Below are 110,349 nucleotides of genomic sequence, written 5' to 3'. Positions count from 1 at the left end.
TCACACCAATTGACGGACAGCCAAACAAATTAGTCTTTTTGATCTTCTTTGTCTTGCTTTTCTTCTGAAGGTTCTTCAACATTTGAAGTATCTTCAGCTGTTGTTGTTGATTCGGTTGTTTCCGCTACGGGTTTTTGATCAACTCGCATAATTGCCATACGATCAAAAACCAAGTAGACACCGTCACAATCCAACGTAACCGTCTTATCCTCGTCATTGATTGAATCAATCACTCCGTGAAGGCGGCCAATTGTGACAACATTATCACCAACATTGAGTTGATTCATCATTTCTTGACGTTTTTGTTGTTGTTTACGTTGTGGTCTAATCATCATAAAGTACATTAATCCGAAAATTAAGATAAAAAATACAATTGTACTCATTCCAAAACCACCATTTGCAGCTGCTACTAACATTTTTTCACCTCGCTATTATTCCATAACAATACTGTACCAAAAATATTCACCGTAAACCAGTACTCTTAGAAATTCTTGCTATTTTCTTTCCCGTATCCATACTCTTCAAAGAAATTTTGTCGAAACTCTAATAGATTATCATCCATAATTGCTTGGCGAACATCCTTCATTAAATGAACCAAAAAGTAGACATTATGAATGCTAGTTAAGCGCAGTCCAAATGTTTCATCTGTTTTTATCAAGTGTCGTACGTAAGCCCTTGTATAGTTTCGACACGTATAACAGTTACAATTATCATCGATTGGCGTAAAGTCTCTTGCATATTTGGCATTTTTTACAACCAATCGTCCATGACTCGTCATACAAGTTCCGTTACGAGCAATACGTGTTGGTAAAACGCAATCAAACATATCTACTCCTCGGATCACCCCGTCAATTAATGAGTCTGGCGAGCCCACTCCCATTAAGTACCTAGGTTTGTTTTCCGGAATTAAAGGTGTTGTAAAATCGAGAACTCGATTCATTTCATCTTTAGATTCCCCAACTGAAAGTCCACCAATTGAATAACCTGGGAAATCCATGCTAACTAAATCTTTTGCGCTTTGCCTTCTTAAGTCTTCAAATCCCGCACCCTGAATAATACCAAAAAGTCCTTGTGTTTCCGGATTACGGTGCGCCTTTAGACCCCGTTCAGCCCACCTACTCGTTCTTTCAACTGAATGTTTAACATAATCATAACTTTCAAAATATGGTGGACACTCATCAAAACTCATCATGATATCTGGACCCAAATCATTTTCAATTTGGATTGCTTTTTCAGGTGATAAGAACATTTTAGCGCCATTAAGTTCGTTTCTAAAGTGAACTCCTTCTTCAGTAATATCCCTTAACTTCGCTAAAGAAAATACCTGAAACCCGCCTGAATCAGTTAAAATTCCCTTTTTCCAGTTCATAAACTGGTGTAATCCACCGGCTTCTTTTACAATTTCTTCGCCCGGTCTTACCCATAAATGGTACGTATTTGAAAGGATGATATCCGCACCTAGGTCTTCTAACTCTTCTGGAGACATTGCCTTAACCGTCGCCTGGGTCCCCACTGGCATAAAAATTGGGGTTGGAAAGGTTCCGTGAGGGGTTATAATTTCTCCCAAACGTGCTCCCGTGTGTTTGTCTTTTTTAATTAATCGATATTTAATTGCTGGTTCCAAATGTATTCTCCGTTCAGTTATTTAATAAACATCGCGTCTCCAAAACTAAAGAAGCGATATTTTTCTTTAATTGCGTGTTCGTAAGCATTTAAAATCGTTTCGCGGCCTGTAAAAGCAGCAACGAGCATTACTAACGTTGATTTAGGTAAGTGGAAATTAGTGATGAAGGCATCAACCACCTTCCATTCATAGCCCGGTTTAATAAAAATATCTGTCCAACCACTATCCGCCTTAATTTCGCCGTTAAACTTTGTACCGATGGTTTCAAGGGTTCGAATTGAGGTTGTCCCGGTGGCAATAATTCTCCCACCGTTGTTTCTAACCTCGTTTAATGTTTTAGCAGACTCTTCTGATAACCGATAAAATTCGCTATGCATTTTATGATCTTCAATATTATCCTCATCCACTGGACGGAAAGTACCCAATCCCACGTGCAACGTTAAATACACTAGTTTAATTCCCTTTTTTTCAACCTTTTCCAGCAACTCCTTGGTCCAATGTAAGCCAGCGGTAGGTGCAGCGGCTGATCCAGGTTCTTTTGAGTAAACTGTTTGATAACGTTCAGGGTCGTCCAACTTTTCCTTAATGTATGGAGGAAGTGGCATTTCACCAAGCTTTTCTAATACTTCCATAAAGATTCCATCGTAATCAAAAACAATCTCTCGTCCACCATGATCAAGTTCCTTAGTCACGGTAGCCGTTAGGGCACCATCTCCAAAAACAATCTTGGTGCCCGTTTTAGCGCGCTTAGCCGGTTTAACAAGTGTTTCCCAACGATCACCTTCGATATTATGTAACAACAATACCTCAAAGTGTCCACCAGTTTGGTCCTTGATCCCATAAATCCGAGCAGGCATTACCCGTGAATCGTTCATAACAACTGCATCACCAGGATTAAGTTGATCAATAATGTCATAAAAATGTTTGTCTTCCATTTTCCCGGTTTGATGATCCAAAACTAATAAGCGGGATTCATCCCGCTCTTTAATTGGGGTTTGAGCGATTAATTCATGCGGTAAATCGTAGTTAAAATCTTCGGTAGTTAATGTCATTGTGTTTCCTCACTTGTTTATATATTGTATTCCCAGGTGCTCATATGCTCGTTCTGTTACCATTCTACCTCTGGGAGTTCTTTTTAAGAAACCAATTTGTAATAAATATGGTTCATACATTTCCGAAATTGTATCTGGCTCTTCACCAATATTTGCGGCAATCGTCGATAGTCCGACTGGGCCACCACCATATAATTCAATCATCGTCCTCAAAACTTTTTGATCGGTTTGATCTAGTCCCTGATCATCCACTCGTAAAAGTTTTAATGATTTTTCGACAATTTTTTGATCAATTTTTGCATCATTTTCAACTTCTGCAAAGTCTCTAATCCTCTTTAATAATCGATTGGCAATTCTGGGTGTTCCCCTTGAACGGCTAGCAATTTCATGCGCACCCTCATTATCAATATGCGACTCAAAAATAGCTGCCGATCTGCAAACGATGTTAGATAAATCCGTGGTTGTGTAATAATTCATATGTTCCACTATGCCAAATCGATCTCTTAGAGGGGCTGATAAAAGCCCAGCCCTTGTTGTTGCTCCAATTAACGTAAAGGGTGGCAACGGAAAATGAATTGGATGCGCCGTTGGTCCTTGTCCAACTACAATATCGACAAAAAAGTCTTCCATTGCAGAGTACAACATTTCTTCTACAATTTTAGGTAAGCGATGGATTTCATCAATAAACAGAATGTCTCCTGGCTGTAATTCGTTTAATAAAGCAACTAAATCTCCCGGTTTTTCAATTGCGGGACCGCTAGTGGTCCGAATTTGAACTGCCATCTCATTTGAAATAACCATTGCTAAAGTGGTCTTACCTAGCCCGGGTGGCCCATATAGTAAGACGTGATCCAATGCTTCTTCTCTTCTTTTAGCCGCTTCAATATAAACGGCAAGCTCATGTTTAATCTGGTCTTGACCAATATATTGATTTAAGGTTTGAGGGCGCAAGGACTGTTCATTAGCTTGCTCATCTGAATCTTGAACTTTAGAAGAGGTAATACGTTCATCATCCATCCTTGTTTTCTATCCTTTCATCAATAATTTTAATCCCGCGCTAATATATTGATCGGTGGTTTTGCTAGCACCCTGTTCGAGCGCTTTGGTTAACTTTTTAACCTCACGTTCAGAATATCCCAGCGCAATCAGCGCTTCTAAAGCCTCGTCCAATGCACTATTTGAACTACCAGAAACTTGAAAAAGGGTTCCTTCTTCATCATTAGTTGCCACTTTACCCTTCAAATCTAAAATAATTTGTTGGGCTGCTTTAGGACCGATCTTAGGAAATTTCTTCAAATAATTAACGTCATTATTATTGATAGCGTTAATTAATCCGGTATGATCATCATTTGCTAAAATTGCCAATCCGCTTTTAGGACCGATTCCTTTAACCTTTAGAAGATTTAAAAATAATTCCTTATCCTCTTTTTTTTTGAAGCCATACAAGGTTAGATCGGTCTCTGAAACGGCTTGATAAACAAAAACTTTTTGTGATTCATTAATTTTGAAACTGTATGGATTAGCCACATTTACTAAAAATCCAACCCCATTTAAATCAACGACGATATAAGAAGGCGTAATATCGACGACTGTTCCATTCAAATATTCATACATTTAACGGACCTCTCTTTTCAAACGTTTGTTCGTATCTAATTTGATTGTATCACACATCTTCGTCCATCAAATGTGTTTGATGCGGATCTTGAATTCTCTTAAACATTTTTTGCATATCCGTTGTTGAAAAATGAACTAGCACAGGTCGACCATGAGGACAATTAAATGGATTTTGCGCTTTCGCTAAATCAGTTAAGAGCTGTTTTGCCTCACGCTCATCTAAATGATGATTTGCTTTAATCGCACGTTTACAACTCATCATAATTGCATTTGCCTCTCTAAACTTGGCCACGGTCATTGAATTATCATTTAAAACGTAATCAATCATTTCTTTAACCGTATCTTCTTCTTGACCCTTTTTGAACCACGTTGGATGATGACGAACAATAAAAGTATTTTTACCAAATTCTTCTAAATATAAACCACATGATTCTAACACTGCACTTTGTTCTTTAATTTTTAACGCATCCGTTGTTGAATAGTCCAAATAAATTGGTACAAGTAAGTCCTGTTGATCATCGCTTACCTCACCAATTTGAACGCGATAATATTCATAGTTAATTCGTTCTTGAGCTGCATGTTGATCAACAATGTATAATCCATCTTCTGCTTCCGCGAAAAGATAGGTTCCATGCATTTGGCCAATGAACGTTAACGTTGGAAAACGAACTGCATCATTTCCATTTTTTTCTGCTTCCGTACTCGTGACTTCTACGTTTTCAGCTTGTTTCGCATACTTAGCCTTAAATTCAGCAACCCTATCAGAATTCAAATCTTCTCGGCTACTAATTACAATTGGCGTAGGTTCGCTGGTTTGAATTGATCCATCAGCTTCTAGGATTTCATTTCTATCTTGGTTTTGTCCCTCATCGTTTTCTCGTATTTGTCCAAATGAACCTGAAATTGCCAAACGTGCCATGTCTAATTGCTCGCTAGTTCTAGAATCGATTTTTTTATGATTCAGATTATCAACCGCATCCGGAATCAGATTTTTATCAGCAAGTTCATCAAAGATTGTTTTTGAAATTAACTCTAATAATTCATTTTCTTCACTAATTCGGACTTCTTGTTTTGTTGGATGAACGTTAACATCAACTAGCACCGGATCGGTTTGGACGTTTAGCACCGCAACCGGATACCGTCCTACCATCAGTTTTGACCCATAACCTTCAATAATTGCTTTACTAATTTGGAAGTTTTTAATATACCGACCATTAACTAAAATTGTAATATAACTACGATTAGCACGAGTAAACTCCGGTAAGCTAACGTATCCATTGATTTTAAAATCAACATTTTCTCCGACAATCTTAACCATTTTCTGGGCATTACGAGCACCATAAATATTAGCCAGAACCTGCTGGATATTTCCATGGCCAGAAGTTCGCATCAGTTCACGACCATCATTTTGCAGAGAAAAAGCAATTTCAGGATAACTAAGCGCAATTCGATTCACAATGTCAGTAATTTTTGATAGTTCAGTTTGTAATGATTTTAAATATTTCAATCGGGCAGGCGTGTTGTAAAAAAGGTCGTTAACCGTAATATCGGTTCCGCGACGACTTTGTGCTTCACCAACAGCTTGCAGTTGTCCACCGTGGTAGTGAACACTTTTTCCAGGACCATTTCCATTGGCGGTAACCATTTTTACGTCAGCAATTGAGGCAATACTAGGTAGTGCCTCACCTCTAAATCCTAAAGTTCCAACTTTAAATAAGTCCGTTCTGGATGATATTTTACTTGTTGCGTGACGCTTAAAGGCTAATTCTACTTGTTGACCGTCAATCCCACTTCCATTATCAATAATCCGAATCGATTTTAAACCCGATTCCTGCAATAAAATATCAATTCTGTTCCCACCAGCATCGATTGCATTTTCTACTAGTTCTTTAACAACGGATGCCGGACGTTCCACAACTTCTCCAGCTGCAATCTGATCTGCTAATATTTCGCTTAATTCATGTATTTCTGCCAAGTTTTCCACCTCACTTGCGAAGTTTCTTTTGCCACTTATAAAGTTGATTCATAACTTCCATCGGTGTCATATCCATTAGATTTAATTGTGCTAGTTGACTCGCAACCTGTTCCTTTAAAGATGGTTCTTTTTCTGACTCAAATAATGCCATCTGTTCTTCAACACGTGGTTTAGCCACTTCTTCTAATTCTTCTGGGTCTTCATTTAAATCACTATTTTTATCTTGAGTGCTGGGTAAGGCGTCCGTAGAATTATCGTTCTTTTCGACTTCTTGGTCATCTTTTTCCAGCTCCTCTAAAATCACAGAAGCACGTTCCAAAAGATCTTGAGGCATTCCAGCCAATTTAGCAACGTGAATCCCATACGATTTATCCGCAGGACCTTGCTCCATTTTGTGTAAGAATACTAAATTGCCATCCTGTTCAACTGCCCCAACGTGAACATTTTTTAAATGGTCTAATGTTTGATCCAAATCCGTTAACTCATGATAATGCGTCGAAAATAAAGTTTTTGCATGCACATTTTGATGAATAAACTCAATAATTGACTGTGCCAGTGCCATTCCATCATAGGTTGCGGTACCTCGACCAATCTCGTCGAAGAGAATCAAACTATTACTGGTTCCATCCTTCAAGGCCCGATTTGCTTCCTGCATTTCCACCATGAATGTACTTTGCCCAGAAATCAAATCGTCGGCGGCCCCTATTCTGGTAAATATTTGATCAAAAATTGGTAACGTCGCAGAACTAGCTGCCACAAAACAACCCATTTGAGCCATAATGACCGTTAAAGCCAACTGACGCATGTACGTACTTTTCCCTGACATATTTGGTCCCGTGATCAGTAAAATATCGGTACTCGAATCCATATCAATATCATTTGGAACGTAGCTCTGATGCCCCATTACTTTCTCGACAACCGGATGGCGCCCATCCTTAATTTCAATCGAATGATTTTTGGTCATTGTCGGCTTAACAAACTGGTATTTTTCACTGACCACAGCAAAACTTTGTAAGACATCGATTTCAGCAACCTGTTTTGCCAAATTTTGCAAGCGTTCAATTTGCTCTTTGATTAATTCCCGAATTTCTTTAAAAAGTGCATATTCCAAATCCGTTGACTTTTGTTCAGCTTCAAGAATAATTTGCTCTTTATCTTTTAATTCTGGGGTAATAAATCGTTCTGCATTGGTTAGGGTTTGTTTTCTTTCATAACGGCCTTCAGGAATGCTATCTAAGTTAGCCCTAGTCACTTCAATATAATAACCAAAAACTTTATTATATCCAATTTTTAAATTTTTAATTTGTGTTTCTTCTCGCTCTTTGGCTTGTAAATCAGCAATCCACTTCTTCCCATTGCGCATGGCATCACGATATTCATCAAGTTTTGAATTATATCCATCTTTAATTACATCACCATCGGTAATTGAAATTGGCGCATCGTCGTTAATTGAATTTTCGATAAGATCGGCAATATCACCAACTGGATCAAGATGTTTTAATGCCTCATCAAATACTGGATGATCTAATTCACCAAGAATATGCCGTAATTTAGGTATTTGTCTTAACGACGTTTTTAGTTGAATTAAGTCGCGGCCATTTACATTTCCAAACGCAACACGTCCAGCCAACCTTTCTAAATCATAGACCTTAGTCAGTTCATCTTGTAAATTACTTCGCTCAAAAAAATTATCAACTAGAACCTGTACGCGCTCTTGACGGTCGGTAATCTCTTTTTTCCTTATTAACGGACGATCTAACCATTGTTTTAGAAGACGCCCGCCCATTGCCGTTTTAGTTTCGTCTAAAAGCCATAAAAGTGTTCCTTGTTTTTTTCCTGTTCGAATCAAACGTGTCAGTTCCAAATTATACTTAGAAGCATGGTCCATCCTTAAAAAGAATGAAGGCTCATACGCAACTGCTTTTTGGATATGTGCTAAATTACGTTTTTGAGTAACTTGTACATACATTAATAACTGTTTGACTACTTGAATCTCTGTTGGTATTTTCAAATCTTGAATTAAATAGCTGAGTTCCGAGGAGATCTCGATATCATTTTGCTGTGAGACTAAGATGTTTAGCTCTTCGAATTGTTTCTTAAAATTTTCGGCAAAATTTTGATTAGTTACAATTTCTTTAGTCTGTAGTCCCACAGCCTCATTAATTACGCTATCAAAATCGGTTAAAACGGCTACCTTAAGTTCACCAGTCGAAAGATCTGTATATGCAAACCCATATTTTTTGGCTTCTTCATCAAAACTAACTGCCGTCAAGTAATTATTTTCTTTGGCATCTTCTACGCCTTTATCCGTCGTAGTACCAGGCGTAACCAGCTGGATGACCTCGCGCTTTACCATTCCCTTAGCCGTTCTGGGATCTTCCATTTGTTCACAAATTGCTACCTTATAACCTTGATCAACCAAGATATCAATATAGTTTTGTGCAGCATGATGTGGGACACCGCACATTGGAATTGGGTCATCGGCATTTTTTGATCTGGCTGTTAAAGTTAGCTCTAAAAGCTGAGAACCCTTAATGGCATCTTCATAGAACAATTCATAAAAATCGCCAATTCGATAAAATAAAAAAGCATCTGGGTACTGGTTCTTTATTTCCATATATTGACGCATCATTGGCGTATCACTTGTTTTTTGAGGCATTATTTCTCCCTTTCAGCTTTTAATTTCTAATTACTTTTATCCGTTTCCTTCTTGAATTAACAAAGGATATTTTAACATAAACAAAAAAAGAGCGGACAAAATTGTCCAACCCCTTCTATTTGGCAAAATCAACTGCACGAACTTCACGGACAACGGTAACTTTAACTTTACCCGCATATTCAAGCTCTTGTTCAATAGCTTTTCGAATGTTATGTGTCAACATAACTGCTTTCAAATCGTTAATCTTGTTTGGTTTAACAATTACTCGAACTTCACGTCCCGCTTGAATTGCATAACTTTTTTTGACACCGTCAAATTGATTTGCAATCTTTTCTAATTTTTCTAAGCGATGAATGTAGTTCTGTAACGTATTACTTCTTGCTCCTGGACGGGCCGCGGAGATCGAATCCGCAGCGGCAACCAGTACAGAGATCACATACTGTGCTTCAACCTGATCTTGATGGGCTGCAATCGCATTTATCACAACTGCGCTTTCCTTATACTTTTTAGCCAAGTCCACTCCCATTTGAACATGTGACGCATCAGTTTCGTGTTCTACTGCTTTACCAATATCGTGTAATAATCCTGCGCGTTTTGCTACAGTAACATCTTCACCTAATTCAGCCGCCAAAATACCAGCTAAATTAGCAACCTCAATTGAATGGTTTAAAACATTTTGTCCATAACTCGTTCGATATTTTAGCTGGCCAATTAATTTAATCAGTTCCGGATTCATTGAATGAATTCCCAAATCGAAAACCGCCTGTTCCCCGGTCTTTCGAATATTGTCATCCAATTCTTTTTTAGCCTTTTCCACCATCTCTTCAATTCGAGCAGGATGAATCCGACCATCTTGAATTAGCTTTTCCAATGCAATTCGCGCAATTTCTCGGCGAATTGGATCAAAACTACTTAAAACCACGGCTTCAGGAGTATCATCGATAATCAGATCAACTCCTGTTACATTTTCGAAGTTACGAATATTGCGACCCTCTCGGCCAATGATACGTCCCTTCATGTCATCATTCGGCAATGAAACAACTGTAATTGTCGTTTCTGAAGCCATGTCTGCCGCACTTCGCTGAATTGCCTGGGCAATAACTTTTTTAGCAGTTTCATTAGCTTCGTTTTCGGCATCTTCAAGTCCTTCTTGAATGATTAATGCACGTTCTTTTTCAAGTTTTGCTTCGGTTTCGGAAATAATTAAGTCTTTGGCATCTTCTTGAGTTAGATTGGAAACTCGCTCAAGTTCTTGTTGTCGTTCTTCAACGAGTGATGATGCTTTTTGTTGTTGTTCATCAATCCGCTTTTGGTCTGCAGCAAGCTTTTGTTCCTTACGTTCTAAGCTACTTTCTCTTTTTTCAAAAGAGTTATCCTTACGATCAAGCGTATCTTCTCTTTGCAATAACCGATCTTCCTGCTTTTGAAGTTCCGCGCGACGCTCTTTTAACTCCTTTTCGACTTTCGCTCGATAGCGATGACTCTCGTCTTTTGCTTCGAGAAGCTTTTCTCTTCGATCAGTCTCTGCTTGCTTTCTAGCATTTTCAACAATTAGATCTGCTGAATTACTAGCATCAGCCCTTTGCTTTTCAATGAGCCGTTTGTGCACTAAGAATCCTGCACAATAGCCAACAACTATAGCGATGATTGCGAGGATAATATATATAAGTATCATCTTTACCTCCAAATCATCAAGTCCATAGTTATATCTCTTGAATGATGTTATTTGATTTTCACACTTATAATCATTTTAATATTTAGCCATAAGGGTGTCAATAAATCATTTATCGGTTGATGTGTAAATAACCGTTCTTACCTCTATAAAAGTCAGTTTCAACTTAGCTTAGCACCTTGTCCGCACTCGGCCAAATCGAAAAATCATGCGCATATATACTTTTGGGCAGCCCAGTTTGGCTTTCCTAAGCTTCATCCAAAACTTCTTTAAAAAGCAACAAGGCCATGACAAATAATTTTGTCACAGCCCTGATCTGCTTTCTTAGAGGCACACATAAAGAGGTATGGATTATTTCAAGTCGAGTTCTTCTTGATCTTTTTTAGCGCTATCCTTTTCGCTTGCTGGATCAGCTACCATTCCGTATGCTTCACGTACTTTTGCTAAAATTTCAGCTCGAACGTCTGGATGGTCGTCAATATACTTCTTAGCATTTTCACGTCCTTGACCAATCCGCTCATCCCCATAAGAATACCATGAGCCACTTTTACCAACTAAATCCTTTTCAACAGCCATATCAATCATCTCACCGGTTTGAGAAATTCCTTGCCCGTACATGATATCTACTTCAGCTTTTTTAAAAGGTGGAGCCACTTTATTCTTGACAACTTTGATTCGAACACGATTTCCGATCACGTCTGATCCATCCTTAATCTGTTCAGCCCGACGGACTTCTAAACGGATGGTCGAATAAAATTTTAGCGCTCTACCTCCCGGGGTGGTCTCCGGGTTACCAAACATAACTCCAACTTTTTCACGAATTTGATTAATAAACAATGCAATTGTTTTTGTCTTATTGATCGAGCCAGAAAGTTTCCGAAGAGCTTGGGACATCATTCGAGCTTGTAGTCCAACGTGCGCATCGCCCATTTCACCTTCAATTTCTGCACGGGGTACCAATGCCGCAACAGAGTCAATGACAACTAGGTCAATTGCCCCACTTGAGACTAAGGCATCCGCAATGGCTAACCCCTCTTCACCAGTATCTGGTTGTGAGAGTAGTAACGCATCAATATCAACACCAAGATTCGTTGCATAAGCTGGATCCATTGCATTTTCGGCATCAATATAGGCCGCAGTACCACCACGCTTTTGAACTTCCGCAACAGCATGTAAAGCAACCGTCGTTTTACCTGAACTTTCAGGTCCATATATTTCAACAATTCTTCCCTTAGGAAAGCCACCCACTCCAAGCGCATCATCAAGTGCTAGAGAACCACTGGGAATGGTTGAAATCTTAGTATCAACGGCATCCCCCATCCGCATGATTGAGCCCTTTCCAAAGTTTTTTTCAATTTTTTTAAGTGCTTTATTTAAAGCTTCTTGTCTTTCATCTGCCAATTAATTAATAACCTCCTAATGGGTTTCTATATAAATATAATACAGAGTTATTCAAAAAAAATCAATCAAAACGCGAACAAAAGTTCGAGCTATTTGATTTCGCTATTCCATATCATTCTAAAAGCATTTTGCACCGCTAAATGTCTAACTTTCTCTCGACTACCTTGAAAATTAAATTTTTGGGCGATTACTTTTCCATTCCGAAGCGCCAATCCTATCCAAACGGTTCCTGCCTCATGTCCTTCTAGGGAATCCGGACCTGCCACGCCCGTAAAACTGATTGCGATATCTGTCTTAAGCTTGTTTTTTGCACCACTGGCCATAGCTTTAGCAACTTCTGAGCTTACCACACCATAATTATTAAGTGTTTCTTTTTCCACACCCAAGAGAAGTCGTTTCACATCATTAGAGTACGTTACAAACCCTCCATTAAAGATTTGGGAAGCTCCTGGCGTATCTACCAAGGTGCTCTGGAATTTTCCCGCCGTTAGACTTTCAGCCGCTGTAATACTAATTTTTTTCTTGATTAATTCTTGTACCACAAAGTCAGTGAACGATACATGGTCGCCTTCCGCATAAAAATAATCTCCTACTCGCTCCATTATTTTTAGCTTCAACAGTTCTAATTGTTTCTCCGCCTCTTTTGAATTACTTGCTTTGGCAGTTAGTCTGATTGTGACATCAGTCGGCTTAAAGTATAGTGCAACCGTGGGATTGTCTTGATTTTGAACTATATCGTTAATACGAGTCGCCAAATCTGCCTCACCAATTCCTACAAAGTGAAGTGTTTTTGATTTGATTGTGCGTTCCAGTCCATAATGCTGACCCAACAGTGGCACGACATTTTTGTCAACCATCGCGTTGAATTCACTAGGCGGTCCCGGCAACACCATGTAATCCGTACCGTTTGTATGGAAGAAAAGTCCCACTGCCAATCCATTTGGATTTTCAATAACCTCGCTCCCCGCTAAAACCAAAGCTTGTCGTTTATTGTTATCGGTTAGTGGTCGATGCTGTTTTTTAAAATAATTTTCTATTTTCTTATAAGCATTTTGATCAAGATGAAGGCTTACATTTAGAAACTTGGATAACGTTTGCTTTGTTATATCATCCTCTGTTGGTCCTAATCCCCCAATCATAACCACTAAGTCACTTTGTTCACTAGGACTCTTTAGAGCCCGCAACATTGTGAATTCGTTATCTCCCACCGTCGTTTTATGGAAAACATTAATTCCTAATTTAGCAAACAGCTGTCCTAGATAGGCTGAATTGGTATCAGTAATTTCTCCTAATAGAAGTTCCGTACCGACCGAAATAATTTCTGCGTTCATTTTTCCTCCTCATTTCTAAGTACATAATAAATTAACTGTTTATCTTTTTACATTGACTAAAACAAAATAAAAAAAATCATTGCAAAACTTGTAAGTTTTGTAATGATCCTCCCTTTCTAAAATGAATCAGAAAAAATAGCCCGGTTCTTGTAAAAATAGTCAATTCCTGAATAAATTGTAAAAAATAAACAAACATATAGCAACACGTCTCCCAAGCCGAAATGAAGGAAGCTTGAAAAGATGTTATTCAACAGTAAGAAAATAATTGCAAACATCTGGGAAAATGTTTTAATTTTACCAGGCATTGCTGCCGCCAGAACTTCACCATCATTTTCGACAATAATTAGGCGAAGGCCACTAATTGCTAGCTCACGACAAACTATAATGGCAACTACCCAAGCCGGAGCCATTCGCATTTCTACCAAAATGACAAAAGCCGACATTACCAGCATTTTATCCGCAATTGGATCTGCAAATTTCCCAAAATTGGTGACGAGATGTTGCCGCCGAGCAATTTGACCATCTAAAAAATCAGTCAAAGAGGCTACCGCAAAAAATACGGCCCCCCATATTTTAGTGATTGCAATTGTGGTCCCCAGCCATACGACGCTTCCACCGACTTCTGGCATTACGGTTAAAATTATGAACACCGGAATCAAAATAATTCTAAAAATTGTTAACTTATTTGGTAAATTCATTTTAATCTTCCTTTCTTAGCTTACTTCAATTGTAATGTTTCTTACAATCGAGTTCGACTGTGACTTTGGTAACTTCTCGCCCCCAATTGTACCCTCAAAACCAGTAGAATTACCAATTTTAAGCGTATATGTGGAATCTTTTTGCAAACTGACACTTTTACTGTCGTTGGCTTTAATTACTCCTTGCCACGTTGTCGATTGAGTTGGCTTAAGAGCCGTAATTGAGTTCCACGACTGTTCATTCCCCGTTTTCATTAATAAGTCGACCTTTTGATCTCCCGAATTAAGCTTAACCTTTAAAGAATCCGCATTTTCATCAACTTTCGAAATGACCACATCTTTTTTGGATTCAGAACTTGAACTGGCCTTTTCTTCATTCTTAACGGATGACGTGCTATTTGTGCTACTTTTTGATTCCTTAACGGTGTTATTGGTTACCTTGATATTTTTAGGGACTTCAAAGGTTGACTTAGAACGACTTGCCATATCATTGAACGCTCCCCAAACCAGCAGCCAAACGACCAAAACTAATACGGATCCCATCACCCAGGGATGCTGCCGAATAAGGCCTTGAAGTACTGAACTTTTCTGTTGTTGCGCATCTCTTTGGCTTCGACTTGTAATTGTGGCGTGCTCTCTTCGCCATTCCTTGATACTATTCGGTTCGCTTTTTAATGACTGGGTTCCGACCTCAATCTCCAATAGATTAGCATACTGCTTTATTAAAGATTGCGTGTAATAGTCACCTGGTAGATCATCAGTTGCTCCCGCCTCTAACGCCATCAAATACCTTTTTGAAATTTGTAATTTTAATTGAACATCATCAAGCGTCCATCCTTTTTTAATTCGCGCGTCTTGAAGACGTTTACCAATTTCTTTGTATTTTTTTGTACTCATTAATATACCGCCCAACTTATTTCTAAATTCTAAATAAGTATATCATTATTTTTTCCATCCACCATCGACGTAAATAGTCTGCCCTGTTAGATAAGAGGCCTTATCGTTCAACAATGTCATAACAACATAGCTAATCTCATCTGGAAAACCAAAACGTCCGACCGGAATTTCTTCATTAATTTGAGCAATTTCGTTTGCTCCAAAATTACTGTTCATATTTGTCGAAACGGCTCCCGGGGCGACCGCATTGACCGTTACGCCCATTGAAGCCACTTCCCTAGAGTAGGCATTAACAAAACTGCTAATTCCTCCCTTAATTGCGCTATACGGAACCTCCATTGAGCTTCCCACTGCACCATAAACTGATCCGATAAAAATAATCCGTCCATTTTCATCCCGAATAATTTTATTGATTAGTTTTTGAATAATCATCATTGGGGTCTTTAGCTGTTCCATCCATAGATCCTCGAGTTGTGCAGAGCTAAACTGATCAAAGAGCTGATATATGGTTGTTCCTTGCGCAAAAATAATCGCATTAACGGCAAAAATACTCTTATCAATTATGTCAGCCGCATCTTCTGTCCTAAAGTTAGCTTGAATCGGAATGAAATCTTGTTTTGGAAACCGTGTCCGCAATTCCTCTATCAAATTAAATATCACATTTTCATTTTGATAGTAATGCAAATATAAGGACCATCCTTCTTGAGCCAAGTTTTGACTTATTGCGGCGCCGATGTTTCCGCTTGCACCACAAATTAATGCAAATTTCATTTTTTCGCCTACTTACTGTTAATTTTAAAAGTACTAACGGTGGTATCCTTTATGAAATTCCGATACGCATCCAAAACATCATCCAAAGTAATATCTTGATAAATTAACGCTTCATCGAAGATTGTCGTATTACCGTAACTTTCCCCTTCAAAGGAGTTCGCTATGGCTTCTAAAGAATTCATTCTCGTAATACTTCGACCATACATTTCTTTTTTAGCTAGTTCAAAATCTTCGTCCAGATGAGGTAATTGCACCAAATCTTTGGCTAAAATTTCTTTCAACGATGCGGCCAATTCTTCTGGTACTTCTGTGTCACCGCCCATCGTCAGGAATAAGTTTTCACGTTCGCTATTTAAATCATATCCAAATGTATCATCCAATAATCCTTGATCGTATAGTTTTAAATACATTTTAGAAGATGAACTAAGAATCAAATATAGCGCAAGGTCAAGTGTAATAATATATTTTAATCGATCCGGGCCGGGCGCCGGTAAATTCTTAGCATTATTAATACCAATCATTAATTTAGGACGTTCGACATCTAAGGAAACTTCTTTTTCCTCAATAACCGGAGGCACTACGCGGGTTTCTTCTGGAATAGTAAAACTAAAGTCAGTATCAAACGTCTTTGCATTTTGATTTTCCTCAATCCATTTTAAAACCTGATTTTGATCCAAATTTCCAGTGACGAAAATATTCATATTGCTTGGACGGTAAAACACCTTATGAACCTTATAGAGCAGTTCTGGTGTAATCTTTGCAATTGAGTCCACAGTTCCCGCAATATCGGTACTAATTGGTTGGCTTGGGTATAAATTATTTAAAATTCCCATATATAATTGCCAATCAACATCGTCATTGTACATTTGAATTTCCTGGCCAATAATTCCTTGTTCTTTGTCAACCGATTTTTTGGAAAAATAAGGATTCTGAACAAAATCCAGTAATATATTAAGATTATCTTTTAAATTTTCGGTTGCTGAAAATAAATAGCTGGTCTTACTATAACTAGTAAAAGCATTCGAGTCAGCCCCATTATTTGTAAATAATTCAAAAGCGTCATAATCTGCTTTTTCAAATAACTTATGTTCTAAAAAATGAGCCGTCCCAGCTGGCACTTCAATTTTTTCATCATTCAAAAGAAATTCTTGATCCATTGAACCAAAGTTAGTCGTTAAGATAGCGTATGTCTTATGGAACCCCTTTTTAGGTAAAATGTTCACTTTTAAACCATTCGCTAAAGTCGTTGAGAACAGTTCTTCATCAAATCTCTGATACTCTTTTTTATCCATTCAATCTAATCTCCGTTCAAGAAAAATTCCGCTCTAACTTTGACTCGCCGAGCCATTTCTTCAATATTTTGCTTCGTTACTTCGTCTAACTTCTCGAGCCATTGCTCAGCACTAACATGTCGATGCAATAAATAATCGTTTAATCCTCTTCGATGAGCTGTACGTTGCTGGTCCATCCCAGCGAGATAATCTGACCTTAGTCCCTTTTTTATATTATTTAATTCCAATTCTGCAAAATCTCCGTTTTGAATATCCTCCAGCTGCCGATTGATAATTTCGACCGTTTGATCATGATTCATACCATTAATACCCGTCTGAACGTTTAAAATCCCATCATATAGATCGAGACTCGAACTAGCATAATACGCCAAGCTGGCTTTTTCTCTGACATTAACGAACAATTTGGACTGTGGAGACCCTCCAAATAATGAGTTAAAGACAATTGCCGTAAAGGAATCATCCGAAGTTATAAATGCGGGAATATTATAGGATAAATTCAATCTTGCTTGCTTCACATCTTGATGTTCAACTCTTTTTAGTTCATGATCTAACACGGCAAAATTAGTTATTAATGTACCCAAATTAATATTTCGTTTTGTAAATTCAAATCGGCTTAAATCTTGTAAAACTGCATCTGAATCAACATCACCAGATACGCTAATATGGATTAAATCGTTTTCAATCATATCCAAGTATGCTCGATATACGTCCTCATTCTGGAGACCTTCAAGATCTTCGATCAGACCATATCCCGGAACCCCTTGGATAACTTTTGTACCAAACGTGAGCGAACGCAACTGTTGCGCTGACCAATACTGTTTATCTTCAATCGAAGATTTAACGTAATTAATCATATTCTGTTTTTGCCGCATGAAGGTTTCATCATCGAAACCATTATTTTCCCTGAGCGGATGCATAATAACCTCGTTCAAAAAGTCAATTGCCGTTCGAATTAGGCTTTGCCCCTGAACATATTTATCGTTTGCTACAATTATCGAAAAACCGACGTCATGCGTGTTACCTTTTTTCCCAGCACCCACTCCAAAACTTGCACCAAACATTTCTGATAATGCGTGTGTGAATTTCACCTGATTATTATATTTTTGAGTACTTGTTTCTAAAATATTAGCGACTAATGATCGCGCTGCCAAATCTTTGATTGCCGCATGTTTTAAGAAATGCAGATCAATCCGTACCGTTTTAAATCTTCTATCTGGTAAAACTAACGCCTGGATTCCAGGCTTAATCTGAACATCCAAATGAATGCCTCCTTGTTTTTTACATGCGATTAATATTAGCGAAAAAAATTACATTTTTCAATGTGATTTAAAGAATCGGTGAAATAAGACGGCTCCCAAGCTGCCGCAATTTTTTCCAAGTTGATTGTCTTTTGAAATACTGTTCGTCAAGTTCAATTGATTCCCTCAAATCTCGCTTAATGGTTGTAATAATTTTTTGGGCAATTTTATCATCATAGATAAAAGCATTTGCTTCAAAATTCAATTTAAAGGAGCGAATATCCCAATTTGCCGAACCCACACTAACGATTTTACCATCCACAACAATTGTTTTTGCATGCATAAATCCATTTTGATAAGCATAAACGTGTGCTCCCGCGGATAAGAGTTGTTTAGCGTAGTATTCGGTAGCTCGATAAACAAAGGGATGGTCTGGCATCTTAGGAATGACCATGCAGACCTCGATTCCCGAACGGATCGCAATCAACAATGTTTCCATTAAAGCATCATCGGGAATAAAATATGGTGTTTCTATCCAGATGGTTTTCTTCGCTCCCATAATCATCTTGATGTAACCCTGTTTAATTTTCTGAATATCACTTTCTGGTCCGCTACTAACAATTTGAATTGGTATTTTATTTTGAATCGGCTTCTGTGGAAAATAGTCCAAACTAAATTGAACTTTTTTATTCTTAACCGAGGCGTTCCAATCCATAAAAAAGCGGCTTTGCAATTGCAATACGACCGAACCCTCCAATCGTAAATGTGTATCACGCCAATTCCCAAACTTTTTATTTCGTCCTAAATATTGATCTCCAATATTGAACCCTCCGATGTAGCCAATTGATCCATCAATAACAACAATTTTTCGATGATTTCTAAAGTTGATTCTAAAGCTGTAATAACCAAATTTAGAACGCATAAACGGAGTAACTTCCCCTCCGGCATCAATCAGCTGTTTAAAAAATTTCTGTTTTGATCCTTTCGATCCAAAAAGATCATATAAAACTCGAACGCTGACCCCCTCTTGAGCTTTTTTAATTAAAATTGTGCGTAACTGTTTTCCTAAATCATCATCATAGATAGTAAAATATTCAATATTTATATGATTTTTAGCATGTTTTAAATCATTAAATAAGCGTTTAAACTTCTCATGGCCCGTCGTAAAAATTTGTAAATCATTATTTGTTGTGAGCACTGAATCATCCGTGCTTAAAAACATCTTCACTAGGTCATTTTCAACAGTATTCTTTAAATCAGGTCGATTTTGCGAACTCATTTTTTGATGAGCGGCCATGTCACTAATCCCTAGTTTCTTTTGTGCTTTTAAATTAAAAATTTGTCTTTTATTAAGTTTCCACCCAAAAAACAAATAAATAATAAAACCGATTCCTGGAAGCAGCAACATCACTAATAACCATGCCCACGCTGCCGAAATATCTCTCTTTTCCATTAGCGCAATTATAAGTGCAATTCCAACATTAATTATGTAAAATATAATTTCAATCAATAACAATGTGTCCACTTCCCTTCTTCCATATAGTTAAGTGTACCAAAAAGGCCGAAAATTAGATATTTTCGGCCTTTTTTCTTTTATTTTCCAAACCATTTTTCATTAATTTTCTTCAACTCTCCATTTTCCCTAAGGCGATTGATCGCAGAATCAATTTTTTCTTTAACTTGAACATTTCCCTTTTTAATTCCAACCGCAAACTCTTCATTAGGCATTCCACTTGTAATAACGCGATAATTTTTTGAATTTGCCATGTGTTTAATATAATAGTTAGCGTAGACGCTATCAATCAATAACCCCTGAATTCGATTAGCGTTTAGGTCGATAAATGCATTATTAAAACTATCATATAACACGGGTGCATTATTTTTAATTCGATCCTTCAAAATCGTTGGATGATCATCAATATCTTGTGCTCCAGATGACCCGCTTTGTGCGCCTAGGCTCTTGCCATTCATCCCCTTGATATCAGTAATACCACTATCCTTTTTTACGACTAGTACCTGTTGATTTACCAAATATGGTTCACTAAATGTTAACGCCTTTTTTCTTTCATCCGTAATCGTTAATCCGTTCCAAATTAAATCGATGGTTTGATTGCGGAGTTCGGTGACGTTCATCGACCAATCAATTGTCTGAAAATCGGCTTTAATTCCATACTGCTTAAAAACGGCCTTCGCTAGGTCGATATCATATCCCGAAAGTTCTCCATTTTTTTGTCGAAATCCCATTGGAACAAAACTATCATCTAATCCAATAACTACTTTTTTATTTTTTTTAATCGTTTCCCAGCTGCTAGGTTGGACACTCGATTCTTTTTTTGAACTCCCACATCCACTTAAAACTGGAATCGCAAACAAGATTGCCATTAAAACTAAAACATATTTAAGTATCCTTTTCATCTACTTCACCGGCTTCACAGTTAGAGTTTGATCCGCAATTTTATTTGCAAATTCAATATCATGGGTAATTACAACCTGGGTGATACCATTTTCTTTTAGATCTAAAATTAGTTTACTTACTTCATTTCTTAGCTCAGGATCCAACGCTGATGTCGGCTCATCATAGCATAAGATGCTCGGATTCATTGCTAGCGCCCTAGCAATTGCAACTCGTTGCTTCTGTCCTCCGGAAAGTTGGTAGGGATATTGATTAATAATTTCTTCCAATCCCAGTCGATCAATAATTTCTCCAACCGCTTTTTTAGCTTGTGTTTCGCTTTGATTTAAAACATTAATTGGTGCAAGAGTGATGTTGTCAATGACGCTCAAGTTTGGAAATAACTGAAAATCCTGAAATACAACACCGATGACACTTTCATTATCACGACTTTCAAAGGGATCAAATTGTTGTCCGTCTAATAAAAATTGACCCGAGTCGATTTTCTCTAAACCGCTTATACATCTTAACAAGGTTGTCTTCCCCGCTCCCGAAGGACCAACGATGGTCAAAATTTTGCCATCTTCAATTTTTAAATTCAATTTGTTAATAATCATTTTACCGTTAAAACTTTTACTTACATTTTTAAGTTCTAGCATTCGCTCATCCCCTTATTTAAAGTACGAATAGTGTTTTTCAACCCTACGTAAGAAAAACGTACAAATCCCAGTAAGAACCAAATACATAATCCCTACGAGAATAAATGGAACTAAAGTAACATCGCGAGCCGCTGCAACATTTCCCGCTCTTAAAAGATCACCAATTCCAATTACGTAAACTAACGATGAGTCCTTAACCAAATTGATTACTTCATTTCCTATCGAAGGTAAAACAATCTTTGCAACTTGTGGTAACACGACTTTTTTGGTTGTTTGCCAATAGGTCATCTGTAAAACTCGTCCGGCTTCATACTGACCTTTATCAATCGACTGCAATCCACCACGGAAAATTTCAGCAAAATAAGCTGCGTAATTTAAAATAAATGCAAATAATGCTGCTTCGTACCTTGGAAATACAATTCCAATTGTTGGTAGTCCATAAAAAACAAAAATTAATTGTAATAATAATGGCGTGCCTCGCATCAACCAAACATACGCGTCAATAATCACTTGTAATGGCTTAAACTTTGAGACAAGCCCTAGAGCCAAAAAGACTCCTAAAATAAGTGACCCAACAATTGTCCAACCAAACACTTGGAGCGTCATCATCGCCCCACTCAATAATGATGGCAAAATTTCTGATATATACTGAATATTAAACATTCCTACATCCCCCTTTTAAATAAAAAAAGCCCTCTTAAGCTACTTAGCTTAAGAGGACGAGTTCATCGCGGTTCCACCCCATATTCGTTGCTTATTCACATAAACAACCTCAATAAGTTAACTTAATTGTTTCAAAATGGGCCTTTAATGTACAAAAAAATCCCCTTAGGCCATAAAGCCTAAGAGGACGAGTTCATCGCGGTTCCACCTCATGTTCGTTATTTATTCACATAAACAACCTCAACAAGTTAAGTTAACTTCAAATGATAACGGAATCACCGGACAACTCTAGTTAAATTTCAAGTTATCAACTTACAGATGTGTTTCGCTTACGACATTGGCCATGCTTCCACTATCCACGACTCGCTGAATCCAGTTTTAGTAAACTACTCTTCTGATCATTGTTAAATTATAATTATATTACCAATTAAAATTTAAAAGTCAAGCACTAATTACGTAAATCTTCGAGAGTTTGTGCCACGGGTTCTTCTAAACAGCGTCTTAATCGGGTAATATAAAATTACGAAAATTGATAGATTTAAAATAATCGTTGGTAAAAATGCGTATCCGATAAAAAATCCCGCTGAAACATTTGCTAAATGAATTGCCTGAAACACAATAAAAAATAAAATATTATAGATTGCCATTGCAAACATATCCATTCCTAGAATTACCAAAAACGATGTTTTAACAAACGGTCGAATTCCCCGAACTAACATCACCACAATTGGAATAATGAAAGTATCCACTCCAAATACACCGGTGTAATACCAATCAAATACGATCCCAATTATAAACGACCATAATGTAAAGTTGATTTGCGATTCTCCTTCAAAGAAAATTGCCATCACGAACCACATCAACGTTAAATTACAAATCATCGAATATGGGTACTGAAAAAGTGTCGAAGAAAAGATTTGATTCAACGACCCATCTAAAAAAAAGGCCGTAAATAAAATGATTGGAAAAAGGTATTTTAATTTTGCAGATTGTAGCATATTTTCACCTTAATTTAACTTTGCAATATACACATTATTGACGTTACTTAATTTAGCAGCCGGTTTAATGCGAATTTCACTGGCCAGTCCATAATCGTCTTTAGAAACCTTGATCACTTTTCCGACAAACAATCCCTTCGGTGTCACACCACCAAGACCTGAGGTAGTAACCGAGCTGCCAACTTTAACCGTCTTCTCGTCTGTGATCTGACCCATAATAATCTGATTAGTTTTCTTATCATATCCAGTGACAATTCCGTTGACATATTCGCCGTCCGTAGCCTGGACCTGAATGGCAAAACGATTAGCCGACTCGTTGTTATCACTAATCAGCTCAACTTTACTGGTTGTGTAATTAGCTTCGATTACTCTCCCAACTAAGCCTGTTCCCGATAATACCGGTTGATTCTTCTTAATTCCACTTGAAGTTCCCTTATTAATCGTAATCAAGTCTTGCCATGAACTTGGTGATCGCGTTAAAACCGTTGCAGCAGTTAAAGAATAATCAGACATGGTCTTTTTCAAACCCACTAATTCCTTCAACTCTTTATTTTCGGCCTCAAGACTCTTATTCTCAGCGTGAGTTGCGTTCAAATCATCAATATCTTTTCGCAACCGTTCGTTTTCTTCATAAGTTGAAACAAAATTATTAATGTTGGTCGAAACGGTTTGAATTCCATACGCCGGCATTGCAATCACCCGGCTTACTGCCCCAAAAACATCGTTACCAATCTTTTGAATAGCGGGGGTTTTATCTTTTTTTCGTAACGTAAGTGATCCCGCAATCAACCCCACTGCTATAATTGCGCAAATCACCATAATAACTAACTTTCGATTAGAAAAGAACTTATGCATGAGTATTGAACCCCTTAACTTATCTCATTAAAATGACTTCATAAATTATAACATACAAACCTTATAAACTAGCCGTTAATCAAAATGTTTATTAATCATTAAGAACTCCTTTTTCAGCAGCACTCCAGTAGCTTTGATCCCCAATAATTAGATGATCAATTAAACGAATTCCCATTAATTCGCCTACCTTTTGCATTTTTTTAGTAAATGCAACATCGTTCATCGATGGTTCAATGCTACCGCTTGGATGATTATGAACTAGTATAAAACTATTTGAACTAACTCTTAAGGCTTCAACCATAATCTCGCGTGGATGAACTTCGGCAGAGTTCAGTCCGCCCTTAAAAATTATTATCTCGCGTTTAATCTGGTTTTTTGTGTCTAAACATAATAGTAGTAAATGTTCTTGCGTATTTTTTTGAAATCTAGCAATCATCATTTTACCAATTTGTGCACTGCCGATGACTTTTCCGATTAATTGAATTGGTTGCGTCTGCATTCTTTTACCCAGCTCGATGGCTGCCTCCAAACTCAATGCCGCGTTCTTATTTTCATTAAAAATTGTTTCTTTTTCCAATTGATTTAAAATCCCATAGCCGGCGATATCACCAATTGCATCCCAAAAACTTTCATTTAGTTTTAAAAGTTCTTGACTAAGACCTTGGCAGATTAAAAAGGCCTTCACCAACTCCTCATTAGTTAAGTTTTCAACACCGATTTGCTGTAATTTATCCTTTGCACCATCATATAAATTCATTTGCATCCCCCTTACAAGGATACATACGGTAAAAGTTCTTATCCTATTTTTTGAAGTTAGGTCTAACTTCTGAAATAAAATATAATGACCCCGTTACAACAATTACATCATCTTCCTTGGCTTCTTGGCGAATCTTTTGCAACGCAGCTTGCCAATTCTCTTCATACTGCACACTTTTTTTTAGCTCCGAAGTTAATTCTACCTTCTTGACTGCTTGTCTTTTTCCAGGTCCAAAAAAGTTAGTTAAAAATACGTTAACGTTCGCCGGTTGAACCAACTTCTCTAACATTTGGTTAAACAATTTATCTTCTAAAATAGCGGCCAATACGTACACCTTCTGATTTGGCCAGTACCTTGTTACCGACTGAATCAAGGCCTCGATGCCTGGTAAGTTATGTGCACCATCCAAAATGATTTCAGGTTTTTGACCAACAATTTCCATGCGCCCAGCCCAACTTGTTAAACGGATTGATTTTTTTAATTGTTCGAAATTAATCGTCCAATTTAAAATTTGACTAAGCATGATCATTGTCTCAATCGATACCGCTAAATTATCAATTTGATACACCCCTAATAAACCACTAGATAAATTGGAGATAATCGTTTGTTCGTTCTTAAAACTATTTTCTTCATCAATTTTAAAATCCTGACCAATTATTTTAAGAGCGGCAGATTCTCTTTCACTCCGTGATTTTAACACTTTTAAAACATCATCCGATTTTGCTCCGGTAATTACGGGAACTCTTTTTTTAATAATTCCCGCTTTTTGTGTGGCAATTTTCGACAAAGTATCCCCTAAAATTTCCATATGGTCAAATCCAACGTTGGTAATCACCGAAATAATCGGTGTGAAAACATTGGTCGAATCAAATTTTCCACCGATTCCAACTTCGATCAAAACTATATCAACTGGATGCTTTTTAAAATAAATGAACATCATGGCCGTTACAATTTCAAATTCAAGCGGTCCACTATGCTGAGCTTGATCCATCTTTTCTACAATGGGTTTAATTATTTCGACCAGATCCACAATTTCTTGATCGTTGATCGGTTGTCCGTTAACAGAGATTCGTTCGTTAAACCGTGTTAAAAAAGGCGAAGTAAATGTTCCTACCGTGTGTCCCGTATCTTGAATCATCCTCTCCAAAAAGGCAATTGTGGAACCCTTCCCATTGGTTCCGGCTACGTGGACAGCCTTAATTGTTTCCTGAGGATTACCAAGTTCAGCTAAAAACTTAGTCATTCTTTTTAACGTTGGTTCTTTGCGCATTCGCGGACGCCCATGAATAAATCTAAGTGCTTCTTCGTAATTCATTTTCTTCCCTCAAAAGTTTTATTTTTACCAAATAAGGGATCGCATCAATAATCAGCGATCCCCATTTTAAAATAACTTTTTAATTATTTTTGTGATTGAATGTCGATAAGACGTCGTTTAGTTGCTTCTAACTTACCTTCATAATCTTTTTGTTTAGTGCGCTCAGCTTCAACAACTTCTGCCGGTGCATTATTAACAAAACGCTCATTTTGCAGCTTTTTAACCACGCGAGCCACTTCTTGTTCATACTTTTGTTCTTCTTTTTTAAGACGAGCAATTTCATCATCTAAGTTTACCAGCTCAGCAAGTGGAATATAAACTTCACCATCCGTAATTACAGCCGACATTGATAACTTCGGTGCTTCTACATCAGAACCTAATTCAAATTCTGCTGGATGACAGAATCGATCAATATAATCACGATTTTCATTAAATAATTGAATCAAATTTTCATTATCCGTTTTAATTAACAGATCTACTGAACTTGACATCGGTGCTCCTGCCTCAGAACGAATGTTACGGACTGCCTTAATTAATTCAATTAAACGAGCCATTCCCTTTTCAGCGTCTGGATCATTAAGATCGGCGTTCACAACTGGGTAAGCTGCTGTAACCAATGATTTTCCATCATGTGGCATTGAAAGCCAAATTTTTTCTGTGACAAATGGCATAATTGGGTGGAGTAATCGTAAAGTTTGATCTAAAACATATGCTAAAACGTTTTGAGTGTTAATTTTAGCCGCTTCATTATCGCCATTTAAAATTTCCTTACTCATCTCGATGTACCAGTCACAAAAATCGTCCCAAATAAATGTATAAAGTGCTCTTCCGGCTTCACCAAAATCATACACTTCGAAGAAATGTGTAACCTGTTTGATTGTCGTATTCAGCCGACTTAAAATCCATTTATCGGCTAAGTTCAAACCGTTCATTTCGGGAACATGTGGTTTTTCAACCTGATCAAGATTCATAATAACATAACGACTAGCGTTCCAAATCTTATTAATGAAGTTCCAAGCCGAATCCATTTTGTCATAACTAAAACGAAGATCTTGACCAGCAGTAGAACCGTTTGATAAGAACCAACGTAACGCGTCAGCACCATATTTATCGATTACATCCATTGGATCAATCCCATTTCCCAATGATTTACTCATCTTGCGGCCCTGTTCATCACGAATTAATCCGTGTAGAAGAACATCTTTAAATGGTCGTTTTCCGGTAAACTCTAAGCTTTGGAAAATCATTCTTGCAACCCAGAAAAAGATGATATCGTATCCTGTAACTAGGGTGCTAGTTGGGAAATAACGTTTAAAATCGGCGGCATTTTCATCTGGCCATCCCATTGTTGAAAATGGCCATAAAGCACTTGAGAACCACGTATCTAGTACGTCTGGATCTTGTTCCCAATTTTCAATATCACTTGGTGCGTCCTCACCAACGTATGTTTCTCCAGTCGTTTTGTTATACCAAGCTGGAATTTGATGTCCCCACCATAACTGACGTGAAATAACCCAATCATGGGCATTTTCCATCCATTGATTAAATGTATGCTCGAATCGTTCTGGAACAAAATTGACCTTATCGTCTGTCTTTTGATTATCCAAAGCCATTTTGGCCAACTCATCCATCTTGACAAACCATTGCGTTGAAAGGCGTGATTCAACCTGCACACCGGTCCGTTCTGAATGACCAACACTATGCACAATTGGATCAATTTTGATCATGTAATTTTGATCTTCAAGATCTTTAACCATTGCTTTTCGCGCCTCAAAGCGGTCCATTCCAACGTACTTTCCGGCGTTTTCGTTCATTGTTGCGTCTTCATTCATGGTATTAATCCGCTTCAAATCATGGCGATTTCCAACTTGAAAATCATTAGGGTCATGTGCCGGAGTAATTTTAACCATCCCGGTTCCAAACTCTGGATCAACATATTGATCAGCAATAATCGGTAAGTGACGTCCTTGCAGTGGTAAAACTACTTCCTTACCCACAAGATCCTTATATCGTTCATCACTTGGATGAACTGCAATCGCCACATCACCAAACATTGTTTCCGGACGAGTCGTCGCAATTTCAATATAGTTTTTTCCGTCAAACTTAAATTCTGGATCAACGAAGAAATACTTAACGTGATAAAATGCCCCTTGATCATCTTTATGTTCAACTTCAATATCGGACAATGCCGTTCGTGCTTGCGGATCCCAGTTGATAATATATTCACCGCGATAAATTAATCCTTTATTATAAAGTGAAACAAAGACTTTCTTTACCGCTTTTGATAATCCATCATCTAGTGTGAATCGTTCTCGATCATAATCCAATGAAAGCCCCATTTTAGCCCATTGTTGATGAATTGTATCGGCATATTCGTCTTTCCATTCCCACACTTGGTCAATAAACTTTTCGCGTCCAAGATCGTAACGTGAAACTCCTTGCTCTCTCAACTTTGCTTCCACCTTAGCTTGCGTAGCAATCCCCGCATGATCCATTCCGGGAACCCAAAGAGTATCATATCCCTGCATTCTTTTTTGACGAATCAGCATGTCTTGCAGGGTTGTATCCCATGCATGACCCAAATGTAATTTTCCAGTAACATTGGGTGGTGGAATTACAATTGAATAAGGTTTTGCTTTCTTATCTCCATTTGGCTTAAATAATCCATTTTCAACCCATTCTCGATAGCGCCCTTTCTCGACGCTTTGAGGTTCGTACTTTGTTGACATATCAACATCTTTTGTCATTTAGCAATTCACTTTCCTTTCCAAATAAAAAAGCATCTCATCCCAAAATAATAGGACGAAATGCTTCGCGGTACCACCTAAATTGGGCATAAAAGCCCCTCTTTAATAATTTGATAACGAACGATTAAGTTCGATTTTTTAATCCATAAGATTAAAAAATTGGCTCATAAGTAACCCAAAATCCACTTTTTTTGAGACTCTCACCAAAAACATCTCTTCTCTGAAAAAAAGAACCGGATTTTTCCCCTTAATCATCACCATTGAATAAATGATAAATAATAATTTACCATTCGTCAATTATTATTTTTACATTTTATCGATAAAGGACAATGCTGCTTCGTAATTTGGTTCATCATGCAATTCTGGAACAATCTCACGGTAAACTATTTTACCATCAGCATCAACGATGAAGATACTACGCGCAAGGTATCCCGCATTAGGAATGTACAAATTCATTTCATAACCAAACGATAGCTCATGATCTGAAAGAACTTCCAGGTTATTAACTCCTTCAGCAGCACACCAGTTAGCTTGATCTTGTGGCATATTATTTGAAATAGTTACAAACCGGACACCCGGATATTTATCGGCTTGTTGATTAAACTTTTTGGTCTGGATGCTACAAACCGGTGTATTTAAATCCGGAACGACACTAATTAGCAAAGGCTTCCCTAACAAATCTCGCGTTTTAATTTTCTCACCATCATCGGTAAAAACTTTAAATTTAGGCAATTCCTCGCCTACCTCTGGAGGATTTCCGACAAGTTGGATCTTTTCACCACCACGTAATACTTCCATAGCTACACGCTCCCTTATTTAAATTACGTTAACCTTATCCTAAAGTTAATCTTATTTCAATCAATACACTAAATATTATAGTAATTCTGCAAAAACTTCTTCATCTTGATTCATAAACTGTTCTTCAGCGTGAATGTTAGTGATTTCCACTCCAGCTAATGCCCGATTTAACAAACCTTCAACATCAATCCGTTGTTCGTAGTACCTTGTTTTTTCCAAATCAGGTCTGGTTTTTGGCGATGGTGGAGCAAAAATTGTACAACAATCCTCAAATGGCATAATCGATAGGTCATACGTATCAATATCTTTAGCAATGTCAATAATCTCATTTTTGTCCATCGAAACAACCGGACGAATGATTGGCATATTGGTAACATCATTAATAGCCAGCATGCTTTCCATCGTTTGCGAGGCAACCTGTCCGAGTGATTCACCATTAAAAATTGCGAGTCCGCCTCTTTTTTTAGCGAGCTCAACCACTAAACGTAGCATCATCCGTCGTTGAATCGTCATTAAATATCCTTCTGGACAGTTTTCCTTGATTGTTTCCTGAATTTCTGCGAACGGAACCTGAATAAATTGGACACTTCCAGCATATGCTGCTAGCTTTCCACTTAACTCTTTTGCTTTAGCCAATGCTTGCTCACTAGTGTATGGTGGACTGAAAAAGTGGACCATTTCCATTTCCACCCCACGTTTCATACCCAGATATCCAGCAACTGGCGAATCGATTCCTCCGGAAAGCATCATCATTCCCTTTCCGGCTGTTCCAACTGGTAAGCCACCGGCACCATTAATCACCGCACTTGTTAAAAAGATACCATTAGATCTAATTTCAACTCGTAAGGTAATGTCCGGGTTTTTCATTTTGACATCGTTCTCCGGAAAATGATCTAAGATAAATCCTCCAAGTTCTCGATTCATTGTATCCGTGTTAATTGAGAAATCCTTATCTGACCGTCGCGTATTAATTTTAAACGTCATTCCCGGTTTCAGCTGTTCTTGCATCATTTCAAGAGCGGCTTTTTGAACCGCCTCCATTGTTTTTTCAACCTTCAACATGGGCGAAAAGTTTTGAATTCCAAAGACTTTCTTTAAGCGGTTAATAACCTTACTGCTGTCGGTTCCATTTAAAACAACGTGCGTTCGATCCCGGTTAGGATGAACTTCCACATTTTCAAAGCTGCGCAAGCTTTTACGAATATTACCACCTAGACGGGCAATAAAATCTTTCCGATTTTTTCCTTTTGTTGATAGTTCACCATAGCGAACCATAATTTCAGTATATTCCATACTAACTCCTAGCTATTTTTATTTATTTTTGAAAATTCTTGATACAACTGATCAAAAACTTTATTAAATTCATCCGCTTCCTGCAGTGTATTAGCACTATCCAAACTTACGCGAACCGCACTTGTCGAAATTGTCGTATCAATATGCATTGCAGTTAGTGTACTGGATGCTTGTTGTTTTTTAGAAGAACATGCACTGGTCGTCGATATATAGATGCCATGTGACTCAAATGCGTGGACAATTGTCTCTCCTCGAACGCCTTTAATTGCAAAACAAAGGATATGTGGTGCAAAACCAGACTCTAATTTTGAGAACGGAACGACTTTTTCAAAGGCAGTAACATGATTGTAAATCCGCTCTTTAACAGCCGCTTGTTGAGCAACCTTTTGATCTTCTTCATCCAGCAAAAGTCTCAGTGCCTTTGCCATTCCAGCAATAGCAGGTAGGTTTTCTGTTCCACTCCGCAAGTTTTTTTCTTGCCCACCACCAGTTAGTAATGGAGCAATTCGACGCCCTTCGCGTGAATAAATGAATCCAATTCCACGAGGAGCATGAAATTTATGTCCCGAAAATGTCACAAAATCGACCCGATCATTCATGATCGCTGTTTGAATTCCCTTACCAATCCCTTGAACAGCATCAATGTGAAAATGGATTTTAGGATACTCTTTTAGTACCTCCGCGGCCTCTAATAATGGTTGGATTGTACCAATTTCATTATTAATCGCCATAATTGAAACTAAAATTGTATCTGGACGGATCGCATCTTTCAAATCTTGAACATTAATCCTTCCCTCTGAATCAACGGGTAAGTAAGTAATGTCAAACCCCAATTGTGCTAATTGTTCCATGGAATTCTTAACCGCCGGATGCTCCACTGACGTTGTAATTAAGTGTTTTCCATAGGCCCGTTTTTCCATTGCGGTTCCCTTAATTACCCAATTATCACCTTCTGTCCCACCACTGGTAAAAAAAATCTCATGGGGTTTAACACTTAACAAATCAGCAATTTGCTTACGAGATTGCTCTAGCAAGTTAAACGAGGTCTCCCCCATTGCATGCAAGCTTGATGGATTTCCCCATATCTTCTCACTAACCTTTTGGTAAGTGTCTAAAACTGTGTCATCAACTTTTGTTGTAGCGCTGTTATCAAAATAAATCATTTAAAATCATTCTCCATTTATATTTCCAGTAAGACTAATCGATTATACCAGATTATTTTACTTACAAATTTAAAGCGTGTCAAAAAAATTTAACCATCTGTTCAATTCGTAAAAAAAGCCACCGCTTCCTCTTCGATAGCGATAGCTCAGATTCAATTTAATACTCGGTTCGTTTTTGTTGGTAATAATTTTCTGTAATATTATCCATGGCACCCGGCTCAATTTGTTCAAGTGCTTTTGAAATAACGGATAGACTTTCACTATAACGATGGTCCGTGTCAAAAAGTTTTTGAGCACGCTGACTAGCTTCATCTACTTCTTCGTCTGAATGCCGGTAGCGGTTGGCATATTGAATAGCTAACTCGCTTATTGCCGCATCATCCGTTAGGTCAGTTGTTTTTTTCGTTAGTGTTTGGATATCTGTGCTAACCATGTCAAGCTCTCGATTAATCATTTCCATATTAATTCGGACTTGGTTCATATCACTTGCAACTTTTTCAATCTCGTCGCTAACAACGAAGAAATAATCCATGTATCCTTCAGGTATTCCAGGAAGATTCAGCCCTTCGACATGCCGTTTAATGTTATGAATTTCTCCGTCGTACTGTTGCATCCTCTTTCGGGCGTCTTTTTCGCTATCAACCAATCCTTGTAGTTCATCGTTTAGATTAGACTGCTTCTCTTCAATTTCATTTAACTGTGCATTTTCGTCCTTTAATCGGTCGACAATTGCAGAATAAACAACTGGTTGATTAGTAATTTGCTCTGTATCTCGATCATGTTCGCTCCGAATTTCGTTTAACTGTGCATCCAGATTTTGTCCAACCGCAATCTGATCGTTGCTCAAAACATAGCTTTGATCAAGTCGTTCTATTTCGTTTAAGAGAACTTTGTTTTGTTTCTCAGCATGATCTAAAAAACGTGTAATGACATTAAAATTGTGCTCAACTGACTTTCGCGCGTCAATTTCCGTTTGAAGTATATCGTACAAATCATCAATCCGAATTGCAATTGATTTATTATTATCCCGAACCGCATCCAATCTTAAATTACTGAGCGTTTCCAAATTATCTGAAATTTTACCCTTAATTTGTTTAAGTTCATCTTTCACGAAATCATCTTCAAAGGCATAATTATGATTGATCAACTGGTCGTATCCATCTTTAATTTCATCAATTTGGTCTGGGAAGACATTAATCAAGTTTTCATACAACGCAGGAATTGCCTTAATTTGGCTTTCCAACTCTTCCGTGCTGGTCCTTAACTTTTGAAGTTGAGTTTCGGCTGTTTCATGATCACCAGAGTTAACTGTCTCACTGAAGGTTTCAAAATCATCATCTAATCGAGATAGCTTTTCTTCTAATAGATCAATACTTGGTCCAAGAGTAAGATTCTTAGCAAGAAGTGTCTTGCGAAGTTCTTGATATTTCATTCTCAAAATCTTAACTGCATCCCGTTGTTCCTGATCAATCCGTTTAATGTTATCTAATTGATCACTAAGTCGACGCATTTCTTCATCGATGGCGTCAAGTGATTCGCTGACCGTTGCCACCTCTTTACGAGCTTCAAAAATCTTCATATCATTGATATCTTGCTTAGCATGATTTGCGATATCTTCGACTTCAGGTAAACGATGATCAATGATTTCCTGATAATCATTTCGAATATTATCTAACCCGACCGCAGACGATCCGGTTAGGTTCATGGAAGAAACCTCCATTAATTTTTTTCGAACCGGTGATTCGCCAATATCAGCCTTACGATTCAATAAGTCTTCAACTTGTTTCAGTAAATAACGTTGATATGACACAATTCCTAAATACACAAGAATTGCCACCACGATGATTGCAATTAATACTATGATCATACTAAAACCCCATCCTTTTTACTTCACTCAATTCGTATTTAAAAAACTTGCTTTTTAACAGTCTTCAATTTAGAATTTAATCTAATTTAAATTATAGCATACAGGCTACGCTGTTAAACTAGCGATTTTTATTAAAATAAGTGTAATAGGAAGTGGTTTCTCATGTCTGAACCAATAAATCAAATTATTGTCGAGCAAATTGACGCACTTTTATTTAACGAAACTAATACCATCACCAACTTATCTAATGCATCAGCACTTCTAAAAAGTGAAGTAACTGATATCAATTGGGCCGGGTTTTACCTTTACAATGAGCACCAAGACGAACTAGCCCTTGGCCCATTCCAAGGAAACGTTGCTTGTATGCACATCAAAAATGGTACAGGAGTTTGTGGTACGTCTTTTAAGGAAGATCAAATTTTGCGCGTTAAAAATGTGCATGAATTTCCGGGGCATATTGCTTGCGATAGTGCCTCAAATTCAGAAATCGTCCTTCCATTGACGGTTAATGGACAAAAAATAGGCGTTCTAGATATTGATTCTCCAACCATTAATCGTTTTGATGCTGAAGATGAAGCAGTTTTGGCCAATTTTAGAGATGCATTGGTTAAACACATTGACAGTAGCATTTTAAGTGCGTTAAACTAGAGTTTGTGTAAAATAATGCAGCGGTGGGCGGTAAGCTCGTCAACAGATTGTTGCCTAATAGTTAGGTCAACTAGTAACCTTAGCGGCTGCACAGGTGAACCTTGCAAAGCAATCTGCACGAATACTAAACCCACATTTGTTTATTTTACTCCAACAAAAACAATTTATTGGAGGATATTTTAATGTCTAGATATACTGGCCCAAGCTGGAAAGTTTCACGTCGTCTTGGTATTTCATTAACAGGTACAGGTAAGGAACTTGCACGTCGTCCCTACGCTCCTGGTGATCACGGTCAAAATAACCGTCGTAAAATTTCAGAATATGGTATGCAACTTCGCGAAAAGCAAAAGTTACGTATGATGTACGGTTTAACAGAACGTCAATTCTCTAACCTATTCGTTCGTGCCGGAAAGATCCGCGAAGGTCTTCCTGGTACTAACTTCATGGTTTTACTTGAACGTCGTTTGGATAACATGGTTTACCGTCTAGGTTTGGCTACTACTCGTCGCCAAGCTCGTCAACTTGTTAACCATGGTCACATCACTGTTGATGGCAAGCGTGTCGATATTCCTTCTTACGAAGTTGAAATTGGCCAAGTCATTGGCGTTCGTGAAAAATCAAAAGATCTTAAGATTATCAACGAAGCTGTTGAAGCCGTTGTTGGTCGTCCACAATTTGTTCAGTTTGACGCTGACAAGTTGGAAGGTTCCCTCGTTCGTCTTCCAGAACGTGATGAACTTGAAGCAGACGTTGATGATTCACTTATCGTTGAATACTACAACAAGCTTTAATAAAAACAAGCGGCCTCGCGCCGCTTTTTTTATTTACCAAATTTAGGAGAGATAATGCAACCATTAGCATATCGAATGCGACCTCGCACAATTAATGAAATTGTAGGCCAACAACATTTAGTTGGACCTGGCAAAATAATCAATCGGATGGTCAAAGCCAAACTACTATCTTCAATGATTTTATACGGTCCTCCTGGAACGGGAAAAACCAGCATTGCTAGTGCAATTGCTGGTTCAACAAAATATGCATTTCGAATTTTAAACGCCGCAACCGATTCTAAGAAGGACCTCCAGATTGTCGCAGAGGAAGCTAAATTAAGTGGTACTGTTATTTTACTTTTAGATGAAATTCATCGGCTGGATAAAACTAAACAAGATTTTCTTTTACCTCATTTGGAGAATGGAAATATTATTTTAATTGGTGCGACAACTGAGAATCCGTATATTAACATTAATCCCGCTATTCGAAGTCGAACTCAAATTTTTGAAGTCACTCCCCTAGCGCCAGGTGACATCAAACAGGCCATTTTGACTGCAATTGATGATAAACAACGTGGACTGGGAGAATTACCGATTAAAATTGATGAAGTTGCACTGAACTTTGTTTCCGAATCTACTAATGGCGATCTACGGAGCGCGTTAAACGCAGTCGAATTGGCCGCAAAATCAACCTCTCCCGACTCAGAGGGTACCATTCATTTAACTTTGGAAATTATTGAAGAGTGTTTGCAAAAAAGAGCATTGACTCAAGATAAAGACGGCGACGGTCATTATGATGTTATTTCAGCTTTCCAAAAATCAATCCGCGGCAGTGACACAGACGCTGCGTTACATTATATGGCACGTTTATTGGAAAGTGGAGATTTACAAAGTGTCATTCGTCGCCTTCTCATAATTGCTTACGAAGACGTTGGACTTGCAAATCCACCGGTATGTCAACGAACCGTTTCAGCCGTAACTGCAGCCGAACACGTCGGCCTACCAGAAGCGCGAATTCCTCTTGCAAACGCTGTTATTGAACTTTGTGTTTCACCAAAATCAAATTCCGCAATGGTGGCGATTGATAACGCACTCACCGATATCCAAAGTGGACATATTGGCGAGGTCCCCGATCATTTACGCGATGCCCATTATAAAGGTGCCAAAGCATTAGGTCACGGTATTGACTATAAGTATCCCCACGATTATGATAACGACTGGGTTCCTCAGCAATATTTACCTGACTTACTAAAAAAAGCGCAGTATTTTGATGCTAAAGGAAATAGTAATTTTGAACAAAAAATTCGAGATCAATATAAAACATTAAAAAAAGCGCAAAATTCAGGACATTAATATTGCCAATTCCTGAATTTATATAGTATTATTAATACGAAGTTCTTAGGTACTCGAAAGTATTGGTTTCATATTCTTCCAACAAACATCTAAAAGGGAACACGGATCGCAAGCGAATTGTAGGCCTTCTATTAGGAAACATGCTGCTTTGGGTATGTGTACCCACCTAAGTATACTTGGGTTAGATACTGGCCGATATGATCGATACTCAAAGTTCTTTGCCCCACATTTTGTGGGGTTTTTTTAATTTTCAGTGAAAGTAGGAATCTTATGATTATTCAGCTTCTTATGTCAATTTTTGCAATCATCGTTGTCTACATTGGTTATTATTTATTTAAACACCGCGTTGTTGACTTTATGATGTTTAAACCTTCCACCACTCCCCTCTTAAGTAAGTCACTTAATTTTATTGGTAAACTTCTAATGGGGATTGGAATTATTATTCTACTCCTTGGTTTAACTGGCAACACCTTTGCGATTCTAGTTGGTCTCATTCTTGGAATCTTTTCTACAACTGGTACCTTATTATTCTTATTAAAATTTTTATAGCAAATTCCTTTTTATTTTCCCATTTTTAACGTACAATTGAGGTAAATAGATAGGGGTGGTTATGTTATGACACAACAATATAAACATATTCTTGTTCCAGTTGATGGTTCCAAAGAAGCCGAATTAGCATTTAAAAAAGCGGTGGCCGTGGCGAAACGAAACGATGGTGCTGAATTACATTTATTACACGTTGTAGACACCCGGGCTTTTCAAAATATTTCAAGCTTCGATACTGCTATGGTTGAACAAGTCACTGAAACAGCCAAGAAGACTCTTGATCGATACATCGAAGAAGCTAAGAACGATGGTTTAGAAAACGTCGCATACTCGATCGAATACGGTTCACCAAAGGTTGTAATTTCTCAAGATGTTCCAAAAGAGCTTCATACTGATCTAATCATGATCGGAGCCACCGGTTTGAATGCCGTAGAACGCCTATTAATTGGTTCAGTAACCGAGTACGTCACAAGAACGGCCATTTGTGATGTGTTAGTCGTTCGGACTGACTTAGAAAATAAATAGTGATCAAGTAGCATTATTTTTAAATTAAGAATGAATAAAAAGTAGAAATCGTAGTGAACAATGTTCTCTGCCATTTCTACTTTTTAATTGGTTTAATTTAATTACCATTCAAGGTGCCTTGTCTAAGAGACAAGCGAATTATTTACTCCACCCATCGCTTTCGATAATACTCACAGTTGATCCAATGAGCATTGATAATCCCACTTGCCTGTAGAAAAAAGCTAATATTTACCGGACCGATAAAATCAAATCCACGTTTTTTTAGCTCTGTACAAATTCTTCCGGATACGGGATGCTCCAAGTTCATTTTAGAATTCCACCTCTGATAAATATTAACTGGAACAAAATCCACTTGCGCCCATAAAAAATCCGAAAAAGATTCGCCATTAGCCGACATATCAGCAATCAACTTTGCATTTTTGATAATTGCCTTAATTTTTCGCTCATTCTTAATAATTCCACCATCGTGAAGCAAACGTTGGAGATCTTTTTCATTGTATCTAGAAACTTTTACTACAGAAAAATTATCAAATGCGTCTAATATGTTTGACAATTTAGACAACACAACCTCAAAGTTTAATCCCGACTGTAAAACTTGGATCGATAAGTTCTGAAACAATTCTTGATTGCTAAAGACCGGTTTCCCCCAGTAATTATCATGATATTCTTGCAATATTAAACTTTTATCAGCCCATTGGCATCTTTGTTTCATAAAAAAGCCCCCTTCAGAGATAAATACTCTGAAAGAGGCTTCTAGCATTATTTTTCTAGTTGCTTGTATAGCTTTTGTTTTCCAAGAACAATGCTCTCACATAAATCTTCATAACTAATACCCGCAGCTTCAGCTTCCTGAGGTAGTAGGGAAAGTGGTGTCATCCCTGGTAAATTATTAGCTTCGATTACATACACACCAGTCTCGTTAGTTAGGAAATCAACCCGACCATAATTAGTCATTCCTAAAACGGCCATTGTCTGAACCGCTACTCGTTTCATTTCACTGTGAACATCTTCGTCGATGTTTGGAGGCGTAATAAACTGAGTCGTTGAACCAGTCTGGAACTTATGTTCATAATCATACCAACCATCATTTACAACAATTTCAATTGCTGGCATAGCTTCCCCATTAACAACACCTAGTGAAAATTCTCGACCAGTAATAAATTCTTCAACAATGATCTCATCATCGAACCGATAGGCATCGCTCAACGATTCGGCTAACTCTTTATCATCATGAACAATTCTCGTACCGATACTTGATCCACCATTATTTGGTTTAACAACCATTGGATATCCAAAATCTAGTTGAGGATGAATCCCATCTTCCTCATGCAAGACCGAGAACTTAGCCGTCTTAATGTCATTATAAAGCATAATTTCCTTAGAAATCGCCTTATCCATCGCAATCCCCGATGCAAGTGACCCACTACCTGTATACTTAATATTGTTAAGATCTAAAACAGCTTGAACTTTACCATTCTCACCATCTCCACCGTGTAAAGCTAAAAAAACAAAGTCAGCAGCTTGGAGGATCCGTAAAACATTTTTTCCGAACAATCCTACCGTGCCATCTGTACGAAGTTTTTCAATATCCGCGTCGGTTAATACGTCATCGTTAATTTCATAATCGGTGCTCGTATTGCTTGTCTTAAATATATCTTCGACATTTTGACCTTTCTCGAGTTCGTATCCCAAGAATAAGTCAATCATTGTTGCATCGTATCCCTTTGAGCGTAAAGCGTTCGTAATCTTCGATCCGGAAGAAAGCGACACATTTCGCTCCGTACTCTTTCCGCCAGCAAGTACAGCAATTTTCATTTTTTCCACCTCGTATGCAAGATAATTACAAACCATTCGTTTGCTCCGCCAATTATCTAACGTTTATTGAACCTTCAGTATATCATATAACCAATAAATGAGGTGATAAAAGTTTAAAAATTTTGTCCTACATTGTAAAATCATTTGAATCTTCAAGGTATTCAACAATTGCCTTTGCCATATTGGGATTCAATATCATTGCCTGTAGTAGCCGCTGACGATTAAAAATTGCGTTCCACATCCCGGCGGTCTCTCTAACTTGCGCGGAAGCAAGCGATCGCCGCCACTCTCTGAGCTCAATTAAAAGAAATTGCTGATAAACATCGTCTTCCTCTAATTGGTCTGCAATATACACGGCTAACCTGCCGGCTTCACCAAAAATTAATGGCGTTTTTAATCTTCGATATTTTTCAATTAAAACACTCATTAATAATATTTTATCAGCTCGGATTAAATCATTATCACTGGCTAACTCGTCTAGAACATTACCAATGTGCGTATAGGCGTGAATCCAGCCATGCCGTTCATCAAATCCTCTTGTATCGTTTTCAAGTGTGATATACAAAGCAATCTGTTCTACTAATTTATTTTTTCGCTCGTTATCGATGAAAGTTTCTCCGGCTCGGTCAATATAAATCAACGTTGAAATCAACATCACTGAAAATGACCTTAGAAAAACTGCGTCATTTTCTTTTTCATTAATATGTGAAAGTAACATTTCATCACTGGTTAATCGATCAAATGCAAGAATTAGTTGTTCTTTTGAAAGAACTTGGTTTTGAACTAAATCGTTGAAAATGTAGAACGCCCCTTTATCACGAATGATTGGGTTGGGTGATCCTAAATGGTCCAATATAGCAGTTAATTCATCGTTAGTTACTGCGTCTAATTGTCCCTTGCCTAAATCTTCTCGAAGTTGTTGAAGTAAATCCATAATTTGAACGCCATCATCTGGCAGTGTAACATCCGTTTGAGGCAGATTTTGTTTTGCCGCATCAATTATTTTCCCAGTTGAACGTCCTAACGAAGAGAAAATTTTGCCAATTTGAAGATCAATTCTTAATCCTTCTATTTTGTTACGAGTTTCATTAATGGTATCCACGCGCTCATCCTCCTAAGTATTAACTTGATTTTAACACGATGACCTATCTTTAAAAACAATTTGTCCTGTCCCACTTTTATTTAGTTAAACATTAAAAAATAATGAAAAAATATGTTATGATAGTTCAATCAAAAGTATCAGGGGGTATACCAATGGGTAGTTTCATTAAAAATTTTATCAGAAAAGAAAATCCTTCAATTTATGAAGACAAAGATTCACATCTTTCAAGAACATTAGAAGTCAAAGATTTTTTGGCTTTAGGTGTTGGCACAATCGTATCAACTTCGATTTTTACACTTCCAGGAGTTGTTGCAGCACAACATGCCGGCCCCGCCGTAACACTTTCGTTTTTAGTTGCCGCGATTGTTGCCGGATTAGTCGCTTTTGCCTATGCTGAAATGGCTTCTGCAATGCCGTTTGCCGGTTCGGCATATTCATGGATCAATGTTATCTTTGGCGAGGGATTCGGCTGGATTGCAGGCTGGGCGCTACTAGCTGAGTATTTCATCGCTGTCGCTTTCGTTGCTTCGGGACTTTCAGCTAACTTTAGGGGACTTATTTCCTCAGTTGGCGTGATTATTCCCGCTCAGTTAGCTAACCCATTAGGTACTAATGGTGGGATTATCGATATTATTGCTTTAATTGTGATTGTTCTTATTGCGCTACTGCTTGCTCATGGAACTTCAGAAGCAGCTCGTGTCGAAAATGCACTGGTCGTTTTAAAAGTCATCGCAATTCTTGTATTTGTGGTCGTCGGACTATCTGCAATTCATGTTGAAAACTATCTACCGTTTATTCCAAAATATCATCCCAACGCTGATGGCACTGCCTTTGGTGGTTGGCAAGGTATTTATTCCGGTGTTTCAATGATTTTTCTATCATATATTGGTTTTGATTCCATTGCGGCTAATGCCGGTGAGGCTAAGAACCCAGAGAAAACCATGCCGCGTGGAATTTTAGGATCATTGGCGATTGCCGTTGCACTTTTTGTGGCCGTTGCTTTAGTCCTAGTTGGAATGTTCCATTATACAAAGTATGCCGGAAATGCAGAACCCGTTGGATGGGCTTTAAGAGAATCGGGCCACGGAATAGTCGCCGGCGTAGTTCAAGCTATTGCCGTAGTCGGAATGTTTACCGCTTTGATCGGGATGATGATGGCTGGATCCAGACTGCTTTATTCATTTGGTCGCGACGGAATGCTACCCAAATGGCTTGGCCAATTAAATTCTAAAAAGCTTCCCAACCATGCCCTTCTATTTTTAACAATTATTGGTGTGGTGATTGGATCAATGTTCCCCTTTGCTTTTCTTGCACAACTTATCTCAGCAGGGACATTAATTGCATTTATGTTCGTTTCGTTAGGGATCTATGCCCTTCGTCCACGTGAAGGAAAAGATATCGCCGTTCCGGCCTTTAAAATGCCTCTGTACCCAGTTTTACCTGCAATCTCATTTTTAGGCTCTCTAGCCGTATTTTGGGGCTTAGATATCCAGGCCAAACTTTATTCATTAATTTGGTTTGTAATTGGAGTTCTTATCTACGCTGTATATGGCCGTCGCCACTCCTATTTAACGCAAAAATAAAAAAAGTAGGTCACTAGACCTACTTTTTTTATTTGAATAATTCGGGTAAAACTTTTGAACCATTTTTTTCAACAAGATCTTTATAAAATGCAGCATACAGTCCATTTTTATATGGTACGAACCAGATAAAACCAATTCCAAAAGATGCAACACTTAAAATGTACCAGCCGACCAACGATAGCTGTAATAAGAATAATCGACCCTTATTTCCGTTCATTAATCGGCGACTAAAAGTAATAAAGTTAATAAATTCATAATCACCACTTAGATTTCGCTCTTCGGCATCTTTATAAAGAAAATATGCTTGTGAATATGAATAGATTTTTATTAGTCCCGGAATCAAAAACAGAAATGACCACAATAATTCAAAAATAAATTGAAAAATATAAATCGCTAACGTCGAAACAAAGTACTTTCTTGTAAAAGTCTGAAAAGCCGTGTTCCAGGAAGGAGCTTGTTGAGCATTTCTTAGCCAGTCTAATATTCCATATTGGATTCCCACCGCAATGAACATTGTGATGGCATTAAATAAAAACTCCATCGCAACATTTGGTCTCGAATAACCACCTGGCTCTGTACTGTTTCCATACATCAATTGATTTATATCATTGCCACTTATCTGTCCGAACATGTAGGCAACCGTCAGAGTGGCCCCCATAATTAAAATACCTGTAATAACCGCTGCGACAATCGGAATAATGTTAGCCTTGATTACCGCAAACCAGCTTCCCTTATATCGTCCTAAGACGCTCTTTTTTAAATCATGAATGCTTGCATGTTCCATCAAATCACTCTCCCCGCTTAATTTTCAACTTAGTATTTAGTCCTCGCGAAATGATTAAGGATATTATAATCAATACTACCATAATCATGCTTGGAACAAATGGATTAAAGTTTCCCATTGTTTTGGAATATCCGATCAAAAACTTTGAGAAGTTTTCAATTGCGGTGAAGGAAATTAACTTACTTCGGATGGCCCTGCTAAGTACTGTAAACAAAAGAATCACAATAATTGGAGCGGTAATCAAAGCCCCCTTTTGATGTCTTCTCGTTAGTAGCGAGAAAAAGGATCCCACGACCATTCCAATAATTGCAACAGTTAACATAAAAATAAATGTCACAATCACCATCATGACCATGTTGGGAATTTGTGAGCGGAAAAAGTGTCCATATAGTGAAAGGTAAGGAATAGCGTTGTATCCATCACCGTCAAGCAATGAAAACATACTAATGATAAAGTCATAAACCGTCGCAATTAACGAAATAATTGATAACGAAACTACCTTTGCAGCCCAACCAGTTCTTCTTGAAATCCCATTTTGAATTAAGAACGAGAATCGTTCATACGTTAAAAAGCCAAAGTAAAATAGTAGTGCGGCATTCACTAGCACCGCACCAGTAGACGCAATGGAGAAGCTAATGGAAACGGTATTCAAAACCCCTTTGGTACCTGATCCAATTAAATGAATCGTCGTAGGTAACAAAACAAATAACCCCAACATCCACGCGTAAACAATTAATATCAGTCGAAGGAAGTAGCTTAAATCGTATTTAATAACTTGTACTGTTTTATTCATTATTACTTCCCCCGCTCGTTAAGTTGACAAAAAGTGTCTGTAAGTCCATCTTATCAATATTAATCAGGTCAGGAATTGGTTTATTATTCAACGTTCCAAAAACATAACTAGCCTTAATACGTGCTAGCTTATCACTACCAATCACATTTAATCCTTCGGTATATTCATCGACCTTATCTTCCGGACCACTAATCATATATGCGTTCGAAAGTACTTTTTCAGTTGCATCATCAATAATTAACCGGCCGTTATCAATCACCAAAACATGTTCAACCAAGTTAGCAATTTCTTCGATTAAATGTGTCGAGATGACAAATGTTCGTGGATTTTCAGCATAACTCTCAACTAAGGCGTTGTAGAAAAGATCACGATGACTGGCGTCTAAACCTAAAACTGGCTCATCCAAAAAGACGTATTCAACGGGAACTGAAAGTGAGACAATTAGCTTCATTATCGTCCGATATCCCGTCGATAGTTTATTAAAAACGGTATTAGTTCGTAACCCGAATTGCTTACTAAGATTAGTTGCCAACTCAAAATCAAACCCGCCATAAAATTTCTCGGTCCATTTATAAATGTCCTTAACTTTAGCATTTTTAGGGTAAAGATTGACCTCGCTCATTAAAAACATTTTTGCTAGTTGTTCATCATTGTCCTTAATTGTTTCATTATCAATTCTAATTTCTCCCAGATCAACTGGAATTCGGTTTACTAGCAGATTAAGCAGCGTGCTCTTTCCAGCGCCGTTCCGCCCCAGTAGCCCATATATTTTATTGGGCTCAATTGTCAAACCGATCCCATTTAAAATCATTTGCTTATCAAACGATTTTGTAACCTGTCGTACTTCAATTCCCTTCATAAAGACTGATACCCCTGTTTAATTAGTTTTTTTAAATCTGCTTCATCTATATTAAGCCGTGAAGCTTCTTTAACGACCCCTATCACATACTTATTATAGAAGTTTTGTTGTCGATTCAAAGTGATTCGTTCATTTGCTCCATTAGATACAAACATACCAACCCCGCGATGTTTTTCCAACAACTTTCTCGAAACTAACTGATTCATCCCTTTTAATACGGTGGCCGGGTTGATATGGAACTCTTTCGAAATCTCAGTCGTTGAAGGAATTTGTTCCCCTTCTTTAAAACCACCCGTAAAGATTGCATCTTCAATCTGTTGGGCGACTTGGAGATAGATTGGTTCACTGCTATTAAAATTAAACTGCATAAAATCCACCTTCAAATTTTAATTAATAGTACTTAATTACTCGTGTAACTAACTATATGGGTTATTCGCTCAAATGTCAATTGGATTCAACAACAAAATCGTTTTAAAAATATAATTAAAATAAAATTGAATTTTAATTATAAAAATATTATAATTTTCTCATTTAACATTAAGGAGGTTCCTATATGAAAATCAATCATGAGCTATCAGATAAACTTATCGAAAATGAACGCCACTATTTTTCATCAGCCGCACGAATTGAATACTTCAATCTTGTCATTGAGTCTGCCCATAATGCTACTTTGACAGATGTCGACGGCAACACCTACTTAGACTTGCTTGCAAGCGCTTCGGCCGCCAACGTCGGACACAATCAACCAACGGTCGTCGAAGCGATTCAAAAACAAGCGGCCAAATTAATCCACTATACTCCCGGATATTTTCATCATCAACCTGAACAAATTTTAGCAGAACGTCTCAGTAAGATGGCTCCGGGTTCTTCACCGAAAAAAGTTTCATTTGGAAACTCCGGCTCGGATGCTAACGACGGTATTATTAAATATGCGAGAGCTTATACTAAACGTCCTTACGTCGTATCTTTTATTAATGCCTACCATGGTTCAACTTTCGGTGCGCTATCACTTTCGGCATTAACTACAAACATGTCAAAAGGTGTTGGGCCGCTTCTTCCGGACGTTATTCACGTTCCTTTCCCCGATCTTTACCGGCGAAACGAAGGTGAAAGTGATGATGACGTTGCCAATCGTTATTTTACATATTTCAAACAAATTTTTGACCATTATCTTTCACCGGAAGAAACTGCCTGTGTGATTGTTGAACCAATTCAAGGAGATGCTGGAATCATTAAAGCTCCGGCACTATATTTTAATCTGGTGTATGATTTTTGTCGCCAACATGGAATTCTTTTTGCCGATGATGAAATTAATCAAGGTCTGGGGCGTTCTGGCCACATGTGGGGAATTGAAAATTATCCAGGAATTGAACCTGATTTAATTTCAACTGGAAAGTCACTTGCCTCTGGAATGCCACTGAGCGCTGTCATTGGCAAATCTGAAATTATGGATAGCCTAGCATCATCTGGCCACGTTTTTACAACCGCCGCTAATCCAGTATGCTGTGCCGCTTCATTGGCAACCCTAGACATTTTAGAAAAACAAAATCTAGCAGCGAAATCGTTAAAAGATGGCTTTTACGTTAAGAAAAAGTTTACCGAACTGCAAAAACTTTATCCAACAATCGGCGATATTCGAATGTTTGGTTTGAATGGAGGAATTGAGCTAGTCGACAATCCTCATGACAAAAATCCCAACCCTGAATTAGCCAACAAAATTATTTTTTATGCATTTCAACATGGTGTTTTACTAATTACACTAGGAGGCAATGTTTTACGTTTTCAGCCCCCTTTAACCATTACTAGAGCAGAACTCGATCATGCACTGCTTGTACTTAAAAAGGCATTTAAAGCCGCACACAATAACCAAATTCAGATCCCATCTAAATTACAAGCGATGGGATGGTAGATTAAATTAAAAAACGAGGAAACACGATATAAGCATCCATGTTTCCTCGTTTTTAACTCCATCCATCAAAGTTTAGTTTTTAGCTATTCGACCGGTTGTACTGCGCCTTTGAAGTGCTTCTTAATCCAGTCTTGTGTTGATTTAGATTTTAATACTTTAACCAACTTTTTAATTGCCTTGTTGTTCTTTTCATCAGGACGAATCGCGATAATATTACTATATGGTGATGACGATTTTTCAACCGCAATTGCATCTTTAGTTGGATTTAATTTAGCTTGAACGGCATAATTTGAATTAATTACTTCTGCATCACCTTGTTTATTATTAAACAATTGAGGCATTAATTTAGGTTCATAGCCCGTTTTAAATTTAATATTATTTTTATTAGTTGCGATATCCTTAAAGGTTGCACTAGTAATATCTGTACCGGCCTTCAAAGTAATCAAGCCCGCATCCTTAAAAATTTGAAGAACACGGCCGTAATCAGCAACATTATTACTTACTAAAACTGTTGCATTCTTTGGTAAATCTTTTAGAGATTTATATTTCTTTGAATAAACAGCAATTGGTTCCAAATGAATTGAGCCGGCACTGACTAGGTTTCCCTTGTTCTTACTATTCCATTCCTTTAAGAAGGGCGTGTGTTGGAAGTAATTTGCATCAATATCCTTAGAGGCTAACGCTTTATTTGGCAACACGTAGTCTTGGAATTGCTTTATCTTCAGATCAACGCCTTCCTTTTTTAGTTCAGGCTGCACATGTTTTAAAATTTCAGCATGTGGTGTTGGTGACGCGCCAACCGTAATCGTCGTCGTCTTCTTGGCTGTACTTCCACAAGCGGCTAAGACTAGTGCCGTTACGGCTACCGTAATTGCTGTTAAAACTCTACTTTTCTTCATAATAACCTCTCCTTTTTAAACAACTCGCTTATCAATTTTTTTAACTAACCAATCTCCAACCCATTGGAGGAAGAATACGAACAATACAATCAGAACCGTTGCAACAAATATAATGGTTCCATTATATTGTAAAAATCCATTATTATAAGCCAAAGCTCCAAGTCCACCCGCTCCAATTGCTCCAGCCATTGCCGTATAGCCAACAAGTGAAATTGCGGTAACTGTTAACCCTGAAACTAATGCGGGCAAGCTTTCTGGTAAGAGAACTTTAAAAATGACGGTCCATCGATTTGCTCCCATTGCCTCTGCTGCTTCTAAAATACCTTGATCAATTTCTCTAAACGACATTTCTACAATTCGACCAAAGAACGGTGCCGCTGATAAAATTAGTGATGGTAGTGCCGCCACCGGACCTACAATCGTGTGAACAATTGAATTTGTAAATGGAATTAGGACAACAATTAAGATAATATAGGGGATTGATCTAAATACGTTAACAAATAGTGAGACAATCCAATTGATTCCTCTGACGCCGATACTTTTGCTATCTTTCGTCTCGAAAAGTAGTAGTCCAATTAGACAGCCAATAACTGCCGTAAAAATTACCGAAATCAAAGTTACCCAAATTGTTTCCCAAGTTGCACTACCCATTTCAGCCCAATCAACCGAGCTAAAATTGAAGAAAGAACTACTGCTCATCTTTAATCACCTCTGTTTCTACTCTCAAATTTTTAAGAAATTCAACGGAACCATCTAACTGCTCTGTAGGTCCCGTAATTTGCAAGTATAACGTTCCAATCGATCCTTCTCTGGTCTGTTTAATGTTACCGGCTATAATATTAAGCGAAACCTCTGGAAATTCATGAACCATTTCCGAAACAATTGGTAATTTGGCTTGGTCACCATGAAATGTTAAACGAATAATTCGGCCATCCGGATATTTAGTTACTAATTCATCTAAGACAACTTCCGTCTCCTGTCGACTAGGGTCCGCTTCCGCAGAAACAAATCGTTTGGTTAATGGTTGTTGTGGATTTTTGAAGACGTTTAAGACTTCGCCCTCTTCAATAATTTTTCCACCATCCAGAACGGCCACATTGTCACATATTTTACGAATCACATGCATCTCATGTGTAATTAAAACAATTGTTATGTTTAAACGCTTTTTGATATCCAACAGCAGATCTAAAACTTCATCCGTAGTTTCTGGGTCCAACGCGCTGGTGGCCTCATCTGACAGTAAAATTTCTGGATCGTTTGCTAAGGCTCTAGCTACACCTACTCGTTGTTTTTGTCCTCCGGAAAGCGAAGCCGGATACATATCTTCTTTACCACTTAACCCAACAAGTTCGATTAATTCTTGCGCTTTTTTTTGACGCTGGGTTCTATCAACACCTGCGATTTCCAGCGGGAACATGATGTTCTCGATAACTGTCCGCGACCATAATAAATTAAAATGTTGAAAGATCATACCAATTTTATGTCGCTGAACCCTTAAATTTTTCGCATCAAGTCGGTTAATTTCAACCCCGTTGATATCAACACTGCCGGTTGTTGGTTTTTCTAATCCATTTAGCATTCGAATTAAAGTTGTTTTTCCGGCCCCTGAGTAACCAATGATTCCATATATCTTTCCGTTCTCAATTTTTAAATTAACATCTTTAATTGCATGAACGGTACCCTCTTTTGTTTCAAATGTCTTTGAAACATCCTTAAATTCAATCAAACCTAATCCTCCCTTACAAACAAAAAGCTTTCGTCCAAACATAGTTAATACTATGTTAAGGACGAAAGCTTGTCGTGTTACCACCTTAATTTTTCACTGCCTCACGTACAGTGAACTCTACGGGTCAATCAACCCTCGCGCTATATTGGGCGCACCCATTGTCTGCTAACACATGGCTCACAGACTTAGCTGAAATAACTAAAGACCATCTTCAACGGCTTCCTCGATTTCCTTTCACCAACCGGAAACTCTCTAGGCGTAGGTAAGCTCGTTTACTCATCTTTCTTTAATGCTCTGTTAATATGCTAAAGTATACATTCCTCATTGTACACTGTCAACACTAAATTAAAAAAAGTGAAAGGAATGATGACCATCGTCGTGTCTTCAACCTTTCACTTTTCTAAAAATGTTATCACCATACGCTTACCCAACCATTTTTCAGGCTTGACTTGATGCGTTTCAACGTCATGTTGAAGATTTTAGAAGCCTCTAAAAATCAGCTTGTTGCTCCAGACTCGTCTTACTGTAAGAGTAGTAGTGATACCGCATGGACATAATCAAACCAATTCCGACCATGTTACCAATTAAAGCTGATCCTCCTGCACTAACAAACGGTAACGGAATCCCCGTTAATGGTAGTAAACCAATGTTCATTCCAATATTTTCAAACGCATGGAATAAAATCATCATAATTACGCCGGTAGCAACGTAGGCATAAAATTCATTTTTCGTATCAAAGATAACTTGCAAAATTTTATAAATCAACAGAAAGTATAAACCGACCACCAATACGCTGCCTACAAAACCAAAATTTTCACCGATTACGGAGAAAATCATATCCGACTCACGAACAGGAACGTTAACATTAGAAACATTAAACCCTTTGCCAAACAGCTGTCCTGAACCAATAGCTTTCATACTTTGCCACAATTGATAGCCTGAGTTTGTAGTATCCGATGCGGGATGCAACCAATTATCAACTCGCGCAAATTGATATGCTTCGAAGCCCACCTTTTCGAGTAACGTTCTCCCCCACGATGTTGCGACTAGCATTAAGGTCGAACTCCCTAAAATGACCATTCCCACAAATGATGGAATCAGGATCCTCCATGTCACACCTGACACCACTACCAGACCGACAAAAATAGCAATAAAAACTAACGTTGTCCCAAAATCATGTTGTAGTAAAAGTAACACTGGTATGGGCAAAGTCCATAAAATCATTGTACCAATCAGTTTCCAATCGGTCCGTACCGTTCTAACTTTCACTTTTGAATTATAGAGGGTAATAATTCTAGCCATCATTAATATGTACGCTGGCTTCATTACTTCAGAGGGTTGAAAGGTAAGCGATCCAATTGCAAACCAACTTTTTGCTCCCGTATTGGCTGCGTAAGAACGACTATAAAAGAAGAGCACTAAAAATAGTAAAAATAACCCAACCCCGTACGCTAACGGTGCCAAACGCCATAATTGCTTGGCGTCAAACCGCATAATTACCGCTACAATTATAATTCCAAGAATGTACCAAATTAATTGTGAAAAAACTTGACGAAGGATGCTAGTTGCACTTGTATCATGCGTTGTAGCTACGTAGATGGATGCTAAACCAATAATGGCCAGCATAAGCACTGGAAAGATAATTCCGTAATCAATTCTTGAACTATCATCCTTTCGAGCAACCCGAGAATCATTTTTTTCCATCGCGGTAGCCCCTTTCTATATCGAATGTAGATTAAACTCAGCGATTACCCACTGAATCCCTTCGTCAATAGATTTTACACGCATTTCTCCATTTTGATTAGACGCAACAAAATTCTTATCATTTATTTGAGAAATTCGTCCAATCATTCGTCCATCAATATAGACTTCATTCACACGCGACTCGTTTTCCTTAGTTTCTTTAATTTCGATTTCAAATTTCTTTTCTTTTTTTGACATGTTTACTCCTAATTTTTATGGTTCTTTTTTTGATTTCGTTTTAGTGAAAAATTATCGGGAACCGGATCATATCCGCCTCTAACAAATGGATTACATCTTAGAATTCGTGCAGTCCCCATCATCATTCCTCTTAGTGCGCCAAACCTTTTGATAGCTTGAAATGTATAGTTTGAGCACGTTGGATAATACCTACAGGACGGTGGAAACAGAGGCGAAATAAACTTCTGGTATCCACGAATCATTAACAGCATAATTTTTTTCATTTAATACCTATCCTTATTTTACTAAAAATACAAGGTTTTCAATTGTCGTAATTAAATTCAAGAAAAAAGTGCTTACTGTATACCCAATTACTACTGACAAAAGAACAATTAAGACTTTTGCTTGATTTTCATATTTTCCCATAAACTTATAAAATGGAATAGCTTGAATACTCCAAAAAGATACTAGAATAAAAAACAAATAGCAAATTAAGGTGATCACTGATTGAATTCCCAACATAATTTCCTCCAAAATTCATACAATTAATATTGTACCAGAAACTGGGGCGAAATTATCATTTTAGACACAAAAAAACGCCCATTTGAAATGAGCGTTTTAGAGCATTCAATTAGCGGATTAATGTTTGGAAACATTAATTCGATTAATTGCACGACGGAGTGAAATTTGTGCACGACGTAATTCACTGTTGTCATGTGCTTGTTGTGCTTTACGAATCGTAGCCTCTGCCCGTTTTTTGGCGCTTTCGGCACGAGCGACATCAATATCAGATTGATTTTCAGCCGTGTCAGCCACTACCGTAGCAGTATTTTCAGAAAACTCAACGAATCCACCATTTACCGCTACTACATCTTCGTCTTGACCGTGCTTCATTCGCACTTCATCAATCGCTAAAGCGGCAATTACAGGAACGTGATTAGGTAAAATTCCTAATTCACCTTCCTTAGTATTAACCACTAACATAGTAACTTGGTCATCATCGTAAATTTGACCATCAGGAGTAACAATACTGACTGTTAATACCGAATTTTCAGCCAATTAGATCCCTCCTATTCTGCAGCACTAATTTTTTTAGCCTTTTCAACCACGTCATCAATTGAACCAACTAAACGGAATGCTTCTTCTGGTAAATCATCATATTTACCATCAAGAATTCCCTTGAATCCAGCAATTGTATCCTCAATTTTTACGTAATGTCCAGGAAGACCAGTAAATTGAGCCGCAACACTAAAGTCTTGAGATAAGAATAGTTGAATTCGACGTGCTCGAGCAACAACTGTTTTTTCTTCATCTGATAACTCATCCATACCAAGAATTGAAATAATATCTTGCAATTCTTTATATCGTTGAAGAACATGTTGAACGTCAGTAGCGACTTCGTAGTGTTCATCTCCGATGATTTCAGGATCAAGCGCTGTCGATGTTGATGCCAAAGGATCCACAGCAGGATAAATTCCTTGTTGTGTCAAACTACGTTCCAAGTTAGTAGTTGCATCCAAATGGGCAAACGTTGTTGCTGGAGCAGGATCAGTATAGTCATCGGCAGGAACATAAACAGCCTGAATTGATGTAACTGATCCCTTCTTAGTCGAGGTTATTCGTTCCTGAAGTTGTCCCATTTCTGTTGCAAGTGTTGGTTGATAACCAACGGCAGAAGGAATTCGACCTAATAGAGCCGAAACTTCTGAACCTGCTTGCGTGAACCGGAAAATGTTATCAATAAACAACAACACATCCTGTCCCTCAACATCACGGAAATGTTCCGCGATTGTTAAACCAGTCAAGGCAACTCGCATACGAGCCCCAGGCGGCTCATTCATCTGACCATACACCATGGCCGTACGATCAAGAACTCCTGATCCCTTCATTTCGAAGTATAAGTCATTACCTTCACGTGTTCGTTCACCAACACCGGTAAAGACTGAAATACCATTATGTTCTTGTGCAATATTATGAATTAGTTCTTGAATTAATACGGTTTTACCAACTCCGGCACCTCCGAAAAGACCAATCTTACCACCACGAATATATGGTGCAAGAAGATCAATAACTTTAATACCTGTTTCAAGAACTTCTGTACTTGGATTCAACTCGTCATAATCCGGTGGATCACGATGAATTGGATCACGCTTTATATCGGGGCCAAGTTCTTTACCGCCGTCGATAGTGTCACCCAAGACGTTAAAAACACGACCAAGTGTTTCTTTACCAACTGGTACCTTAATTGAATCTCCAGTATCTTCAACATCAAGACCACGCTGTAGTCCATCCGTTCCATCCATGGCGATAGTTCTTACTACACCATCACCTAATTCAAGGGTTACCTCAGAAACTAGGACAGTACCGTCTGATTTTTTAATATTCAAAGCATTGTTAATAGTTGGTAATTCTTCGTCAAGGGGAAATTCAACGTCGATAACTGGTCCGATAACTTGAACAACTTTACCAGTACTCATATCGTTTAATTCCTCTCGTTAGTTTTATTCAAGTGCGGCTTGACCACCAGTAATTTCGGTGATTTCAGTCGTAATAGCACTTTGTCTAGCACGATTATACTGTAGCTCTAAATCTGCAATTAAATCACTAGCATTATCAGATGCAGAACGCATAGCTGATGAACTAGCGGCATGTTCCGCCGTCTTTGCATCTAAGATAGCCCCATAAACCAAACTTTCGGCATACTGCGGAAGAATCTCCTGCAGTAGTACTTCTGGTGATGGTTCGGTATCATACTCAGCAGTGACTTCTTGAGCTCCTTCGTTTGCTAAATCATCCCCACCAATTGGAAGCAATTTAGTTGCCCGGAAGCTATTCGAAAGTCGATTTACAAAGTGGTTATAACATACATATAATTCATCAAATTTTTCTTCCGTATACATTTTAGTAACGGTCTTAACAATTTCACGAATTTCATTAAAGGTTGGAACGTCGCTGACCCCACGGTATTCGTAGGCAACATCTTGATTTCGATTTCGATAAAAATCGGATCCGGTGCCACCAACCGCGAGAATAACGGCGTCCCCTTCATTATGTCCATGTTCTTGCATGAAATCATTAGTCTGCTTAATCACACTACTGTTGTATGATCCAACCAGTCCGCGATCCGAAGTAATAATCAAGTAACCAGTTTTCTTAACGGGTCGTTGAATTAATAAATCAGCGGCGGAAACCGTTTGGTCTGCGCTTGCCTTACCAGCAGCGCCAGCACTCATTAAATGTGATTTTGCAAGGTGAGCAACAATACTCTCAACTTTTTGTGCATACACTTGATATCCAACTGTATGTTTCTGAATTTGACTTAACTTAGCAGTTGAAACCATCTGCATCGCCGTTGTGATTTTACTAGTTTTCTTAGTCGAATCAATTCGACGACGAACATCTTGTTCAGATATTGCCATTAATTCTCACCACTTTTCCTCTTGTAGGCTGATATACTAATCGTCTTCCTTTTTCGTTGGTTGAAAATGTTCTGCAAATGATTTAATTGCAGCGTCCATTTTATCCGTGTCAGGAAGTTGTTTTGTTTCGCGGATTTCATCAGTAAGTTCTTTGTTATTACTTGCAACAAAGTTAAAGAGTTCATCTTGGAAACGTTGAATATCATCTACTGGAACGGTGTCTAAGAAACCATGTGTTAAAGCGTACAGAATAACAACTTGGTTTTCAACAGAAAGTGGCTGATGAAGAGGTTGCTTCAAAACTTCAACCGTACGACGTCCACGAGCCAACTTAGCTTGGGTAGATTTATCCAAATCTGACCCAAATTGCGCAAATGATTCCAATTCACGATAAGAAGCCAAGTCCAAACGGAGTGTACCAGCAACCTTCTTCATTGCTTTGATTTGAGCGTCACCACCAACACGAGAAACAGAAGTACCGGCATCAATCGCTGGACGAACACCAGACTTGAAGTAATCACTATCCAAGAATACTTGTCCATCAGTAATTGAAATAACGTTCGTTGGAATATAAGCCGAAACGTCACCAGCTTTTGTCTCGACGAAAGGAAGTGCGGTCATTGAACCGCCACCCAAATCATCACTTAACTTAGCCGCACGTTCGAGTAATCTCGAATGTGTGTAGAAAATATCACCTGGGTATGCTTCACGCCCAGGCGGACGGCGAAGAATCAATGAAAGCTCACGATAAGCATCAGCTTGTTTTGATAAATCATCATAAACAATCAATACGTGTTTACCGTTGTACATGAATTCTTCACCCATTGCTGCACCAGCATAAGGTGCCAAATAAAGCATTGGAGCTGGTTCTGAAGGACCGGCACTAATTACGATTGTATAATCCATCGCACCAAAACGGTTTAATGTTTCTACTTGCGTACGAACCGTTGATTCCTTTTGTCCAATCGCAACATAAATACAAATCATATCCTGATCCTTTTGGTTCAAGATTGTATCAATTGCAATCGATGTTTTACCAGTTTTACGGTCTCCAATAATTAATTCACGTTGTCCACGTCCGATTGGTACCAAAGCATCGATTGCTTTAATACCAGTTTGAAGCGGTTGATCAACAGATTTTCGTTGCATAACACCAGGCGCCTTATGTTCAACCGGACGGGTTTTGGTGGTTTGGATTGCTCCCTTGCCATCAAGCGGTTCACCCAGTGGGTTCACAACTCGACCAATTAAGGCATCTCCAACTGGAACTTCCATGATACGACCTGTTCGCTTAACAGTATCTCCTTCGTGAATTTCATCATAGTTACCCATGATAACAATTCCGACATCGTTTGATTCAAGGTTTTGAACCATTCCGTAGACACCGTTAGAGAATTCGAGAAGTTCACCAGAAAGAGCATTATTTAAGCCATGAGCACGAGCAATACCATCACCTACATATGTAACGGTACCAGTTTCTTCGACATTAAGCTCGGCTTGGTAGTTTTCTAATTGCTGTTTGATTAGAGCACTGATTTCCTCAGCCTTAATGCTCATAAAAGTTTCACCTCTTTACAAATATCGAGCTAACCTATAAGGCGCTGTCTAATTTGATTAATTTGAGTTTGAATACTACCATCGTAGATCAAACTGTCTGTTTTAATGATAGCACCGCCAATGATTGAATCATCAACTTCACTATCTAAAATAACTTTTTTAACGTTTAAACGGTGGGCAAAATTATCAGCCATTCGATTGAGTTGCTCATCACTCAACGGAATTGCTGAAATAACCCTTGCACGGACCAGCTGCTCGCTTAGGTCGCACATGTCATTAAACTCGTCAATAATTGCGGTCAAATCATCCATCCGGCCGTAATCAAAAGTCATCTTAATTAGGTTTTGAACAGACGTCGAAGCATCCTTGACTAAAATATCAATGATTCCTTGCTTGTGCGTCTGTTCCAAGCCCTTATCAGTTAAAATCTTGCCTAATCCTTTGTTATCAGTAAATACATTCCGAATTTGATTTAATTCGCTTCTAGTCTCTTCTAGCTGACCATTTTCAGAAACAATTTCAAAAAGTGCTTTAGCGTAACGTTTAGCGATTGTCGTTTTATCTAAACTCATTTACTATCACCTAAACCTTCGATGTATGAATCAATCAATTGCTTTTGACTGTTTTCATCAAGCTCTTTTTTGATAACTTTGGAAGCAATCTCAATAGATAACGACGCAATATCGTCTTGTGCACTCTTGAGTGCATCAGCGCGTTCTTGTTCAATATCCTGTTTAGCTTTATCTTTTAGCGACTTAGCTTCAGTTTGAGCATTTCCAATGATTAATTCACGTTCTTTTGCACCACTATCTTTAGCATTATTAATGATAGACGTGGCTTCTTCGTGAGAATTGTCTAACGCTTCTTTACGTTGTTTAGCAAGCTCATCGGCCTCTTTACGAGACTTCTCAGCTGAGTCAATGTCGTCAGAAATCCGATCAGCACGTTCTTTTAGCATTGCATTAACTGGTCCCCATGCAAATTTTGCAATTAGAGCCATTAATACAATAAATAAAATGGCGTAAAATAACATATCACCAATGTACAGAGTGCTCCCCTGTGCCGCCCCTAATATAATGTGCGTAAACATCTATTGACACCTCCTTCTTTGATAAATTAATAATTTATCACTGCCTACTTATTCATTACAAGAAGTGAAATAACGAAGGCAAGGATTGGCATAGCTTCAACTAAACCAACACCAATAAACATTGTTGTTCTTAGTTGTCCAGATAGTTCTGGTTGACGAGCCATTCCTTCAAGCATTTTAGCGACAACGATACCGTCACCGATACCACCACCAATAGCGGCTCCAAACATAGCAATTCCAGCTGCAATAGCACCCATAATAGTTGTTCCTCCTACCTAAAAATAAAATATTATTCGTCTTCGACCTTATGAGAAATGTAAACAGATGTTAGTGTTACAAACACAAACGCCTGGATACTACCCAAGAATACGGAAAATCCTTGCCAGATCAAGGCAAGTGGGATGGCGACAATCATGTTAACGACGCCACCTGAGAAAGCAATTCCTCCGATCATCTTAAGTAGCATTTCACCGGCGAAAATAACACCGTAAATACGTAACCCAAGGGTCAAGAAATCAATGAATTCTGTAAAAACACCAATCGGTAACCAGATCTTAAATGGCGATAAATATGTTCTTTCAAAATATTGTTTAAAGCCAAATTTTGCAACACCTGAATAGTGCGCTAACATCATTGTGATCAACGACAATGTTAAAGTGACAATCGGATCAGCTGTTGGGCTTCTTAGATACGTAACATCATTCCATGCAATCTGCAGAAATAAACCGATTTGGTTAGAAATAAAGATGAACAAGAAAAGCGTAAAAGCATATAGGCCAAAATTCTTTTCCTCTTTTTCATCAACAGAATCACGTAAAATACCATTGGTAAAATCAACGACCCATTCTAGCGCATTTTGCTTGCCAGTCGGCTTTAACTTTAAATTACGTGAAAAAGCAAATACAACACCAAAAACAATCAATGCTGCAGCTAATCCGGAAATCAAGTTTGTCGTATTAAATGTCAAACCAAGAAACTGAAAAGTTGAAATTGATTCACCACTCACAGAATATCACCTCTTTTCTACCTAAGTGTACTTAAACCTGCATTAACAATGCCAAAATTTAAGTCATAAACTTGAACAAAAGACAGTATTTTCCGTCTGAAAATACATTTGAAATGATACCACCAATTCCGATAAAAGACAAAGCAATAATCGTTGTTATTTTAGGCTTTATAAGTTGTTAGCGCTTCAAAAACAACTGTTTAATCAATTTGCTCTTCGGAAAAAATTAAATAAATTCTTAAGAACTTTTAAAGAAAACTTCACGACGTAAAACTTTGGTTTAATCATTCATTTGATTTTAATGCCTCCACCATATCAACTTTTTTTAGTCTCCTATGTGTTAAATATACAACAATTAGGTTAAATAGAATCATTAAAACTGTGGCTACAATATAACCAATCGGTTCAATTGTCAAAGGAAATACAACTGTATCGGTTTCGGCCTGTCTAATGACGTAATCGGTAAGTAAGTTTCCTAGACCAAATCCTAAAATAATCCCTAAAGCGGCCAAAATGATGCTTTCTCTGGCAACATACATTGTTACCTCGGGGTTCAAAAAACCTAACACTTTAATTGTTGATAACTCTCGCAATCGTTCCGAAATATTGATGTTATTTAAATTATACAAGACGATGAACGATAGTAGTCCCGATAACAGAATAAAAATCATCACCACTGGTCCCAATTGTTTCGTCATATCATCAACAATAGCGGACTGATCATTCACAAAACTTATGCCTAAAATATTGGAATTTTTTTTCATCCAATTTTTAGCAAGATTATTATCAGCGTCCGAGGAATTCTTTATTTTAACCAACAACGTTTGCATTTTAGGATTGTCCGCTATTTTTTGTTGGTAAAGTGCGCGTGGCATATAGATAAAATTTCCAACATAATTTTTGGCAATTCCTGATACCTTAAAATTGGTCGGATGTTTTCCGTCAACACTAATTTCAATCGACTGTCCTTGCTTTAGGTTCAAAATTTTAGCCATCTTTTGGGTAATAATAACTCCATCACTCTTTAACCGCATTGCCTCACCATTTTGATAATCCTTAAGCGTGATAAAGCCAGTTAATCCATTATTACTATTGGGGACGTACATTGTAATATCGTTAACTTTTTTCCCGTTTTGACGCACTGATGCCGTCGAAGTATGCACAATGGTACTAGACTGATAATTTTTATCCGATTCAATCGTTTTTCTCACTGAATCAAGACTTTGGACCGTCTTAGATTGAAGGACTAGGTCATAATTTATAACTTTTTTGAATTGAAGATTTGCCGTGGCCGAAATTGAATTTGATATTCCAAATCCGGTTAGAATTAGTGCTGTTCCGCCAGCAATACCTAAAATTGTCATTAATCCTCTAGTCTTAAACCTAAACAGGTTTCGATAACTAATTTTCTGATTAAACTTTAATCTCTTCCAGATAAATGGTATTCGTTCAAGTAAAATCTTCTTTGCATTTTTTGGAGCTTTGGGACGCATTAAGGCTGATGGTGAATCCCGGGTTTCCTTTAGCACAACGAATAAAGCAGCACCAACAGTCACGACCATCGATAAGACGATCGCTATTATAATTGAACTCCAATCATAGCTGATCACCGGTGGCCCCAATACGTAATTCTTATACATTGAAATCACAAATCGTGGTAACAGTTGATTCCCGAGACCAGCTCCAATTATGGCCCCCAAAATACCGGCCCAAAAAGCGTAAGAAGTGTACTCGTATCCAATTGCCATTTTTGAAAAGCCCAGCGCTTTTAGCGTCCCGATTTGTCCTCTTGATTCTTCAACCATTCTCATGACCGTTGTAAACGTAATCAAGGCCGCCAATAAGAAGAAAAACGCCGGAAAAACGTTTGCGATTGCTGAGATTCTTTTTGAACTTTCACCATAACCCGTAAATCCCGGAAGGTCGCTTCGTTCTTGCCAAATATAATTTGGTTCAGCCCGTTTTAAAATACTAGACTTTTGGGACTCCAACTGGCTCTGTTTTTGGTTTAACTCATCCGCTTGTTGCTCCAACTTTTCGTTTGCTTCACGATTACTACCATTAATTTTGGAAGTTTGAGCTTTTGTTTTTGCTAACTGACTTTGAGCTTCGTTTAATTTTGCCTGCGCATCTGCAATTTGACTCAATCCCGTACTGGCAATCTCATTTGCCCGCGCATTTTTTCGTTTATTCAGTGCTAACTTTATTTTTCCCAGCTTAGAATTGAGTTTAGTTTTATACTTATCCGAAAATAATTGTTCTTGCTGTAAACTTTCAAAGCGGATATTCATTAAATTATTAACAGGAATATTAATCGAGTCATCACTAACGTACGCAAAATATTGAACGTTCCCACTACCTAAATTAGCAGATCCTCGACTGGAATCATCAATATAAATTGGTGAGTCGACGAAACCAACAATTTTGTATTGATCGTCCTTTAAATCTGCTGATTTTGCAAAAGTAAACCGGTCTCCTAATTGATATTCTTCCTTTTGCTTTGCCCGTTGATCTAATAAGATTTCTCCATCATTTTTAGGTAAACGGCCGCTTGTCAATTTGAACTGGTTCTGTTTTAAATCAGAATTCAAACCGTACAGTGCGACCGCATCTTTATTTTTTCCACCAATTACATATTTAAATTTAGAAAGTTCAATTTGAGACCCCTGAACTTTTTGAGCCGCTGAAACGTCCTTTGAAGTAAATCCTTTATCCGATATCACCCGAATATCACTCAGTTTTTGCTTATTAACCTCTAATTGAAGCGTATCATTTAACGATGGCCCCGTTGCTTTAACTCCCACAAAAAGTAGCACGCCCAGCATGATAATTAACAAGATTGCAATAAAACGCCCGGCGGAATTCTTTATGTCACGTAACAATAATTTATTCATTAATCCTCACCTACCATACCAAATCAACTGCCTTTATGGGCTGGCTGTTATCAATCACCTCATGTACTTTGGAATCATTGATATGAATTACTCGGTCAGCCATTTTGGCAATTTCCGAGTTATGAGTGATGATAATGGCGGTTTTATTAAACTTACGACTGGCTTCACTTAATAACTGTAAGACTTGTTTACCAGTTGTATAATCTAGCGCACCAGTTGGTTCATCACAGAGCAGTAGTTTCGGATTCTTAGCCAACGCGCGCGCAATTGCCAAACGTTGCTGTTCTCCACCAGATAATTGAGACGGAAAGTTTGACATTCGTTCGCTCAAACCGACCTGGTCTAAAACTTCCTTAGGATCTAAACTATCTTTAACTAGTGACGTCGCTAATTCAACGTTTTCCAAAGTTGTCAAATTTGGAATAAGATTATAAAACTGAAAAATAAATCCAACATCGTTTCTTCTATACAAAGTTAGCTGCCGATCATTAAATTTAGCAACATCAACACCATCAATTAAGATTTGGCCACTTGACGGACTGTCCATCCCTCCCAACATGTTTAAAACAGTCGATTTACCAGCCCCACTCGGACCCAAAATAACCGTTATTTTTCCTTTTTCAATTTCAAAATTTATATCTCGATTTGCAAAAATTTGAGTTTCACCCATTTGATATATTTTATTTTCATTTTTCACTTCAATATATGCCATTCGAATTAATCTCCTTAGCTATTTCTGTAAGCGTATTCTATATACTTAATCATAAAGCTTTTGAGTCATTAATGTAATGGAAATTGGCGTAAAAAAAAGAAGAGCTCGAAAGCTCTCCTCTAGAAATTTATTTTGTTCCAAACAGCCGGTCACCTGCGTCACCTAATCCAGGTACAATATAGCCGTCTTCATTAAGTTTCTCATCCAAAGCAGCAGTGTAAATATCAATATCTGGATGAGCTTTTTGTAATGCTTTTACACCCTCAGGAGCAGCAACTAAACAACATAGTCGAATATCTCTTGCTCCTCGTTTTTTTAGTGCATCAACCGCCATAATTGCGGAACCGCCTGTTGCAAGCATTGGATCAACAACAAATACTTGACGTTCACTGATATCGCTTGGTAACTTAACAAAGTATTCCGTTGGCTTCAATGTTTCTTCATCACGGTACATTCCGATATGACCAATTCGAGCAACTGGCAATAGTTCAGCCATTCCATCGACCATACCTAAGCCTGCACGAAGAATTGGAACAATTGCAACCTTCTTACCAGAAATTTGTTTTTGAATTGATTTACCAATTGGTGTTTCAATTTCCACGTCTTCAAGTGGCATATCACGTGATACTTCGTAAGCCATTAACGTTGAAATTTCGTTTACAATTTCACGAAACTCCTTTGTGCTACAGCGTTTATCCCTAATCAAAGTTAACTTATGTTGAATTAACGGATGATTGAGAACCTCAAACTTACCCATGTCTAAACTCGCTCCTTTCAAATTCCTTATCAATTGTAGCTAAAAATACACAAAAAAACTAGGTTTAATTTAGGCAATTGGGTGTTTTGCAGTTAACTCAAATACTTCCTTTTTAATTTCATCTAATACAGCCGGATCATCATGATGATTAATTGCTTTAATAATTAGTTTTGCAACTGCTTCACAGTCATCTTCCTTAAAGCCACGTGTCGTAATCGCTGGTGTCCCCACTCGTAAACCAGATGTCTTGAATGGACTTAGCTTTTCATCAGGGATTGCTTCTTTATTAGTCGTAATAAAAACTGTATCCAATAGATTTTGAACTTCTTTTCCATTTAAATCTGTCTGTGTCAAATCAACGGTCATCAAATGGTTATCCGTGCCCCCGGTTACGACATGCAGATTATCTTCTGCTTCAAAAACAGCAGCCATGGCTTTTGCATTTTTGAGAACTTGTTCCTGATATTCTTTAAATTCAGGTCGGAGAGCTTCGCCAAAAGCAACCGCTTTTCCGGCAATTACATGTTCTAGAGGTCCCCCTTGATTTTGAGGGAAAACAGCAAAGTTCAATTGTTTAGCATACTTTTCTTGTGACAGAATCATCCCACCACGAGGTCCACGTAATGTTTTATGCGTGGTAGTAGTAACAACATCCGCAATTCCAACTGGTGATGGGTGTAAGCCTGTGGCTACTAAACCAGCAATATGTGCCATATCAACCATCAAAAATGCATTGACTTCGTCCGCAATTTCACGGAACTTATTCCAATCGATAAAGCGACTATAAGCAGAGGCACCTGCAACAATGATTTGTGGACGTTCCTTAAGTGCGATTTCACGAATTTTATCGTAATCCAATTCCTCGGTTACTGGATCTACGCCATAGCTGACAGAATGATAGAAAGTTCCACTAAAACTAACCTTTGCACCATGCGTTAAGTGTCCGCCAGCGTTTAAATCCATCCCTAGAATTTTATCACCTGGATTGATAAACGCAGCGTAAGCAGCCGCATTTGCTTGAGAGCCAGAATGAGGTTGAACATTAGCGTATTCTGCGCCAAAAAGTTGCTTAGCGCGATCAATTGCCATCTGTTCTACTTGATCAATAAATTCACATCCACCGTAGTATCGTTTCCCTGGATATCCTTCAGCATATTTGTTTGTCAAAACGCTACCCTGAGCCTGACGAACACCTTCTGACACAATGTTTTCTGAAGCAATTAATTCAATATTATGCTGCTGACGATTTTCTTCACGTCCAATTGCAGCCCATAATTCTGGATCTTGTTCTTTATAATTCACTGGTCAATTCCTCCTAGTTAATATCGCTAAAATAAGTGTTACCTGCCGATTTTTGTAGGCGATTCATGTATGCTTCGCCAATACCTATTCTATCAAACTTTTGAGAAAAGATAACATTAATTAATAAATTTTGATCAAAAGTTCGTAATTCATCAAATAATCTATGACTTGCACTCTCAGGCCCGTCCCCCAAAGACATATAACGAATATTGTCGTAACTATCAAGCTTATTGTTTCTGAAAGTTGCATCCGTTGTCATTACACCTACTATTTGATTTGCATGTTTGGCAATCCACTGACCAACTTCAGGCCATTCAGAATCTTCGACAATGTATACCTGTGCGTTTGGTGCGTAGTGCTTGTACTTCATTCCAGGAGCTTTGGGAACCTCATCTTTTCCAACTTGGTGATGGTCAGTTTGAACCTCTGGTAAAATTTCTTTTAAATCATCAACAGTTATGGCTCCCGGTCGCAAGATACTTGGTATTTTACCAGACATATCTAAAACCGTTGATTCTACTCCGATTTTAGTTTCACCATCATCTAAAACACCAGCAATTTTCCCATCTAAATCATGCATCACATGTTCTGGTTTGGTTGGACTTGGCTTCCCCGACGTATTTGCAGACGGACCAACTAAAGGAACGCCAGCTTCTTGAATCAACTTAATTGTTGCGGCATTATCAGGATTTCTGAACGCCGCCGTATTCAATCCACCAGTGACTACCGGTGCCAATGCGTTTGGCTTAATTGGCAGAATAATTGTTAATGGACCGGGCCAAAACTTATCCATTAACGCTTTACTTTGTTCATCAATATTAGCAAACTTTTCAACTCCGGCTTGGTCAGCAACGTGCACAATTAATGGGTTATCTGACGGCCGCCCCTTCGCTGCATAAACTTTCTTAACTGCCTCTGGATTTGTTGCATCGGCTCCTAGACCATACACAGTTTCGGTCGGAAACGAAACCAACTTTCCTTCATTAATTGCTTTGGCTGCTTCGTTTATTTCTTCTTTACTAAATAATTTACTCATAACTAGTCTCCCTATTTCATTTTAGCCCAAAGAATCCGGTCATGTTGACTAAGATCCTTAATTATATCAACCGTTTTAATATATTCTTTTTCTTTAAAGTAACGTCCTAATGGTGGACCTTGTTGATAACCAATTTCACAAAATAATTGTCCCGTGAAATTAAGATGCTCATTTAGTTGGTCCGCAATTTGTTTGTACCAAAAGAGCCCATTATCCTGCGCAAACAATGCTATTGACGGCTCAAAATCGAGAACAGACTGATCCATCTCGCTTCTTTCATTTTCAGCAATATACGGCGGATTACTAACAATTAAATCAAATTTCAGCCCCTGAACTGCTTCAAACAAAGAGCCATTTTTAAAATCAATCACTGCCTCATGTCTTTGTGCATTTTCTTTAGCAACGTTTAAAGCATCAGTTGAAATATCAGTTGCCGTAATCTGCCAATCCGGACGTTCAAGCTTTAATGTGATAGCAATATCGCCACTCCCAGTACCAATATCTAACACACGTAAATTTCTTCCGTCATTTTTGTTTTTTTTCAGAATTTCTTCAACCATTTCTTCAGTTTCTACCCGAGGAATTAACACTCGTTGGTCAACATAAAACTCACGTCCAAAAAAATTAGCTTTGTTGGTGATATATTGCACCGGTTCTCCTTCGATCACACGATTAATTGCTTTTTGAAACCAAATCCACTGCTCGGGTCGCAAGCGTTCTCGGTAATGCATGATTAATTCCGTTCTAGTCCACTCCATTGTGTTCATTATCAAAATTTGTGGTGCATTTTCATCTCCACCATGCTCATCGATAAATAAAGAAGCCCATCTCAGGGCTTCAAAATAAGTCGGATTATTATTCATTACGAAGTTGTTCCATTTTCTTTGCTTGATCATCTAAAATCAATGCATCAATAATGTCGTCTAATTCACCATTCATCACTCGATCCAACTTATTCAGAGTCAATCCAATCCGATGGTCTGTTACTCGGTTCTGTGGAAAATTGTATGTGCGAATTCGTTCTGAACGATCTCCAGTACCAACGGCGCTCTTTCGTTCGGCATTATAAGCGTCTTCCTCTTGCGTTTGATAGTAATCATAAACACGCGCTTTTAAAATACGCATCGCTTTTTCACGGTTTTGTTGCTGTGAACGTTCATCTTGCATTGCGACCACAATTCCAGTGGGTAAATGTGTCATTCGAACAGCTGAAGAAGTCTTATTAATATGCTGTCCACCGGCTCCAGATGAGCGATATACATCAGTCCGAATATCCTTTTGATCAATATCAATGTCCACATCTTCAGCTTCAGGCATTACTCCCACGGTTGAAGTCGAAGTATGTACTCTTCCGGCCGATTCAGTAACCGGCACCCGTTGAACTCGATGAGCACCATTTTCATATTTTAATTTAGAGTATACTTTGTCGCCAGAAATCATTAATACAATTTCCTTGAATCCGCCAACGTCGGTTGCATTTTCGTCGACAACTTCAACTTTCCAACCTTGCGACTCCGCGTAACGAGTGTACATGTTGTATAAATCTGCCGCAAATAAACTGGCTTCATCGCCACCAGCTGCTCCATGAATTTCCATAATAATGTTTTTATCATCATTCGGATCCGAAGGAAGCATCAAAATTTTGATTTCCTCTTCAAGTTTTTCTTTTGTATCACGTAAATCAGACAGCTCTGATTTAACCAAACTGTCCATTTCTGGATCAAGTTTTTCTCGTTGTAACTCTTCATTTTCGGCAATTGCATCAACGGTTTTACGATATTCACGGTATTTTTCAACCGTTTCCCGTATTTCCCCTTCTTCTTTTGAAAGCTCCTGGTACCGTTGAGAATCAGACAAGACCTCTGGATCAGCAAGCAACTCGCTTAATTCTTCATAACGGTCGGCAACCGCCTGAACTTTTTCAATAATATCCATTAATTAGTTCCTCATTTCTTCAATCAGTGGGTGAAAATAATGTCGACGGCAAACGGGATAATACGATTCATTACCACCAATTTGTACTTGTTCGCCGTCATAAACTGGTTTTCCATTATGAAAACGAAGGTTCATTAATGCCTTATGTTTACAGAACCAACAAATTGTTTTCATTTCGACTATTTTATCAGCATAAAGAAGCAAATATTTAGATCCTTCAAATAAATCATTTTTAAAATCATTTTTTAAGCCAAACGTCATAACGGGAATTCCTAAATCATCAACGACTTTTGCAAGTTCCAAGATATGATGTTTCTTTAAAAATTGTGCTTCATCAATTAACACGCATGCCGTTTTCTCATCAACGTTCTTGATCACATCCAAAATATTAGTATCGTCAAAAATCGGTAATGCATCTCGTCGTAACCCAATTCGGCTGGAAATTTCGCCAACCGCAGTTCGGGTATCAATTCCGCTCGTCATTAAAACAACTTTTTTATTCTGTTCTTCATAGTTATGCGCCACTTTTAAAATTTCAATTGACTTGCCACTATTCATTGCTCCGTAGTGAAAAAATAACTGCGCCATTTAGCTCCACCCCTAAATTTATTCTCCAATTTTTAAGTATAGCTGATATAAAATAAAAATTCACCTCTTATTAAATTAAGAAACTTTCTTTTTTTATGTTTTCAGATTAAAATATTGTTTTAGATGTTTCTTTAGATATTCGGAGGGCTAACATGTCATTTAAAAGTACAATCGCCAAAATGGCTGGAAAATCGTCATATTGGTTTTTACACACATTTCGTTCAGGAGGAAGTTCACTTCCTGGAAAGATAACTACCCGACTAGATCCAACAATTTTAAAAGATCTTGGTAAAGACTATGATGTGATTGTGATCACTGGGACCAATGGGAAGACCCTCACCACGGCGTTAACCGTTAAAGTTCTACGTCAGAAATTTGATCACGTCCTCACCAATCCCACCGGTTCTAATATGGAACAAGGAATTGTGACTACGTTCTTAACCGATCATAAATCTAAAAACGGAAAAAATATCGCAATTTTGGAAGTTGATGAAGCAAATGTCATCAAAGTTACGCAATTTATCAAGCCACTTGCATTTGTTTTCACCAACATTTTTAGAGATCAGATGGACCGCTATGGTGAAATTTATACCACCTATCAAAAAATATTAGACGGCGTGAAATTAGCACCCGAGGCAACAATTATTGCCAATGGTGATATGCCAATTTTTAACTCCGTTAAGCTGCCAAATCCGATTGTTTATTATGGCTTTAACAATCAGCCAGATGGTGAAATGAAAGCTGATCCTAATACGGACGGGGTTGTTTGCCCGGTATGTCAACATATTATTCATTATAAATTTATTAGCTATAGTAATCAGGGAAAATACTATTGTCCCAACTGTGGTTGGCATCGTCCTGACTTAACCTATCAACTCACACAAATCACTAAGTTAACACCTAGTCTGTCAAAGTTCTTTATTGATGCTTCTAACTTTACCCTGCATATCGGCGGCTTATACAACGTTTATAATGCACTCGCCGCATATTCCGTTGGTAAGTTCATGGGCGTCCCGACTTCAAGCATTCAGAAAGCTTTAAACGATCCCGATGAACGAGTTTTTGGTCGTCAGGAACAAATTAACGTCGATGGTAAGGAAGTGACGATTGTCCTAGTTAAAAATCCGGTTGGCTTAAATCAAGTAATTGATATGGTGGGAACTGAAACTGAACCATTTTCTTTTGTCGGGCTCCTCAATGCTAACTACGCTGATGGGATTGATACCAGTTGGATTTGGGATGGTAATTTCGAAAAACTTACCCAAATGAACATTCAACAATATATGACGGGTGGCGAACGTTATAAGGACATCACCTTCCGTTTAAAAGTTGCGGGAGTTCGAGATGAACAGCTGTGGACTTACGATAATCTAAAAGATGCCGTTTCAAATATTAAGAATTTACCTACAACGAAGGTTTACGTATTCGCAACCTACACAGCTATGCTACAATTACGAAAACAATTGACCAGTGAAGGCTATATTAAAGAGGGAATCTAATATGAAATATGAATTAAACGTTGCTCATCTCTATGGTGACCTGTTAAATACCTATGGCGACAATGGCAATCTGCTTGCTCTGAAATATTACGCTAAATTGATGGATACCGATTTAGATATTCAAATTGTCAGTCTTGACGAAAAATTCGATCCTAACGCATGGGACGTTGTCTTTTTTGGTGGTGGACAAGATTACGAGCAAACTATCGTTTCAAAAGATATCCAAGGAAAAAAGGATGATTTGACTGACTACATCGAGGATGGTGGACCTATGTTAGCCATTTGTGGTGGCTATCAACTACTTGGACACTATTATGTCGGCGCCGATGGTGAAAAGATTAAGGGAATTGGAGCTTTAGACCATTACACGCTTAGCCAAGATGATAATCGATTTATCGGGGATATTGTCATCAAAAATAAAGAAACTGGTGAAGTATATCACGGTTTCGAAAACCATAATGGTAAAACCTATCTTGGTAAAGGTGAAAGACCTTTAGGCGAAGTCGAATCCGGTAACGGAAATAATGGCGAAGATAATTCTGAAGGTGTCGTTTACAAAAACGTTTACGGCTCATATTTCCATGGGCCAATCTTAACTAGAAATGGTGAACTTGCCAAAAAAATTCTTCTCACCGCCCTTAAACGTAAATATCCTAATGCTGACTTGTCTAGTCAAGAACAATTGACAATCAAACCAACATTTTAAAATTTAAAAAGGAAATCCAACTTTTACGCAAAAGTTAGATTTCCTTTTTTATTATTCTACACCAGGTTCGCTAACGATTAGTTCTAGCGTTCCAGCATAGGTCCAACTTTTCACAGGATTAGGTAAAATGAAATGTTGACCCTTCTTAATTGTGTATTCATGATTATCAACAGTTAACGTTCCTTCACCGTTAAGAACCGAAACTAGCGTGTAAAGCCCTTCCCTTTGGAAAGTTGCTTTTCCGTTCTCTAAAGTCACCTTTCTAACTGAAAAATATTTTGAAATTGGGGCCTTAACAAAGGTTGTTACCTCAGCATCGCCAACCGTTTCAACTGAAATGTTTAACTTGGGATCTTCATGCGGTACATTAGTAACGTCAATTGATTGTTGCAAATGTAATTCACGTTTTTGTCCAGTTGTTTTATCAACTCGGTCGAAGTCATACAGGCGATAAGTTGTATCACTGCTTTGTTGTGTTTCAAGAACCATGATGCCCTTTCCTAAGGCATGAATCGTACCGCTCGGAACGTAATAAAATTCACCAGCTTTGACTGGAACTTTACGGAAAAGCTTGTCCCACTTCCCGTTGTTAATCCAATCCGCCAGTTCCTCACGAGTTTTGGCATTATGTCCATAGTAAAGCTCTGCTCCCGGTTCTGCAGAAATGATGTACCAGCACTCCGTTTTGCCCAGTTCATGTTCATGCTCGGCAGCATATTTATCATCCGGATGAACTTGGACGGATAAGTCATCATTGGCATCCAAAATTTTAGTTAAGAGTGGGAAGACATCGCCTTTAGCGTCCCCGAACTGTTCGCGATTGGTGCTCCAAAGTTTGTCCAATGTGATGCCCTTAAATTGCCCATTTGCAATCGTAGCCGGCCCATGTGGATGTGCTGAAATCGCCCAACACTCTCCTGTATGGTCACTTGGAATATCATAACCAAATTCAGTTCTTAAATGATCTCCTCCCCATATTTTTTCATGGAAAACTGGTTCTAAAAATAATGGTTCACTCATATGCTATAAAACCCCTTTCATAAACTCAGTAATAAGAATACCATATCCATATTTCTTCTTTAAGTTATATTTTAAAAATCCTCATTTAAAAAAGTTTCGTATACTTTTTGACGATAACGTAAAAATTCTAAATTGGGGCTTGGATGAACTCGATTCGAAAGAAAAACTAAACCATTTTTGGTGATTAAGTCCATCAAAATAAAGGTTCCTGTGAAACCACTGTGGCGAATCAGCCCTGGTTTTTCCGCCCGATTAACAAATGCCCATCCCAAGGAGCGAATTAATTTTTTATTTTCGGTCTGATTTAGCAAAAACTCGTTTAACATTTCTTTATCAAAAAAAGCATTCGATTGTCCCAGCATTTCCAATATAAATTTAACAACATCGCTTTTCGTACCGAAGAGGCCTGCCGATGCCGCATGTGGTCCAAGCGAAGCCGCTTTAGGATCATGAACGGTTCCTTTAATAACAATATTTGTTCGGACTTCAGTTGGAACCGTAAGCAAAGGATCTGGCTTAAAAGTAGTGTTCTTCAAGCCGAGTGGGTCGAGTACATCTCTTTGAATTGCAACTTGAACTGGCACATGCAAAATTTTTTCCACGATAAATCCAAGCAAAATATAGTTATAATCGTTATAGATTATTTTTTGGTTAAAGTCCTCACCAAATTTCAAATGTTGATAGATTGCTTCTCGAAGCTCCTCCGCATTTAGCTGGTCACGATGGTCAATCCAAGCCGTTGCCCCCGATGTGTGCGTGAGTAAATGCCGAATTTTAACCCGTTGATCTTTTATCTCAGGCAAATAACTGTGTACTTGATCGTCTAAAGAAAGTTTCCCTTGCCGGTTCAAACGCATAATAATTGGTACTGTCCCCATTACTTTAGTTAACGAAGCCAAATCAAAAAATTGGTTCGACTTTAACAACTCTTGTCGAGGATAAACCATCCTAAAACCCTTTGTTTGGCTTAATTGTTCTCTTCCATGGAGAATTAAACTATAGTCTATCCCAGGGGCCAATCCATTATCTACGATTTCCTGGATTAATTTTTTCGTCTCAGTAAACATCTTTTCCCCACCTAGTAATCATAATTTATGTGTAAATTATATACCAAATTCAAATTATTAATTCCGCCATGCTAAAAAGTTCAAAAAAGCACGATGAAATCCATTTATGCGCAATTTCAAAAGTCATTTTTACTTTAACTTTTGAATACAATCGATTTCATCATGCTTTTTTAGAATTTTAACGCACCGATTCTTGAATCTTAGATTTTATGATGCGTTCATTTTTTCATCTGGTAGTTTAAACAAAAAATTTTTCAAATCACTTCGCCACTTGCAAATTGAGAATTATACAAGTCGGCATAAAAACCCTTTTGTTGCATTAAATGATCATGATTTCCGGTTTCAACGATTTGACCATTGTTAACAACAACAATATTTTGAGCGTTGCGAATGGTAGATAACCGGTGAGCAACCACAAAACTCGTCCGATTATTTAAAAGTTTATTCATCGCTCTCTGAATTAAAACTTCTGTCCGCGTGTCAACCGAGCTTGTTGCCTCGTCTAAAATTAAAATTTCCGGATCGGCAAGAAACGCTCGAGCGATCGTTAAGAGCTGTCGTTGCCCTTGAGAAATATTTGAGGCCGACTCATTTAAAATCGTGTCATATCCGTTTGGTAACTGTCGAATAAATGCATCGGCATGGGCCGCCTTGGCCGCAGAGTACATTTCTTCATCGCTAGCGCCTTCTCGACCATATTTAATATTGTCGCGAATACTCCCGGTGAACAGCCACGTATCCTGTAAAACCATCGCAATATGTGAACGCAATTCCGATCGCTTCATGTTATGGGTATCGTTACCATCTAAATAGACTGTTCCAGAATCAACATCATAGAATCGTTCAATCAAATTAATAATCGTTGTTTTCCCGGCACCAGTTAGTCCGACAATGGCGATCATCTCGCCCGGTTCTACACGTAAATTAAAGTTACGAATTAAAGGCTTTTCGGGTACGTAACGAAAATCAACGTTATCAAAAATCACCTTAGCATCTGTATCTACTTTCTTAATATCTGTATGCACATCTTGCATTTCTGGCTCATCTAAAACTTCAAAAATACGTTCAGCGGACGCCATCGTCATTTGAAGTGTATTTGCAATATTGGCAATCTGAGTGATTGGTTGTGAAAATTGTTGCGTATACTGCAAAAAGGCTTGAACATTTCCCAGCGAAATTTGACCATTAGCAACTTGAATTCCACCCCAAACGGCAACCATCAGGTAACCCAGATTTTTAACAAAATTCATCAATGGCATAATCAACCCGCTAATAAATTGTGCTTTCCACGCAGACTGATAATATTTCTCGTTTTCTTTTTCAAAATCTTCAATCGCTTCTTTTTCATGATTAAATGTTTTAATCACCGTATGACCCGCGTAGGTCTCTTCAACTTGATCATTCATTAAGCCCAGATGTGTCTGTTGTGATTTAAAAAAGCGTTGAGACTTCGGTGCAACAATCGCTACGACAATCAGGCTTAATGGAACCGTGGCGATCGCCAATAAGGTGAGCTTCCAACTGATTGTCAGCATCATGTATATCACACCAACAAACTGGAAAAAACTGGTTACTAATTGCGTTAAACTCTGCTGTAAAGTAGAACTAATATTATCCATATCATTGGCCATGCGGCTCATGATATCACCATTCGAGTGCGTATCGTAATATGAAATTGGTAATTTTTGCATCTTATCTTTGAAGTCCGTTCTCAGTTGTGCCACCGCTTTTTGAGAAACTCGCGTCATTACAATTTGCTGAACAAAACTAAACAATCCCGAAAGGACGTACAAAAGACCGACAGACACTAAAATTTCAACAATTTTGGTGAAATCAATCGGAAAACCGTTGATGTGCATTCCCGCTTTCATTTCAGCGGTTCCTTTCAGCACTCCTTTAAAAATCTCGGTTGTTGCTTCACCTAAAATTTTAGGAGCACGAATTTGTAATATCGTCGAAACGGCCGCCAAAATAAGAACAACTATAAAACCAAACATCCAAGGAGATAAATATCTGACAAGCCTTCCAGCCGACTTCCAGAAGTTTTTGGGCTTTTCCACAAGGCCTCGCATCCCACCGCGGCCACCCGGACCTGGGCCGTTTTGCGGACTTTGAACGTTAGTATCTGTTTTAGCCATTTGCTTGATCTCCTTCCTTGATTTGTGAATCAATAATTTCTTGATAGGTTTGATTGGATTCTTTTAATTCTGCGTGAGTTCCTTGACCGACAATTTTTCCACCTTCAAGAACTAAAATTAAATTGGCATCCGCAACGGTGGCAATCCGTTGTGCAACAATGATTACAATACTGTTTTTCATTTCAGGATCTTCACGAAGCGCCTTCCTTAAGTTAGCATCCGTTTTAAAATCCAAAGCAGAAAATGAATCATCAAATATATATACTTTTGCCTTTTTGACCAATGCTCGAGCAATCGCCAAACGTTGTTTTTGTCCTCCCGAGAAGTTATCTCCGTTTTGCTCTACTGGCGTATCCAATCCCGCTGCTTTTCGATCAATAAATTCTGTCGATTGTGCAACTTCTAGGGCATGCCAAATTTCTTCATCAGTTGCTTTTTCATTTCCAAACTTCATGTTTTCACGAACTGTTCCTTTAAAAAGAACCGCTTTTTGTTGCGCAAAAGAAATTTGTTCGTGTAAATCATATTGACTAATTTTTTTAATATCAACCCCGTCTAGCTTAACCTGACCTTTACCAGGGTCAAATAACCTTGGCAGCATACTGATCAACGTAGTTTTCCCAGATCCAGTACCACCGATAATTGCAACCGTATCCCCTGCCTTAGCAGCAAATGAAGCATCGTCAATCGACAATCTCTCCGCTCCCGGATAACGGAAGCTTACGTTGTCATACTCTAATTCAGTTTTGGACATTGTGGGCAACTTATCCACATTTGAAAGATCTTCTACACTATTTTTAGCGGATAAAACATCATTAATCCGGACAGCAGACGCAGACGCACGTGGAATGCTAACAAAAACCATTGACAGCATCATAAAGCTCATTAATATTTGTGTAGCGTATGTCATAAACGCCACTAAATTTCCGACTTGCATCGTCTGATCGGCAATTAGATGTGCTCCGTACCAAACAATTCCAATGTTGGTTCCACTCATGATAAGCGTCATCACTGGAAACATAAATGAAGTAATTGTGAAAACCTTAATTCCAGTTTTCATATAGTCATGGTTTGCATCAGCAAATCGATCTTGTTCAAATTGATCTTGATTGAAGGCCCGAATTACTCGAACACCTGTTAGTCCTTCACGGAAAACTAAGTTTATTCGGTCAATTTTCTTCTGTAAGCTTTTAAAAAGTGGTACCGCAAAAAACATAATTATTCCAACAAAGATTGCTAATAAAGGTAATGAAACAAGAAAAACTGCCGTCAACTCCGGTTGCTTTTGATATGCCATAAATCCAGCACCAACTAACATAATTGGCGACATCAGCATCATTCGTAAAATCATTACAATTACATTTTGAATTTGAATTACGTCATTTGTCGTTCTAGTAATCAAAGACGCTTCCCCAAATTGTTCAAATTCGTAGTTCGACATAAAAGAAATTTTTCTAAAAAGATCACTACGAATTTTATTACCAATTTTTTGGGCCTGTGTTGATGCAAAATAAACGTTTACGCCTGCACCAATTAAACCAATAAGAGAAACGAGCAACATTTTAACACCCGAATTCCAAATGTACGGAATATCATTTTTGGCAACACCATTGTTTATAATATCCGAGGTAATCCCTGGTAAAATTAAATCCCCCGCAATTTGAACTATTAAAAACAGCGTCCCAATCGTGACTGCTCCCCAACCCAACCGGGATTTTAGTAGTTTCCACATAATCACTGTTCCTCCATCCTACGAACTCCAAACTCTAACCAGCTTAAATTTCGCTTAATTTCTTTTAAAACATCCTCGGGATGCTTTTGACTATCAATTGCATGAACAAAGTAGTTCGCAAATGAGTGAAAAAAGATCATCATTATTAATTGTTGTAAAGCATTTTGATCATCCTCATTTTCCACTTTTAACTGCTCCCAATTTACGACCTCTTTTAATCGAACTCGTAGCTGATTCAATCGTTCGGAATGATACACGTCAAATCCTGGCCCATGTCCGCCTTTCTTAGATTGAATTGCGATATTGGCACCCAAGAAAAAGTTCTTATAAAAATTGTGGTGTGGACCTGCTAGTATATCTTCCAAATAAATACTTGCATATTCTTGAACCGCCTTGAAAATGTCTCCACCATCTTTGTAAACGCTATCAATTAAATCTTCTTGAATATTTTCCAATATCAAACTAAAATAATACCCATATAAATCTGGCAAATCTTCAAAGTATTGATAAAAACTCCCTCGAGGAATTTTGGCCGTTTTGATGATATTGTTAATTGACGCATTATACAGCGGTTGTTGGCTAAATTCTTGCCCAGCGGCCTCAATAATTCGAGCACGCTTTTCTTTTTTTAAATTAAAAAATGTTGATTTTGGCATTGTATCCTCCGTAAATGACAACCTGTCATAAATTGATATTATACTCTTCAAGTTTTACTTTGCAACAACATTGAACTGCATAATTTGCTACAATAGCAACATGTAGAAAGGACTTTAATTATGGCAACTAACTCAGACTCTTTATACAACGTTTTATATCGAATTGATCGGAAACCCGAAATGGCCACTATCAACCATATTGGCTATAATAACGTCGTCAATATGACTTTTCCTGATACAACACTTGTTTCAGAACCCAACATCTATTTTCCAGATAATTCTCTTCTGGTTGATCGTTTCTCGGACGATTTTGTTTCAAAAAACAGTGATATTCTTGACCGGTTCCAACAGAAAACACGTGAAAAAGATCATGGACTAGAGTCCGTTTGGGTCACAACCGCTCATATTTTGGACAAGCATGAGTATATGATTGAACTGACCTTTGAATCATCACCGATGTAAGGAGGCACACTATGCAGCCGAGTTTTGTACCAATGACTCAAAATGGCTATGACAAGATCAATGCTGAAATTAATCAATTGAAGCAAACACGTCCGACGTTAATTAAGGCTCTCGCCGATGCCAGAGCTTTGGGAGATCTTTCAGAAAATGCAGAGTACAGTTCCGCAAAACGTGACCTACGGAGACTAGAAGGCCGGTTACGTTACCTTCAGCGCCAGATAAGTTATTCTAAAATCATTAAGCCATCCAATTCATCTCGAATTGATTTAGGCAGCCAAGTTAAGATTTGTTTTCTCGAGGATCAGTTTGAGACTTCTTACGAAATTGTTGGTAAACATGAAGCCGATGTTGAAAAAGCCAAGCTTTCTTATCAATCACCGTTAGGTTCCGCTTTAATGCACCATCAAGTCCAAGATATTGTCACCATTCTTGCTCCTGATATGTCTTATCAAGTTAAAATTTTGGAAATTAGCTAATTTTTTTCAAACTCTTATTGACGAAACATTAATTTTAGTGTAAATTAATAGAGTAATTTGCCCGCTGGTCAAATTGGTTAAGACGTCGGCCTCTCAAGCCGGAGTTACGGGTTCGATCCCCGTGCGGGTGATTTTTATTGGCCATTCGCCAAATTGGTAAGGCAGCGGACTCTGAATCCGTAATTTACTGGTTCGAGCCCAGTATGGCCAATTTTGTGTTTTATATGGGAACCATCGATTGGAGTTAAGCACTCCAATCGATGGTTTTTTGTTATTGAACCTCCCTAACTATTGCCATTATAAATGATATTGAATGTATTAAAAAATATTTACCCTCAAAATAAATAACACCCGTATTACAAATGATACATCGATAACTAAACTAGATGAAATTCTTCTACAAAAATAATAATACAAACAAAAAAGTTCCAACAATAACTAGTTTTATCTAGCACCGTTAGAACTAAATTGAATTACTTCCCGTATAAATTACTGCATTCCTTTTTTAAGAAGCTTTCCAGCCACCGGTATTTTTCCAACATCTTTGATGCCTTCGGATGGAACAACCACTAGATTAGCTGAGGAATTAGCTAACTCCGAGAATGCCTCAATTGATTGATTTTCAAAATACTTATGATCAACTTTTGTCAATCCTGCCTGAATCGTATCAATTCGATATTTTTCCGCATCGGCTCTTGTTTTAGTTGCGTCCGCTTCCGCTTTTGCCGTTGCCATCAAGGCGTCATTTTTGGCCTTCGTCGTTAATTCGATTGATTTAGCCTCTCCTTCTGCTTTGGCAATTGTCGCAACCCGTTCACGGTCGGCCGTCAATTGTTTATCCATCGCTTCCTGAATGGCCTTCGAAGGGGTTAATTCATCAATATTAATCCGATCAACATTGATTCCGTAAGTATTAGTTAGGTCTCCAATTGCTAACGCCAGCTCCTGGTTAATTTTTGCGGTTGAACCTAAGGCCTCATTTAGATCCATCCGTCCGATTATATCTCTCAAGTGTCCTCGAACTAACTGTGCCATTGATTCAACTGAATCCGTATTTTCATACTGATATTTTGCTGCGTCAGTGACATGATAATTTAACGTTAAACTAGCAGAGACATCTGCATTATCTTTTGTAATAATAGAATAATTTGGTAGTGATAACGGTCTCATTGCTAAACTAATATTTCTAATTTTCTGAAAAAGTGGTACGTAGAAATTTAATCCCGATTCAACACTTCGTCTGTACTTCCCCAAAGTTTCTACTAACCCTTGATTGTTTTGTGGAACAATTTTTATTCCTAGCATTTATTAAACTCCTCCTATATTTTCTTTAACGTTAAAATATTACCCGTCGCTTCAATAATTGCATATTGTGCGTGTACATCCAAATCCCCATTATCATCTAACAGATATCGATAGTAAATACCTGAAACCTGCACTAAACCATTCCCAGTTAGATCCGCTCCCGAAATTACTTTTCCAATGACTTGGCGTTGCTCAAAAGTTGATGGGTCACTCGTATTATTCAAGATATTAATAATATGGGCGTTTACACTCCGGCCTTGCCGATCAGCCTCCGATTGTAAACGATCATAAAGTTTTTGATCAAGTCGAAGTAAAAAGCGCTTTTCTTCATTTTTTTCAGCCATGCTTCCTCCTTTTGATATCAAAATAATATCATTAAGATATTATTTTAGCAACTTTTTTGTATTACCAATCACTATATTAAAAAATCTCAATCGGATGAACGTAAGCTCACCTAATTGAGATTTTAATTTATCTACCGTACCGCTTGACTAATTTTCTGAAGCGCCGCTGGTTGCATCAACTTCGGGCTTTTTAGGTTCTGGTTTAGGCTCTTCTGAAGCACCACTTGTTGTGTCTACTTCAGGTTGTTTGGGCTCTGACTGAGGTTCTTCAGATGCACCACTAGTTGCATCCGTTTCTGGAGCTTTTGCTGATGCCCCAGATGTTACGTCAACTCCTGTAATTGGTGAAATCGGTGTCGCCGTTGGATCGTCAACTAATTTTTTACCTGTTACGGCTAAATAGTATTTAATAATAGGCATAATATCTACAACCCATTCGTTTACACCACGATAACGTCCATTTTCGTCATGCATTGCTTTATAATAGTGCATAATATGACGATCCGGTCCATTTCCCGGAACGGGCATAGATACTAGGTCACTTTCACCAGTCCGTAAAGCGTGAATAACCTGCTTAACGTGGTCTACGGCACGACCTGGATGAACTGATCCAAGTGGATCACCTGCTTGTCCTGGACGTCTTGGTGCTAACATTTTTTCGGTTGGGAGACTCTTATTGTAGTAAATAAATTGGTTGTTATCATCAGCGAATGTCAATTCTACTGGCATTGTCTTTAAGAAGTAATTTAACTGATCAACCGTCAATAACCCACGGTCAAGCTTAACATAGGTTCCACCTTCAACAGCGTGGACCTTTTCAGCGGCTTTTTCAACCCAGTGCTCATCATTCATATCAACACCTTCAATGGTTGTGTTAACCTTCCCCTTTGATTCTAAATCTTCATCTTTATATGTTTTTGGATCTGGAGCATCGAGCATATCAATCACCTTCACGAATTTAATAAATTTTTGAATTATACTATCAAGAAACTTAACGGTTCCCTCATCCTTCAATTGTCCGTTATCATCAAACGCTTCTTTAGCATTACGTAGCAAGAACTCGTTGCCTGGCATAACAATTGCGTTTACACCAGGCGATTCAAGAATCTGCTTCAAGTGCAGTTGTGCTCTTGAAGATCCCTGATTGAAGTATGAAGCCCCCACAACCCAAACTGGTTTACCATCGAGTGGATGTAGCTTATAGGAGAGCCATTCAATCACATTTTTCATCGCCGCCGGAACCGTGTGGTTATGTTCAGGAGTTGCTAAAATGACTCCATCCGCTCCAAAAACTTTTTGATAAACCTTTTGTACTGCTTCACTGTTGCTTAAATCATCATCCTCGTTAAAAACCGGAACATCGTCAATATCTACTAAATCAATCTGGACCAAATCTTTATAATAATCAGCCATAAACTGCAGCAACATTCTGTTATATGATTGTTCACCAATTGAGCCTGCTATTGCAACTAATCTCATTTTTCTTCCTCCCGTCTACTTGAACCTTCATCCCACGAAAAATTATTCATTTCCTTTTCGTTTGTTACATTTGCATGATTTAACTGATTGGAAATATCCGTAAACAGCAGGAAATCCTTAAATAAGCCATCTAGTTGTTCGCTCTGTTCTTGATCGTTTAAGTTACCATCTTCATCAAACGCTTTTAGTGAATTTCCGAGTAAAAATTCGGAACTTGGCATAATACGCGCCTTAATTTCTGGAGAGTCCAAGATCTGCCTTAACTGAGCCTGTGCACGTGAAGCACCTAAAGCACCATAAGATGCTCCGGTAATCATCACCGGTTTATCTAAAAGTGGGTGCATTCCATATGATAGCCACGCCAGTGCACTCGACAAAATCGCCGGAATGGAATGATCATATTCGGGTGTTCCAATTATTACACCATCAGCTACATCAATCTTTTGTGCAATTTCTTTTGCATACTGAGGTACAAGCATCTCCTTCGTCTTCTTAAACAATGGCAAGCCCGCAACTTCAACAATTTCAATTTCTGCGCTCGCGGCATAACGTTTTTTCATATACTGTAATAATGTTCGATTAGTCGATTTTTTCGCGTTAGTTCCAACAATTGCAATAAATTTTTTCATAAAGCAACCCTCTCTTCATTTTTTAACAACACTACCAAACTCCGTATTAGTCATCCACCCCACTAAATAAATTTATCAAACCACTAGTAACTTCTACCTTTAGATCACGCGTTACAAACACAGCTTCAATTCCATCTTGATCCTCAATTAGCTGTCTTCCCTTTTCAATTCCTTGATAGAATGCAATTGTTGACCAAATTTCGCCGTCGATTGAACGGTCACTGACAATAGTTACGCTAGCCAAATTATTCGCAATCGGATAGCCAGTCTTCGAATCAAACATGTGGTGGTATTCTTTACCATTTAGAATTAACTTTCGTTCATAGATTCCCGAGGTACCGATCGACTTAGCTTTGATATGTAACACACCAAGTGGGATATGGCGTTCCTTTATTGGGTTTTGCACACCAATATTCCACTTGGCATCTTCATGTAAACTCGGTCCGACTAGCAAAATATTGCCACCTAAATCAATAATTCCAGTACGAACACCTTGATTAACCCACAGCTTTTTTACCTCATCAGCAATAAAACCCTTGGCAATTCCGCCTAAATCAAGTTCCATCCCCTTATGTTCCAAATACACACTATGCTGCTCATCATCAACTCGGATAGCTTCAGGATTGATTAATTTTAAACGCTCTTGAATTGCCTCGTCGGATGGTTTGTTTGCTCCTTTAAAACCGATCTTCCAAAGTTTAACAAGTGGACCAATCGCAACATTAAAACCTAAATGCTTCCGGCTAATGGTTACAGCGGTTTTAATTAAGTCATATGTTAATTTCGAAACAACTACTGGCTTAATTCCCGCCTGATGATTGATTGACATTACTTCAGATTGAGAACGATTAACGGTTAAATGATCCTCAAAAGTGTCAATCAACCGGTCAGCTTGATCTAAAACACTTTCAGTTGCTGGTGGTGCGACTGATAGACTAATTATGGTTCCTAACGCCCGATATTGTTTATTAATAAGTTCCATGACATTCGTCTCCCATAATTTTCTATATGACTACATTATACCCCACCACGAAACCGATTTCATTTAGTGTTTTAAAAAAACAGTCTTCGCTCCATATTACGTGGACGAAGACTGCTCAATTGTCAAGAATATGGATTATTCTTGTTTATTTAAACATGTTGTGAAGCACCACTAACTACATCAGTTGATTCAACAGCTTCGGGTTTTTCTTCAACGACATTAGATTTTGCTTGCTCACCACCAGCTTGTGCTAAGAAGTAACTAAATGGTTTCAAGTCTTGTGCTTGATATTTTGCAACATATTCATCAATTTGATCTTGTGGATAAACAGCAGGATCTAGGAACATATGCTCCGTTGTAAGTGGCATTTCATGTGTCAACTTAACATCGATAACTACTGGTTTGCTTGTTTCAGCAGCGGCCTTGATTGCATCCTTCATTTCCTGCAACGTTCTTACAGTAAATCCTTCAGCACCCATGCCCTTTGCAGTAGTAGCCCAGTCTGTGTCTGGAAGATCAACTCCAGAAAGTGGTTGATGGGTATCATCACGTTGTTCTGCCTCAATAAATCCTAATGTTTCATTACTAAACACAATGTTAACAACGTGCAATTGATACTTCACTTGAGTCAAAATTTCTTCCATCAACATTGCAAAACCACCGTCACCGCTCAAACTATATACATCACGGTGTGGAAATGCGATTTTAGCAGCAATCGATGCAGGTAGTCCGTAGCCCATCGTTGCATATTGTCCAGATGTGGTCCATTTTTGATCAGCACGAATATCCAATAAGCGTTCGAAATTAATGTTTACATTACCAACATCTACAGCAAACACCGCTTGGTCGCTGGCCGTCTTATTTAGAACATCAAAAATTGGTTCTGGACGAAGTGGTACTTCTTCGCTGTTCTTGAAGCTATCTTGCCACTCATTCCAGTTTTTCTTATCTTCCAGTGCGGCATTATAGAATGGAGTTGGTGATAATTCCTCACCCTTAGCAGCAATTGCAGCTAAAGCTTCTTTTGCATCAGCAAGTAGCGGAACATCAATCACATGCCGTTTTCCAATCTTTTCATTGTCAATATCGATTTGAATTACCTTGGCGTTTGGATTAAATAAGAAACGACTAAATGGTGAATCATTCCCAACCCATAAAATTAAATCAGTTGCAAAACCAATTTCAGCACCTGGTTTCGGCGCAACACGACCCGCAGAGCCTAAGTATGCAGGGTATTTTTCTTCCAAGATTCCCTTCGCCAAAACGGATGAAACGAGTGGCATCTTGTATTTTTCAGAAACTGCTTGAAGTTCCTTAGCAGCACGTTTTGCACCAATCCCAAAGTAAATTATTGGTGCTTTTGCACTCTTAATTAGCTCAACAGCCTTTTCAATACTTTCTGCACGTGGTGCTGGATAAATTGGATCGACATGATTTTTAGCATTGGAAACAAATGTATCATCGATCATTGCCCAACCAAAATCCTTTGGAATTGTAACAACGGCAACGCCATTGTGTTTATAAGCTTGACGAATTGCTTCATCAACAACCGCTGGTACACTTTGTGCTGATGAAACTGTTCTATTCCAAACCGAAACGTCATCAAAAATCGGTTCCTCGTCAATTGCTTGGAAATTATCTGCATTCATTTTTGTTGATGGAACTTGGGCAACAATTGCTAAAACTGGAACGTGATCTTGACGTGCATCATAAAGTCCATTCATCAAATGAACTGCACCAGGTCCAGCCGATCCAAATGTTACCGCAATTTTACCAGTTAGTTTTGCTTCGGCTGACGCTGCAAGAGCACCGGCTTCTTCGTGACGAACTTGGATAAATTTGAGTTTATTGCTTTGATTATAAAGAGCATTCATCGTTGAATCAAAAGATCCCCCAGGATAACCATAAATATGGTCTACTCCCCACTCCTCAATAACTTTTAAAGCTGCATCTGATCCGCTAATTTTTTCTGCCATATTTAAATAGCTCCTTCCTCGATATAAAACTATTACGGCAGCATGCAAAGCTTGAATTATAAATAGCATTATAATAAATTTCTTAGAAACCCATTAATGATGTCGTTTTAGCTTTGTAAGCGCTACCAACACTGTTATAGTACTATAACTTACTAACAAAAACAACATAACATTCAAACAAAAATCGAACCAATGTTAAATAGTGATTAGATTCACATATTAAATGGTGTTATAGTTATACCGGTTTTAATTAAAGGAGGATGTATCATGTCAATTCAACTACCAGAAAAGTTTTATGACGTAATATCCGACGAAGGGGCAACAGCCTTTGTTACATGGACACAAGAAGAACCACATCTCACGAACACCTGGAATTCATATTTAACTATTACCGATGACGGTCGTATTTTAGCCCCTGCAGCGGGAATGACTCATTTAGAAAAGGATCTGGAATCGAACCATAAAATTTTAATGTCCGTTGGCGCTCGTGCTGTAGAAGGCCGTAACGGCTATCAGGGTACTGGATTCCGCATTGAGGGTACTGCCCAACTACTGACTGAGGGTTCCGACTTCGATTTAGTGAAGGAAAAATACAATTTCTTACGTAAAGTTCTTGAGATTACTCCTGACGTTGCGATTCAATTACTCTAAATTGGTCTAAAAAAATAAAAAAATCACAAGACTTTTTTCTAACTTTTTCTACCGAATTCGATCATTGCACGGCCAATATGTTTTTAAATGCTTTACATGATCAATCAAAAATGATAATCTTTGGGTGCTGTTAAAACTTAATAATAAATGCTGGGGTGCCTTTTGGCTGAGATTATACCCATTGAACCTGATCTAATTAGTATTAGTGTAGGGAGATTCTGGATAATAAAAAAACCGGCTATTTGCGTGCAATTAGTCGGTTTTTTCTTTTCCCCCCTTTATTTTTAAGACAGCACAAAATTTTTTAAGGGGGAATTATGATGATCGATAAAAAAGCTAACATCGCCTATTCGATCCGTGATATCGCGTTTATTGCTCTAATTGGTATTTTTTGTGGAGTGATTTTTTTCACAACAAATATCTCATACAATTTTTTGACCGCGGCCTTAACCACCATTGGTTTGGGCCCCGTGGCAAATGATCTATTGCTTGGATTATGGATGATTGCCGGACCACTTGGAATTATGCTGACTAAGAAAATTGGTTCTAGCGTATTGGCGGAAACTCTCGGTGGTTTCGTTGAAATGGTACTCGGCGGACAATTTGGTGCAGGGGCCATCATCTCTGGTTTGACGCAAGGAATTGGAACTGAACTTGGCTTTACTTTGACTGGATACAAAAGATTTGGAAAATTCAACCTTTTTCTGTCTTGTATAACCGGTACTATTGTCACTTTTATTTGGAGCTATTTTAACGAGGGTTATGCAAAATATAATTTCAGTTTCTTAATACTTTTGTTTATCGCCCGATTAGTTTCCATTAGCTTTTTTGATGGTGTATTGGTGTATTGGATCAATCAACTTATCGAAAAATCGGGTATCATACGCCGCAGTTAAGGGAGCAACATGGATAAATTAGCTATTAATGACCTTACATTTAGTTATACAAAAGATTCTGATCCAGTCTTAGATAACTTAAATTTAACAATTAAGAATAATACTTTTAACCTTTTATTCGGTTCATCTGGTTCGGGAAAGTCAACTTTAATGCAAATCATCACGGGATTAGTGCGCACTAATCTCCCAAATTTAGGAAGTGGCACCATTTTAATTAACGGTCAAAGCATCGAGACATGGACACCAAAACAATTCGTCCAGGAAGTGGCCCTGCTATTTCAAAATCCAAGAGAGCAATTCTCCATGAGTAGCGTTGAAGATGAATTCGTTTTTACACTTGAAAACATCGGTATGCTACCCAGTAAAATTGACTCTTCAATTCGGTCAGCCTTAGAACGCGTGAAAATGCTTGATTTTCGAAATCGAGATATCGATGGTCTGTCCGGGGGTGAATTACAAAAAATATCTCTTGCCATAACCCTGGCAATGGACAGCAATTTTATCATTTTAGATGAACCATTCGCCAATGTTGACTCCTCCTCTAGAAAAGAATTGATTCTTCTTCTTAAAGAGTTACAGATTCAGGACGGAAAAACGATCTTAATCGCTGATCATGATTTGTCTGGGTATGACCATGTTTATGATAATATTTTTCATCTTTATCATCATCAAATTGCGGCACTACCCCACCCAGAAAAAACTTTAGCTTATTTTCAATCTGACAAAGACGAATTTCATTTCCAAATTCCGGCGGAAAATCAACCTGGCGTTCTTCACTTCGCCGACTTTAGCCTAGATGCAGGTTCAAAAGTTCTGTTGGATCAAATTCAGTTGGAGATTCCCACGGGCTATCGAATTCTGTTGACCGGTGATAACGGAACCGGAAAGTCCACCCTTTTTAACGCCATCAGTCATCTCCATCCGTATAAAGGAGTACTGACGTATAAAAACAAGGAAGTTCAAAAATATAAAACTACTAAACTTTCAAAAGAAGTCAGTTTGATCTTTCAAGACGCTCAAATCCAATTTTTAAAAATGACGGTTAGTGAAGAAATTGAACTTAGTTTAAAACATGCTCGCTTTTCAGAAATATGGTCACCAGAGTTTATTACTAAGAATCTAAGTCTTTTAAATTTAATTGGTTTTGAAAACCATATCGTTTATCAACTGTCAGGGGGACAAAAAAAAAAACTCCAAATCCTTGAGATGTTGATGCTTGGTAATCCGTTAGTTTTAATGGATGAACCTCTGGCAGGATTGGACATTGAATCTGTTATCCAGGTGTTGGACATGATAAAAAAGGTTTGCGAGCTTCAAAAACAATCTCTGATTATGATCAGCCACCAACTGGTTGGAACTAAAAATTTCTTTAATTATCACTTGGAATTAAAAGATAAAAACTTATATTTTTCAGAGAGGTTGGATGATGGACTCTTCGATTAAATTACTCCTAGTTTTGCTTATAAGTTTTGAATTAGCGTTTGTTCAAAGCATTGTTGTAAACATTTTAGTTATTGTTTTAGGAATGTCATATCTATTGGTAAAAAAAGTTAAACTTCAAAAATTATTACTATTAATCATTATTCCGATTATTCCCGTTGCTAGTACATGGTCTTCTTTCTACGTTAACGGAACAGGTGATTTTATTCATAGCGCTTGGCTGCTATCAAGTCGAATTTATGCTTATATCATTTTAGGCGGTATCTTTTCCTTCACAACAAGTATTAACGACCTATTAAGTTCGTTAGAGCAAAACTGGCATGTGCCGTCCAAGTTTGTTTATGGAACTTTAGGCGCTTTTAATTTCGCTCCTCGCGTGCGTAATTCAATGTTACAAATCAAGACCGCCGCTTTAATGCGCGGCGAAGTCTTACATGTTTGGTCACCACAGATCTTCTTTAAGGCGATTTTACTTTCTTTACGTTGGTCGGATAACTTATCACGTGCTATGCAATCACATGGTTATGCTGAAAATAACGTCCGAACTCACTACCGAAAACAACGTATTCCAGCTTGGAACTGGGTGCTATTTATCACCATTTTTGGCGTATTTCAATTTATCGTTTTAAAAAAGCTCCCATAAAATTCATACGAGGAAAATAATTATGAAACACAATAATCTATTACGATTGACGGTCTCGGCACTGTTAGTTGCCACAGATGTTGTTGTCTCTCCACTATTTAGAATTGAAGGATTAGCTCCCATGTCGAGCGTTATGAACGTTATTATTGGTGTATTGGTTGACCCACTATACGCATTAATCATCACCATGATGACAGGGTGCATCCGCATGCTTATCTTTGGAATCCCTCCATTGGCACTAACTGGCGCCGTTTTTGGTGGCGTTTTAGCATCCCTTTTGTATCGATTCACTAAGAAAGTTCGGATGTCATGGGTTGGAGAAATTATTGGAACTGGGATCATTGGATCGCTATTAAGTTACCCCGTCATGATTTTATTTACGGGTTCCGGAAATGGTATGTATTGGTTTATCTACACACCGAGGTTCTTATTTGCAACTTTAATCGGCGGATTCGCGGGAACTTTCATTTCCATGATTCTTTTAAAACAAAGGCGATTCATCGAAATTAAAAATCTTTTCAAATAAAAATAAGCACTTAAAAGTATCATACTGATAAAGTTTTTGATTTATTTAGCAAAATAATTGTTGCTATTTACAATTGGATATTTTAATAAAAAGGGTTGCGGCAAGAAAACGAGATATATGATTATATCTCATCACTTAGCTACAACCTTTTTTATTTTAAATTAAAATTGTTTCTTTTTTAAAATCAGGCTTCCAACCAGAATTAGGACTGACGCAATTACTGCCATGGTAAACATCTGTTGGTAAGCTCCCTTAGCAATTTCATAGAAGTTATTCAATAATTGCTCTCTTTGAACACCCTTCCCCATGCTAAGTATTTTTTGGTAATATTCTTCGACATTGCTAGCGTTTAGTTTAGCCAAATTAAGTTTGGAAAACCCTCCCTGGATAAGGGTCGCGTATAAGGTAGGTGCAAGTGTTAGTCCGACTTGGCGACTAACCGATAATGTCCCCAACGCAACAGTACTGTCCTTTGTCCCCGCAATTTTTTTCATTAATACTTGGAAGGGAGCACCCATTAACATTCCAAATCCTATGCCGGCCAACGTTGAAAACACTAAAAATAATGCTAAATTATTGCTTAGATACGCTAGTAATCCAAATCCAATCGTAGATAAACCACCTGAGATAACCAGTGAATTAACCGCACCTCGTTTGGACACCATGATCCCACCAATAATCGCTCCAAGGATTGATCCAACACCAATACCACTCATCCAAATTCCTGATGTATTCGCCGAAATACCATACCGTTGTTCAACAAAACTTGGTATCAAAACGAACACAGCAATCAACGTGCCCGATAATAATCCCATAAAGATCGTTAATAGAAATCCCTGATTTTTGATTAATTGATAAGGCAAAAATGGGTCTGTATCGTCGCGAATCCTTCTTTCATTTACCGCGAAAAGCGCAAAAAATATTATTCCAAGCATGAAGGCTCCCCAAACTTGAATACCCGAGATACTCTGAAGGAAACGTTCACTTCTAAGATTGGTAATTCCCGCCATAAAGCTAAAAATTCCCAGCGTCAGCAACGTTAATCCCCTATAATCTAATTTCTTTAAGTCCCCGCCCTTTGTTTCAGGGATGACCATTCCTCCAGCAATAATAACGAAGATTGCAATTGGGATGTTAATTATAAACAACCAGTTCCAGTGACCCGTTAATTTTAAAATAATCGCACCTAAATTAGGACCAACAACCGACGCAATCCCATTAACCGCTCCCATCGCGCCTAACAATTTTCCCTGCTGGACGCGATCATAGGTTGATAGAACATGACTGGAAGCAATTATGTATATTCCTCCACCGCCGATTGATTGAATCAAACGCGCTAAAAGGAAAAACAAAAACGACGGGCTAAGTGCAACCAACAATGAGCCAATTGCAAATAGTGAAATTTCAAATATGAAAAGCTTCTTTCTGCCATATCGATCCGCTAATTTACCAATAATTGGCGTAGAAATCGCCATTCCTAAGGTATAAAGCGTAATCCCCCATATCCCATGGACCTCTGACACATTAAAAGAGTAATTAATCGTTGATAGAGCACTCGATATAATGCCGTTATCCAAAGCCGTTATAAATACTCCCAAAATAAATAATACGAGAGCAAAATTTTTATTTTCTTTCTTCATCGCCAGCTACCCGATTCCTTTTGTAAGCCATTTTGTTCGATATTCAAATTCCTGAACCAACTGTTCTTGCGTCCAATTATTTACAATAAAGATTTTCAACGTCTCGATTACAATGTCCATAATAAAATACATAAAGCTTAATGCTTCCCTCTTATCACTAATATTAATTTTGCTGTCCTTTAATAAACCCATCCAAAGATCGATATAGGACAGATCTTCTGGTTTTTCCGCATGTTTATAAATTGAAGCGTCTTGACCGTTAATTAACAATAAAATCCCTTTAAAATACATATCTTCATGGCTGAGTTGCCCACAATAATTCAGATATTCAATAATTCCCTTAAAAAAATCATTTTTATTTTTAACAATAAAATCCAAAATATCATTATGAATTTTAGAGAAAAACTTTTGAATCATGTAAGTATAAGCATCCTCCAAGCTATCGAAGTATTTATAAAATGAGGTTCGTGATATCCCTGTTCCACCTAATATTTGAGATACCGTTACCTCACTAATATGGGTGTCATAAAAATTATTTAGTAATAACATATCAACTCGTTGACGTTTTTCAGTTGGTAAGTTAAAAAAAGTTTTACTTGGCATGAGATTCCTCCTTTTGGTGACACTTTGTCAAATCAATCGTAACAAATTAGTGACATTTTGTCACCAATTTATGACTTTTTTCTTTTTTAGTCACAAAAATACCCCAGAAGTTAAACTAGAAATTAACTTCTGGGGTATAAAAGCGTCAGTTAGCTTTGATTAGAACATTTAAAGCTTTATTTTAGACGGTTATTTAATTCTTCAGTCTTGTCTTCGTAGCCTGGCTTACCTAGTAATGCAAACATGTTAGCCTTGTAAGCTTCTACTCCGGGTTGATTAAATGGATTAATTCCATTTAGGTAACCTGATACTGAAACAGCAGCTTCGAAGAAGTAAATCATGTAACCTAACGTGTATGCTGTTTGGTCAGGGATATTAACGGTCATAACTGGTACTCCACCATCGTTATGTGCCAATGTTACACCTTGGTAGGCTTTTTTATTAACTTCGTCCATTGTTCGACCTTCAAGATAACGTAAACCATCTAAGTCTTCGTCGGCCTTAGGAATGTCAAGATCATGGTTAGGTTTTTCGATGTTAACAACTGTTTCCATCAAATTACGGCGACCTTCTTGGATATATTGACCTAATGAATGGAGATCAGTTGAGAAGTTAGCTGATGAAGGATAGATTCCCTTTTGGTCCTTACCTTCTGATTCACCCATCAATTGTTTCCACCATTCGCCAAAATATTGAAGCGTTGGTTCGTAATTTTCAAGAAGTTCCGTTGTATATCCCTTACGGTAAAGGATGTTACGTAATGCAGCATATTTGTATGCGTCATTCTTAGTCACATCGGCATCGGTATACTCATGACTGGCATCTTCAGCACCCTTCATCAATTGGTCAATGTCTCCGCCAGCAACGGCAATTGGTAATAAACCAACCGCTGAAAGAACTGAGAAACGTCCCCCAATGTCATCTGGAACAACAAATTCTTCATAGCTTTCGGCATCGGCTTCTGTCTTTAGAGCACCCTTTGCGCGATCGGTCGTGGCGTAGATGCGCTTTTTAGCTTCTTCTTCGCCATATTTCTTAATTAACTTTTCTTTAAGAACGCGGAATGCAATTGCAGGTTCCGTTGTTGTTCCTGACTTAGAAATAACATTAATTGAAAAATCACGGTCGCCAATTAAGTTTAAAACATCTGCAAGATAGGTTGAGCTAATTGAGTTTCCTGCAAAAATCACTTGAGGTGCACCATTACGTTGTTCTTTAGTAAGAAGGTTGTAGAAGGTGTTGTTTAAGAAGTCAATGGCTGCACGAGCACCCAAGTATGATCCACCAATTCCGATGGCAACAAATACTTCTGAGTCATTGCGAATCTTTTCAGCGGCTTTCTTGATACGGGCAAATTCGTCCTTATCATAGTTGGATGGTAAATCTATCCATCCACGGAAATCATTACCAGCTCCAGTGCCGTCACGCAAAATCTTGTCAGCAGCTGTAACAAGTGGTTGAATCTCTGAAAGTTCGTTTTCATGTACAAATTCTGTAACGCTTGAACTATCAAATGAAATATGTGCCATTAATAACTACCCCTTTTATTTTGAATTCCTTATCATTATACAATAAAAAAATTAATTTGGTCGAGTCTGAACGATTAAAATTTAATTGTGTTAAAAATTATTCTTCTTTCATAGAAAATATGTGATTTATAAGGCTTGTAACATGCTTTCTTTCAAACATTTTAGTATACTTCGTACATGAGAAGTTAAACTTCCGTGAAGAAAGGAGAATTGGTATGATTGAAAGTTATAATCGTTTTTGGGAAAAAATTTTCGTGGTTAATGAATCTTCTGGACGCCAAGACTACTGGGTTCCTACCATCGTTAACTACCTTTTAGCTGTAATTATTGTTGCAATTATTCAGGCCATTACCGGGCATCCAATCAATGAAATTTATAATTATGGTGACTTTTTCACGGTTTCGGCTAAAAACATTATCATGGCAATCGCTTGGATTGCAAACTTAACTCTTGCAATTAGACGTCTCCATGATACCGACCGCTCTGGATGGTGGATTTTAATTCAAATTATTCCGATAATTGGTACGATCTGGTTCGTTATTTTAATGCTCCTCCCAACGAAAGCTAATCGCTGGGCATAAACGAATTCAATGTTAATTATATTTTCCATCTTGGACATAAAAAATAAGTCACGACAAAGTTGTTTTCGTCGTGACTTATTTTTTTGTGTAATTATTTATACAAACTTTCGAAGAGTATCTCGCTTCTCAGAAATTTGGAAAACACGGCGTTTACTTTAATGTAGCTAACAGTGTTGAACCAACGATAATTAAAATTGAACCAATCACCACGTATTGCATTTCGCGATGAGTCTTCCGTTCTCCGAGTAACCAAATTGAGCCAAACGTTGAAATAACGATTCCGGCCTGAGCAAGTGAGTAACTAATTGCAAGTCCAACTGATGGGATTGCAAGGAACATGAAGATATTACCAGTTCCCCAAATTAGTCCAGTAATAATGTTAAGAAATGTTGGTTTCTTAGCAATTTCCTTTTGCTCTTTTGCAATCAATACGAAAATTAACGCACCAATTAGCATTCCAATGGCTTGAGGAAAAATAATCGCCTTTGCATCAACATCGGCAAACCGAACGACCACCGTATAACCAATATATCCAATTGTTGAAATAATTAATGAACGAATCCCGGCAGACATATTTTCATCGTCTTTTTCAACGGTTTTGTCGCTCTTATCTTTCAATGATGTGAACGCCGCTCCGACAATTAAAGTAATTACAGCAAGTGTTCCGACCATGATCATATTGCCAGAAGTCCATTCATGCCAGATTAATACACCAGCCAAGGCATTTCCGGCTAATTGTAGTCCCGTAGAAATTGGAACCGTTTTTGAAACACCAATATGTTTCATGGAACTAAACTGATTAAATTGTCCAACTGCCCAAAATAATCCTGAAATTAATCCCGCAATCCAAATCTTACCATTTAAAACAGGTTGGTAGAGCACCAACGTTATCAGTGCAAAAACGACGGCACCCATTGTCATTCCGAGCGTTTGTTGTGACGCGCTTCCGCCTAAACGTCCGCTCACCAACCCAATACTTCCCCACATAATTGCGGGAACTAAAGCGATTAAAATACTCATATTCAATTCTCCTGTATCAATTAGAAATATCTGTCTCTCTCATTAGACAAAGTATCATTTTACCAGTTATGAAAGCGAATTCCAACTTTTATTTTCTAAATTAAAGTGGTATACATTTAGTTTCATGGATAAAGAAAACGTGAAAACGTTGTTATGTAGCGCTTTCATTATTATAAATAAAAAATTGGACCACACCATTTTTTTCGGTATTTATTTCTTTGTCAAGATGTTTCTGAAAACTCGTATTAAAAAGTTTTATTTTGTGATAGAATATATGTGTTGCGAAGAGAAAAAGCTCTTTGTTTTGTATAAACAATATTGGGAGGAACCAGTTTTATGTCATTTATTAATGGTACAGATACATTTGCAGCTGCTCGTAAGGGCCATTACGCTGTAGGTGCTTTCAACACAAACAACCTTGAATGGACTCGTGCAATCTTAGCCGCAGGTCAAGAAACACACACACCAATTTTGATTCAATCATCAATGGGTGCTGCTAAGTACATGGGTGGTTACAAAGCTGTTAAGAACATGGTTGAAAAACAAGTTGAATCAATGGGTATCACAGTTCCAGTTATCATGCATTTAGACCATGGTAACTACGAAGCTGCTAAGGAAGCTATCGCTGCTGGATACAGTTCAGTTATGTTTGATGGTCATGACCTTGATTTTGAAGACAACCTTGTTAAGACAAAAGAAATTGTTGCTTTGGCACATGCTCAAGGCGTATCAGTTGAAGCTGAAGTTGGCTCAATTGGTGGTGAAGAAGACGGCATCGTTGGTGCTGGTGAATTAGCTGATGTTGAAGAAGCTAAAACACTTGCAGCTACAGGTGTTGACTACCTTGCTGTTGGTATTGGTAACATCCATGGTGTTTACCCTGAAAACTGGACAGGTTTAAACTTCGACCGTTTACAAGAACTTGCTGACGTTATCAAGACACCTCTTGTACTTCATGGTGGATCAGGAATTCCTAAGGAACAAATTGTTAAAGCAATTTCAATGGGTATTTCTAAAGTTAACGTTAACACAGAACAACAAATTGCTTGGTCAGACGCTGTTCGTAAATATTACGAAGCAGACAACGACAAAAAAACTAAGGGATTTGACCCTCGTAAAGTTCTTGCTTCAGGTACAGAAGCTATCAAGAACACTGTTAAAGAACGTATCGAATGGTTCAACACACCATCAATGTGGTAATATGAATCAAAATAAAAAAACTTGGCGGTTTAACCGTCAAGTTTTTTTGTTTGCTTAGGAAAATGCAATTTAAACGTTGTACCTTTTTCAGGACTACTAACAACATCAATTTTTCCACCATGGACCTGGACGAGCTCGTGAACGATGGACATCCCTAACCCAGATTCACCCTTAGTTTGAATTCGGGAAGAATCAGCCTTATAATACCGTTCCCAGATATTCTTAACTTGATCTGCCGTCATTCCGATTCCATCGTCACTAATTTGGATATCGGTCCCATCACTAACGTTTTGTCCGCGAATGACAATGTGCCCATTCTGAGTGAACTGAATTCCATTTTGAATTATATTAAACAAAATTTGAACTAATCGATCAGTATCTGCATATATCATTACATCATTTCCCATATCAACCTTGATCACATCATTTTCCAAACGGGCTTTTTTCCCAAGTTGCTTTGCAATTCTTTGGGCGACCTGCTTCAAGTTAATCTGATGACGATTTAAACTGATTTTATTTGTCCGAATCCGTTCGAAGTCAAGGTTATCATTAACCAGTCGAATTAGTCGTTTTGTTTCGCGTTGCATTAAATGAACGCTTTCTTCCTTGTCCTCTTCTGGAATCGCATCGTATTCCAAACCTTCTAGAATTCCATTAATAGTTGTTAGGGGTGTTCGCATTTCGTGCGCGGCATCGGCCATAAACGCTCTTCGTCGTTCCTCTTGACGTTTGATTTCATCGTTGGACTCTTTCAATGAAGCCGTCATGATATTGAAATCCGCACTTAGCTCACCAATTTCGTCATTACGTCCTGGGGCAAGTTTGACGTTAAAGTCTCCTTCTGTAACTTTATGTGCTGCTTCTCGAATCTTCTGAATTCGTTGAACTAAGTATCTTGATAAGAAATATGAAGCGATGATTGCCACAAAAATTGCAAAACCAAAAGTCATCAACAGATTTTTCTGCACTTTTTGAATATCAGCTTGAACATTTGATAACGGTGATCCCACGGAAACTACACAAACCAGTTCCCCCTCGCGGTTAAAATAAGGCTTATACATTTCAGTCATCGTTATGCTTCGCTTGTTATCTTGTAAGGTAACATTCGATCGTAACTTCAGAGTCTCTCCCTTTTGCAAGCTTTCCCATTGCTTCTTGCTAATTTTCGGAGAAGTATTTCTAGTCGGGTAACTCACTGTATTGCCGTCCATCGTATAGATAGTAAAGTGAATATGCTGATTTTCGAGCAACTTTTCAATTCCCTGCAATTGATTAACTTGAACTTCCTTGACATCGGCCGACTCGTTTTCTAATACGACCGATTGTTGAAAAATACTATCGGCATATTCCTGCAAAGAATGCCACTTATTACGATAAACAGAATCTGTTGTAAATTGAATAAACACTAAACCAATGATTAAAAGTGTTGATAAAGTTACGATCAAAAATGCCATCATTTGTTGAAAAAATAACTTCATGCTTTAATCCTCATCAATTTTACTATCATCAAATTTATATCCAACGCCCCAAACCGTTTGGACAACCTGTGGTCCTACGGCTTCTAATTTTTGACGTAATTTTTTAATATGAGCATCTACGGTCCGTTCATCACCATAATACTCGTAATCCCACACCATCTGTAATAGTTGTTCTCGTGAAAATACTTGCATTGGCTTTTGAGCTAAAGTTTTCAGCAAATCAAATTCCTTTGGCGTAAGGTCAGAAATAAGATTATTATCCAAATATACTTCTCGAGTTGTCGTACTAATTTTAAGATGTGTCGTTCGAACATCAAACTTTTCGTCTTGGCCACCCTTTTCAGCCTCTTCCTTATTCATCGCTACTCGGCGATGTAAGGCCTTAATCCGAGCGATTAATGTAATTGGACTAAACGGCTTGGTAATGTACTCATCTGCGCCCATTTCAAGCCCTAAGACTTGGTCGCTCTCAGAATCCCTTGCCGTTAGCATAATTAGCGGAATTGACTGCGACATTCTTCTTAGTTCGGCCGCAACTTCCATTCCATCTTTTCCCGGTAAGTTTAAATCTAATAAAACAATATCCCATTGTCCGGGGTCGGTTTTGAATATTTCAACCGCCTTTAATCCGTCATAAGCAAATGTAACGTTCCATTTTTCTTTTTTAAAAAACATCCCCATCATATCTGAAACGGATTTATTATCTTCAATCATTAATATACGCATTAAAACTCCTCCAGTTTCTTTTTACTCCATCAAGTATAAACTTTTTAATCGAATAAATTATGAATATAATATCAAAAAAAAGAGTCCAATGACAAAATTACCCACGTCTTGGCCCCTTATACTAAACTATATTAAACGCAAAAAAAGATGAACTAATAAAAGTTCATCTTTTCATTTAACTTCTTATAGAGCCCAAGGACTCATACCACCAGCAGCGTGGTATAGGTTAGCAGCCATGTCAACTTGTTCAGAAACTGACATACCTTGGTGTTCACCATGACCTAATAATTGGAATAATCCGTAAGCACCTGATGAAGCATTGGTTGCGTTAGCGTTACCACCAGATTCGCGGTTGATGATTGCTTGCCATGTAGCAGCAGAAACACCAGTACGTTGTTCCATTGCTTGAGCAGCACCTGAAGCTGATACGTTACTGCTTGATGATGTTGTTGAAGCAGTGTTCTTTGTTGTTGCTTGTGTATTTGTATTTGTGTTTGTTGCAGCTGAACTTGTTGCTACACCAGTATTAGCAGCTTCTGCAGCTGTTGAGTTCTTAGCTACTTCTGGAAGTGCTTTAACGTCAGATTTTGTAGCCTTCTTGATGTTACCACTATTTGTAATAACTAACTTTTGACCTACAGTAATTACGTTAACATCTTTAATGTTGTTTGCTTTAGCGATTGAATCATAGTCACCATTTAGGTTAAATGCGTAACTAATTTCTGAAAGAGTGTCACCAGCTTTAACTGTGTAAATTTCGTCGGCATTTGCGCTACCGCTTGTTGTGATCATTGCTGCACCGATTGCTGCGCTTGAAAGCAATGCGATAGAAAGTTTTGAAAATTTACTCTTGATTGACATATAGATAAATATCTCCTTTATTTTAAAAAACATATACGTGTTTCCTTCGTTTCAACAGTTAATAACTTTACAGGATGTTTATTACAGATATATTTTGCATTATCTGGAATTTTGGGATATTTTGTAAGACTCTGTAACATTTTGTAATAAACCTGCTCTTTATCGCTGCTATTATGGGATTTTACAATTTAAAATATAATTTGAAATTGAAATATTTTTCTGAAAAAAAACGTTATTTTAAGCAATTTTGCTGAAAATAAAACCCTATAAAGAAGAGAATGAACTAAAAAGTCCATCCTCTTCATGTCAATTATGACCCATAATTTGTTTTTTAGAATTAAATTTTTGTCGTATTCTAGCTTGCTACTCCTCACTTAGTCTTTTCCCCATAATTGTGAGATCATACAATTTGTGGTCCATCTCGGCAACTTTAGGGAGTTGCCCCCACTCCTCATACCCTTCGGAACCGAATAAACCAATGCTTGGGGTATTGTGCGAAAAAATAAAAGCTAAAATGTTTGTAATTTTAAGTTCTGCCGCTTTCGACTCAGCAAATCTTAACGCTGATCTCCCTAAATGCTGCCCTCGAAAGGCATTGTCAACATAAACACTAATTTCAGCCGTATGTTCGTAAGCATCTCTACCATAAAAATCACCAAAGCTAACCCAGCCGACCGTGCGTGGCTTCTCAATCGACTTGACCACCCAAAGCGGACGTCGCCCCGTTTGATGCTCTTCAAACCACGGCTTGCGCTCTTCAACCGTAACTGTTTTTAGATCAGCCGTTGCCATTCTTCCCTTAATTGTTTCATTATAAATGCGAACAATCTCAGCCAAATCATCAATTTCTGCAATTTTAAATTCAATATCCACTACTTTTTCCTCCTAACGATAGGTCGCCGTATATGAGGCGCTATTTTTAATATAGGCAAGTTCATCGTAAATTATTTGCTTTTGTAATTGACTAGCCGTTTCCACCGTTAATTGCTTATTAGTTAGTTGATCTTGCAAAAATAAAAATTCTTGATGAAAAGCGCTTAGGAACGTTTCATATAAAATAATCGGATCTGGAGATTTCATTCCAATTCGACGGTGTCGTTCGCGATAATACTTTTGTACTTGGTGTAATTCACGCGTGGTTGTGGCAGCGTCTCGTCGGTTTTGGCGCAATTGTTTCATTACCGCATTAAATCCAATTTCCTCAATCGGAGCAAGATCTTCGCCATGCAGTTCAAACTCTTTCTTCCAATAGTACTGTTCCGCAATTAGTGGTGACGTTAACATCATATCCTGAACAGATTTAATATCACGATTAAGCCTTCCGATGTGAATACCAAATCGAATTCTAAGCATTATATTTTTAAAAATATTATTACTAACTGTAAACAAACTCAATGAAAGAAATTCTTGATAATACTTAAATTCATCATCCGTAATCTTATTTTCTTCGTGTAATTTTGTGATTGCGTCAACCTCGGTCGCGTGGGCAGCCTTATATAGTGACTTCAACTTACGTATGTTAGTAACCGCATGCTGATGTAATTGTTGGCTTAAAACATCTACAACAATTTGTGCTTCAGTATGATTCTCTGGTTGCTTGCGAAGTTCATTCATTGTTACCATGATCATTTCTCGATTCCATTGCGCAAAAGATTTATCTTTTCGTTTTGTCTCATTTTTTGTCATTTTGGGAACCATAATTGCTGCGACGGTCAAACTAATTAAGATAATCACTGCCACAATAAAAATTAACGTATCGCGATTAGTTAACGCATTTTGATTAACTGATTCTGGGAATAAGAACGCCAATGATAACGAAATCGTTCCACTTGCGCCACTAACCCCCATTAGTAAACTATCTTTCCACCGATTTCCACTATCCAAATGCATCCAAACTAAATATCTAGTCCATAAAACTCGGATAAGCAGCTTAAATATATAAATAAAGGCAGCAACCGATACCAGAATGACAATTAAACCTGAACTGGTCTGAATAATCTTACCTATTATAGAAGGAAGTGTTAATCCTAACAGCATAAAAATTGCTCCAGACATTGCTTCTTCTAAAATAATCCAAACATTATCACGAACCAATTGGACTTCGCTGGCGGTCAACTGTAGCTTATCGTTTTCAACTCCCTGCACCAAACCAGCGGCCACAACTGCCAAAATTCCTGATAAATTGGCCTCCTCGGCAATAAAGTAAACTAAAAATGGCACTACCAGCTCTAAAACAAGCATTACAATTGGACTATCATCATCCAGTGATATTAGAAATGACCTTAAGACGTGAAATACTGCGCCAACAATAGCGCCTAGTATTAATCCACCAATAAATTCTAGCAGGAACGATTCGGCCCCTTCGACAATTGAAAAGTTTCCCTTTACGAACATCAGTAACGAAAGATCAAACATTACGAAGCCGGCTGCATCATTAAAGAGCGACTCATTTTGCAGAATTGTAAATGGTACTTGATATTTAGGATTCGGATGTGCAAAGGCACTAACGGCCGATGCATCCGTTGGAGTAACAACGGACGCCATTGCAAACGCGAGAGCTAAAGGAATCATTGGAAATATCGTATTCACGCTAAATCCAACTAAAATAACAGTTACAATTACCAACGCAATTGACAACGAGAAAATATTAACTGCTCCCCGACCAATCCAATATCGCGACGCCGATTGCGCTTCATTATATAAAAGCGGCGCAATAATCATAAAAATAAACATATTTGGATCAAACGTAAAATTCCTGAACGGAGGTAGAAACGATAACCCAATTCCGACCGCAATAAAAATCATTGGTAAAGGTATTAGTTTAAAATGATTATTTACTAATATCGATATAACAATTCCGATTAGAATTATTAATACGACGAAAACACCTTCCATAATTTTCCCTCTTTTCCACTTTTTTCTTACTAAAAGTATCGCATAAAATGCCAAAAAATACCCTTATTTAGTCGCTTAATAATTTTAAATCTATTACTTTAATAAGCATATCCTTTGAATCTGTTTTCACAATTTTGTTAGAATTAAGATATAAAATACGAGGAGGTAATATCATGCAAAACACTAAACAGTATGTCTCATTGACCGAATTTCTTCGTGCTCCACAGGATGGCCCTTTTGTTTCAATCTATATGGGAATCGAACCAAACCAGCCCGTTGAAAAGTCAACAATCACCTTAAAGAACCTGGTGAAACATGCTTTGGAAGTTCTTGAAACAACGTGGCACATAGAGAATGTCGAAGATTATCGAAAAATCATTGAAGAAACTTTGGATAGTTCCTCACTTTGGGACCTAAACAATGATATTAAATCACTCGGAGTTATTACCAATGGTAAAATAATTTTTACTCGTGAAATGAGTGTTGACACAAAAGATATTGCGATGGCAACCAGCCTTCCCTTTATTTTACCAATTTTGCTTGATTATCAATCAAACTTTGACTCTTACCTGCTTGGCATCAGCTATGACAAAATTCGGCTTTACGACTTTTCCGATCGTCACCTGGAAGAACTTGATTTGCCAGAAGACGCTCCAACAACCTTGCAAAAAGCCCTTGGTGATGACGTCCGTGGTGGAGAAACAAACTCAGTCTCAGTCGGAAACGGCAAAGTCAGTGTCCATGGCCACAATGATACCTCTGCCGAAAAAGAAATTGACCATAAACGTTACTATCAAGTGGTAGATAAATATATCGTTGAAAACTTTGGCGGTGACCTAGAAAAGCCAGTGATCCTAATGGGATTACCTCAAAACATGACCCTCTTCAAAGAGGTAAATAAACAACCGAACCATTTCAGTAAATTCGAATTGGATCTTAATCCAACTGAATTGGACTACGATCAAAAAATTAAGGATCGCATCGAAAAATTCAAACAAGAACGAACTGATAGCTTTGTCCAAGAAAACCTTGAAGAAATTGACAAGGCTCGTGGGGCAAAACTTCTTTCAACCGATCTAAACCAAATTATCACGGCTGCGCTTCATGGACAAGTTGATACCGTTTATTTGGGACAAGGCGAACGCATCAATGGTCGTATCACGCAAAACGAAACTATTGATACAACTTCACCACAAGCTATCCACAATAATTTATTAAGTGATTTAGCAGACGTAACCGTTACTAATGGTGGAAACGTTAAGATCCTACCTTCCGATAAACTCGACGAAGTTGTAGTCGCTAAATTAAGATATACAGTTTAAATTAAGAAACCTTTTATAAAAGAATCCTTCATTAATTTAAAATGACCCTTCGATATTAAGAAATCCAATATCGAAGGGTCATTTTAAATTTCATTTTTACTTCAACTGATTCATTACTTTACTTGGAACATCCTGATCGTTAACGTAGTTAGGCCCTTTGTTAATTCTTGTATTACTAATCTCAGCCTTAACGGTTGCTCCAGGAGTAAAAGGTTGTACCTTTCGGCCACTTAGTTCATACTCAATCGTCTTTTTCTTACCAGATTCGGTTACAAAATTAAACGTATAGTTGTATGAGTGGTATCCCGTAACTACCTTTCCGGAATCATCTTTTGTTTGTACCTTGGCCGGTACTTTTTCTGGAACGATGGCATAAGCATTGACACTCTTATAGGTATTTTCGTAGTACTTATACCCAAAGAAAATCGCACCAATAACTAAAACAGCCGCAATAATCGAAACAATTTTTTTCATATTACTCCCTCCCTATATGATATATTTTACCTAAAAAAATGATAATTATCCATATAAAGAGCTTTATTTAAACCACCATGCTTAACAGTAAAACTCCTGCTAAGCCAATAACTGAAATCACAGTTTCTAAAACGGTCCACGTCAATAGCGTCTCTTTAACCGATAAATCAAAATATTCTTTAAACATCCAAAATCCGGCATCATTAACATGACTGGCTGCTAGACTTCCTGCTCCAACGGACAAAACCATTAAAGCCGGATCAATCCCCGCGCCTTGCATCAATGGAAGAACCAGACCAGCTGCAGTTAAAGAAGCAACCGTTGCGGAACCAAGAGCAACACGTAAAACTACCGCAATTAACCATCCTAAAATTAATGGTGAAATCGAAGTTGCCGCAAACATGTTTTTAACCGCTTCACCAACTCCTCCATCGATTAAAACCTGCTTAAAGGCACCACCACCACCAATTACTAATAGTAGCATTGCAATTGATTTAACCGCTTCTTCCAGGGTATTCATAATATCCTTGCTAGCAATTCGACGGTGATAACCCATCGACCACATTGCAAATAACAGTGAAATTAGCATTGCAATACTTGGCGAACCAATAAAACTAATAAAGTTATCTAAAGCATTGGGGTTTTTAGGCGCAATTCCGTTATGGACCGTAAGTTCATATACCGTTGTAATGGCCATTAAAATCACGGGAAAAAGTGATGTTAAAACCGAAATTCCAAAACCAGGTGTCTCTTCTAACTTAAACTCTTTTTGAGGCCCTAAGGCTTTTAAATTGCCAGCGTGCTCAAACGCTTCTGGAACATACCTTTTAGCAACCTTCGAGAAAAGGACTCCAGCAATGTATACTGTTGGAATCGCAACTATTATCCCATATAGTAAAACCTTCCCCGCATTAGCTCCTAATACTGCAGCAATCGCCGTTGGAGCTGGATGTGGTGGTAAAAACCCATGGGTAACGGATAATGCGGCCGCCATTGGAATTCCTAAAGTTAGAACTGGAACTCTCGCTTCAATAGCAATAGCAAAAACAATTGGTACCAACAAAACAATTCCAACTTCAAAAAATAGTGCAATTCCAATAATAAATGAAGCGACTACAACTGCTAATTGTAAAAAGCGACGTCCAAATTTGTCAATTAGGGTATTGGCAATTCGATATGCGCCTCCAGCATCAGCTACCAAACGACCTAGCATCGCCCCAAAGCCAAATACTAACGCTAATTCTCCCAATTGACTACCAATTCCGTTTTGAATTGTCACTGCAATTTTACTTGCAGGCATCCCCAGTCCTAAACCAACCGCCACTGACGTAATAATCAATGATACATAGGTATTAAACTTAAATTTAATAATTAAAGTTAACAGTACGATTATTCCAATAATTAAAACCGCAATTTCCATTCTATCCACTCTCCCCTTTACGGTAAGCGTTTACATATTTTATCTTAATAAAAGGTGGTTCCAACTAATTCAATAGTTTAGTTTCCCACCATTTCAATTAATAATTCATTCCGCCCTTTTAAATTACCTAATTAATCTTCCTCAGCAATTTTAGCTCGCGGATTGGGATGATTTCGTTGAAATTCTGCGATACTATCATATTCGCCCGCTAACTCGTTTGTTAACCGAATCCAAATTGGTAATAATTCTCGATAAACCGCAAAGTTTTCCTCATTTGGATGATGTGTCTTTGTTACACCAACCATGTCCTTAACAACACTCAAATCATCAACGATTCCGAGACTCTTCATTCCAATTACGGCGGCCCCCAATGCTGAACTTTCAAAGCTTTCTGGAATGTTAACATCTTGTTCAAATATGTCCGCTAGCATCTGCCGCCATAATTCACTTCTAGCAAAACCACCCGTTGCCTGAATTGCTTTTGGTTTCCCGGCTACGCCTTCGATCATGAGCATCACCATGTAAAGATTGTAGACGATGCCTTCCAAAGCAGCTCTAACCATGTGCGCTCTAGTATGTTGACGCGTTAACCCGAAGAAACTTCCTCTTGCATTTGCATCCCAAATTGGTGCACGTTCGCCACCTAAATATGGATGGAAAAGTAGACCATCAGCTCCGGCGGGAATTTTGGAAGCAATATCCGTTAATATTTCGTAGGAGTCAATCTGCATTTGTTCGGCAGTGATTTTTTCGGGTGAAAACAACTGATCCCTAACCCAGCGAAAAACAATTCCTCCATTATTAACTGGTCCGCCAACAACCCATTTTCCATCATCCAAATAATAGGTAAACAGGCGGCCTCGAGGATCAACAACTGGTTTATCGACCACCACACGAACGGCCCCAGAGGTTCCGATCGTTACGGCTAATACCCCTGGATCAATTGCATTTACCCCTAGATTACTTAAGGTACCATCACTGGCTCCCATAATAAATGGTGTATCGACTGAGATCCCCGTCACTTCAGCATATGAGCGTGCTAGACCCGTTAATTGGTATTCTGTCGACACAAGTCGTGGAAGTTGTTCTCGAGTAACTCCCGCAACTTCCAAAGCCTGTTTGTCCCAATCCATCTCAAAAATATTAAACAATCCAGTTGCATTTGCGAGCGAATAATCTTGTACGTATTCACCATACAAACGGAACAAAATATAATCCTTAATTCCAATAAAGTGTGTAGCCTTTTTAAACAGTTCGGGCTGTTCATTTCTTAGCCAGATTAACTTGATCAATGGTGACATTGGGTGCGTTGGAACACCCGTGTGGGAATAAAGTTCCTGACCTAACCCATTTTGCTTTAATTGATCAGCATATTTGCTAGCTCGGTTGTCTGCCCAAGTGATCACTCGTGTGAGTGGCTGATCTTTTTCATCCATCAAAATTAGGCTATGCATGGCACTTGAGAAAGACACACCCTTTAGTTCTCCCGGTTTAACATCTCCACGGCGCATTACTTCCGTTAAACCACTAATCACAGCTTCAAAAATTTCTTCCGGATCTTCTTCGGCCATATCAGGCGTATCTTGATACAAAGGGTACGGGTTGTTTGCGTACGCAACCGACTTTCCTTTCATATTAAACAAGACAACCTTAGTACTTGTCGTTCCGAGATCGACTCCAATCATGTAATCATGTAATCCATTTGTTTACCTCCAAAAATCCATTAATCTTTATGATCGACGGCGTGGCCACCAAAACCATTTCGTAACGCTGCAACAACTTTTCCAGTGACGGTATCATCTTCCTCAGAACGGTAACGCATCATTAAGGAACTACTAATCACTGGCGTCGGAACGTGCAGCTTAATTGCTTCCTCTACGGTCCAGGCACCTTCGCCCGAACTGTGCATAACGCCTTTAATCTCGTCCAACTTAGGATCGGAACTGAAAGCGGATTCCGCTAATTCCATCAGCCAACTGCGCACAACTGAGCCATTGTTCCAAACTTTGGCTACGGCTTCATTATCATATTCAAATTGGCTCTTAGCTAAAACTTCAAATCCCTCACCGATTGCTTGCATCATTCCATATTCAATTCCGTTATGAACCATTTTTAAGTAATGTCCTGATCCAGCTTTTCCTGTGTAAAGATATCCATCTTTGGCGGCAATTGCTTTAAACAGCGGCTCGATTTTTCCAAAAATTTCCTTTTCCCCGCCAATCATGAAGTTCCCGTTATGGAGAGCACCTTCCATTCCACCAGACGTCCCGACATCAAAAAAGTGAATTTTACGTTCTTTTAGCATCTGGTCATGTGTTAGTGAGTTTTGATAAAAGGAATTCCCGCCATCAATTACAATATCTTCTGGACTTAATTGATCACGTAATTGAACAATTGTATCGTTCGTCGGTTTGCCTGCCGGAACCATCACCCAAATAATTCGATTTGGTTCTAGCTGTGCGATTAGTTGTGTTAAATCCGAGGCCGTTTGAATTCCAGAACTCTCAGCATTTTCTCTTGCCTGTTGAAAGACATCAAATGCCACCACATCAACACCGTTATCTCGCATATTTTTAGCTAAATTCAAACCCATCTTACCTAACCCAATTAGTCCAACTTTCATGATCGATCCTCCACTTACTTTTCGTATTATTGATTTCAATTTATATTGTATGAAACTTTTTTACATAATGCAAGCGCTTTACATGTAATTTATTTTCTATAATTTTAGTGTTATAATTTGTAGCATATTTACGACAGATAGGAGAATACACAATGTCTAATTTTGCCTTACGTCTCCACGCATATCAAAATAATCTTAGTGACAAAGAAAATGAGCTCGCCCAGTATCTATTAAAAAATCAAAATGAAGTGAGTCACTCGACCATTTCTGAATTAAGCCAAAAAACTGGTATTTCAACAGCAACCATTTCTCGCTTTGCTAAAAATCTTGGCTATGATAGTTTTCAGGACTTAAAAATTAATTTGGTTCAAACTGACACGGATGATAATTTATTTGTTGAAATTAGCCCCAATGACTCACCTAAAACCATCGCCAAAAAGACTTTTGCTTCCAACATTGATGCTCTGAGGGCAACCGAAAATACGTTAAATGATGTTGATTTACAAAAATGTGTGGAATTAATACTGCAAGCTAAGCACGTCGGCTTATTTGGATTAGGCGCCAGTAATGTCGTTGCCTTAGACGGTTACCATAAATTTTTAAGAACCACGATTGATGTTATCTATGTTGAAGACTTTCATATGCAATTGATGAATGCCGCTCGTTTAACCTCAAACGACGTGATGATCTTAATCTCACATTCTGGTGAAAATCGTGACGCGATTGCATTGGCAAAGCTCGCTCAAAGTCGACAAACCCCCATTATTTTAATTACTAGTTCCGCAAATTCGACTTTGGCGCATATCGCTGACATTACATTGGTTTCAATTGCCGAGGAATCGCGTTATCGAACAGAAGCCTTACACGCGTTAATTGCGCAAATAAGCATTATCGATGCCCTATTCATGATGACCGCAATTAAAACTGATCGTAAGGTTGCTTTGGAAATTCGCCAAGAAATTAACAAAACTCGCTCAAATTGAAAGAATCAACTAATTTGTTGATTCTTTTTTAACTCGTTCCAAACGATAAACAGCAATTCCTAAACCAGCCAACGATCCAATCGCCCCGGCCCAAAAGACCGCATCAAAAGCATGTAAAAACATGCTACCCGTACTAGGAGTTATAATTCGAATTCCAGGCAACTGTAAAAATAGTAATGCCGAGCCAAACGAGACACCGACGGTCATTCCAAATGTTCTTGCTAATGAGTTTAAAGAACCCGCCACCCCAGAAAGATTTTTAGGAACGGTATTCATTGTTAAAGCATTGTTAGGTGATAAAAACAGTCCCATCCCGACCCCATTTAATACAATCGGCCAAATAATTAAAAATAAATTGTTATGGCTAGGATAAAGCGCGTATCCAATTTGTGAAACGGTCAAAAATCCTAACCCGAGAATTAATAAATAATAGCGATTCCAATGATCAGCTAAATAACCTGAAATTGGAGTAACAAATAGCATTGTTAAACTTTGAAGCATCATTATTAGTCCCGAATTCAAAGCATTAATTTGAAGAAAACCTTGTAGATAAAATGGTAATAAGATATTTGAAATGGCATTGACTAACATCGCAATTAGTAAAGTAACCACCGAGACCAGATAGTCCATGTTATGTAATAACTCTGGATTTATCCATGGCGTTTTCGCTTTCGAATCTTGAATAAAAGAATAGAACGTGAGGATGATTCCGACGGCCACTCCAATAAAACCTAAAGTTCCCCATTTGGGCATTTGTATAAAGGTACCACTGAGGAAAAAGATAATTACACCAACGGTAAAAATATTTTGACCTACCCAATTTGAATTATGCCAAATATTCGAAACAGCATCTCTCTTAGGTAAACGAACGTGTAACATAAAGTATCCCCAGACAACAACCAGGATTCCTAGAGGGACATTAATTAAGAAAATCCATCTCCAAGATGCTAACGATATTAAAAATCCCCCAAAAGCTGGTCCCGAAATTGAGCCTACAGATGTAAACATCGAAAGGGTCGCTAAAGCCTCTGCACGTGTCGCATCCGGAAAGTAATCACTTACAATCCCCATGCTATTTGCCATAATCATTGCCGAGCCAACGGCCTGAATTAGTCTTCCCACCAATAAAATCCAATAAGCAGGACTAATCCCCGTAATTAACGATCCGATAATAAAGAAGACACTTCCAAAAATAAAAACATCATTTTTAGAAATTAAATCTCCAATATGTCCGAACATCACGAGCAAAATTGTCGTTGTTATCAGCCCCACCGTTACTGTCCAAGTTGCCATGCTGTTTGAAATTGAAAAATCTTGAGATATTTTTGGTAGTGCCAACATCGTACTTGAGCCAGATAAGCCCGTTAACAAGGAAATTAATCCCAGTAAAATCACAATCTGTCCCTGTTCGCGCTGTTTAAACATCATCATCATTCCCTTCTACATCAAAAAAATATACTGCATTTATCATGTAGAGTATATCATTCATTAAAAATATCTTAAATAATAAGCAACTTTTTTATTAGTTTAAACTTTATTTCCACAATAAAAATTACTTCCTAATTATAGGTTGAGCAATTTTAGTTTATTTTAAATTTTTTTATGTCATAATAACCGAAAACGAGGTGACATAAATGAAAAGAATTAGCGTTGTGGTCCCTACCTTTAATGTAGAAGGATATTTAGAAGAAACTTTAGAAAGTTTAAAAAAACAAGATACCGATTTTTAACTATGGATTATTGATGATAATTCCAACGATAACTCTGCTAAAATTTCACAAAATTTTGTTCATGGAATCCCTGATTTTCATTTTGAAGCTTTTGATACTCACAAAGGAATTGGTGCAGCTCGTAACTTTGGAATCGATCATGCGACCAATGATGCGATTGCATTTGTTGATGGTGATGACATTATTAGTTCAGACTTTATCCGAACCCTATCCGAATTATTTACAAAAGATGTCGTTGCTACCGCAGTCGGTTATTCTTGGTGGCGCCCGCGCACTTCTTCTTCCAGACAACAAATCTTATCTCAAAGAGAAATGTTTGGTCAGGTATCTACACATGGCTCCGAAATCGGTGGCTATGTATGGAATAAAGCATTTTCAACGCAAGCAATCAAAGCGATCAACTTAAGATATGATGAATCTCTCCCGATTGCTGAAGATTATTTATTTACTTCTACATTTGTCGCAAAGACCCCAGGCCAATATGCATACGATCCAAGAATCTTATACACAAAGGTCAATCGTCCTAACAGTACAATTCACACGGCTAGTTTTGCCGATCGAAATCAAGAACGAAAGGTTTTTAAACAAATTAGAGAATTAGAACATTTTATGTATTAAACGATATCATCTTATTTTGGTATACTGGAAATATTAAATTAATGGATGTGATTAAATGGCAGGAAAAACATTATCAGATTATGAAGTTGATATTCCCAGAGTAGCAGAGCTTTTACAAGACTCTCCAAAATTACAATTATTTTTTAATCAACTAACACCCGGCTACCAGCGCGAGTGGGCTCGATTTATCTTCGGAGTTAAGTCTGAGTTGACTAAGGAACGCCATATTGAAAAAATGAAAATTGTGTTTGAGGCTGGTTTTAAATCAAAACGTGCTTTTGACCAACGTAAGTAATGTGTAATCCAAAATTCAAAAAAATTTGATTCGGATGTTCATATTTCTATTTTTTAGTGCCGGTAGTAATTTTAACTATCGGCATTTTTGGTTAAAGCAAAATTGATTAATTCTACGTTTTATCATTTCATTAATTACTATGACAAACAAGGCGTTAAGAGCATCGATCAAGTATTTTTATCGCAACTTGACGGACAGTCACTATTTGCCGAATATCCATTATTATCTGTTATTCCAGGACTTCTTCTAGTACAATCATTATGGGACATCGTTTTTCCTCTTTTCAATGCTTTTGTGGTGAATTCATTGTAGCAGAAAAGACGATGTCCTTTTTGTTTTGTCCAAAATAAAAATGGTGCAATAGAATTTCTTCTATCACACCAAATATTGTACAGCCAATAAAAAAACCTTCAACCATTTGATTGAAGGTTTATTAATTATTGGCTGTCCGTCAATTGGTGTGAT

General features: G+C 38.0%; 104 protein-coding genes, 2 tRNA genes, 1 pseudogene, 1 riboswitch and 2 other annotated features. Of the genes and pseudogenes, 24 read left to right on the top strand and 83 right to left on the bottom strand.

Features of this window, described 5'->3' with window-relative positions:
- Positions 1-29 precede the first annotated feature (29 nt).
- The 28 genes from yajC to ezrA all read right to left on the bottom strand — a co-directional run bounded on the left by yajC (position 30) and on the right by ezrA (position 33,731).
- Positions 30-416, bottom strand: a complete 387-nt coding sequence (gene yajC, locus IV81_RS03980) for a preprotein translocase subunit YajC (protein WP_057802517.1) — start codon at positions 414-416, stop codon at positions 30-32.
- Positions 417-481: 65 nt separating this feature from the next.
- The gene (gene tgt / locus IV81_RS03975; RefSeq protein WP_057802516.1) at positions 482-1,624 is read right to left on the bottom strand and encodes a tRNA guanosine(34) transglycosylase Tgt; all 1,143 of its coding nucleotides are present in this window, start codon (positions 1,622-1,624) and stop codon (positions 482-484) included.
- Between the two features lie 17 nt (positions 1,625-1,641).
- Complete coding sequence (gene queA / locus IV81_RS03970) at positions 1,642-2,676, bottom strand: tRNA preQ1(34) S-adenosylmethionine ribosyltransferase-isomerase QueA (protein WP_057802514.1); 1,035 nt, start codon at positions 2,674-2,676, stop codon at positions 1,642-1,644.
- 9 nt (positions 2,677-2,685) lie between these two features.
- The gene (gene ruvB / locus IV81_RS03965) at positions 2,686-3,693 is read right to left on the bottom strand and encodes a Holliday junction branch migration DNA helicase RuvB (protein ID WP_057802512.1); all 1,008 of its coding nucleotides are present in this window, start codon (positions 3,691-3,693) and stop codon (positions 2,686-2,688) included.
- Positions 3,694-3,702: 9 nt separating this feature from the next.
- Complete coding sequence (ruvA, locus tag IV81_RS03960) at positions 3,703-4,290, bottom strand: Holliday junction branch migration protein RuvA (protein WP_057802510.1); 588 nt, start codon at positions 4,288-4,290, stop codon at positions 3,703-3,705.
- Between the two features lie 49 nt (positions 4,291-4,339).
- Positions 4,340-6,265, bottom strand: a complete 1,926-nt coding sequence (gene mutL / locus IV81_RS03955; protein ID WP_057802508.1) for a DNA mismatch repair endonuclease MutL — start codon at positions 6,263-6,265, stop codon at positions 4,340-4,342.
- A 10-nt stretch (positions 6,266-6,275) separates the two neighbouring features.
- Entirely contained in the window at positions 6,276-8,924 is a 2,649-nt protein-coding gene (mutS, locus tag IV81_RS03950) for a DNA mismatch repair protein MutS (protein ID WP_057802506.1), read from the bottom strand.
- A gap of 115 nt (positions 8,925-9,039) precedes the next feature.
- Positions 9,040-10,599, bottom strand: coding sequence for a ribonuclease Y (gene rny, locus IV81_RS03945; protein WP_057802505.1), 1,560 nt, complete (start codon positions 10,597-10,599; stop codon positions 9,040-9,042).
- 348 nt (positions 10,600-10,947) lie between these two features.
- Positions 10,948-11,997 (bottom strand): recombinase RecA, encoded by a 1,050-nt coding sequence (gene recA, locus IV81_RS03940; protein ID WP_057802503.1) that lies wholly within the window; start codon positions 11,995-11,997, stop codon positions 10,948-10,950.
- A gap of 89 nt (positions 11,998-12,086) precedes the next feature.
- Positions 12,087-13,328 carry a competence/damage-inducible protein A gene (locus IV81_RS03935; RefSeq protein WP_057802501.1) on the bottom strand — a complete coding sequence of 414 codons (1,242 nt, stop codon included), beginning with the start codon at positions 13,326-13,328 and terminating at the stop codon, positions 12,087-12,089.
- A 116-nt stretch (positions 13,329-13,444) separates the two neighbouring features.
- Complete coding sequence (gene pgsA, locus IV81_RS03930) at positions 13,445-14,026, bottom strand: CDP-diacylglycerol--glycerol-3-phosphate 3-phosphatidyltransferase (RefSeq protein WP_057802499.1); 582 nt, start codon at positions 14,024-14,026, stop codon at positions 13,445-13,447.
- A 15-nt stretch (positions 14,027-14,041) separates the two neighbouring features.
- The gene (locus IV81_RS03925; RefSeq protein WP_057802497.1) at positions 14,042-14,923 is read right to left on the bottom strand and encodes a helix-turn-helix domain-containing protein; all 882 of its coding nucleotides are present in this window, start codon (positions 14,921-14,923) and stop codon (positions 14,042-14,044) included.
- 45 nt (positions 14,924-14,968) lie between these two features.
- Positions 14,969-15,694 carry an elongation factor P 5-aminopentanone reductase gene (ymfI, locus tag IV81_RS03920; protein WP_057802495.1) on the bottom strand — a complete coding sequence of 242 codons (726 nt, stop codon included), beginning with the start codon at positions 15,692-15,694 and terminating at the stop codon, positions 14,969-14,971.
- A gap of 8 nt (positions 15,695-15,702) precedes the next feature.
- Complete coding sequence (yfmH, locus tag IV81_RS03915) at positions 15,703-16,986, bottom strand: EF-P 5-aminopentanol modification-associated protein YfmH (protein ID WP_057802493.1); 1,284 nt, start codon at positions 16,984-16,986, stop codon at positions 15,703-15,705.
- Between the two features lie 5 nt (positions 16,987-16,991).
- Positions 16,992-18,245 (bottom strand): EF-P 5-aminopentanol modification-associated protein YfmF, encoded by a 1,254-nt coding sequence (gene yfmF / locus IV81_RS03910; RefSeq protein ID WP_057802491.1) that lies wholly within the window; start codon positions 18,243-18,245, stop codon positions 16,992-16,994.
- A gap of 67 nt (positions 18,246-18,312) precedes the next feature.
- Positions 18,313-19,740 (bottom strand): cardiolipin synthase, encoded by a 1,428-nt coding sequence (gene cls, locus IV81_RS03905; RefSeq protein ID WP_057802489.1) that lies wholly within the window; start codon positions 19,738-19,740, stop codon positions 18,313-18,315.
- Between the two features lie 77 nt (positions 19,741-19,817).
- Entirely contained in the window at positions 19,818-20,639 is an 822-nt protein-coding gene (locus tag IV81_RS03900) for an amino acid ABC transporter substrate-binding protein (RefSeq protein ID WP_057802487.1), read from the bottom strand.
- Positions 20,640-21,275: an amino acid ABC transporter ATP-binding protein gene (locus IV81_RS03895; RefSeq protein WP_057802485.1), complete on the bottom strand. Its 636-nt coding sequence runs from the start codon at positions 21,273-21,275 to the stop codon at positions 20,640-20,642.
- Positions 21,276-21,287: 12 nt separating this feature from the next.
- A complete protein-coding gene (locus IV81_RS03890; protein WP_057802483.1) occupies positions 21,288-21,938 on the bottom strand; it encodes an amino acid ABC transporter permease in 651 nt (216 codons plus the stop codon).
- A gap of 180 nt (positions 21,939-22,118) precedes the next feature.
- Positions 22,119-22,349: a binding site (T-box leader), on the bottom strand.
- Positions 22,350-22,390: 41 nt separating this feature from the next.
- The gene (gene mreD, locus IV81_RS03885; protein WP_057802481.1) at positions 22,391-22,936 is read right to left on the bottom strand and encodes a rod shape-determining protein MreD; all 546 of its coding nucleotides are present in this window, start codon (positions 22,934-22,936) and stop codon (positions 22,391-22,393) included.
- A 9-nt stretch (positions 22,937-22,945) separates the two neighbouring features.
- Entirely contained in the window at positions 22,946-23,791 is an 846-nt protein-coding gene (gene mreC / locus IV81_RS03880; protein WP_057802479.1) for a rod shape-determining protein MreC, read from the bottom strand.
- A gap of 91 nt (positions 23,792-23,882) precedes the next feature.
- On the bottom strand, positions 23,883-24,548 hold the full coding sequence (locus IV81_RS03875) for a JAB domain-containing protein (protein ID WP_057802478.1): 666 nt from the start codon (positions 24,546-24,548) through the stop codon (positions 23,883-23,885).
- Positions 24,549-24,591: 43 nt separating this feature from the next.
- Positions 24,592-25,863: a bifunctional folylpolyglutamate synthase/dihydrofolate synthase gene (locus tag IV81_RS03870; RefSeq protein ID WP_057802476.1), complete on the bottom strand. Its 1,272-nt coding sequence runs from the start codon at positions 25,861-25,863 to the stop codon at positions 24,592-24,594.
- An 83-nt stretch (positions 25,864-25,946) separates the two neighbouring features.
- Positions 25,947-28,610: a valine--tRNA ligase gene (locus IV81_RS03865; protein ID WP_057802474.1), complete on the bottom strand. Its 2,664-nt coding sequence runs from the start codon at positions 28,608-28,610 to the stop codon at positions 25,947-25,949.
- Positions 28,611-28,658: 48 nt separating this feature from the next.
- Positions 28,659-28,874: a binding site (T-box leader), on the bottom strand.
- Positions 28,875-28,916: 42 nt separating this feature from the next.
- Positions 28,917-29,408 carry a thiol peroxidase gene (gene tpx, locus IV81_RS03860; protein WP_057802472.1) on the bottom strand — a complete coding sequence of 164 codons (492 nt, stop codon included), beginning with the start codon at positions 29,406-29,408 and terminating at the stop codon, positions 28,917-28,919.
- Between the two features lie 75 nt (positions 29,409-29,483).
- On the bottom strand, positions 29,484-30,701 hold the full coding sequence (gene thiI, locus IV81_RS03855; protein WP_057802470.1) for a tRNA uracil 4-sulfurtransferase ThiI: 1,218 nt from the start codon (positions 30,699-30,701) through the stop codon (positions 29,484-29,486).
- 8 nt (positions 30,702-30,709) lie between these two features.
- Positions 30,710-31,864: a cysteine desulfurase family protein gene (locus tag IV81_RS03850; protein WP_057802468.1), complete on the bottom strand. Its 1,155-nt coding sequence runs from the start codon at positions 31,862-31,864 to the stop codon at positions 30,710-30,712.
- Positions 31,865-32,021: 157 nt separating this feature from the next.
- Positions 32,022-33,731 carry a septation ring formation regulator EzrA gene (ezrA, locus tag IV81_RS03845; RefSeq protein ID WP_057802465.1) on the bottom strand — a complete coding sequence of 570 codons (1,710 nt, stop codon included), beginning with the start codon at positions 33,729-33,731 and terminating at the stop codon, positions 32,022-32,024.
- A gap of 162 nt (positions 33,732-33,893) precedes the next feature.
- Here ezrA and IV81_RS03840 point away from each other — a divergent pair, with 162 nt between their 5' ends.
- From IV81_RS03840 to IV81_RS03820, 5 genes are all read left to right on the top strand, one after another.
- On the top strand, positions 33,894-34,379 hold the full coding sequence (locus IV81_RS03840) for a GAF domain-containing protein (RefSeq protein ID WP_057802464.1): 486 nt from the start codon (positions 33,894-33,896) through the stop codon (positions 34,377-34,379).
- Between the two features lie 182 nt (positions 34,380-34,561).
- The gene (rpsD, locus tag IV81_RS03835) at positions 34,562-35,170 is read left to right on the top strand and encodes a 30S ribosomal protein S4 (protein ID WP_057802462.1); all 609 of its coding nucleotides are present in this window, start codon (positions 34,562-34,564) and stop codon (positions 35,168-35,170) included.
- A 54-nt stretch (positions 35,171-35,224) separates the two neighbouring features.
- Entirely contained in the window at positions 35,225-36,502 is a 1,278-nt protein-coding gene (locus IV81_RS03830; protein ID WP_057802460.1) for a replication-associated recombination protein A, read from the top strand.
- A gap of 270 nt (positions 36,503-36,772) precedes the next feature.
- A complete protein-coding gene (locus tag IV81_RS03825) occupies positions 36,773-37,051 on the top strand; it encodes a hypothetical protein (RefSeq protein WP_057802458.1) in 279 nt (92 codons plus the stop codon).
- Positions 37,052-37,117: 66 nt separating this feature from the next.
- Complete coding sequence (locus IV81_RS03820; protein ID WP_057802456.1) at positions 37,118-37,573, top strand: universal stress protein; 456 nt, start codon at positions 37,118-37,120, stop codon at positions 37,571-37,573.
- Between the two features lie 142 nt (positions 37,574-37,715).
- On the opposite strand, the gene IV81_RS03815 is transcribed toward IV81_RS03820, so the two are convergent.
- From IV81_RS03815 to IV81_RS03805, 3 genes are all read right to left on the bottom strand, one after another.
- On the bottom strand, positions 37,716-38,285 hold the full coding sequence (locus IV81_RS03815) for a DNA-3-methyladenine glycosylase I (RefSeq protein WP_057802454.1): 570 nt from the start codon (positions 38,283-38,285) through the stop codon (positions 37,716-37,718).
- 47 nt (positions 38,286-38,332) lie between these two features.
- Positions 38,333-39,388: a D-alanine--D-alanine ligase family protein gene (locus IV81_RS03810; RefSeq protein ID WP_057802452.1), complete on the bottom strand. Its 1,056-nt coding sequence runs from the start codon at positions 39,386-39,388 to the stop codon at positions 38,333-38,335.
- Between the two features lie 127 nt (positions 39,389-39,515).
- Positions 39,516-40,490, bottom strand: coding sequence for a DUF2785 domain-containing protein (locus tag IV81_RS03805; RefSeq protein WP_057802450.1), 975 nt, complete (start codon positions 40,488-40,490; stop codon positions 39,516-39,518).
- A gap of 152 nt (positions 40,491-40,642) precedes the next feature.
- On the opposite strand from IV81_RS03805, the gene IV81_RS03800 reads away from it, so the two are divergent.
- Positions 40,643-42,073 carry an APC family permease gene (locus tag IV81_RS03800; protein WP_057802448.1) on the top strand — a complete coding sequence of 477 codons (1,431 nt, stop codon included), beginning with the start codon at positions 40,643-40,645 and terminating at the stop codon, positions 42,071-42,073.
- Positions 42,074-42,101: 28 nt separating this feature from the next.
- Here IV81_RS03800 and IV81_RS03795 read toward each other — a convergent pair whose 3' ends face one another.
- Genes IV81_RS03795 through IV81_RS03780 form a run of 4 tightly spaced genes read right to left on the bottom strand, consistent with a single transcriptional unit; the run spans position 42,102 to position 44,877 of the window.
- Complete coding sequence (locus IV81_RS03795; RefSeq protein ID WP_057802446.1) at positions 42,102-42,857, bottom strand: DUF975 family protein; 756 nt, start codon at positions 42,855-42,857, stop codon at positions 42,102-42,104.
- A 4-nt stretch (positions 42,858-42,861) separates the two neighbouring features.
- Positions 42,862-43,650, bottom strand: coding sequence for a hypothetical protein (locus IV81_RS03790; RefSeq protein WP_057802444.1), 789 nt, complete (start codon positions 43,648-43,650; stop codon positions 42,862-42,864).
- Positions 43,643-44,509, bottom strand: a complete 867-nt coding sequence (locus IV81_RS03785) for an ATP-binding cassette domain-containing protein (RefSeq protein ID WP_057802442.1) — start codon at positions 44,507-44,509, stop codon at positions 43,643-43,645. The genes IV81_RS03790 and IV81_RS03785 overlap by 8 nt, the downstream gene beginning before the upstream one ends.
- Positions 44,506-44,877, bottom strand: coding sequence for a GntR family transcriptional regulator (locus IV81_RS03780; protein WP_057802441.1), 372 nt, complete (start codon positions 44,875-44,877; stop codon positions 44,506-44,508). Before IV81_RS03780 ends, IV81_RS03785 begins: the two co-directional genes overlap by 4 nt.
- A 185-nt stretch (positions 44,878-45,062) precedes the next feature.
- On the opposite strand from IV81_RS03780, the gene IV81_RS03775 reads away from it, so the two are divergent.
- A complete protein-coding gene (locus IV81_RS03775) occupies positions 45,063-46,418 on the top strand; it encodes an aspartate aminotransferase family protein (protein WP_057802439.1) in 1,356 nt (451 codons plus the stop codon).
- An 83-nt stretch (positions 46,419-46,501) separates the two neighbouring features.
- Here the strand turns inward: IV81_RS03775 and IV81_RS03770 are convergent, their stop codons facing one another.
- From IV81_RS03770 to IV81_RS03660, 23 genes are all read right to left on the bottom strand, one after another.
- Positions 46,502-47,317, bottom strand: a complete 816-nt coding sequence (locus tag IV81_RS03770) for a MetQ/NlpA family ABC transporter substrate-binding protein (RefSeq protein ID WP_057802437.1) — start codon at positions 47,315-47,317, stop codon at positions 46,502-46,504.
- Between the two features lie 15 nt (positions 47,318-47,332).
- A complete protein-coding gene (locus IV81_RS03765; RefSeq protein ID WP_057802435.1) occupies positions 47,333-48,016 on the bottom strand; it encodes a methionine ABC transporter permease in 684 nt (227 codons plus the stop codon).
- A complete protein-coding gene (locus tag IV81_RS03760) occupies positions 48,006-49,043 on the bottom strand; it encodes a methionine ABC transporter ATP-binding protein (RefSeq protein ID WP_057802433.1) in 1,038 nt (345 codons plus the stop codon). The genes IV81_RS03765 and IV81_RS03760 overlap by 11 nt, the downstream gene beginning before the upstream one ends.
- Positions 49,044-49,532: 489 nt before the next feature.
- The gene (locus tag IV81_RS03755; RefSeq protein WP_057802431.1) at positions 49,533-50,747 is read right to left on the bottom strand and encodes an FtsW/RodA/SpoVE family cell cycle protein; all 1,215 of its coding nucleotides are present in this window, start codon (positions 50,745-50,747) and stop codon (positions 49,533-49,535) included.
- Between the two features lie 15 nt (positions 50,748-50,762).
- Entirely contained in the window at positions 50,763-50,984 is a 222-nt protein-coding gene (locus IV81_RS03750) for a DUF2969 domain-containing protein (RefSeq protein WP_057802429.1), read from the bottom strand.
- 8 nt (positions 50,985-50,992) lie between these two features.
- A complete protein-coding gene (gene yidD, locus IV81_RS03745) occupies positions 50,993-51,247 on the bottom strand; it encodes a membrane protein insertion efficiency factor YidD (RefSeq protein ID WP_057802427.1) in 255 nt (84 codons plus the stop codon).
- A 13-nt stretch (positions 51,248-51,260) separates the two neighbouring features.
- Positions 51,261-51,485, bottom strand: coding sequence for a DUF1146 family protein (locus IV81_RS03740; protein WP_201780914.1), 225 nt, complete (start codon positions 51,483-51,485; stop codon positions 51,261-51,263).
- 117 nt (positions 51,486-51,602) lie between these two features.
- The gene (locus IV81_RS03735) at positions 51,603-52,022 is read right to left on the bottom strand and encodes a F0F1 ATP synthase subunit epsilon (protein ID WP_057802424.1); all 420 of its coding nucleotides are present in this window, start codon (positions 52,020-52,022) and stop codon (positions 51,603-51,605) included.
- Between the two features lie 11 nt (positions 52,023-52,033).
- The gene (gene atpD / locus IV81_RS03730) at positions 52,034-53,440 is read right to left on the bottom strand and encodes a F0F1 ATP synthase subunit beta (protein ID WP_057802422.1); all 1,407 of its coding nucleotides are present in this window, start codon (positions 53,438-53,440) and stop codon (positions 52,034-52,036) included.
- A gap of 24 nt (positions 53,441-53,464) precedes the next feature.
- Positions 53,465-54,382 (bottom strand): F0F1 ATP synthase subunit gamma, encoded by a 918-nt coding sequence (locus IV81_RS03725; protein WP_057802420.1) that lies wholly within the window; start codon positions 54,380-54,382, stop codon positions 53,465-53,467.
- 36 nt (positions 54,383-54,418) lie between these two features.
- Positions 54,419-55,939: a F0F1 ATP synthase subunit alpha gene (atpA, locus tag IV81_RS03720; protein ID WP_057802418.1), complete on the bottom strand. Its 1,521-nt coding sequence runs from the start codon at positions 55,937-55,939 to the stop codon at positions 54,419-54,421.
- A 29-nt stretch (positions 55,940-55,968) separates the two neighbouring features.
- Positions 55,969-56,511 carry an ATP synthase F1 subunit delta gene (gene atpH / locus IV81_RS03715; protein WP_057802416.1) on the bottom strand — a complete coding sequence of 181 codons (543 nt, stop codon included), beginning with the start codon at positions 56,509-56,511 and terminating at the stop codon, positions 55,969-55,971.
- Positions 56,508-57,029, bottom strand: coding sequence for a F0F1 ATP synthase subunit B (gene atpF / locus IV81_RS03710; protein WP_057802414.1), 522 nt, complete (start codon positions 57,027-57,029; stop codon positions 56,508-56,510). Before atpF ends, atpH begins: the two co-directional genes overlap by 4 nt.
- Before the next feature lie 44 nt (positions 57,030-57,073).
- The gene (gene atpE / locus IV81_RS03705) at positions 57,074-57,286 is read right to left on the bottom strand and encodes a F0F1 ATP synthase subunit C (protein ID WP_002833682.1); all 213 of its coding nucleotides are present in this window, start codon (positions 57,284-57,286) and stop codon (positions 57,074-57,076) included.
- A gap of 32 nt (positions 57,287-57,318) precedes the next feature.
- A complete protein-coding gene (atpB, locus tag IV81_RS03700; RefSeq protein WP_057802412.1) occupies positions 57,319-58,035 on the bottom strand; it encodes a F0F1 ATP synthase subunit A in 717 nt (238 codons plus the stop codon).
- Between the two features lie 284 nt (positions 58,036-58,319).
- A complete protein-coding gene (locus IV81_RS03695) occupies positions 58,320-60,929 on the bottom strand; it encodes an FtsX-like permease family protein (protein WP_057802411.1) in 2,610 nt (869 codons plus the stop codon).
- Between the two features lie 10 nt (positions 60,930-60,939).
- Positions 60,940-61,641: an ABC transporter ATP-binding protein gene (locus tag IV81_RS03690; protein ID WP_057802409.1), complete on the bottom strand. Its 702-nt coding sequence runs from the start codon at positions 61,639-61,641 to the stop codon at positions 60,940-60,942.
- Positions 61,642-61,768: 127 nt separating this feature from the next.
- Positions 61,769-62,398 carry a uracil phosphoribosyltransferase gene (upp, locus tag IV81_RS03685; RefSeq protein ID WP_057802407.1) on the bottom strand — a complete coding sequence of 210 codons (630 nt, stop codon included), beginning with the start codon at positions 62,396-62,398 and terminating at the stop codon, positions 61,769-61,771.
- A gap of 69 nt (positions 62,399-62,467) precedes the next feature.
- Positions 62,468-63,700, bottom strand: coding sequence for a serine hydroxymethyltransferase (glyA, locus tag IV81_RS03680; RefSeq protein WP_057802405.1), 1,233 nt, complete (start codon positions 63,698-63,700; stop codon positions 62,468-62,470).
- 13 nt (positions 63,701-63,713) lie between these two features.
- Entirely contained in the window at positions 63,714-64,736 is a 1,023-nt protein-coding gene (locus IV81_RS03675) for an L-threonylcarbamoyladenylate synthase (RefSeq protein WP_057802403.1), read from the bottom strand.
- Positions 64,737-64,747: 11 nt separating this feature from the next.
- On the bottom strand, positions 64,748-65,599 hold the full coding sequence (gene prmC, locus IV81_RS03670; RefSeq protein WP_057802401.1) for a peptide chain release factor N(5)-glutamine methyltransferase: 852 nt from the start codon (positions 65,597-65,599) through the stop codon (positions 64,748-64,750).
- Positions 65,592-66,671: a peptide chain release factor 1 gene (prfA, locus tag IV81_RS03665; RefSeq protein WP_057802400.1), complete on the bottom strand. Its 1,080-nt coding sequence runs from the start codon at positions 66,669-66,671 to the stop codon at positions 65,592-65,594. Before prfA ends, prmC begins: the two co-directional genes overlap by 8 nt.
- A gap of 3 nt (positions 66,672-66,674) precedes the next feature.
- Positions 66,675-67,259, bottom strand: coding sequence for a thymidine kinase (locus IV81_RS03660; protein WP_057802398.1), 585 nt, complete (start codon positions 67,257-67,259; stop codon positions 66,675-66,677).
- Positions 67,260-67,411: 152 nt separating this feature from the next.
- Here IV81_RS03660 and IV81_RS03655 point away from each other — a divergent pair, with 152 nt between their 5' ends.
- Positions 67,412-68,758 carry a Mur ligase family protein gene (locus IV81_RS03655; RefSeq protein WP_057802396.1) on the top strand — a complete coding sequence of 449 codons (1,347 nt, stop codon included), beginning with the start codon at positions 67,412-67,414 and terminating at the stop codon, positions 68,756-68,758.
- A gap of 1 nt (position 68,759) precedes the next feature.
- Entirely contained in the window at positions 68,760-69,464 is a 705-nt protein-coding gene (locus IV81_RS03650) for a type 1 glutamine amidotransferase (protein ID WP_057802394.1), read from the top strand.
- A 51-nt stretch (positions 69,465-69,515) separates the two neighbouring features.
- Here the strand turns inward: IV81_RS03650 and manA are convergent, their stop codons facing one another.
- The 5 genes from manA to IV81_RS03625 form a co-directional block, all read right to left on the bottom strand.
- Positions 69,516-70,484, bottom strand: coding sequence for a mannose-6-phosphate isomerase, class I (gene manA, locus IV81_RS03645; protein ID WP_057802392.1), 969 nt, complete (start codon positions 70,482-70,484; stop codon positions 69,516-69,518).
- Between the two features lie 71 nt (positions 70,485-70,555).
- Positions 70,556-71,551, bottom strand: coding sequence for a serine hydrolase domain-containing protein (locus IV81_RS03640; protein ID WP_057802390.1), 996 nt, complete (start codon positions 71,549-71,551; stop codon positions 70,556-70,558).
- A gap of 254 nt (positions 71,552-71,805) precedes the next feature.
- The gene (locus IV81_RS03635; RefSeq protein WP_420848340.1) at positions 71,806-73,698 is read right to left on the bottom strand and encodes an ABC transporter ATP-binding protein; all 1,893 of its coding nucleotides are present in this window, start codon (positions 73,696-73,698) and stop codon (positions 71,806-71,808) included.
- On the bottom strand, positions 73,682-75,421 hold the full coding sequence (locus IV81_RS03630; RefSeq protein ID WP_057802386.1) for an ABC transporter ATP-binding protein: 1,740 nt from the start codon (positions 75,419-75,421) through the stop codon (positions 73,682-73,684). Before IV81_RS03630 ends, IV81_RS03635 begins: the two co-directional genes overlap by 17 nt.
- Positions 75,422-75,423: 2 nt before the next feature.
- Complete coding sequence (locus tag IV81_RS03625; RefSeq protein ID WP_057802384.1) at positions 75,424-76,077, bottom strand: TetR/AcrR family transcriptional regulator; 654 nt, start codon at positions 76,075-76,077, stop codon at positions 75,424-75,426.
- 120 nt (positions 76,078-76,197) lie between these two features.
- On the opposite strand from IV81_RS03625, the gene IV81_RS03620 reads away from it, so the two are divergent.
- From IV81_RS03620 to IV81_RS03605, 4 genes are all read left to right on the top strand, one after another.
- Positions 76,198-76,539, top strand: coding sequence for a hypothetical protein (locus tag IV81_RS03620; protein WP_057802382.1), 342 nt, complete (start codon positions 76,198-76,200; stop codon positions 76,537-76,539).
- Positions 76,540-76,550: 11 nt separating this feature from the next.
- Complete coding sequence (greA, locus tag IV81_RS03615) at positions 76,551-77,015, top strand: transcription elongation factor GreA (RefSeq protein ID WP_057802379.1); 465 nt, start codon at positions 76,551-76,553, stop codon at positions 77,013-77,015.
- Between the two features lie 58 nt (positions 77,016-77,073).
- Positions 77,074-77,146 (top strand) — tRNA-Glu (locus tag IV81_RS03610).
- A gap of 7 nt (positions 77,147-77,153) precedes the next feature.
- Positions 77,154-77,226: transfer RNA gene (locus IV81_RS03605), tRNA-Gln, on the top strand.
- A gap of 278 nt (positions 77,227-77,504) precedes the next feature.
- Here the strand turns inward: IV81_RS03605 and IV81_RS03600 are convergent.
- The 6 genes from IV81_RS03600 to spxB form a co-directional block, all read right to left on the bottom strand.
- Positions 77,505-78,320: an SPFH domain-containing protein gene (locus IV81_RS03600; RefSeq protein WP_057802378.1), complete on the bottom strand. Its 816-nt coding sequence runs from the start codon at positions 78,318-78,320 to the stop codon at positions 77,505-77,507.
- A gap of 14 nt (positions 78,321-78,334) precedes the next feature.
- A complete protein-coding gene (locus IV81_RS03595) occupies positions 78,335-78,664 on the bottom strand; it encodes a type II toxin-antitoxin system antitoxin (protein ID WP_057802376.1) in 330 nt (109 codons plus the stop codon).
- Positions 78,665-78,811: 147 nt separating this feature from the next.
- The gene (locus IV81_RS03590; RefSeq protein WP_057802374.1) at positions 78,812-80,143 is read right to left on the bottom strand and encodes an NADPH-dependent oxidoreductase; all 1,332 of its coding nucleotides are present in this window, start codon (positions 80,141-80,143) and stop codon (positions 78,812-78,814) included.
- Entirely contained in the window at positions 80,140-80,772 is a 633-nt protein-coding gene (locus IV81_RS03585) for an NADPH-dependent FMN reductase (protein WP_057802373.1), read from the bottom strand. The genes IV81_RS03590 and IV81_RS03585 overlap by 4 nt, the downstream gene beginning before the upstream one ends.
- Positions 80,773-80,818: 46 nt before the next feature.
- Positions 80,819-81,754: an FAD:protein FMN transferase gene (locus tag IV81_RS03580; protein ID WP_057802371.1), complete on the bottom strand. Its 936-nt coding sequence runs from the start codon at positions 81,752-81,754 to the stop codon at positions 80,819-80,821.
- Between the two features lie 149 nt (positions 81,755-81,903).
- Complete coding sequence (gene spxB / locus IV81_RS03575) at positions 81,904-83,730, bottom strand: pyruvate oxidase (protein WP_083484675.1); 1,827 nt, start codon at positions 83,728-83,730, stop codon at positions 81,904-81,906.
- A gap of 267 nt (positions 83,731-83,997) precedes the next feature.
- Here spxB and IV81_RS03570 point away from each other — a divergent pair, with 267 nt between their 5' ends.
- The 5 genes from IV81_RS03570 (at position 83,998) to thiW (ending at position 87,886) form a co-directional block, all read left to right on the top strand.
- Positions 83,998-84,381: a pyridoxamine 5'-phosphate oxidase family protein gene (locus tag IV81_RS03570; RefSeq protein WP_057802369.1), complete on the top strand. Its 384-nt coding sequence runs from the start codon at positions 83,998-84,000 to the stop codon at positions 84,379-84,381.
- A 141-nt stretch (positions 84,382-84,522) separates the two neighbouring features.
- Positions 84,523-84,612: riboswitch (TPP riboswitch) on the top strand.
- A gap of 89 nt (positions 84,613-84,701) precedes the next feature.
- Positions 84,702-85,277: an ECF transporter S component gene (locus IV81_RS03565; protein ID WP_057802367.1), complete on the top strand. Its 576-nt coding sequence runs from the start codon at positions 84,702-84,704 to the stop codon at positions 85,275-85,277.
- Between the two features lie 9 nt (positions 85,278-85,286).
- On the top strand, positions 85,287-86,720 hold the full coding sequence (locus tag IV81_RS03560) for an ATP-binding cassette domain-containing protein (RefSeq protein WP_057802365.1): 1,434 nt from the start codon (positions 85,287-85,289) through the stop codon (positions 86,718-86,720).
- Positions 86,701-87,360 (top strand): energy-coupling factor transporter transmembrane component T, encoded by a 660-nt coding sequence (locus tag IV81_RS03555; RefSeq protein WP_236696821.1) that lies wholly within the window; start codon positions 86,701-86,703, stop codon positions 87,358-87,360. The genes IV81_RS03560 and IV81_RS03555 overlap by 20 nt, the downstream gene beginning before the upstream one ends.
- Before the next feature lie 22 nt (positions 87,361-87,382).
- Positions 87,383-87,886, top strand: a complete 504-nt coding sequence (gene thiW, locus IV81_RS03550; RefSeq protein ID WP_057802361.1) for an energy coupling factor transporter S component ThiW — start codon at positions 87,383-87,385, stop codon at positions 87,884-87,886.
- A gap of 161 nt (positions 87,887-88,047) precedes the next feature.
- On the opposite strand, the gene IV81_RS03545 is transcribed toward thiW, so the two are convergent.
- From IV81_RS03545 to IV81_RS03535, 3 genes are all read right to left on the bottom strand, one after another.
- Positions 88,048-89,526 (bottom strand): MFS transporter, encoded by a 1,479-nt coding sequence (locus IV81_RS03545; RefSeq protein ID WP_057802359.1) that lies wholly within the window; start codon positions 89,524-89,526, stop codon positions 88,048-88,050.
- Between the two features lie 6 nt (positions 89,527-89,532).
- A complete protein-coding gene (locus tag IV81_RS03540) occupies positions 89,533-90,129 on the bottom strand; it encodes a TetR/AcrR family transcriptional regulator (protein WP_057802357.1) in 597 nt (198 codons plus the stop codon).
- A 176-nt stretch (positions 90,130-90,305) separates the two neighbouring features.
- Positions 90,306-91,658: a glucose-6-phosphate isomerase gene (locus tag IV81_RS03535; protein ID WP_057802355.1), complete on the bottom strand. Its 1,353-nt coding sequence runs from the start codon at positions 91,656-91,658 to the stop codon at positions 90,306-90,308.
- Between the two features lie 215 nt (positions 91,659-91,873).
- Between IV81_RS03535 and IV81_RS03530 the strand changes: the two genes are divergently transcribed.
- Complete coding sequence (locus IV81_RS03530) at positions 91,874-92,239, top strand: DUF805 domain-containing protein (protein WP_057802353.1); 366 nt, start codon at positions 91,874-91,876, stop codon at positions 92,237-92,239.
- A gap of 150 nt (positions 92,240-92,389) precedes the next feature.
- Here IV81_RS03530 and IV81_RS03525 read toward each other — a convergent pair whose 3' ends face one another.
- Positions 92,390-93,259, bottom strand: coding sequence for a GRP family sugar transporter (locus tag IV81_RS03525; RefSeq protein WP_057802351.1), 870 nt, complete (start codon positions 93,257-93,259; stop codon positions 92,390-92,392).
- Positions 93,260-93,595: 336 nt separating this feature from the next.
- On the opposite strand from IV81_RS03525, the gene fba reads away from it, so the two are divergent.
- Positions 93,596-94,459 (top strand): class II fructose-1,6-bisphosphate aldolase, encoded by an 864-nt coding sequence (gene fba, locus IV81_RS03520; RefSeq protein WP_057802349.1) that lies wholly within the window; start codon positions 93,596-93,598, stop codon positions 94,457-94,459.
- Between the two features lie 29 nt (positions 94,460-94,488).
- Here fba and IV81_RS03515 read toward each other — a convergent pair whose 3' ends face one another.
- The 5 genes from IV81_RS03515 to IV81_RS03495 all read right to left on the bottom strand — a co-directional run bounded on the left by IV81_RS03515 (position 94,489) and on the right by IV81_RS03495 (position 100,419).
- Entirely contained in the window at positions 94,489-95,937 is a 1,449-nt protein-coding gene (locus IV81_RS03515; RefSeq protein WP_057802347.1) for a sensor histidine kinase, read from the bottom strand.
- 3 nt (positions 95,938-95,940) lie between these two features.
- Positions 95,941-96,663: a response regulator transcription factor gene (locus IV81_RS03510; protein WP_057802345.1), complete on the bottom strand. Its 723-nt coding sequence runs from the start codon at positions 96,661-96,663 to the stop codon at positions 95,941-95,943.
- Positions 96,664-96,846: 183 nt separating this feature from the next.
- A complete protein-coding gene (locus IV81_RS03505; protein ID WP_057802343.1) occupies positions 96,847-97,524 on the bottom strand; it encodes a LysM peptidoglycan-binding domain-containing protein in 678 nt (225 codons plus the stop codon).
- Between the two features lie 363 nt (positions 97,525-97,887).
- On the bottom strand, positions 97,888-98,397 hold the full coding sequence (locus tag IV81_RS03500) for a GNAT family N-acetyltransferase (protein WP_057802341.1): 510 nt from the start codon (positions 98,395-98,397) through the stop codon (positions 97,888-97,890).
- A gap of 12 nt (positions 98,398-98,409) precedes the next feature.
- A complete protein-coding gene (locus tag IV81_RS03495; RefSeq protein WP_057802339.1) occupies positions 98,410-100,419 on the bottom strand; it encodes a cation:proton antiporter in 2,010 nt (669 codons plus the stop codon).
- 173 nt (positions 100,420-100,592) lie between these two features.
- Between IV81_RS03495 and IV81_RS03490 the strand changes: the two genes are divergently transcribed.
- Positions 100,593-101,741 carry a baeRF6 domain-containing protein gene (locus IV81_RS03490; RefSeq protein WP_057802338.1) on the top strand — a complete coding sequence of 383 codons (1,149 nt, stop codon included), beginning with the start codon at positions 100,593-100,595 and terminating at the stop codon, positions 101,739-101,741.
- A 96-nt stretch (positions 101,742-101,837) separates the two neighbouring features.
- On the opposite strand, the gene IV81_RS03485 is transcribed toward IV81_RS03490, so the two are convergent.
- The 4 genes from IV81_RS03485 to gnd all read right to left on the bottom strand — a co-directional run bounded on the left by IV81_RS03485 (position 101,838) and on the right by gnd (position 106,258).
- Positions 101,838-102,215: a YxeA family protein gene (locus IV81_RS03485; RefSeq protein ID WP_057802336.1), complete on the bottom strand. Its 378-nt coding sequence runs from the start codon at positions 102,213-102,215 to the stop codon at positions 101,838-101,840.
- A 67-nt stretch (positions 102,216-102,282) separates the two neighbouring features.
- Positions 102,283-103,635: a gluconate:H+ symporter gene (locus IV81_RS03480; protein ID WP_057802333.1), complete on the bottom strand. Its 1,353-nt coding sequence runs from the start codon at positions 103,633-103,635 to the stop codon at positions 102,283-102,285.
- Between the two features lie 131 nt (positions 103,636-103,766).
- Positions 103,767-105,320 carry a gluconokinase gene (gene gntK / locus IV81_RS03475; RefSeq protein ID WP_057802332.1) on the bottom strand — a complete coding sequence of 518 codons (1,554 nt, stop codon included), beginning with the start codon at positions 105,318-105,320 and terminating at the stop codon, positions 103,767-103,769.
- A gap of 38 nt (positions 105,321-105,358) precedes the next feature.
- Complete coding sequence (gene gnd / locus IV81_RS03470) at positions 105,359-106,258, bottom strand: phosphogluconate dehydrogenase (NAD(+)-dependent, decarboxylating) (protein WP_057802330.1); 900 nt, start codon at positions 106,256-106,258, stop codon at positions 105,359-105,361.
- Positions 106,259-106,410: 152 nt separating this feature from the next.
- Here gnd and IV81_RS03465 point away from each other — a divergent pair, with 152 nt between their 5' ends.
- Positions 106,411-107,241 (top strand): MurR/RpiR family transcriptional regulator, encoded by an 831-nt coding sequence (locus IV81_RS03465; protein WP_057802328.1) that lies wholly within the window; start codon positions 106,411-106,413, stop codon positions 107,239-107,241.
- Positions 107,242-107,250: 9 nt separating this feature from the next.
- On the opposite strand, the gene IV81_RS03460 is transcribed toward IV81_RS03465, so the two are convergent.
- A complete protein-coding gene (locus IV81_RS03460) occupies positions 107,251-108,669 on the bottom strand; it encodes an MFS transporter (protein WP_057802326.1) in 1,419 nt (472 codons plus the stop codon).
- A gap of 206 nt (positions 108,670-108,875) precedes the next feature.
- Between IV81_RS03460 and IV81_RS03455 the strand changes: the two are divergent.
- Both IV81_RS03455 and IV81_RS03450 read left to right on the top strand, forming a co-directional pair.
- Positions 108,876-109,589, top strand: a pseudogene (locus tag IV81_RS03455) (glycosyltransferase family 2 protein).
- Between the two features lie 55 nt (positions 109,590-109,644).
- Entirely contained in the window at positions 109,645-109,884 is a 240-nt protein-coding gene (locus IV81_RS03450) for a YdeI/OmpD-associated family protein (RefSeq protein WP_057802324.1), read from the top strand.
- The last annotated feature ends 465 nt before the right edge of the window (positions 109,885-110,349 follow it).

It is taken from the genome of Pediococcus stilesii, from assembly GCF_001437075.1.
GTDB lineage: Bacteria > Bacillota > Bacilli > Lactobacillales > Lactobacillaceae > Pediococcus > Pediococcus stilesii.
Note: the sequence above shows the minus strand (reverse complement) of the source record. Positions and strands in the feature narration are given on the sequence as shown.

Excerpts from the sequence above, each read along its gene's own strand:
- IV81_RS03600 (WP_057802378.1), bottom strand. The coding sequence starts at position 78,320 with ATGCTAGGAATAAAAATTGTTCCACAAAACAATCAAGGGTTAGTAGAA.
- IV81_RS03865 (WP_057802474.1), bottom strand. The coding sequence starts at position 28,610 with ATGACAAAAGATGTTGATATGTCAACAAAGTACGAACCTCAAAGCGTC.
- IV81_RS03650 (WP_057802394.1), top strand. The coding sequence starts at position 68,760 with ATGAAATATGAATTAAACGTTGCTCATCTCTATGGTGACCTGTTAAAT.
- yfmH (WP_057802493.1), bottom strand. The coding sequence starts at position 16,986 with ATGGATAAAAAAGAGTATCAGAGATTTGATGAAGAACTGTTCTCAACG.
- IV81_RS03675 (WP_057802403.1), bottom strand. The coding sequence starts at position 64,736 with ATGAGTAAATTATTTAGTAAAGAAGAAATAAACGAAGCAGCCAAAGCA.
- IV81_RS03750 (WP_057802429.1), bottom strand. The coding sequence starts at position 50,984 with ATGTCAAAAAAAGAAAAGAAATTTGAAATCGAAATTAAAGAAACTAAG.
- rny (WP_057802505.1), bottom strand. The coding sequence starts at position 10,599 with ATGATACTTATATATATTATCCTCGCAATCATCGCTATAGTTGTTGGC.
- yajC (WP_057802517.1), bottom strand. The coding sequence starts at position 416 with ATGTTAGTAGCAGCTGCAAATGGTGGTTTTGGAATGAGTACAATTGTA.
- IV81_RS03535 (WP_057802355.1), bottom strand. The coding sequence starts at position 91,658 with ATGGCACATATTTCATTTGATAGTTCAAGCGTTACAGAATTTGTACAT.
- IV81_RS03530 (WP_057802353.1), top strand. The coding sequence starts at position 91,874 with ATGATTGAAAGTTATAATCGTTTTTGGGAAAAAATTTTCGTGGTTAAT.
- IV81_RS03465 (WP_057802328.1), top strand. The coding sequence starts at position 106,411 with ATGTCTAATTTTGCCTTACGTCTCCACGCATATCAAAATAATCTTAGT.
- IV81_RS03580 (WP_057802371.1), bottom strand. The coding sequence starts at position 81,754 with ATGGAACTTATTAATAAACAATATCGGGCGTTAGGAACCATAATTAGT.
- IV81_RS03565 (WP_057802367.1), top strand. The coding sequence starts at position 84,702 with ATGATCGATAAAAAAGCTAACATCGCCTATTCGATCCGTGATATCGCG.
- IV81_RS03690 (WP_057802409.1), bottom strand. The coding sequence starts at position 61,641 with ATGGCATATATTGAAGTGAAAAATGAAAATAAAATATATCAAATGGGT.
- ruvA (WP_057802510.1), bottom strand. The coding sequence starts at position 4,290 with ATGTATGAATATTTGAATGGAACAGTCGTCGATATTACGCCTTCTTAT.
- IV81_RS03460 (WP_057802326.1), bottom strand. The coding sequence starts at position 108,669 with ATGATGTTTAAACAGCGCGAACAGGGACAGATTGTGATTTTACTGGGA.
- IV81_RS03585 (WP_057802373.1), bottom strand. The coding sequence starts at position 80,772 with ATGAAAAAATTTATTGCAATTGTTGGAACTAACGCGAAAAAATCGACT.
- IV81_RS03770 (WP_057802437.1), bottom strand. The coding sequence starts at position 47,317 with ATGAAGAAAAGTAGAGTTTTAACAGCAATTACGGTAGCCGTAACGGCA.
- prmC (WP_057802401.1), bottom strand. The coding sequence starts at position 65,599 with ATGAATAATAATCCGACTTATTTTGAAGCCCTGAGATGGGCTTCTTTA.
- IV81_RS03840 (WP_057802464.1), top strand. The coding sequence starts at position 33,894 with ATGTCTGAACCAATAAATCAAATTATTGTCGAGCAAATTGACGCACTT.
- IV81_RS03870 (WP_057802476.1), bottom strand. The coding sequence starts at position 25,863 with ATGAATTACGAAGAAGCACTTAGATTTATTCATGGGCGTCCGCGAATG.
- ruvB (WP_057802512.1), bottom strand. The coding sequence starts at position 3,693 with ATGGATGATGAACGTATTACCTCTTCTAAAGTTCAAGATTCAGATGAG.
- IV81_RS03660 (WP_057802398.1), bottom strand. The coding sequence starts at position 67,259 with ATGGCGCAGTTATTTTTTCACTACGGAGCAATGAATAGTGGCAAGTCA.
- yidD (WP_057802427.1), bottom strand. The coding sequence starts at position 51,247 with ATGAAAAAAATTATGCTGTTAATGATTCGTGGATACCAGAAGTTTATT.
- IV81_RS03555 (WP_236696821.1), top strand. The coding sequence starts at position 86,701 with ATGATGGACTCTTCGATTAAATTACTCCTAGTTTTGCTTATAAGTTTT.
- prfA (WP_057802400.1), bottom strand. The coding sequence starts at position 66,671 with ATGGATATTATTGAAAAAGTTCAGGCGGTTGCCGACCGTTATGAAGAA.
- IV81_RS03875 (WP_057802478.1), bottom strand. The coding sequence starts at position 24,548 with ATGAATTTATATGATGGTGCAAAGGATAAATTACAGCAAATCGGTGTT.
- upp (WP_057802407.1), bottom strand. The coding sequence starts at position 62,398 with ATGGGTAAGTTTGAGGTTCTCAATCATCCGTTAATTCAACATAAGTTA.
- IV81_RS03485 (WP_057802336.1), bottom strand. The coding sequence starts at position 102,215 with ATGAAAAAAATTGTTTCGATTATTGCGGCTGTTTTAGTTATTGGTGCG.
- greA (WP_057802379.1), top strand. The coding sequence starts at position 76,551 with ATGCAGCCGAGTTTTGTACCAATGACTCAAAATGGCTATGACAAGATC.
- queA (WP_057802514.1), bottom strand. The coding sequence starts at position 2,676 with ATGACATTAACTACCGAAGATTTTAACTACGATTTACCGCATGAATTA.
- gnd (WP_057802330.1), bottom strand. The coding sequence starts at position 106,258 with ATGAAAGTTGGACTAATTGGGTTAGGTAAGATGGGTTTGAATTTAGCT.
- IV81_RS03830 (WP_057802460.1), top strand. The coding sequence starts at position 35,225 with ATGCAACCATTAGCATATCGAATGCGACCTCGCACAATTAATGAAATT.
- IV81_RS03725 (WP_057802420.1), bottom strand. The coding sequence starts at position 54,382 with ATGGCAATATCTGAACAAGATGTTCGTCGTCGAATTGATTCGACTAAG.
- IV81_RS03810 (WP_057802452.1), bottom strand. The coding sequence starts at position 39,388 with ATGAAAATTGCTGTACTTGCTGGCGGAAAGAGTACGGAGCGAAATGTG.
- fba (WP_057802349.1), top strand. The coding sequence starts at position 93,596 with ATGTCATTTATTAATGGTACAGATACATTTGCAGCTGCTCGTAAGGGC.
- IV81_RS03620 (WP_057802382.1), top strand. The coding sequence starts at position 76,198 with ATGGCAACTAACTCAGACTCTTTATACAACGTTTTATATCGAATTGAT.
- mreC (WP_057802479.1), bottom strand. The coding sequence starts at position 23,791 with ATGCATAAGTTCTTTTCTAATCGAAAGTTAGTTATTATGGTGATTTGC.
- IV81_RS03545 (WP_057802359.1), bottom strand. The coding sequence starts at position 89,526 with ATGAAGAAAGAAAATAAAAATTTTGCTCTCGTATTATTTATTTTGGGA.
- IV81_RS03890 (WP_057802483.1), bottom strand. The coding sequence starts at position 21,938 with ATGTTTAATATTCAGTATATATCAGAAATTTTGCCATCATTATTGAGT.
- tpx (WP_057802472.1), bottom strand. The coding sequence starts at position 29,408 with ATGGAAGTATTACGTGGTGGTGAAAAGATCCAACTTGTCGGAAATCCT.
- IV81_RS03935 (WP_057802501.1), bottom strand. The coding sequence starts at position 13,328 with ATGAACGCAGAAATTATTTCGGTCGGTACGGAACTTCTATTAGGAGAA.
- spxB (WP_083484675.1), bottom strand. The coding sequence starts at position 83,730 with ATGGCAGAAAAAATTAGCGGATCAGATGCAGCTTTAAAAGTTATTGAG.
- IV81_RS03755 (WP_057802431.1), bottom strand. The coding sequence starts at position 50,747 with ATGGAAAAAAATGATTCTCGGGTTGCTCGAAAGGATGATAGTTCAAGA.
- thiI (WP_057802470.1), bottom strand. The coding sequence starts at position 30,701 with ATGGAATATACTGAAATTATGGTTCGCTATGGTGAACTATCAACAAAA.
- IV81_RS03825 (WP_057802458.1), top strand. The coding sequence starts at position 36,773 with ATGATTATTCAGCTTCTTATGTCAATTTTTGCAATCATCGTTGTCTAC.
- mutS (WP_057802506.1), bottom strand. The coding sequence starts at position 8,924 with ATGCCTCAAAAAACAAGTGATACGCCAATGATGCGTCAATATATGGAA.
- IV81_RS03925 (WP_057802497.1), bottom strand. The coding sequence starts at position 14,923 with ATGAGTACAAAAAAATACAAAGAAATTGGTAAACGTCTTCAAGACGCG.
- atpA (WP_057802418.1), bottom strand. The coding sequence starts at position 55,939 with ATGAGCATTAAGGCTGAGGAAATCAGTGCTCTAATCAAACAGCAATTA.
- IV81_RS03525 (WP_057802351.1), bottom strand. The coding sequence starts at position 93,259 with ATGAGTATTTTAATCGCTTTAGTTCCCGCAATTATGTGGGGAAGTATT.
- IV81_RS03900 (WP_057802487.1), bottom strand. The coding sequence starts at position 20,639 with ATGAAAAGGATACTTAAATATGTTTTAGTTTTAATGGCAATCTTGTTT.
- IV81_RS03740 (WP_201780914.1), bottom strand. The coding sequence starts at position 51,485 with ATGTTGGGAATTCAATCAGTGATCACCTTAATTTGCTATTTGTTTTTT.
- IV81_RS03790 (WP_057802444.1), bottom strand. The coding sequence starts at position 43,650 with ATGAATAAAACAGTACAAGTTATTAAATACGATTTAAGCTACTTCCTT.
- ezrA (WP_057802465.1), bottom strand. The coding sequence starts at position 33,731 with ATGATCATAGTATTAATTGCAATCATCGTGGTGGCAATTCTTGTGTAT.
- IV81_RS03775 (WP_057802439.1), top strand. The coding sequence starts at position 45,063 with ATGAAAATCAATCATGAGCTATCAGATAAACTTATCGAAAATGAACGC.
- atpF (WP_057802414.1), bottom strand. The coding sequence starts at position 57,029 with ATGTTTACGCACATTATATTAGGGGCGGCACAGGGGAGCACTCTGTAC.
- IV81_RS03505 (WP_057802343.1), bottom strand. The coding sequence starts at position 97,524 with ATGTCAATCAAGAGTAAATTTTCAAAACTTTCTATCGCATTGCTTTCA.
- atpD (WP_057802422.1), bottom strand. The coding sequence starts at position 53,440 with ATGAGTACTGGTAAAGTTGTTCAAGTTATCGGACCAGTTATCGACGTT.
- IV81_RS03895 (WP_057802485.1), bottom strand. The coding sequence starts at position 21,275 with ATGCTAGAACTTAAAAATGTAAGTAAAAGTTTTAACGGTAAAATGATT.
- IV81_RS03765 (WP_057802435.1), bottom strand. The coding sequence starts at position 48,016 with ATGAGCAGTAGTTCTTTCTTCAATTTTAGCTCGGTTGATTGGGCTGAA.
- IV81_RS03815 (WP_057802454.1), bottom strand. The coding sequence starts at position 38,285 with ATGAAACAAAGATGCCAATGGGCTGATAAAAGTTTAATATTGCAAGAA.
- IV81_RS03695 (WP_057802411.1), bottom strand. The coding sequence starts at position 60,929 with ATGAATAAATTATTGTTACGTGACATAAAGAATTCCGCCGGGCGTTTT.
- IV81_RS03515 (WP_057802347.1), bottom strand. The coding sequence starts at position 95,937 with ATGAAGTTATTTTTTCAACAAATGATGGCATTTTTGATCGTAACTTTA.
- IV81_RS03510 (WP_057802345.1), bottom strand. The coding sequence starts at position 96,663 with ATGCGTATATTAATGATTGAAGATAATAAATCCGTTTCAGATATGATG.
- IV81_RS03590 (WP_057802374.1), bottom strand. The coding sequence starts at position 80,143 with ATGAGATTAGTTGCAATAGCAGGCTCAATTGGTGAACAATCATATAAC.
- IV81_RS03820 (WP_057802456.1), top strand. The coding sequence starts at position 37,118 with ATGACACAACAATATAAACATATTCTTGTTCCAGTTGATGGTTCCAAA.
- IV81_RS03560 (WP_057802365.1), top strand. The coding sequence starts at position 85,287 with ATGGATAAATTAGCTATTAATGACCTTACATTTAGTTATACAAAAGAT.
- IV81_RS03495 (WP_057802339.1), bottom strand. The coding sequence starts at position 100,419 with ATGGAAGGTGTTTTCGTCGTATTAATAATTCTAATCGGAATTGTTATA.
- manA (WP_057802392.1), bottom strand. The coding sequence starts at position 70,484 with ATGAGTGAACCATTATTTTTAGAACCAGTTTTCCATGAAAAAATATGG.
- IV81_RS03795 (WP_057802446.1), bottom strand. The coding sequence starts at position 42,857 with ATGGAACATGCAAGCATTCATGATTTAAAAAAGAGCGTCTTAGGACGA.
- atpE (WP_002833682.1), bottom strand. The coding sequence starts at position 57,286 with ATGGGTGCTATTGCAGCTGGAATTGCTATGTTTGGAGCCGCTATTGGT.
- IV81_RS03540 (WP_057802357.1), bottom strand. The coding sequence starts at position 90,129 with ATGCCAAGTAAAACTTTTTTTAACTTACCAACTGAAAAACGTCAACGA.
- IV81_RS03800 (WP_057802448.1), top strand. The coding sequence starts at position 40,643 with ATGGGTAGTTTCATTAAAAATTTTATCAGAAAAGAAAATCCTTCAATT.
- IV81_RS03570 (WP_057802369.1), top strand. The coding sequence starts at position 83,998 with ATGTCAATTCAACTACCAGAAAAGTTTTATGACGTAATATCCGACGAA.
- rpsD (WP_057802462.1), top strand. The coding sequence starts at position 34,562 with ATGTCTAGATATACTGGCCCAAGCTGGAAAGTTTCACGTCGTCTTGGT.
- IV81_RS03785 (WP_057802442.1), bottom strand. The coding sequence starts at position 44,509 with ATGAAGGGAATTGAAGTACGACAGGTTACAAAATCGTTTGATAAGCAA.
- IV81_RS03655 (WP_057802396.1), top strand. The coding sequence starts at position 67,412 with ATGTCATTTAAAAGTACAATCGCCAAAATGGCTGGAAAATCGTCATAT.
- IV81_RS03640 (WP_057802390.1), bottom strand. The coding sequence starts at position 71,551 with ATGTTTACTGAGACGAAAAAATTAATCCAGGAAATCGTAGATAATGGA.
- mreD (WP_057802481.1), bottom strand. The coding sequence starts at position 22,936 with ATGCTACAATCTGCAAAATTAAAATACCTTTTTCCAATCATTTTATTT.
- IV81_RS03630 (WP_057802386.1), bottom strand. The coding sequence starts at position 75,421 with ATGTGGAAACTACTAAAATCCCGGTTGGGTTGGGGAGCAGTCACGATT.
- IV81_RS03490 (WP_057802338.1), top strand. The coding sequence starts at position 100,593 with ATGCAAAACACTAAACAGTATGTCTCATTGACCGAATTTCTTCGTGCT.
- IV81_RS03480 (WP_057802333.1), bottom strand. The coding sequence starts at position 103,635 with ATGGAAATTGCGGTTTTAATTATTGGAATAATCGTACTGTTAACTTTA.
- IV81_RS03780 (WP_057802441.1), bottom strand. The coding sequence starts at position 44,877 with ATGCAGTTTAATTTTAATAGCAGTGAACCAATCTATCTCCAAGTCGCC.
- IV81_RS03625 (WP_057802384.1), bottom strand. The coding sequence starts at position 76,077 with ATGCCAAAATCAACATTTTTTAATTTAAAAAAAGAAAAGCGTGCTCGA.
- thiW (WP_057802361.1), top strand. The coding sequence starts at position 87,383 with ATGAAACACAATAATCTATTACGATTGACGGTCTCGGCACTGTTAGTT.
- gntK (WP_057802332.1), bottom strand. The coding sequence starts at position 105,320 with ATGATTGGAGTCGATCTCGGAACGACAAGTACTAAGGTTGTCTTGTTT.
- IV81_RS03850 (WP_057802468.1), bottom strand. The coding sequence starts at position 31,864 with ATGATTTATTTTGATAACAGCGCTACAACAAAAGTTGATGACACAGTT.
- IV81_RS03595 (WP_057802376.1), bottom strand. The coding sequence starts at position 78,664 with ATGGCTGAAAAAAATGAAGAAAAGCGCTTTTTACTTCGACTTGATCAA.
- atpH (WP_057802416.1), bottom strand. The coding sequence starts at position 56,511 with ATGAGTTTAGATAAAACGACAATCGCTAAACGTTACGCTAAAGCACTT.
- ymfI (WP_057802495.1), bottom strand. The coding sequence starts at position 15,694 with ATGAAATTTGCATTAATTTGTGGTGCAAGCGGAAACATCGGCGCCGCA.
- IV81_RS03450 (WP_057802324.1), top strand. The coding sequence starts at position 109,645 with ATGGCAGGAAAAACATTATCAGATTATGAAGTTGATATTCCCAGAGTA.
- pgsA (WP_057802499.1), bottom strand. The coding sequence starts at position 14,026 with ATGAATTTACCAAATAAGTTAACAATTTTTAGAATTATTTTGATTCCG.